The following is a 109887-nucleotide window of genomic DNA, read 5'->3' as shown; positions in this document are numbered from 1 at the left end:
CTCGCGGGCAGCCCCGAGATGCTCGTTGGCAGCCCCGAGATGCTCGCGGGCAGCCCCGGCACATTCGTGGCGGAGATGCTCGCAGGGAATGCGGAAATGCTTGCGGTAGGCTCATTCATGCGCTAAGCGTACGTTATGTACGAATGACGCGCAAGCGAAATCGTACAATTTGGACGATAATTTTCAGGCATTTTGTACGATGATGGATTCTCGGCACAGATTGCAGCAAGCGCGCGCCCAGGCCGGCTATGCCTCGCCCAGCGATGCCGCTCGGGCCTTGCGCGACATCAACAAGAACACGCTTATCAGCCATGAGAACGGCAACCGGCCGCTGTCGCGCAAGGCGGCGGAGAAATACGGCCGGCTGTTCGGCGTCGACCCCGGCTGGCTTTTGTTTGACGTCGACGGCGCCGAAGCCGCGCCTGTGCACCTCGCCGCCTCGCCCATCACCATCGACGTACCGATCGTATCGTGGATCAGCGCCGGCGAGCTCGGCAGCCAGGACAGCGTGGTCAACCTTTCGGACTATCCGACGATCCCCACCGCCGATCTCGAGGAAGGCGAGTGGATTGCGCTGCGCGTCGACGGACCGTCGATGAACAAGATCTCGCCGCCGGATTCAATCATCTTCGTCAACCTGCGCGACAAGCGGCTGGTGACCAATGGCTGCTATGTGATCGCCGACGAAACCGGCCGTGCCACCTACAAGCGCTACCGCCCGAACGACACCCCGCCCTTCCAGCCGGCGTCCTATCTCGACATCCCGCCGCCGGAGCTCGAAGGGGCGATCACCATCATCGGGCGGGTCAAGCGCTCAATGATCGATATGTGAGAGACAATCTCGCTGAGAAACCGTTGCTCAACGAAGAACAAGAAGAACTTCGCGTTGCCAGGCTTTGAGGGTTGCGTTCTTTGGCCGAGAGCGAGCACAGGATAGCGTTCGCAATTTCTGCTTGCATTTCGGAACAAAAACGGAACTATAGGTAATTGCAGCCGCTGCCGCGGCAACTCCGGGGGGAGGATCAAAACATGTCACGCCGCACCGGCGCGTTCGCCCGCGCATTCGTTGCATGGCTTTCATTTGGCCCGCTTTTGGCGCCGGCGGGAATAGTGCTGCTGCTTGGCGGGCTTCGCAGTCCGGCCCTCGCAGAGAGCAAGGATTACGCTACTTGCTTCAGCGACGGCGCCCTCTCCGCCGACCAGCAGATTAGCGTCTGCACGCCCATCGCCGAGGACAGCGCCGAGATTCCCGATCTTCGCGTTAACGCCTATTTCTGGCGTGGCCTGGCTTACACGCAGAAGAACGATATCGACCGCGTCATCGCCGACATGACCGAGGTGCTCGCGCTTGATCCGACATACGTGCCCGCCTTTACCAATCGCGCCATTGCCTGGGAGAGCAAGGCAGATTTCGAGCGAGCCGTAGCGGACTACACTCGCGCAATCGCGCTCACGCCGGACGATGCCAACCTCTATGCCGACCGCGCCAGGGCACTCAACAAGAAAGGCGAGCACGACCGTGCGATTGTCGAATGCGACAAGGCGATCGACATCGATCCCGCCAACGAGATGGCCTATGGCGTGCGCGGCGTCGCCTGGGAGGACAAGGGCGACGCCACGCGGGCCCAAGCCGACTATGACAAAGCAGAGAGTGTCCGCGCGGACCCCATCACCCCTTACCATGACCGCGCACTTTCATGGATCGCCAAGGGCGAGCGCAGGCGCGCGGAAGCCGATTGCAAGCACATCGCCGGCGTCGATGCAGACAAAGGGCGTGATTGCTCACGCCGGATCGCCGAGGCTTTTGGCGAGCCGCGCGACGGAGATGGCGAGCAAACCGCCACCGCCCAAAATGCGGTCGGCATAGAATGGCAGGAAAAGGGCGACCATACCCGCGCCATCGCCGCATTCGACGAGGCGATCCGGCTCAATCCAGCAAGTTCCGCATTCTACTTCAACCGCGCCAAGAGCTGGGGCTTAAAGAAGAATTATGCCCGCGCTATCGCCGATCTGGATGAAGCCGTACGCCGCGACCCGGCCAACGCCCCGGCTTACCGCGTGCGCGGCATGACTATGGCTCGAGTCGGCAATTCGAAAGAGGCGCTTGCCGATCTCGACAAAGCGATTTCCATCAGTTCCGACGATCCAAAATCGTATTTCGAGAGGGCGCTTGTCTGGGAGGCGAGCGATCCTGACAAGGCAATAGCGGACCTGGACAAGGCAATCGCGCTCGACCCGGCCAACGCGGACTACCGAAAGGAAAGGCTGAGCGTCCAGATCGGCAAGCGCAGGGCCGAGGGGCAACCCGTGCTGCAGTCACCGGGCGCTACGACCAGTCAGGCTCATGTCCCAATCCCAGCTGAGCCGCAGGCGGCCAAGCCTATCGCGCCTCCCACGTATGAGCCGCCGCAACTCTATGCCAAGCGCGACAATTCCGCCGCCATCGACTGGAATATGAAATCGGGGTTGCAGCAGATGCAGGTCGACCCCAAGGGCGCGATAGATACATTCAGCTTTGTCATCGGCCTCGATCCCTACAACGCCGATGCCTACTACCACCGATCCATCGCGGAGGCCTTGCTTGGCAATTTCGACCTCGCCGTCGGCGACTGCCGGCGAGCCGTCGAGCTCGACCCGAAGCGGGCAGGCACGTGCAGGGAACACCTGCCCGGCGAGCAAGGCAAGCCGACCGCCGCGAAGCCAGGCAGGGATCCGGCGACCGCCAGGATCCTGCTCGAGCGCGCCCAGATGCGGCTGTCGAAATATGGCGTGGACGGCGCATTGCTCGATTTCGACAAGGCCATCAGCCTCGATCCCGAAAACGCCGACGCCTATTTCGGTCGCAGCCGCGCCCGGATGCTCAAGGGCGATCAGGCCGGCGCGGCAGTCGATTGCCGGCGTGCCATCGAACTCGACCTGAAGCGGACTGGAAGCTGTGACGAGCAGGCTGCCGTTGGCGAAAACAGGCCGGCGCCGCCAGTGGGCATGCAACAGTTGCAGCCCTCTGTTGCGGCCGCCGTTGAAACCTTGGCCAAGCAAATCGGCCAAGGCAAAGCGAGCCCAACGCGAATACTGTCCGCTTCAAAGATGCTGGAGGCGGCCGAGGCGACCGACCCACGTGTCCTGAGCGCCGTGCAGAGCGGCGACACCTTTTCCGACGCGGGCAAATATGACCATGCCATCGCAGAATATGAGAAGGCGATCGCGCTCGACCCCAGTAGCCCATTCGCCTATTTCGGCCGCGGCAAGGCCTTGGCCGCCAAGCGCGCCTACGACCTGGCGATCGCCGACTACGATCGGGTGATCCAGCTCGTTCCGGATCTGGTCTCGGCCCATATCCGCCGGGGGATGGCCAAAACCATGTCGGGCGATGTCGAGGGCGCGCTTGCCGATTGCGGCCATGCCGCCACGCTCGACCCGAAGGCGCGCGACGCGTTCTTTTGCAAGGGCATGGCCTGGCACGCCAAGGGCGACGGCGGGCGGGCGATCGCGGCCTATTCATTAGCGATCGCGATCGATCCGAAAGACGCCGCCAGCTATTATGGGCGCGGCATGGCACGGGCCGACAGGAAGGACTATGACGGCGCCATCGCCGATTTCGACCGGGCAATCGGCCTCGACCCGCACAATCCGGATTACCTGGTCAGCCGCAAGGCGGCCGACGCGGCAAGAGGAAAAGGCGATGTCGCGGCCGAAGCCGGCGGGCCTGATCCGAAGAAGCTCAAGGCTTTCATCGATCTCGGCGATGCCCTCTACAAGAGGCACAAATATGATCGCGCCATTGCCGAATACAGCAAAGCCATCACGCTCGATCCGAAAATGGCGTCCGCATATCTGGGGCGCGGCATGTCGCTGGTAGCGAAGGGCAAGTATGACGCGGCCATCGATGATTACGGCAAGGTGATCGAACTCTATCCTGCCTACGTCGAAGCTTACCTCGGCCGCGCCGTCGCCTGGAGCAAGAAGAACGAACTGGATCGAGCGATCGCCGATTTCAGCCGCGCGGCCAAGATCGACCCCAGTTCTGCGCCGATCTATTTCGGGCGTGGCAGCGCCTGGCTCGCCAACGGCGATTACGACCAGGCGATTGCCGACTACGACCAGGCGCTCAAGCTGGATCCAAGGCTGGCCCTAGCCGAGGAGGGCCGCAAGCTCGCCGTGGCGGCCAAACGCAAGTCAGCCGGAAGCGATCCTGTCGGCTCTGACCAGAGCAAGTTGAAGACCATCGTCGACCACGGCTACGTCTGGTACAAGAAACGCAAGTATGCACGCGCCACCACCGCGTTCGAACAGGCCATCGCGCTCGATCCGAAAAACCCCGCCGGCTATCGCGGACGGGCGATGGTCCGCACCGACACCCATGACTATGATGGCGCCATTGCCGATTTCAGCAAGGTCATCGAACTCGCGCCGAAGAGCAGCGATGCCTATTTTGGGCGTGCCGCTTTGTGGGGGAAGAAAAACGAGCTTGACCGGGCGTTAGCCGACTATGACCGAGGCCTCGAGATCGATCAGAGTTGGAGCATGGCCTATTACGGACGGGCAACCAAAAGGCTGGAGAAGGCCGATTACGAGGGTGCGATGACAGACTTCGACAAGGCGATCGAACTGGATCCCAAAGTCGCGCGCTTCTACATCGATCGCGGCTTTGCCTATGCGGCAAAAAAGGACATCGACAGCGCAACGCGAGACTTCAACAAGGCGATCAGCCTGGACCGGAAGAAGAGCGCTGGCGCCCATTTCGGTCTAGGTGCAATCAAGGAAAGCCAAGGCGACCACGATGGCGCCATCGCCGAGTACAGCCGCTCTATCGAGATCGACCCGACATATGCCGACGCCTACGATTTGAGGGCACATTCCTGGAGAGCTAAGGGCGATTTGAAGCGCGCCGAGGCCGACCGCAAGAAGGCGCTGAGCCTCGGACTGAACTAGACAGGCATTTTAGAGGGGCGGATGTCGCGTTGGAAATGGTTGCAGGTGGAGGCGGTCGTCCCTTTGAGCTTCGTTGAGGCAAAAGTGCTACCAGCGATGTTCGGCGGCGGCGATACCAGCAGATGGGCGGTCGCCGATCTGCGGCACAGATATGCACCGCTCCTGCTTTCAGCTCCGGACAGCGCAGTCTCGCAAGCGCTTTCGGCGCAACTCGACATGCTCAATCCTGTCATGGCTCGCGAAACGCCGGCCACTGCAACAATTACCTGCGCTACGGGTAGGTCTCGAAGTATGGCCTTTCCTTCAACGCCTTGCCGTTGCGGTCGAGCAGTATTCCCGAGGCAAACAAATACCCGCCCATCGCTTCCATCTTCGCCATGTCCATGGTGCCGATGGCGCCGTTAGCACCCTTCAAAAAATGCCGGTCGTTCAGCGCCGGGTTGTGAGCGTGTCCTTGTTCGCCGCGATCAGCGGGTCGCCTGCATGCTTCGCGCGGTCGACGGCGAAGGCGTAGCCGGCCCGCGTCCCTCGAAAAAAGCAGCGGCGGCTTGTCGGTTGGCGCCAACGAACACGTTTCCGGAAACGATCAAGGTAGTGTGCTCGCCCGGCACGCCGTAATCGGCGTAACGGAAGCTGCGCTGCTCCAAGCTTCCAAGCCCGGCCTCAACGCCTTCCAGGTCGAGTCTTCGGGCGTGACGTCGACCGCACCGGGCAAACCGTTTCCCCAATCCGCAGAAGAGTGGCCCATCTCTCTTAGGAGATGCCGGTCGTTATAAGATTTTTACCAGTTTCTTATAACGCTCTTGAAATCTCGCCGAATAAGGCCCAGTTATAAGAAAACTGCAGGTTTCTTATAATGCTGCGCACGCCCGGGAGCGGCCATGAAGACCATCGATCTTGCCTATCGTACCCTCTATGCCGAGCTGGTGCAGCGCAGCCTGGATGCCTCCTTCGAGACCGATTTCTCGACGGCAGGCAATTTCGTGCGCGTGCCGGTGAAAGGCCGCGACTACTGGTATTTCGAAGAGACGCGGCCGCAAAAGTCCAGGCGCTATGTCGGCCCGGCGGAAGATCCCGAGATCGCCAAACGGGTCGCGGCCTTCAAGGAGATCAAGGACGATCTCAGGGCTCGCCGCAAGCTGGTCTCCACGCTGGTTCGCGACGCCGGTCTGGCGGCGCCCGATGCTTTCAGTGGCGACGTCGTCGAGGCGCTGGAAAAGGCCGGGCTCTTCCGCCTGCGCGCGGTGCTCGTCGGCACCGTCGCCTTCCAGACCTATGCAGGGCATCTCGGCGTCAAACTGCCAGGAGCCGCGCTGCAGACCGGCGATGCCGACTTTGCCCAGTTCCATTCCGTCTCGGCCGAAGTCGACGACAGCATGCCGCCGCTCATCGAGGTGCTGAAGGCGGTCGACCCGACATTCCGGGAAATCCCGCACCGAACCGATGCGGGGCGCACGACGCAGTTCGAGAATGCTTCGCGCTACCGCATAGAATTCCTCACTCCGAACCGAGGCAGCGACGAGCATGCTGACCATGCCAGCCCGATGCCGTCGCTGGGCGGCGCCTCGGCCCAGCCCTTGCGCTTCCTCGATTTCCTGATCCGAGACCCGGTGCGGGCAGTGCTGCTCCACCGCTCCGGCGTGCCGGTGCTGGTCCCCTCTCCCGAACGCTTTGCGGTCCACAAGCTGATCGTCGCGGCGCGACGCGAACGAAGCACTGCCGCCAAGCGGGAAAAGGACCTGCATCAAGCGGGCCTGCTGGTCGAGGCGCTCGAGACCACGCGTCGGCGAGACGACCTCGCCCATGCCTTCGCGGAAGCGTGGAACCGGGGCGAAGCATGGCGTGAGGCGCTGCGCAAAGGCTTGCAACTGCTTCAGTCGGACAGGCGCGAGATGGTGGACCTGGTCCTCGGCAGGGCGCTCGACGAAGCGCGCATCGAGCTCGACGGTTTCATGAGACGGTCCAGGTGAGGTATCGTTCAAATTGTACGAAACGTTCTTGACCACTTTTCGTACCTAATGTACGATATTGCCTTCGTTGAGGGGATGTTCTTGAACACCGCGAACCATGCCGCTTTCGCCGACCTTTCCCGCCCATTGCTCTCGCCTTTGCCGCTCGCCGAGCGCGAACGCCTGGCCGGCGCGTGGCGCATGGCCAGCCAGGACATCGCGGACGACATCCGCTTCATCCGGCAATATCTGAAGGTGATCGCGGAGAAGGACGACCGGCTTTCGACCGGCACGCTGGTGCACGGCCGCGCCTATGTCGAGGCCTGCGCAGCCTGGCTGCCCGAAACGATCGCGCGATATTTGAGGAACCTCAGGCTGATCAGCGAATGCGAGTGCGCGATGACTGCGGCGGCCGTGCGCTTTGCAAAATCGAGCGATGCCTGGGAGTGAGATGTCTTCCTTCTTCGCGGAAGAAGACCACCAATCGCGACGAGACAGAGGGGGCGCGAAGGAGCGCGGCGACGGAACGGTTTCCGCCCGCGGCGGGTGCAGAGAATTCCATTTTGCAACCTTCGGATGCACCTCGACAAATGTATCGTTTCACACAATTGCCAATTGGTGGACGCGGGCGAGCGGCCGGTAGTTAATTCCTTTCGGGCGAAGGAAGGCATAGTCGCGTACCAGGGAGGAACTCGTTTGATAGACCAGCAAATCGACATCGGCGCACCAGCCGACGATCAGCCTTACGAAGTCACCTCATTCGCCAGGAAGCATGGGCTGACGATCCCGATCGCGGACGCGGTGCTTTTTGCCAAGGGTCCGTCGCCGTCGCGGGCGGCCTGCGATACCGCCGCGCTGGCTTTCCTCTGCGCCGTTGCGCAATACGCCAGAAAGCAAGGGAGGCGATAGCCGTTTAGCCTCCACCTCCGCGCCCTAAATCTTCGGGCGCGGGCTTGCTACATTTCGATTGTGCGGATGGCAGCGGCGGAACGGCCGCTGGGGTCAGGTCTTGGCTTTCGGCTTGGCAGGAGCCTTGGCCTTGGCGGGGCCTTTGGCGGGCGTTTCGGCCTTGGCCGACTTCGGCTTGGCGGCGGCCGTCTTTTTGGGCGCGGCCTTGGACTTCGGCTTTACTTCGGCGTCGATCTCGGCGGCCGCCTGGTCCCAGTGCTCCATATGCGCGCCTTCCGGCCGGCCGGCCTGCTCCCAGATCTCGTGCGCCCGCCGGCGAATGCGTTCCTGCCTGTCGTCCGTCACTGTCGCCTCCTTTGAGTGGGGCCGCTCCCCGACGGAAACATTAGCTGAATTTTCCGGTGGCGTCTTGCGCATCGACGCGTAGGTGCCTGAACTTCGGCAGCGATTTCTTCAGTGCACGTCGGAGACGATCGCAACGCCCAGATACGCCGCCTTCTTTGTAATCAATGCGGCTAAATCGGCGTCAGAGCGTTCGGTTCCGGTGCGCCTGCGCAGCAGGCCAATCGCTTCCTTCATCGATAAGAGGCCAGTGCGGCGTTCGGCCAGAAGCTGGTCGACCGCCTTTGCACAGTCGACTGATTCGACATGGGGGTGATGCATGGCTGCGACTCCTTCCTAGGAGCCGGCATCCCCCCGCCGGCATGGCGGGAGGATCGGGGCTCGTAAGCGTAAGATCACTCGATGACGTGGATGACCCTGCGTGTACCAGGATCGATCAGGACAGTGCGATCGTTGACCACGGCATATCTGTACTGAACGTCCGGCACCTCCCGCAGCTCGACCGTGTCAGGCACCGTCGAGCCGACGCCCAGTTCCAGCCCCAGTATGTTGACCGAGGCGATCGGGTGCTTGTGGACATATTCCTTGACGACAGTCTGCTGCTCCGGCGTGACGATGATCTGGTCCGCAGCGGCAAAGCCTACGCCGGCGATCAGAGCAAGGCCGGCAACAGCAGGAATAAGGGTGCGTTTCATCATAAGTCTCCTGTTGTGTTGGCGAGCTCCGCCCGCCTCCGCCGTCGCGGAAACCTGGCAGGTCGAACATAGGAGCTCCCGGGGCAAACGCGTGCATTGGGGTCTTGTTCCGTCTGCGGCGCCTAATTGATTGTTGCCGGCGGAACCGCCGGGGCAGCTTCGCATTGTTTGAATTGAATAAATTCGACAGCAAAGGCCCGCCATGATTGCAGTTCACATCACAAGCGACATGCCGCTGCGCGCGCCGGTGGCGATCGCAGTCGGGGCCGGTTTCAAGCGCGAGATCGCTTCCCTGGCGGCGATGCAGAATTTCCTCAAAGAATGGCCGCCGGCAATGCGCGGCGACTGTTATGCCGCGGCCGTGCAGACCTGCGAGGCAGCGCGGACAGGCGAGAGGAAACTTGGGGAAGCGCGGCAGGCCTTCGTGGCATTCGCTCAGAAGGCCGGCATTCTGTGGACCGGCGTCGACCCGGTCACCGCGCTACGTGAAGCCAAGATCAGACGTCTCAAGGCCAGGAGCATAAGCCAGCAGCGCCGGCAATGGCCGCTGGCGTGACAGGCTGCTGAAGTCCGGGCCTATAGGATCGGGCTTATCGAACCAAGCATCATCGAAAAAGCCCTCGCGGCCGAAGGCTTTTGTCGCGCCAAGCGGCGTAGCGCCGCTCACTGCCGCCCAGTGCTGGACGGCAGCCAGGCGACATCGATGACGGCTGTCAGTTCAGCGAAGCTTCGCACGACTCGGTGAGGAAAGATGCGGCGATCAGATCGTCCGCATCGATGCGTAGGGAGCCATCGCCGCCCCCCATTATGGCCGCGACCTTCTGGAAGGTCTTTATTTCATGTGCGGTGATGTGGGCGTCTTCCATCCTGGCCCGCAACTCGGCGACGCGCATCCCGAGCGAGCGGGATGTTCCGATTTCTCGTTTCGACATGTTAACTAGTCCTCCTCGCCCCTGCCCATGCCTGTTCGCCGCCGCCCGATTCTGCTTTCTGCCACCGGTTTGTGTTGCCTATGAGACAGGTTTGTTTCTGCCACTGGTTTGTGTTGCCTATGAGACAGATTTGACCCAAAGCGCCCAACTTGGGTGTGGGTCAAAGGTTCCGTTAGGATATCGTAAATTAATAATTTTCCGTTAACCGCCCGCCGCCGTGACCGGCGGCGGGCCATCCGTTCGGCCGATTACGCTATCGGTTAATTGAGCACCTTGATGATCTTGCGCGTGCCGGGGTCGACGATCACCGTCCGGTTATCGACCACGACATAGCGATATTTGACGTTCGGCACCTCGTGCAGTTCGACCGTCTCGGGAAGCGTGCTGCCGATGTTCAGCTCGATGCCGGGAACCTTCACCGAAGCCAGCGGCTGCTTTTGCACATATTCCTTGATGACGGTTTCCTGCTCGGGCGCGATCACGACGGTGTCCTGCGCAGCGACGGCGCCAGCGCCGGCGAGAAGCAGGAGGGCCGCGGCGGCGGTGGTGATGTGCATTTTCATGGTCGTCTCCTTTGTGTGGTCAATCGCCTCCTCTGCTGCGCCTGCGATTTCCACAGCCGATCGGCACCGTCCTAACGCCGAGGGCCACGGCTTGTTCCTGCAAAATTCCGCACATCCGCCGGCGTAAGAACGCCGCCGCCGCTTGGCAAAACAATCTCGGAACAATGCCTTCCAAGTCGTGTTTAACCAACGAAGGGACCGACTTTCCGAGGAGAAATCAGATGAAGCATCTTCTGATCACGAGCATGATCGCGCTCGGCGTCGGTTGCGGCGCCGCGGTGGCGCAGACCGAGTCCGTGCAGCCGAGCGGCGGCGATAATTGTGCCGCCGGCCAGGCCGACTGCCCGAAGGGCGGCAAGGCTGGCGAGCAGGCCCAAGGCAAGATGAAGTCTCAGACCGAGCAGAATGCCCAGGGCACCACCAAGATGAAGACTGAGCAGAATGCCCAGGGCGAGGCTGGCGCCAGCACCGAGCAGAACGCCGAGGACAATACGCAGCTGAAGAAGAAGCAGCAGGCGCAGGGCAAGACCGACACCAAGACTGAGCAGAATGCTCAGGGCAGCCCCAAGGTGCAGACTGAGCAGAATGCTCAGGACAACACTACGCTGAAGAACAAACAGCAGGCCCAGGGCAAGACCGGCACCAGCACCGAGCAGAATGCTGACAGCAACACCAAGGTGCAGACCGAGCAGAATGCTCAGGGCAAGACCGGCACCACCACCGACCAGAACGCCCAGGGCACCACCAAGATGCAGACCGAGCAGAATGCTCAGGGCAAGACCGGTACGACCACTGAGCAGAACGCTCAGGGCAACGTCCAGACCGACCAGGACAAGACGGCCTCGATCACCAATGTGACGGTCGAGCAGCGGACGCAGATCACGCAGATCATCCGCGAGACCAACGTCCAGCCGGTTCGCGATGTCAGCTTCGACATCTCGATCGGCGTCGAGGTTCCGCGGCAAAAGATCCGGCTGCATCGCCTGCCGGCCCGCATCGTCAAGATCGTCCCGGCTTACGAAACCTATATGTATTTCGTGCTGGCCGACGGGCGCATCGTGATCGTGGATCCGGACACCTACAAGATCGTCGTGATCCTGGAGGCCTGATCCAGACAGCATTTCAGACAGGAGGCCTGCCGTGCCGCATGGCATGGCGGGCTTTTCTTATGTCGCTTCAGCCGCGGGCGCAAACGCCCCTTCCCGAGGCCGGGGCAGCCCCGTCCAAGCCTTATCGCCCGCCCTCGCCGCAACACAGCCGTCGGACTGAGGTCTGGTTTGGCAGGGCATTGGTCCCCCTCTCGAAACATACAGGCAGTTATGTTGTTGGAGTCATGACTGGCGAGCATAGGTCCCTTCATCGTCGGTTGCTGTTGCACCCGCCGCTACCTGCGATGCGGCGGGTGCTCCTTTTGGGGGTGCTGCATGCAACTCGGAGAGATCATTGCGAACCTGTTCGCCGCCGTTCTTCTGATCTGCGTTGTGGCGCTTGTGTTCTTCACCGGCGGCAGACCACTCTGGCCGGATCGCGAGGCCAAGATGGTGATCCTCTTGCCGCCGGATGCCATGAGAACGGGATCGGTCAGGGCGCTGGCGCACGTTCGCCTGCCCGACGCCTTCGATACAAGAATGGTGCAGCCAAGGCCCCAATCCCGGTAGCCGGTGGGCCAGCCCCTAGCCGGCCGCGACGTGATCCGGCCGAAATGGGGGTCAGAGCTAACCCTCCACTTCTTTCGCGGAAAGGCGGAGAGGCCGGCCTCCCGCCGATGAAGGGACGTGCTCGGCGGGCGGGCACTGCGGCGATCGTCAGAGGGCGTCAGCTCAGCAGCATTGCGGCAGCGGCGAAGACGATGCGCGTTCCAAAAGCAGGCGCAACAAGCCAGCGCGCCGCGTAGACGCTGCCGTCCATTAGCTACTCCTGATCATCGTTCCGCGAGGGAACGGAATCGGCCTCGGCTGGGTTCCTCAGGCGTAGGTCCTTCGGCGGGCCGGAATTAAGACCTATGGCAAGGGGTCTGCGTGAAGTCTTGCGATCCTGGCGGAAAAAGTGCAAGGGTCAAAATGGGTAGAGCAATGGGCGAGATCGTCGAAGACCCTAACTGGTCGCGGCGCTCGGTTGGGCAAATGTATTTTCCGCAGTTTCTTGTGGGAATGACGGCAACGCTTCTGGTGGTTCTCGGCTGGACCTTCATGTCCACCGGGTCCGTCTGGCAGTCGCTTGGCTGGACGTTCCTGGCGGGCGTGGTGCTGCAGGCAGGCTACTTCGTGGCCGTGCTGTGGCTCGTGCAAGCCGAAGGCCGGGCCACGGACGAGAGCAAGGCGAGCGACGCCGGCGCCCCCGCCAAGCTGCCCGGCCCGTTCGAGCGCGACGGCATCGTCCACGCGCTGATCTCGCGGCTGTTCCCGAGGCTGCTGCCGTAAGGCGGCTCAGCGTCCGGCCGAAGCCCCAACGCCGTCATCGTTGGGCGTAGCGACGCGAAGCGGAGCGAAGACCCGAGAACCCACGCTGTGACCTCGTCGAGGAACGCAGCGCGGCGGAATTCTCAACCGTCGTAACGCTCTGAGCTTACGGCCTGCAGTCTGCGCCGCGTCGCTTCGCTCCCTGCTCCGCCACAGGATGACGTGCCAATCTTGGCCGCGTGCGATCGAGCAATTGAGCGCGTCGCACTGGGCCGGTTCAGGCGACGCGCTGTTGGGTGCACCGTTACTGCGCCGGAGCAACCGTGGCCGAGCGCACCGTCTCTGCGGACGAGAAGACGATGAAGGCAAAGGTCAGCACCGCGGCGGCGACGATCAGCGAGCCGATCGCCACGACCGGCTCGATCTCCGGATGGCCTGCGGCCAGCATCCAGTAGAGCGCCGGCAGCATGATCACGAGGCCAACCGTGTAGAGACCGTAGTGGATCATGGCGATGCGGCGCTCGGCCTTGGCCGGATTGAGCGCGTAGTAACCGCCGAAGATCGCGCTGGTCACCCAGCCGAGAAGGTTGATGTGGGCGTGCGCCGGGAAGGCGCCGTGGTCGCCCGAAATCGCCATCTGCAGCCCGGCGCCTATGCCCAGGATGAGAAAGACGATGGCCGTCTTGAAGAAAAGCTCCGAAACCCGTGGCATTTTGTTGTCCTCCCAATGCCCTGTGAAATCCTTCACCCGCTAAGTCTACACACCGCAATGCATATTAGCCACACGACAGCGACGTTTTGGTGTGCATTGCGCACAGCGTCAGGCGAGGCAAAAAGACTCGCAAGGTCGGCGGCGGCGGGGCAGCGCTCCCGGGCCTGCAGTTGTTTTCCCCAATGCAGGGCGGCTCGCAAAAGAAATTGCCCGTTCCCCATTCCAACGCCGGCTTTTATATCGTAGCACGACATTCACAGCGAGATCTCGGGGGTGGCAACCGGGGGCCGGGAGCTGACCACGCAGCTCCCGGTCAAACTCGTTTTCGGCGCGCCGATTTTCGACTACCCGGTCTGCGTCACCGCCGTCGGTTCTGCCACCGTTTCAAACACGTGGCACACGCCGACCAAAACCGACGAAAGGCTTCCAGCGGTGCGGACGCCGAGGGATTTTTAGCTATTCCTTAACTAATGTTATTCGGTCGGTACACCCCCGCATGTTAACCTTCGGACGCGGGTAGAAGCCGTCTGACCACCTCGGCTTTTGCTACTTTTGGGCTCGCCTCAAGGGCGAGCCTTTTTTTGAACTCCGCCTGTGCCTCGGCGTGGCGTTTCTGCTCGCCGCAACCAGGATTCCCCCCGGCCTTCCCTGGGTCAGTAGCCATCGTTCCAATGCATTGCCGTCAAGCCAAACAAAATGCCGCCGGGTCGCCCCGGCGGCATGCATGCACTCCACTGCGGCAGGTTCGCCGCGTGTGCCTTATGGCGTGGACGTCGCCGCGGCCGCCTGGTCGATCTTGTCGGCCAGCACGTCCTTGGCCCAGTCCGTCACCTCCTGATCGACCGGCTTGTTGGCCATGTCCTGCAGGGCGGCGTCGAGCGTGGCGTCATCGGGCGCAGGGTTAGCGGTCACCGCAGCCTGGGCATCCGTGACCGCCTGGGTGTCAGCGGCGATCGCGGCGTTCTGGGCGTCGATCTGCGCCTGAACGTCGGCAACCTGCGCATCGAAAGCCGCCTTTTCCTCGGCCGTCATGTTGGTCGTGTCGGTTGCATTGAGGTCGGCGAGCTGTTGGGTGAGCGTGCCGAGCTGGGCCTGGTCGGCGGCCAGCTTGGCGTTTGCCGCGTCAAGCTTGGCCTGCGCGTTCTGGGCTACGGCGGCCTGGGTCACATAAGCCTGAATGCCCGCGAACTTCTTGCTCTTGGAATTCATGTAGGCATTGATGTTGCGCTGGAGCGAGTTCAGCCGGCCGAGCTTGGCATGGATGTTCTTCTCCTTCGGGGTGGCGGCCGTAGTGGTATCGTCCGTCGTGTCGTCATCGGTTGCATCGTCGACCTGCGACTTGGCGGCCTTTGCCGATGCCGACTTGCCGTGCGAGGCGCCGCTGTTGCTGCTTTGGCCCTTGCCGCCGCCGTTGCCGCCGCCGTTGCCATTACCGCCGCCATTGCCGTTACCGCCGCCATTGCCGTTGCCGCCGCCATGGCTGCCGCCATTGCCGTTGCCACCGCCATTGCCGCCGGCTCCGGCGAGTGCGGGAGCAGCCGCGAGCGCCAGAATGGCAAGCGAAGCCAAAAGTGTTTTCCGGATTGTCATCATGTTTCTCCGCAGGTGAATCGCCACCAATGCCCAACCGCTAGATCGCGTCATATGAGATTTCCCTAACGGCTTGGAGTAACTTTTAAACAAATTCGGTGGCGGCAAGAGAGTATCCCGAGAAGCAGCTCCGGAAATCCTGCTGAACACCTGTTAACTTGCTGAAATTATTGCGTAAATAAATGGGCTAAGGCCAGGTCCGCCCTCTGGAACAATGAAGGCCCACCTCCCGTCGGACCATGGGCCCAACGCTATGCGGCCAGCGTCCGTCGAGGAGTACAAGACGCCTGTTTATAAAGGCGATTTTCGGACGTGCGCGGCATCGTTTCGGGCAACCCGCGGGAGCGGTGATGCCACCAGCGCTTGGGGCGCGCTACCGAGGTGTTCTTATCCCGCTTTGCGGCCAATCCCAGATATATACTTATATATTCTTCCTCGGCATGCCCTGAAGCGTGTCGCAATCTTTCGGCCCACACAGCTTGTTAAGCTTAGCCCTGGCTTTGACCCGAAACGAAGTCCCACTTTGGGGAGACGTGCTTCAGCTGTTGATCAGCGGCACGGTGACAGTGGTCGAGTAATTGATCGGAAAATCGCTGAAATAGGGAAAGTTGATGACGAAGGCATAGCTGGCGCTGACATGCGCCATCTTGAAGCCGCCGCTCGGCGGGTCGGTGGTGATCGTAACTGTCACGTTCTGCAAGCCGAGCGCCTGTAGTTTCTGCGTCGCGATCGTCTGGATCTGAGCCTGGGTCAGCGTCCTGTCGAGCTGCAGGGAGCGCGCCGAGGCTTCGAGCGCATAGCGCACGCTGGACTCGTTGTTCATCGACCAGCCGAAGGCGAAGATGCCGAACAGAAGCATGATCAGGAAAGGCACGATCAGCGCGAACTCGATCGCGGCGCCGCCAGAGGCGTTGCTGACAAACAGCCAGGCTTTTCGTTTAGCGGACACGGACCACCTGCTGATGGCTGAGCGCGCTATTGCCCGGGAAGACGCCGAAGGTGAACGGCGGAACCCAGGTGCCCGACGCCTGGATCTGGACGAAGACCGAGGGCGACTTCGGGCCGGCGCAGATGGTGGTCGAGGTGACCACCGTCGTTCCGCACTTGTAAGTACGGCTCACCGCAACGGCCGCATCGCCCGGTTTGTTTTGCCAGCTCGCCAATGCGGCGGCCTGGACGGCGTTGTCGTCGGTGGCGCCGGCCAGCAGCAGGTTCGCAGCCGTCTTCACGCCCGCACGCATCGCCATCGAGCTGGTGACGTAGGACCAGCCATCGGCGATGCCGAACAGGACGGCGCACAGCACCGGCAGCACCAGCGCGAATTCCACCGCGGCGGCGCCGGAGCGGTTCTTGCGGAAGCTTATCGCGAATGGCCCCATGCCGCTACTCGACGATAGCGATTGATGGGGCCGCCGGAATGTCCTTCATGCCGAGGCTCGAGCAGTTCTGGTTGATCGTGGAATTGCCAGACCACTGAATGGTGTCAGCAACGACTTGGGTGCAGCCGTTCTTCCCCGAGAAATTTCCGAGATAGTTGACCTGCTGCCTGGGGAAATAGATCGCGCCGGTCAGCAGTGAGGTCGCGGTGCCATTGAAGGTGCTCTGGGCCGCGGTCCCGCTCCTGTCGCCGAAGAACAGCATTCCGGAATAGGTGCCCGAGGTCGGCGCGCTCAGCGTCACCGTGGCATTGCCATTCATGCTGACCGTGCTGCTGCCGGCCATGAAAATGGTCACGCCACTGCCCACGACAACCGCGTTGGCATTGATCTTCATATTGCCCTGCACAACGTAGACACCGGGAGAAAGCGTGACGTTGCCGCTGAGGTTCATACCATTGCAGTACGTACCGGGCTGGATTGTTTGCGTTGTCTTTCCGCCGTTGACATTCTGGCAGGAGCCGCTGGCCGAGGGCGTAGGTATGTCGCCGAACGGATCGGACGCAGGCAAGGCGTTGGTGATCGGAGACGCGCAGGTCGTGGTCACCGGGTTGTTCAGCACAACGCCGCCCGCCGAGATCAGGCAGTCGGCCTGGACCCCGGACGCGCCTTGTACCTTGAGGGCATCCGAGGCGGTCGAATTCGTCATGATAACGCAGCCGGTGACCTTGACACTGGTGCTGCCGGAAAAGAGCACCGCCTGGGAGGCCGAGGGGTTACGCGCTTGCATGCAGGCTTTGGAGCCGTCGGTGATCAGCGCCACTGCCCTTGCCTGTTCGGCTACCTGCCCCTCGACGAAGATCGAGGTGAACATCCGGTCGAGGTTCTGGTTGAGGATCACCTCCACCGCCTTCTTGGCCGTGTTCGGCCCCGAGCTGGGCGGCGTGTGGACGGTGATGGTGCCATTGCCGAGGCCGTTGTCCGTAGCCGTCTGGGTGGCGGCCGTGGTGATCGCCGCGGTGTTGGATCCCGCGATCTTCTCCAGCGCGCCTGCATAGGCGGCGGCGTCCGCCGTCGCCTGAAGCTTCAGGCTCGAATAGTACCAGTAGGACGTCTCGACGCCGAGCCCCGCCCCCCCGACGACGATCGGCAGGGTGAGCGCGAAAATCGTCGCAACATTGCCGCTCTCGCCGCGTCGCAGGCCGCGGGAGACGAACTGTCTGAAAATCCGACCGAATGTGTTCATGGCCGAGCGCGCCCAAGCTATCCCAGCCACCACGTTCAACACCCGGCGATAAACGAATGGCTAATTTTTTTCCTCGACTTGCGATTTTCAGACCCTTGTATGCATATTTACCGCCCTGCGCGGCCGCGACTCAGACTTAGGTCCCACTTCATATAAGACCTAAGGTGAAGCTGCGGATAAATCAGCGATTTTAGCTTTTGCTGCATTTTATCTTTTTCGGAAATCCGTCGTAGAGACGGCTGGAGTAGTTTCTCTGCCGTTTCCGGCGAGGGGTGCTGCCATGATCAGACGGTTCTGGGCTTCGACGCGCGGCAATTTCGCGCTGGCGACCGCTATCGCCATGGTGCCACTGATGCTTGTCGTGGCCGGCGCCGTCGATGTGGCCGGCACGAGCGACGACGCGGCGCAACTGCAGAACTCGCTGGACGCAGCCGGGCTGGCGGTGGGCACGAAATACCAACCGACCATGTCGGCCGGCGATGTGCGCCAGCTCGGCCTGACTTTCTTCTCAGCCAATCTGAGCGTCGCCGACGCCGGCGAATATTCGGGCAGCGTCGGGGCCTTCCAGGCAGCGGCCAGCGGCGATCCGAGCGGCTACACCATCGCCCTGTCGTCGAGCATCAGCCGGGCGGCTTTCATCAGCGGCGCGCCGGCCTGGCAGGCGACCCGCTCCGCCTCCGTCGAGGTCAAACCCGGGGCGCAAGCGTGCGTTCTGGCGCTCGATCCGCATGTCGGCTCCGCCGTCAACCTGCAGGGCTCGACCAATGTGGCGATGAACGGCTGCGTGATCGCCGCAAACTCGGACGCGGCCGACGCCATCGACCGCGGCGGCTCGGCCCTGCTCAGCGCCGCATGCGTCTCGACGGTCGGCTCGACCTCGGGGATAACGCCGCCCAACGCAACACTCTCGTGCGACGCACCGCTCGAAAACCAGTACGCATCGTTCGACCCGTTGGCCAATGTCACCCCGCCCGCTTACGGCATGTGCCAATCGATGCCGAACGGCAAGACGGTCACGCTTTCGCCCGGCACCTATTGCGACAAGACCTGGTCGGGAAAGATCACGCTTAATCCGGGCGTCTACATCCTGCGCAATGTCACCATAAAGCCCGGCGGCAACGGTAGCCTCACCGGCCAGGGCGTGACGATCTTCCTGATGGAAGGCTCGCAGCTCTACATCAATGCCAATGAGCAGGTGAACCTCTCGCCGCCCACCAGCGGCGCCTATGCAGGCATCACCATCTTCCAGGCCAAGGGCAACACCTCGGCGCTGACGATCAACGGCGGATCCGGCTCGGTGGTCAGCGGCTTCATCTATGCCCCCGACGCGGCGATCTCCTATGCCGGGAATTCGGACATGAACGCGCAGGGCAATTGCCTGCGGCTGGTCGGCAATACCGTAGGCATGACCGGAAACTCGGCGGTGAAATCGGACTGCGCGGCCGAGCTCGGCAATCGCGAGATGTATGCCGGCAGGATGATCACCCTGGTTAAATAGCGCGGCTCTTCCCTCGAGGGGAAATCAGTACTCGCCGACGATATCGGCGCCCGGCTGTTCGTCGAACAACACCGCGCAGCCACGCTGCAGCGCCACCTGGCTCAAGGCGTTTGCCGCCGCTTCGTCGGACGAGACGAAGTCCCCGGTCAAGACGCGAAGTTCCTCGACGGCTCTCGACATTGAAACAAGGCGCCCAGCCGCGCCATCGCTGGCGCAGGCGTCGACGACGCAGAGAAGGTCGATCAGTTCGAAGCTGTCCATGGCGGCCTCCGCCCACAGGATCCCTTCGCGGAAGACAACGGCGTGGCTGGCGGCGGGTTCCGCTCGAGTGGTGCATCATGATTTGGCGACAGCCTGGGCGGCCCGCGCCGAGATCGAGCGAAGCGGCAGGCACGGCTTAAAAGCACGTCGCGCACGCCTGTGGTCGGATCGACCGGCAAAAGCGCGGCGAACAGGTTCGCGAATCTCGGCAGACTGCGGGATTGTGGGAGTTGCCCGCCACATCGCAGGAAATGGCGGGCAACTCCACTTTCAAACCGCCGATGAAGGGACGTTACTCGACGGTTGTGCCACAATGAGTTGTGGGCCTACTTGTTTCCAGAAATCGCCCATTCGGACCTCTGCGCTCAAAGGTGCGGCCTCAGGTCCCGCCTGACAAGGGACCGTGGCCCGAAAGCAGGAACATTCCAGCTTTGGCGCCGTTGCCACGACATCCCAATCGGCAGAGGAGAGGAAACCATGGCCGACAGACCTACAGTTGTAAACACCAGTGGCGGGGGCGGCGCCGGCACAGCCGTGGCCATCGTTCTTGCCATCATCGCGATCGTGGCCCTGCTGTTCTTTACCGGCATCATCAATGTCGGTGGCCGCACCGGCGGTGGCGGATCGACGGATGTCAACGTGAAGCTCGATGTGCCGAAGGTCGAGGCGCCCAAGGTGGAGACGCCTGCGGCACCGTCGACGACGCCGGCACCCGCACCGGCCGCACCGGCTCCGGCCCCGGCGCCGGCCAACGGCGGCTGATCCGCCAGGCGCAACCGGCAGGCCGGCTGCGCGTTTATCGAATGGCTACTCCAGCTTCGGCCCGCGCATTCCTCTGGTAGGCGCGGGCCCTTTTTCTCTCGGGCCCTCTTTTCTCGGGCAGGTCCGCTCAGTCATCCAATTCCATCGGCCGATGGCCCGGCCTTTGATGCCAGACGACCTGGCGGAAGTCCGTCAGTTCGACGACTTGGTCGCAGGTCGGACAGATATAGTTGTCGCAGCACTGGCGAAGCGCCGGCGGAGTGCGGCGCACTGCCCCGACCGGCGGACGGGTTTCCGTTTTTCCTACCTGATGAAGCATCGATTCCTCCCAGTTTTTCTGATTTTTCGAGTATCGCCTTCCACCCGGCTTGGCCTCGCCTATGGCGGTTTCGATGGGCGCGGTGAGCGCGCGCCCGCGAGCGGAAATGAAAATGGACTATCGCGGACGGGGCCTGGCTTTGCCGCGGCGCTATTGGCGAAATTCACTTGCCGAGGGTTCACAGGATTCTCCCCAAGGGGCGAGAAACGGGGTGGCCCCTCAACCACCGTCGTGCCAGGCGCAAGGAACAGCAAAACACCGGCAGAGCGTGCTTGCAATAGGGCCTGCGCGGCAAAATCGATTTCGCGCCGCGCCCGGCAATTACATTAGCAATCATTCATTGAAAGGCGTATCAATCCAGCGGCGGTCGCCGACGATCGCGCGTCAGGCCCCGCTTGCAATCCTTGGAAATGGGAGGATGCCATGGCCGAAGCTGCAATGAAGGTCACCAAGCTCGAATCCAAGTCGCATAACAATCCCGACGAGGTTCGCTCGCCCGCCAAGACCCGCGTCGAAGTGGTGCGGCTGCCGGGCTACACGCTCGGGCGGCTCAACATGGAGCCGGGCTGGAGATGGTCCGAATGCGTGAAGCCGGTGGTCAAGACCGACAGCTGCCAAGTCTCGCATGTCGGCTATGTCGTGTCCGGGACGATCACCATACGCATGGACGATGGGACGCAGAAGACCTTCGAGGCCGGCACGTCCTATACCATCCCGCCCGGGCATGACGCCTGGGTGGAAGGCAATGAGCCATTCCAATGCATCGAGGTGCTCAGCGCCGAGCAATACGCCAAACCGGCCTAGCGGCGGCTGTCGGCGAAGGGACGGCCGATCCCCCATGTGGGACGATCAGAGGGGGCGCTGTCCCGCCATCGTCTCAGAACCTGGATCTCCGGCTCGGCCGCACTTCGTCATCCTGGTCTTCGCGCGTCGCTCGGCTCCTGACTTCGTCCTGGCATGACGCAGTTTTGGGCCGCGATCCTTCGCGCCCCTCCCTGGTCAGCGGTCAACCCATCAAAGGGGAGCACACCGGCGCAACCGGTCAAAGCCCTTGGTTGTGACGGGTTGCAGATGTTCTCATACCCAGCTGGCCGGCTTGACAGGAAACTCCTTTTGTTCTCTTTATGTTCATACGCATTACCGCTTACAACAGTTGCTGCTAATGCTGCGATGCCGCAAAGCGGATGGATGGAGCCGGGAGCGCGATGGCCGCCACGAACGCCGCTTCGGCCGCTACGATCCTGCATGCCGATCTCGACGCCTTCTACGCCTCGGTCGAGCAACTGCTCGACCCGTCGCTGCGCGGCAAGCCGATCGCAGTCGGCGGCGGCGTAGTGCTTGCCGCTTCTTATGAGGCGAAGATTTTTGGCGTGCGCGGCGGCATGCCCGGCCGCAGGGCGCGCGAGCTCTGTCCGCAGCTCATCTTCGTCGGCGGCCGCTTCGGCGAATACCAGCGTCTCGGCGACGCCGCGATCAAGGTGCTCGACGATTTCACGCCGCTGGTCGAGCGCATCTCGATCGACGAGGCTTTCGCCGATGTCGCCGGCTGCACGCATCTGTTCGGACCGCCGGACGAAATTGCGCGAACCATCCGCCGCCGCGTGAAGAGCGAGCTCGGCCTGCCGATCTCGATCGGGGTGGCACGGACGAAGCATCTCGCCAAGATCGCCTCGCAGGTGGCCAAGCCCGACGGGCTGGTGGTGGTCGAGCCTGGCACCGAGCTTTCCTTCCTGCACGATTTGCCGGTGTCGCTGATGTGGGGCGTCGGTCCGGCAACCAAAGCCAGGCTCGCCGAGATCGGCGTCGAGACGATCGGGCAATTGGCGCGCACGCATAGCGGCGCGCTGGAGCGGCTGATCGGCCATGCCGCCGGCCAGAAGCTCGCGGCCCTTGCCTGGAACCGCGACCCGCGCCGGCTGGAGACGCATCGCCGCGCCCATTCCGCCGGCGCGCAGTCGGCGCTGGGCCGCAAACCGGCGCTGCCGCGCGTCTTCGTGCCGACGCTCCTGCATCTCGCCGATCGCGTCGCCAGCCGCCTGCGCGCCAAGGACCGGCCCGGCCCCACGGTGACGGTGCGCGTGCGCTTTGCCGACATGCGCGCGGTCACGCGCTCGGTGACGCTGGAGCAGCCGATCCAGGCGACGACCATGCTCGCTGACGTCGCGGAAGAGCTGGTCAGAGGCGTGCTCGCCGCTCACCCGGGCGAACGGGAAATCTCGCTGCTGGCGATCTCGGTCTCGCATCTGGAAGAGCATGCCGAGCTGCAGCTCGAACTGCCGCTCGGCCTGGCGGACGAGAAGCTGAAGCCCGGCAGCCGCAAAGGCCTCGCCCGCTTCGGCGCCGACCGCGCCATAGACAAGATCCGCCAGCGCTTCGGCAAGCAGGCCGTCGGCTACGGCACCGTCGCGTTGCAAGCAGCGCGCTCGGTGCCGGATGAATTCAGGGAGCTGGCGGAGAAGGAGCTGTGAGGGAGGTGCTTCGGCATCTGCTCTGCGGCGCTGGAGATTGGCGAAAGCCGACGCGCCGTCCGATCTCCCCCTTGTGGGGAGATGTCGCCGAAGGCGGCAGAGGGCGTCGCCGCGCGTGAAGCGCCGGCGTCGTCGGCGACGAAGACAATGCTGGCGATCTATGTGAGACGACCCTCTCTGGCCTGCCGGCCGTCTCCCCCTCAAGGGTTGAGATCACGCGCTCGGTCGGCTGCCCTCAACCCGCCACCGCCCAGTCCAGCCGCATCGCCGCGCTCATCGTTTGCCCATCTTCAAGCACCGTCAGCCCTTCGCCGTGATGCGCATCGACCGGGTGCGACACCGGCTCGAAGCAGAAGAAGTCGGCGTCGGATGACGGGGAATAGAGGATATAGACGCCAAGCTCCGGCGAGGCGGTGAGCGTGACCCCGATCCCCTCCTCGAGTTGCGCGATCGAGGCGCGACGATTCCAGCCGTCGAAGGCGTTGTTGACCCAGTCCCACGGCAGCGGGATGGAGCGCGAGAAATCCCAGGCCGGGCGCTCGCTCACGGGCACCACGCCGACCGGCAAATGGCGCTCGTCCTCCAGCCAGACACGCCTGGCCTTGGCCTCGAGCAGGGTTGTGTCGCCGCGCGGGAACCACGGATGGAAACCGAGGCCGTAAGGCAGGCGCATGCCGGCGCGGTTCTCCACCGTCAGCCGCGCCTCCAGCGCGCCGTCCCGCAGCGCATAGGTCACGGTAGCAGCATAGCGGTAAGGACCGATCGCGCCCTCGTCGAGCACCAGCTCCGCCTCGGTGTCCGTGCGGCGGGCAAGCCGCCACGGTTTCTGGAAACCGTCGCCGTGGATCGGAAAGGCTTCGCCCGGAACGTTCGGCGCGACCGCGTGGAAGCGGCCGTCGAAAGTGAAGCCGCCGCCGGAGATGCGGTTCGACCACGGCACCAGGAGCTGGCAGCCGGACGTCCCGGTGCCATCGCCGGGCTTCAGCAGCGGAACCGGCGCGCTGCCGATCACCAGCGCGTCATAGCGCGCGATCGCCGCGCCCTTCTCCGGCGCCAGCACCAGCCTCGCCTGCCCGTCGTTCAGCTTGACCGCGCCGGCCATATCCTCACCAGCCGCCATCGATGGCGATGTTCTGGCCGCTGATCATGTCGGAGGCGGGTGAGGCGAGGAACAGCACGAGCTCGGCGACATTGTCAGGCTCGATGCGCGTCTTGAGGCTTTGGTTCTCGAGGATCCAGTCATTGTACTGCTTCAACCGGTCGCCGAAGACGCGCGCCTCCGCCTCCGAGACCACCGCGCCCGGCGACACGGCGTTGACGCGGATGCCATGCGGCCCGAGCTCGCGCGCCAGCGACTTGGTGAGCCCGAGCATGGCGCCCTTCGAGGCGACATAGGGTACGTAGCCGTCCCAGCGGCCGTTGAGCGTGATCGAGCAGAAGTTGACGATCTTGCCGTAGCCCTTCGCCTTCATGTCCGGCGCGCAGGCCCGCGCCAGCGCAAAGGCGGCCGAGGAATTGACGCGGATCTGATCCTCATATTCGGCCAGCGAGAACTGCTCGAACGGCCGGTTGATGATCAGCGCCGCGTTGTTGATCAGGATATCGATCCCACCTTCCTTCGCCGCCAGCGCGGCAACAGCCGCTTCCGCATCGGCCAGCCGGTTGAGATCGCAGCCGACGAAGGCCATATCGCCCCTGGCCTGTCCGGCAAGTCTCGCCACCGTCTGCTCGCCCTCACTAATGTCGGGGCGGTCGAGCACCAGCACGCGCGCGCCGGCCCGCGCCAGCGTTACCGCCTGGGCCCGGCCGAGCGAGCCGAGGCCACCCGTCAGCAACACTTTACGACCAGCGAGCGCCTTCATTGCCTAACCCCTCACAGGACAGAATGGACTTCGTCGATCGAAGTGTCGCCGATGCGCTTGTCCAGCACGATCTCGCCGCGCGCCATCGCGACGATACGGTCGCAGCACTCGAAGACGTGGTGCATGTTGTGACTGATGAAGACGCCCGTCACCCCCTGTTCCTTGAGGCCGCGCACGAAGCCGATCACCTTGTTGGTCTCCTTGACCGAGAGGTGATTGGTCGGCTCGTCGAGGATCATCACCTTCGACTTGAAGTGCATGGCGCGCGCGATCGCGACGCCCTGGCGCTGGCCTCCGGAGAGCTCGCCGACGAGCGCATCGGGGGAGCGCAGATGCAGGTCGACATTGGCGATGGCGCGCACGCTTTCCTCGGCCATCTTCTTCTGGTCGAGGATGCCGACGCCGAGGATCGAGAACCGGATCGGCTCACGGCCGATGAACAGGTTGCGGGCGATCGACATGGTGGGGACCATGGAATTGTACTGGTAGATGGTCTCAATGCCGAGATCCATCGCGTCGCGCGGGGTGGCGATGCGGACGTCCCTGCCCTCGACCTTGATCTCGCCCTGGTCGGCACGGTGGACGCCGGACAGGATGTTGATCAAGGTCGACTTGCCGGCGCCATTGTCGCCGACCAGGCCGAGCGCTTCGCCACGCTTGAAGTCGAGCGTGACGCCTTTGAGGGCATGCACGCCGGAATACCATTTGTGCAGATTGCGCACCGAGATGATGGCGTCGCTCACGGCTCAGCCCTCCATCTTGATGGCCTTGGCGCGCTTGCGCATCCAGGCATTGGCGACGACGGCGAAGATGGTCAGGAAGCCGATGGCGAATTTGAACCAGTTGGCGTCGACATGGCTGAGCACAAGGCCGTTGTCGATGACGCGGATGAGCGTCGTGCCGATGATGCCGCCCATGACGGTGCCGATGCCGCCGGCGAGCGAGGCGCCGCCGATGACGGCGGATGCCACCGCCTGCAGCTCCATGCCCTCGCCGATCGAAGGCAGCGGCGACCCCAGCCGCAGCACCTGCAGCATGCCGGCGAAGCCCGAGAGCACCGAGCACAGCATGAAGCAGACGATCTTGACCCTGGCCGTCGGGATGCCCATCGCCGCGGCGGCCGGCAGGAAGCCGCCGGTAGCCTTGATCCAGTTGCCGAAATTGGTGCGCGACAGCATCAGCGAGGTCAGCACCGCGACCGCGACGAACCACAGAAACGACATGCGGAACATGTTGCCCGGCCCGACGAAGGAAGTGAACAGCCAAGTCGGCAGGTCGGCGGGCAGCAGCGGCGGGAAGCCGCCGGACACGACGACGGTGAGCGAGCGCGCCATGAAGAGCATGCCGAGCGTGGTGATGAAGCTCGGGATGGCGAAGCGGATGGTGACGTAACCGTTGATGAAGCCGATGGCCGCCGAGACGAGCAGCCCGGCGAGCAGCGCCAGCGGGAACGGCCAGCCCTGCACCATCAGCACCGCCATCGTCATCGGCATCAGCGCGAAGACCGAACCGACCGACAGGTCGAACTCGCCGCTGATCATCAGGATGGTAACGCCGATGGCGACGAGGCCGGCCTCCGGCAGGATGCCGAGGATGCCGCGCAGATTGTCCTGGTTCAGGAACACGCCGTGGGAGCGGACCTGGAACAGGACGATGAGCAGCACCAGGAGGATCAGCCCGGCCAGTTCCGGCTTCTCGAGATAGGTCTTGAACAGGCGCTTCAATGAAAGGCTCCGGTGCGGTGATTGTGAAAGGTACTGTGGCGCCGCGTTCCTTCACACCCCCCTCTGTCCTGCCGGACGGTCCGGCAGGACAAAGGGGGGTGATGTCCCGCCAGCATTTCGGTGACGGGCGTCTCGGCCAATCTCAAAGGCATGCGACCTCAGCGCATGCCCTGCGCGGACAGCGCCATGATCGCATCGGCGTCCTTCTGGCGCACGATGCCCTGCCCCGTGTCGATGTCGGAAGGCGCAAGACCGAGCTTCTTGTTGAGATAGACTTCCATCACCGGCATGAAGCCCTGCATGTAGGGCTGCTGGTCGACCAGCGCCTGGACATAGCCCTTCTGCATCTGCTGCAGCACTTCCGGCACGAGATCGAAGCCGCCGAGCAGGACCTTGCCGGGCGCGACCCCGCGATCGGCCAGCACGCGCGCCACGCCGGCGCACCAGAAGCCGGTGTCGAAATAGGCGGTGGTGTCGGGATGCGCGTTGAGATAGGCGCCGACACGGTCGGAAGTGATGGCGAGATCGGTGCCGCTGTCGATGCGCTCCCACGAAAGGTCGCGGTCCTTATGAGCGGCCTTGTACTCCTCGAGAAACTGCATGACGCCCGCGCCGCGGGTTTCCGACCAGTTCTGGCCCGGCGCCGAGATGCCGACCAGCACCTTGATCGGACCATCCTTCGGGAAGCTCTCGGAAATCGCCTTGGCGAGCGAGTATCCGGCTGGCTTGAAGCCCTGGCCGATGAAGGCCTGGCGCGCATTGCCCTTGGCGCCTTCGGTGTCGTCGACATTGACGGCGATCACCACCACGCCGGCGTCGCGGGCCTCCTTGATGACATCGTCGAAGGCATGGTCGTCGACGATGGAGGTGAGCAGCGCGTCGGGCTTGGCGGCAAGGGCCGCGCGCATGTTCGCGACCTGCTGCTCGATCGATCCCTCGGTCTGGGTGAAGACCATGTTGCAGTTGGCCTCGACCTTGGCGCAGCCATCATCGAAACCTTTCTTCACCGCCTGCCAGAATGTGTTGGAGGCCGACGAATGATGGGTAAAGACGATGTTGAGCCCGTCGGCTTTGGCGGCCGATTGCCCGCCGATAAGGGCGGCGCCGAGCAGAAGCATTGCTGTCAGTTTTCTCATGTTTGTTCCTCCCTATGGATCTTAGATGTGCGCCTTGGGCTAAATGTCCGTCTGGTTGCTGACGCGGCGGTGGACGGTGTAGGCCTTGCCAAGATCGGGACTGAGCGCCAGCCCGAGCCCAGGCCCCGGCGGCACGGTGATCATGCCGTCTTTCACCTCGGGCAGCGCCGTCACCAAGTCGCGGTACCAGGTGCGGTAGAAGGCGCGCACGCTTTCCTGGACGAGCGCGTTGGGCGCGTTGAGCGACAAATGGGTGGACGCTGCGAGCACGACCGGACCGGTGCAGTCGTGCGGCGCCACCGGCAGCCGCCAAGCCTCGGCCATCGAAGCGATCTTGCGCGCCTCCGACAGACCGCCGCACCAGGAGATGTCGAGCATGACGATCCCGGCCGCTCCGGTCTCCAGAAGATCGCGGAAAGCCCAGCGGCTGCCCAGCGTCTCGGAGGCCGAGATCGGGGCCGGACTGGCGGCGGCGTAACGCCTCAAATCGCCGAGGCTGTCCATGCGGATCGGGTCTTCGTGCCAATAGGTGGCGTAGGGCCTGAGCGCCTCGGCGATTCTCATCGCCGGCAGGAGCTGCCACATCGAATGGAACTCGACCATGATGTCGATCTTGTCGCCGACGGCTTTGCGAATCTTTTCAAAAGGCTCGAGCGCCGCCTTCAAGTCGGCCGCCGAGATGTCGTTGCCGCGCGTCTTCTCCGCCGCGTGGTCGAACGGCCAGATCTTCATTGCGGTGATGCCGTCGGAGAGCAATTCCTCGGCCAGCTCGCCGGCGCGGGTGAGGAAAGCGTTGAGATCGTCGTAATCGCGCCCGGCGCCGATGCCGTAATTGGCCGTCGTCTGGCCCTTGGCGTCCTTGATGTACTCGGTGCCGGCGCAGGTGTTGTAAGTGCGGATCGAGCGACGGCTGAAACCGCCGAGCAGCTGCGCGACCGGCTGGCCAGTGGCCTTGCCGAAAATGTCCCACAGCGCGATGTCGAAGGCGGAGTTGCCGCGCACCTCGGCGCCGCTGGAGCGGAAGCCGAGATAGCCGACGAGATCGGCGGCCAAAAGATCGATCTCCAGCGGATCGCGGCCGATCACCCTGGGCGCCACATATTCGTGCAGATATTCCTCGACGGTGCGCGATAGATAAAACGTCTCGCCGAGTCCGGTGATGCCCTCGTCGGTATGAACCTCGACCCAGAGCAGGTTGGGCCGTTCCTCGATGCGGACGGTCTCGATGGCGCGGATCTTCATCAGGCTATCCCCGCGTCGATGAGCGCCTTGACGCTCTTGTCGAAATGCTCGGCCATATGCTCGGCCGCAAGCCGCGGATCGCCCTTGAGGATGGCGTCGGCGATGTCCTCATGGCCCTTGATCATCTTGAGCTGGTCCTCGTCGGAGGAACGGGTTCGCCAGCCGATGACCCAGGTGCGCCGCGTCACGCCGCTGAAGGCGGTGACGATCAGCGAAAAGACCGGATTGTGCGAGGCCGCCGCGATCGCCTCGTGGAAGGCGATGTCATGCTCCATGACGGTCTCGGGGCTCTTGCAACTCTCGCGCATCAGCCGAGCCGACTGGGCGATCGCCGCGGCTTCCGCGTTGGTGCGGCGCAGTGCTGCCAGCGCCACGGTGCGCATCTCGATGGTGCGCCTGACGTCATAGACCTGCTGCACGCTGATCTGCTGGGTGGTGATGCCGTGCTCGATCACCATCGACATGGCGCCGGTGTCGAGCTTGGCGACGGTGGCGCGGCGCCCGGCGCTCATGTCGATCAGCCGCATCGCCGACAGCGAGCGGAAGGCCTCTCGCACGACCGTTCGGGAAACGTTGAGCTGGCGCGTCATGGCGGCCTCGCTGGGCAGCGGATCGCCGGGCGCCAGGCCTTCCGAGCGGATGTGCTGGGTTATCGCCTGAATCGCCGTGCTGACCAGGCCAGGACTCGGTTCATCCCGTGGGTCCGTCTGCTCTTGCATCCGTTTCCTCAACACCTGTATGACAGGTTGATGTTGAATTGCTCATATTTCGGCTTAAAGATATATGTCAAGCTGATTTTCTGACACCCTGCCCCGAGGCGCCCCATGCACGAGAAGCAAGCCGGCCTGATCTTCGATGCGCGCGACGTGGTCGGCGAAAGCCTGGTGTGGGACGAGCGCCGCGAAAGGCTGGTTTGGGTCGACATCATCGGCCGCAGGATCCATCGGCTGGATCCGCTGAGCGGCGCGCATGAAAGCTGGCAGACGCCCGATCTCGTGACCTCGGTCGGCCTGCGCAACGACGGCGGCGCGATCGTCGGGTTGCGCAAGGAGATCGCGCTATGGGACTTCGATGGGCCGTTCCGGACGCTCGCGACGATCGAGGACGACAGACCGGGAACGCGGCTCAACGAGGGCGTGGTGGCGCCGGACGGTTCGTTCTGGGTTGGAACGATGGCCAACAACATCGGCCCGGACGACGCGCCGGTGCCCATCGCCAGCGATGAAGGTCGGCTCTACCGGGTCGGCCGGGAGGGCAAAGCGACGCCGCTCAGCGAAGACCGGTTCGGCATCACCAACACGATGGTGTGGCTGCCCGACGGACGCTTCGTCACCGCCGACACGACGAAGAACGCGCTCTACAGCTATGACTGGGACAAGAAGGCGGGACGGCTCGGCCGGGCGCTCCCCTTCTTCACCGGCTTCGAGCGCGGCCTGCCGGACGGCTCCTGCCTTGACGCAGAGGGCTATATCTGGAACTGCCGGGTGGTTGGCGGAAGCTGCCTCGCCCGCATCGCGCCCGACGGCAAGCTGGACCGGATCGCCGAATTGCCCTGCAGCTGGCCGACGAGCTGCGCCTTCGGCGGCCCCGGCCTCGACACGCTGTTCGTCACCTCGGCGCGCTTCACCATGAGCGCCGAGCATCTCGACGCCAACCCCTTCGAAGGCGGCCTGTTCGCGCTCAGGCCCGGCGTGCGCGGCGTGCAAGGCAACCGGTTCGGATAATCTCCCCATCGAGAGATCGGCAGCAGCGATCAAAAAACTTCACCATCGATGTCGGACTGGCCAATCACCGTTCGTCATAGGAGCATAGACCGGCAATCAACAGGAGAAACGAAATGCCCAGCACTGTCCGCCTGCACCGCGTGCTTTCCACCAAACCTGAAAAAGTCTATCGCGCTTTCATCGAGGCGGACGCGCTGGCGAAATGGCTGCCGCCGAACGGCTTCACCTGCACGGTGCATCACTTGGATGCAAAGGCCGGCGGCAACTTCAAAATGTCGTTCCGCAACTTCACCACGGGCGAAAGCCATGCTTTCGGCGGCGACTATGTCGAGCTCGTTCCGGGTGAGCTCGTGCGCTACACCGACAAGTTCGACGATCCTAACCTGCCCGGCGAGATGCAGGTGACGGTGACGTTGAAGAAAGTCTCGGTCGGCACGGAGATGGAGATCACCCAGGCCGGCATTCCGGACGCCATCCCCGCCGAGGCCTGCTATCTCGGCTGGCAGGAGTCGCTCAAGAACCTGGCAAGGCTCGTCGAGCCCGAGATCAGTCAGTAAAGATCGATCGCAGGGTCTATGCACCCGGCCGCGACGGAGCGGCCGGCACGCGACCCGATTTCCAATCCGCGACGTTACGCGTTTCCCCCGCTTGCCAGAATGGCTGCGCTGGGCTGGATTGAGCAAAGCCGAGCTCGAATGCCGAACGGACAGGCAGAAGGGGGGCGCGATGGAGCCGATTCCAGCCGGATCGTCACCGGCTGACGACAAGGTCGAGCATTACGAGCTCGGCCTCTGCCTGTCGGGCGGCGGCTATCGCGCCATGCTGTTCCATGCCGGCGTGCTCTGCCGGCTGAACGAGGCCGGCCTGCTTCAGAAAATCGACATGGTCAGTTCGGTCTCGGGCGGCTCGATCGCCGCCGGGCTGCTTGCGGTTCTCTGGCCGCGCCTCAGCTTTGCCGACGGCGTTGCCACGAATTTCCGCGAGCTTTACGTCGAAAAAATCCTCGCTTTCTCGCAGGTCTTCCTTGACGCGCCGTCGATCCTCAAGGGCGTGTTCAACCCGTTTTCGAGCGCGGCGCGCGAAGTCGCCACCTGCTACGAGCGCCATCTGTTCGACGGCAAGGTGCCGACGCTGAAGAGCCTGACCCGGCGTCCGTGGTTCGTGTTCTGCTCGAGCAATCTCAGCACCGGCTCGCTGTTTCGCATGTCCAACCGCTACATTGCCGATTACCGGATCGGCATGGCCAAGCATGCGGACCTGCCGGTCGCGACCGCGGTCGCGGCGTCGTCCGCCTTCCCGCCGTTTCTGTCGCCGCTCAGGCTCGACCTCACTCAGTTCGCGTGGGAGAACGACAAGCTCGACGCGAGCGTCGGCCCGCCGGTCCCGGCCGGCCGCGCCGTGCTCACCGATGGCGGCGTCTATGACAATCACGGCATCGAGCCGGCGCTGAAGCGCTGCCGCTGGCTGTTGGTCAGCGACGCCGGCGCGCCCTGGCGAGCGTCCGGCTCCGGCTACTGGAACTGGTTCTCGCAGTTGAAGCGCGTGCTCGACACCACCGACAACCAGGTGCGCTCGCTCCGGCGGCGCGACCTCATCGCCCGCTTCCAGGCGGCGAAGGATGCCGACGACCAGGGCCTGCCCAATGACGCGACCCGGCCCGACTATGCCGCCACCCGCGGCGTCTACTGGTCGATCGCCAGCAAGCCTGACGCCGCCGAGCCGAGCTTCGTGCAAAGCGCGGCAATCGCGCCTGCCGATATCGGCACGTCGCTTCATTTCCTGGGAAGCGAGGAGACGATCGATCTCGTCAATTGGGGCTATTGCGCCAGCGACCAGGCGCTGCGGAGCTGGTACCGGCCGGCGGTGCCGGCTGGAAAGGGCGTGCCACTGAAGGCGGGCGACGTGAAGCCCGGACGCTGTGCGATGGTGTCGAAGGCGCTGATGAGCGGTTTCAAGGTGTGAGCATGGCGTTCGGACTCCGCGTCCGCTTTCGCCAATCGGCATCGTGGCGCAATCCAAACCGGTTCGTGCCCTGCACCGCCGCGTGCTAACAGAGGCGCTTTCAACAAGGATGGACAGCGACATGGCAGGAGAAAAAGTAGCTCTGGTGACGGCGGGGGGCAGCGGCATGGGCGCGGCGGCGGCGAAGCGGCTGGCCGCCGACGGCTTCAAGGTCGGCGTGCTCTCCTCCTCCGGTAAGGGCGAGGCGCTGGGCAACGAACTCGGCGGTTTCGGCGTCACCGGCTCCAACCAGTCGAACGAGGATCTGAAGCGGCTGACCGACGGCGCGCTGGAACGCTGGGGCCGCATCGACGTGCTGGTCAACAGCGCCGGCCACGGGCCGCGCGCGCAGATCATCGAGATCAGCGACGAAGACTGGCACAAGGGCATCGACACCTATTTCCTCAACGTCGTGCGACCGACCCGGCTGGTGACGCCGGTGATGCAGAAGCAGAAGGCGGGCGTCATCATCAACATCTCGACCGCCTGGGCGTTCGAGCCGAGCGTCGCCTTCCCGACCTCGGCGGTGGCGCGCGCCGGGCTCGCCGCCTTCACCAAGATCTTTGCCGACACCTATGCGGCCGATAACATCCGCATCAACAACGTGCTGCCGGGCTGGATCGACAGCCTGCCCGGCGTAGAGGAACGCCGCCAGAGCGTGCCGATGAAGCGCTACGGCACATCCGAGGAAGTGGCGGCAACGATCTCCTTCCTCGCTTCCGACGGCGCGGCCTATATCACCGGCGAGAACATCCGCGTCGATGGTGGATTGATGCGGGGGTACTGAGGCTCGTTTCGGCAGGCACAGCTGTCGCTCGCCGGTACGCGGCTGCGGCTGACCGCTGGACAATGGCCGCCGCCTCCCGCACCGTTAAGACTGCAAGGGAGACACGAATGAGCGCTTCACTCAGGCTGGGCATTGTCGGCGGCGCCGGCTGGCTGGGCGGCGCCATCGCGGGTGCCGCGCTTTCGGCCGGCGTCGCGCGGGCGGAGAACCTTGCCCTCTCCTATCGCAGCACCAAGCCGGATCGCTTTCCAGGCGTCTTCTGGACCGGCGACAACCAGGCGCTCGCCAACCGCTCGGACGTCATCATGCTTTCCGTGCGGCCGCAGGACTGGCCGTCGCTCGAGCTGGATGCCAAGGGCAAGCTGGTGATTTCGGTTATGGCCGGCATCCGATTGGCCGAGATCGGCGAGAAGCACGGCACCGGCCGCGTGGTGCGCACGCTGCCCAACGCGGCTGCCGAGGTCGGCAAATCGTACACGCCGTGGATCGCGAGCGGCGACGCCACCGAATTGGACCGCGCGACCGTGCGCGCGATCTTCGGAGCCTGCGGCGTTGAGGATGAGGTCGGCAGCGAGCGCGACATCGACTATCTCACCGGGCTGACGGGCTCGGGGCCCGCCTTCCCTGCCCTGCTCGCCGAAGCGATGATGCGCGACGCCGTGGCCTTCGGCCTCAAGCCGGAGGTCGCGCGCCGCGCGGTCAACACCGTTCTCACCGGAACCGGCCGGCTGCTGGAGCTCAACGACGCTTCTCCGGCCGATACGGTCGAGGCCTTTCTCGGCTATCGCGGCACGACAGCGGCCGCGATCGAGACGATGCGCGAAGCAGGCTTCGACCAGGCCGTTGCCAAGGGACTGGCGGCCGCGTTCCTGAAGTCGATCGCGATGGGCAAGGCGTGAGCCGACGACGCTGCCCTTTGAGCGCGGAAGGCATCAGGCGAGCATCCGCCGGATCGGGCCCCGCCGCTCAGGTGAGTCGTGCCGCCTACGCGAACTCCTCGCGCCGCGATGCTTAATTTTTGATAAAAGAAATTAGTAATATTGTGTAAAACTGAGTGAGCCCTCGCGTGCAAATTGTATTAGGGCGTTCTCACTCTCTTTTCTTGCGAATAATTGATCGCTGAACGGCAAATTTTCTCTGTACTATTACACAATTCCTTGGAACGATACCCGGAATTACCAGTTGACCCGCTAGCGATCGGTTGAGTTCGCATCGCCGATTCAAGCAAGCCGTGTATTGCGAGGAGGGTTGTCCGATGAGCAGCTTCGTCAATGCCGTAGGCGTTCCTCTCCCCTATAGCGGCTCGTCCAACCATTGGTACTCGGCGGCGGGGTCCGGACCGGACTTGTGGGGCACCTCCGGAAACGACACCTTCTATGGAGCTTCCGGCGTCAATGTCACCATGCACGGGAGCTACGGCGATGACATCTATTATCTCTATGCCGCGGGCAACAAGGTGGCCGAGGGCTATGGGGCAGGCATCGACACCATCAGCACATGGATGAGCTACACGCTTCCCGACAATGTCGAGAACCTGATCGTCACCAACGCCAAGAACTACGCTTTTGGAAACGACCTGGACAACATCATCACCGCCAAGGCCGGCCACCAGACGCTGGACGGCGGCAAGGGCAATGATGTGCTGATCGATGGCGGCGGCGGTTACGACACTTTCATCATCGCGAAAGGCAACGGAAGCGACCTGATCGCCAATTTTGCCGCGACTGACAGCGTCCGTCTCGATGGCTATGGGTTCACTTCCTTCGACGCCATCCACTCGAACATGATCCAGGCGGGACCGAACGTCATCTTGAACCTCGGATCCGGCGAGATCCTCATGTTCAAGGACACGACCATCGACAAGCTGCAGCCCAGCCAATTCCAGCTGCCGATCGACAAGTCCGACATGACGCTGTCTTTCAGCGACGACTTCAACGCGCTGAACCTCCACAACAGCCAAGGCGGCACGTGGGATACCAACTTCTGGTGGGGCGCGCCGAACGGCAGCACGCTCGCCACCAACAACGAGCTGCAATGGTATATCGACGCCAATTACGCGCCGACGAGCTCGGTCCACCCGTTCAGCGTGAACAACGGCGTGCTCACCATCACCGCGGCGCAAGCGCCGGCGGACATCAAGCCGCTGATCAACAATTACGAATACACGTCCGGCATCCTGACCACGCATGACAGCTTCTCGCAGACATACGGCTATTTCGAAATGCGCGCCGACCTGCCGGAAAACGCCGGCGCCTGGCCGGCCTTCTGGCTGCTGCCGGAAGACGGCTCGTGGCCGCCTGAGCTGGACGTCATCGAAAGATACGGCCAGACCCCGAACTCGCTTCTGATGACCGCGCATACGATGGAGACGGGGACGCACACCATGGTCGGGTCTACGGTGAATGTGATGGATATTGCCGGTTTCCACACCTATGGCCTGCTGTGGACGCCGGACAAGCTTGTCTGGACCTATGACGGCGTGCAGGTCGCGGAAGCGGCGACGCCCTCGGACATGGACAAGCCCATGTACATGCTGGTCAATCTTGCGATCGGCGGCCAGGCCGGCGCGCCGCCGGATCATCTTGCCACACCGGCCGAGATGAAGATCGACTACATCCGCGCCTATACGCTGGACGCTGTGGAGGCTAACCCCCTGATCGCCACCAGCAGCACCACCACCGCAACGCACAGCACTGCCACGCACAGCTTCGGCAGCAGCACGCTGCATCACGGTTCCGAGTTTGGGGGCCACGCTTAAGATTTTCAGGCGATCGGTTCGATGTCCCGGGATGATTTAGCGGCGGCCGATATGACTGCACCGTCGAGCCTGCGGGCGGTGTTCCTGCGCGCCGTCGGCGATGTCGGGCTCTTCTCGCTGCTGATCAACATCCTGCTTCTGGTGATCCCGCTTTATCTGCTGCAGGTCTATGACCGCGTGCTGCCCTCCTCCAGCGTCGAGACGCTGGTCTATCTGTCGGCGATTGCGGTTCTTGCGCTCGCTTTCCTCGGACTGCTGGACGCGATCCGCGCCGTCTACACGCAGCGCGTCGCGGCCGCCGTCGACAGGAAGCTCGGGGCAAGGACATTCGCCCTCTCGCTGGCGCCCAAATATGCCGGCGGCCTGTCGCCGCTGCGTGATCTCGCCTCGGTCTGCGCCTTCGTCCGGTCGCGCGGCGTGGCGGTGCTGTTCGACCTGCCCTTTGCGCCCGTCTTCCTCGCTTTGCTCTATCTGATCCATCCGGTGCTGTTCTGGGTGACAGTCGCCGGCGCGGTGCTTCTGCTCGTCCTTGTCGTCGCGAACCAGCTCGCCATTGGCCGGAACGATGCCATGTCCGCGGAACGCTCGGCGTTGGCGAGCCATGCGGAACAGGTCTTTGCCCGCAATGCCGAAACGCTGCGCGCCATGGGCATGGTCGAGAACGCCGCTCGGGTCTGGGGGCGGCATGTCGGGGCAGCGCTCACGCTTTACGACCGTTCGTCGAGCGCCAATGCGATCTTCAGCGGCGCCTCGCGGGCGCTGCGCATGATGCTGCAGCTGGCGATCCTCGGCGCCGGCGCGTGGCTGGTGCTCGAGGGGCAGATGACGGCGGGTATGATCTTCGCCTCCTCGCTGGTGTCGTCGCGCGCGCTGCAGCCGCTCGACCAGCTGATCGGCGCCTGGCGGCAGATCGTCGAGGCAAAGCTGGCCTGGAAGCGGCTGGAGACGGCGCTTGCTGCGCATCCGGCTGGGAAGCGGAAACTGGCGCTCCCCGATCCATTAGGCGCGATTTCGGTGCAGGACGTTTTCTTCATGGCGCCGAACGCGCAGCCCGGCACCGAACCTATCCTCAAGCGGCTGAATTTCCAGATCGGCGCGGGCGAAGCGGTGGCGATCGTCGGGCCGAGCGGCGCCGGCAAATCGACGCTGGCGCGGCTGCTTGTCGGTGCCGCGCAGCCGACCGGGGGCGCAGTGAGGATCGACGGCGCCGACCTCAGGACGTGGGACGAAAAACAGCTCGGGAGACAGATCGGCTACCTGGCGCAGGAGGTGGAGCTCTTTCCCGGCACGATCGGCGACAATGTCGCCCGCTTCGACGCGCAGGCAGAGGACGCCGCGATCGTCGAGGCCGCCAGGCGCGCCCAGGCGCATGAGTTGATCCTGGCGCAGCGCGACGGCTACCAGACGATGATCGGCCCTTCCGACAGGACGCTCTCGGGCGGCGAGCGGCAGCGGATCGGGCTGGCGCGCGCCTTCTACGGCAACCCGCGCATTCTCGTGCTCGACGAGCCCAGTTCCCATCTCGACGGCAGCGGCGAGGCGGCGCTCGAAGTGGTTCTGGTCGCCGCGCGGGCGGCCGGCGTCACGATCCTCGTGATCACACATCGGCCGTCCATCGCAACGGCCTGCGACCGCGTGATGGTTCTGCGCGGTGGTGTGATCGAGGCCTTCGGCCCGAGCGCCGAGGTGCTGCGGCGGTCCACTGTCGATAGAGGCGCCGGCAACGCCCCGGCCGCCCAGCAGGGCACGGTGGTGACCGGATCATTCGCGCCGATGATCCGCACGCACGGCATCCGCTTCGGATCCTAGACGATGGCGATCGAGAGCCTTGCCTGGGATGGACAGCCGCGCACCGACTTCCGGCGCGTGGCCTTCATAGGATATGCGGCAATCGCGCTCTTTGCGGGCGACTTCGGCTATTGGGCGGTAAGCGCGCCGCTGTCCGGCGCGGTAATCACGCAGGGCACGATCTCGGCGACGGGCGGCAACATCCTCATCCAGCAGCCCGAGGGCGGCATCATCCAGCAGCTGCTGGTCCGCGAGGGCGACCGCGTGCAGCAGGGCCAGGACCTCATCCTGCTCGACCGGACGGCAGCGCAAGCCGAGCTCAACCGTCTGACCAGGCAGTCGATCGCGCTCAAGGCGAGCATGGCGCGGCTGGAGGCGGAGCGCGACGGGCTGGACAGGCTCGCGCCGATCACCGAGGCAGCGCCGGCGCCGTTCCAGCAGGATTTCCAAAACCTCATCCGCGAGCAGCAGAAGGAGTTCGACGCCAGGCTCGCCCGGTTCCGGTCGGAGCAATCGATCATGGCGCAGCGGGTCGCCATGCATCGCGAGTCGGTCGTGGGCTTGAACGCCCAGAAGCTCGCCATCCAGCAGCAGGCCGATGTCGTGAAGAAGGAGCTCGGCATCAAGACAGGCCTGCTCGACAAGGGCCTCACCAACCGTACCGAATATTCGCAGTTGCTGCGCTCGGAAGCCGATCTGGTCGGCCAGGCCGGCGCGCTGGAGGCCAATCTTGCCGGGGCCAACAGCCAGATCGTCGAGGCGCAGGTGCAGGTCGAGCGGCTGACCACGCAGCGCGTGGAGGAAGCGCTGACCAAGCTCGACGAGGTGCGCACCAACCTCGCCGACATCGAGGAGCAGATCAGGGCAGCCGAAGCGGTGCTTCAGCGCACGACGATCAAGGCGCCGGCGGCGGGCATCGTGGTGTCCTCCACCTATAATGCGAAAGGCAGCGTGATCGCGCCCGGCGAAAAGATCATGGAGATCCTGCCCACCGCATCGGGCCTCAACGTCGATGCCAAGCTGCGGCCGAAAGACGTCGATCAGGTGCGCGTCGGCCAGCCGGCGAAGCTCAGGCTGTCAGCGCTCAACACGCGGCTGACGCCGGAGGTATCGGCGACCGTGACGCAGATCTCGGCCGACCGGCTGATCGACCAGGCTACCCACGAACCCTATTTCCGCGCCAAGCTGAAGATCGCCGACGCGCTCCCGCCCGGCGTCAAGCCGGAGCAACTCTATCCGGGAACGCCGGTCGAAGCCTTCATCAACACCGGCGACCGGACCTTCTTCGAGTATCTGGCGCGGCCGATGGTGGATTCGTTCGCCCGCGCGTTTGCGGAGAGGTGAGCGGGCGCTCCGCCCGACGCGCCCGTCCGTCGGGGAGTTGCGTGCCTACGCGGGAACATAAGTCAACCTGATCGCTTCCTCCCCGATCAAATCACTGGCCACGAGCCGGAGCCGCGGCCGGGGGCCGGCGAAGAATGGCTTTCCGTGACCAAGCACGACGGGATGGATGTAGAGACGATACTCATCGATAAGCCCGAGGTCGGTCAGGCTTCGCGCCAGGTCCGGTCCGGAAACGGCGATCTCCCCAGCGAGCCGAGCCTTCAGGTCACGTATCATCTCCGCCAGGCCGCCTTCGACAAGCGTGGCGTTGGGGCCAACGGACTGCAGCGTGCTCGACACGACCCACTTCGGCTGGCTCCGCCACGCCGTCGCGAATTCGCGGAGCTCAGGGGTCCACTCGGAACGGTCCTCGTCCCAGTAGCGCATGACCTCGTACATGCGACGGCCGTACACGCTGCCCGTCAGGCCGCGCACTTGCTCTATCCAGTGACGAAACAGCGCGGGATCGGGCGCAAATGCCTCGTGGTCGACATAGCCGTCCAGTGACTGATTCATTCCGAAGACGAGCTTCGCCATGCTAATTCCATTCCTGCCTTCTTTTCAGGATACCAGTGCATCGCGCCGCTGCGTGATCTGTGACGGCCTCGTCACGCTCCTGGCCAGCACGACGGTTTCAAACGGCGATCTGAAGCGCCCCGTAGCGTTTGACTTCGGCTTCGATCTCCCTGACCAAAGTCTCCAGCGCGGGATTTCGGGAGTTGCGCGCGCGCCTGATCACATAGGCCAGGTCCGGCGGCTTGGGGAAGTGCTTGTCGACGATCTCCATGCCGGGTTGCAGGTGCCGCTGGCTCAGGAGCGCGACGCCGAGCCCGGAGGTCACGCCGGCGACGATGCCGGCTGCGCTGGAGCATTCGAACACGGTCTCGAACACCGTTCCCTCATCCTGCCCAAGATCGAGACCCCAACGCCGATAGAAGCAGTTCTCGTCGAAGGACAGGAACGGGATCGGCTTTTCCTTCGACAGGACCAGATCCGGCGACTTCACCCAGTGCAGCGTCTCGCGGTAGAGGACGATGTCGGCGGGACGAACCTCGTGCTGGAACAGCTGGACGATCGCGGCGTCAAGGGCCCCCTGGCTGAGCTGCTCCCGCAAGACGAGGCTCATGCGCACTTGCGTACGGACGCTCACCTCGGGATGGAGCCTGCGGAACCGGCCAAGAATGCGCGAGAGATCCGTGCAGGTCGTATCCTCGGTCATTCCCAGCGCGATCTTGCCTTGCAGCGTGCTTTTCGAGAGGCTCAGTACCGCCTCGTCATGAATTCCCAGGATGCGCCGCGCATAAGCCAGGAGATCGTGCCCGGCCGTGGTGAACAGCGGCGCGTTTGGCTTCCGGCTGAGGATTTCGCAGTCGAGGCTCGCTTCCAGCCGCCTCATCTTGTGGCTGACGGCCGATTGCGACAACCCCAGAATCTCGGCCGCACGAGTGACACCGCCGTGTTTCTCGATCGCGACCAGCGCCCGCAGGGCATCGACATCCAGGCGGCGGCTCATAATTCCAGCCATGACAATCCTCGCTCGCAATGAAGCAACGCGGCCAAAGGTCTGACACAGAGCAGGCTTTTGGGCAAATCCTTATGTCATTGTTTGTGGCTGTTTCATGAGCCTATCGAAATTTGTCATGTGCAAGGCAGCGAGTGTGCAGCCATAAGTCTGCGCCAGACAGCGCTGGTGATCCGCTTCAGGAGCATCTCGCACCGCTCGAATAAAGACAGCCCATGACGCTTCTGCAGAACAAGCCTCATCCTCTGGTATGGCCGACCGTGGCGGCAGCCCTGGTCCTAAGCTGGAGCTCCGGCTTCGTCGGCATCCGCTACGCCAGCGAGAACGCCGACGTCATGCTGGTCCTGTTCTGGCGGACTTTTTTGTCCGGACTTATCCTTCTGCCATTTGCTCTGCTGATCGGGCAGCGCATCAGCGGGCGCGCATTGGCGCAGCAGATGGCGTTCGGCGTGGCGACGATGTTCCTCTATCTAGGCGGATTCGCCCTTGCCATCGGCCAGCGCGTTCCGACCGGCCTTGTCGCGCTGATCTCCGATCTTGTCCCTCTCGCCATCGCGGCGCTGTCGCAGCCCATTCTCGGCCTCCGGCTGAGCGCAAGACAATGGATCGGAACAGCCCTGGGCGCGAGCGGCGTCCTTATCGTCTCCCTGGACAGCCTCAGTCTCGGCAAAGCACCGGTCTGGGCCTATGTCCTCACGGTCGCTTCCATGCTGGTGTTCGCCCTGGCGACCGTGGTGCAGAAGCGGATCAGGACGATCGATATGCCCATCCATCAGAGCTTGTGCATTCAATGCCTGACGGCGGCGATCCTCTTTGCCGCCTGCGCCGAATGGAACGGCGGCCTGACACCGCCGCTCGATGGGCGTTTCCAGTTCGGCATGGCGTGGCTGGTGCTGTTCTCGACCTTCTTCTGCTACGGCGTCTACTATATGAGCCTGCGTCACTACACCGCCGCACAGGTCAGCAGCGTGGTCTATCTCAGCCCGCCGGTGACGATGCTCTGGGCGTGGCTGATCTTCGGCGAACCGCTATCGAGAGCGATGTTCCTCGGCCTGGCGGTGACCCTGTTCGGTGTCTGGCTGACCTCATCGAGGAGCGCTGCATCGAAGGACAAAGCGCGTCTGAGCTCATGCGAGCAGCCTGCCGGATAATCACGCGACACCAACAAGGAGTGCAATTCCATGAAGCTGACCGATTTCAAGGCCCTGACCTTCGACTGCTACGGCACGCTCATCGACTGGGAATCCGGCATGATCGAGGGCCTGAAGCCGCTGACAGAGCGCGCCGGCCGCCGTTTGAGCCGCGACGACATCCTCGAGGCGCATGCCCGGCACGAATCCAGCCAGCAGAAATGGACTCCGGCAAGACGCTACCGCGACCTTCTGCCGATCGTCTACAAGCGGCTTGCCGAGGAATGGGGCGTCGTCGCCACCGCAGAGGAATGCACGGCCTATGGCGAAAGCGTGAAGGATTGGCCGGCCTTTGCCGACTCGGCGGAAGCCTTGCGGTATCTCAAGCAGCACTACAAGCTGATCATCCTTTCCAACGTCGACAACAAGAGCTTTTCGTTCAGCAACAAGAAGCTCGGCGTCGACTTCGACGCGATATACACGGCAGAGGACATCGGCTCCTACAAACCTTCCGCCCGCAACTTCGACTATATGCTCGAAAAGCTGGCGACGATCGGGGTGGAGAAAAGCCAAGTCCTGCACACTGCCGAAAGCATGTTCCATGATCACGCTCCCGCCAATCGCGTCGGCCTGGCATCGTGCTGGATCTATCGCCGTCATGCCGACCAGGGCTTCGGCGCCACGATGCACCCCGGCGACATGCCAAATGTGGATTTCCGCTTCGACAGCATGGCCGACCTCGTCAAGGCGCACAGGCAAGAATTGGGCGCCTGAGTCCGCAGCGCGCGGAGGAGGCGCTGAGCGAGCCGATGAGACCCCGAGATAGCTACACGACGCTATGCCGCCTGCTTTCGTGGCGTCCTCTCGCAACCGGATTCAATCCGCCAGCCTTGGAACCAAAAGACCTGCGAGACTGTTCAGCTATCGTTTCATACAACGCTGACGTGCCCTGCCGGTTGGGCAATCGGCGCTTTCGAGGAGTCTCACCATGTCCAGAATTCGTTCAGCCGCGATTGCGGTCATCGCCGCTGTCGGCGTGAGCTTTGCCAGCGCTGCTCACGCCGACAGCGGCACGATCCGCTTCTCCATCTATAAGGCGGCCTTCTTCATCGGTGGCGCCGGCGGCGAAGGGACGCTGACCTTCCGTGGTCGCAACTATCCCATCTCGATCGGGGGCATCTCGGGCGGCCTCGCCTTCGGGGCTTCCAAGACCTATTTCAAAGGCACAGTGCGCCACATTCGCCGCGCCCGCGACGTGGCGGGAGTGTACGGCGCAGCGGGCGGCGGCGGCGCGCTCGGCAGAGGCGCTCAGGTGATCGTCATGACCAACGACAAGGGCGCCGAGCTCCAGCTCACAGGCCGGCAGGTAGGCCTGCAGATCAATGCCGATCTCAGCGGCATGACCATTGGGCTGAAATAAGGGGCGGTCAAAGCGGTCATTCCCTCCGCCAATTGGCGCTACCTGATCCAGCCGCACCGAGTGTCCGGTAGAATGGGAAGGGCCCGATGTCGGGCCCTTTCCCTTGCTTGCCTGGACTGTTTGCGTGGAGGCACGGCACGACGCGATCGCCAACAGTCGGAGGCTCTCTGGCTCAATCGCCGCCTGTAGACATCGCGCGCCCAATCACCCAATCTGAGCTGCGGGAACAGAAGCGCTTCAAAGAAAGCGCGGACCTTCGGGTGCGCATGAAAAATCGATGGACCTTGTATGATCCACGGCTGGCCTGGATGCTTATCGCGCCGGTGCTGCTGCTCTTGATCTTCTTCCTGGTGCTGCCGATCGCCGTGATGTCGGTCTACACCTTCTTCACCTTCGTCACCGCCGGCGTGGAAACCAGCGCGCTGACAACCGCGAACTGGCACGAATTCCTCACCGACAGCTACTATCACGGCTTCCTGTTGAAGACGCTGCGGGTCGGCGCCATCACCGCGCTGCTCTGCGGCGTGCTCGGCTATTTTCCGGCCTATTTCATCTGGGCGACGAGCTTCAGGCACAAGTGGCTGCTGCTTCTCCTGCTCATCGTGCCGTTCTGGATCAGCTTCACCATCCGCACCTTTTCCTGGATCAACATTCTCGGCGAACAGGGCGTCATCAACGTGGCGCTCATAAAGTTGGGCATTGTCAGCGAGCCGCTGCCGATGCTCTACACCGAGGGCGCGGTGATCATGGGGCTGCTGCATTTCCTGCTGCCCTACATGATCCTCAACGTCTATGTCAGCCTGGAAAGCATCGACCGCACGCTGATTGCGGCAGCCCGCTCGATGGGCTGCACCAGTGCGCAGGCGTTTCGCGAGGTGACGCTGCCGCTTTCGTTGCCCGGCCTCGCGGCCGGCCTGCTGCTCTGCTTCGTGCTTGCCGCCGGCAGCTATGTGACGCCGCAGCTTCTGGGCTCGGGCCGCGACGCGCTGTTCGGCAATCTGATCTACGACACCATCATGAGCGAGCTGAACTGGCCGATGGGCGCCACGCTTTCGATCGTGCTGTTCGTCGTGCTCGGTTTCTTCGCCGCCATCTACACCCGCTACATGGGCATGTCGCAGATCGTCAAAGGCCTTGGAGGATGAGGGGATTGGGCGGATGAAGCCTGCACGCCGGAAAGAGGAAGGCAGATGGGCCTGGCGGCTGACTGGCTTCGTCACGCTCTGCGTCTACATCTTCATGTTCGCGCCGATTGCGGCGACCGTCATCCTGTCGTTCAACGCCTCGATGTTCGGCGGCTTCCCGATGACCGGCTTTTCGCTGCAATGGTACGGCAAGCTGATGGCCAATGAGGCGGTGCTGGCCGCGTTCCGAACGTCGCTGTGGATCGCCCTGGTCACTGCGGCCGCCACCACGGCGATCGGCGTCGTCACCTCGTTCGCGCTGGTGCGTTTCGAGTTCCCCGGCAAGCAGACGCTGAGCACGCTGGTGATCCTGCCGGCGCTGGTGCCCGAAACCATTCTGGGCGTCGGCCTCCTGGTGCTGATCAAGGCGGTCGACCAGCCGCGAACGTTGCTCCTCCTGGTGCTCGGCCATATTCTGCTCGCCGTGCCCTATGTGGTGCTGATCACCCAGGCGCGCATGGTGGGCATCCGGCGCGTCTATGAGGAGGCCGCGCTTTCGCTCGGCGCCTCGCGCTTCTCGTCCTTCCGCGAGATCACGCTGCCGCTGCTCATCCCGGCGGTCGTTGCCGGCGCGCTGCTCGCCTTCACCATCTCGTTCGACAACACCTCGGCCAGCCTGTTCTGGCGGCCGGCCGGCGTCGAGACCATGCCTACCCAAATCCTTTCGATGCTGAAGATTTCGATCAGCCCGGAGATCAATGCACTGGGCACGGTCATGATCCTGGTGACCGTCGGCATCCCGCTGATCGGCGGCATTCTCATGCAAAGCCTGACAAAATTGAGAAGACGAGGCGAACCAAAGGAGGAAGCAAAATGAAACTATCCACCACCAAACGGCTGGAACGGCTGCATGACCGCTACGTGAACGGCGATTTGAGCCGCCGCACCTTTCTGAGCCTGACCGCCGCCGCCGCGGCCTCGGCGGGCCTCTCCATGCCGTGGATGAGCCGCGCGCTCGCCGCGGTCGAGCAGGTGCGCTTCGACGGCTGGGGCGGAACCGTGCAGGAGGCGATCGACAAATACGCCTTCCAGCCCTACACAGCCAAGACCAAGATCAAGGTGGTCCAGGGCACGTTCGGCGACGAGAACGAGATCATCACCAAGATCAAGACGGCGAAGCCAGGCGACTTCCAGATCGTGCATTCGTCCGGCGTCAACTACTACATCAAATACGTCAATGCCGGCATGAACTCGGAGATCAACGAGGCCAACATTCCCAACATGGCGAATGTGCTGCAGCCGATGATCGAGCCGTTCCGCAAGCTGACGCCAAAGCTCTCGGCGGTGCCCTACGACTACGGCACCACCGGCATCGCCTACAACACCAAGGTGATCTCGCCCGAGGAGGCGAAGGAAAAGGGTGCCGGCCTGCTGCTCGACAAGAAATACGCCGGCAAGGTCGGCGGCTATGCCGACATGACCACCCGCGTCTGGTACGCGGCTTTGGCCACCGGACAGGATCCCAACAACATCAAGGACATGGATACGATCTGGGCCAAGGTGCGCGAGACGCGCGACCTCGCCAAGAAATTCTGGAGCTCCGGCGCGGAACTGATGGACCTGTTGTCCAAGGGCGAGATCGTGGTGACCGACGCCTGGTCGGGCCGCGTCGCCGCCCTGCAGGATCAGGGCCATCCGATCGGCTATCTCGATCCGGCGGGCTCCTATGCCTGGATGGAGGACATGCTGATCCTGAAAGGCTCGCCGATGACCGAATGCGAAGAGCTGATCAACTTCATGCTCGATCCGGCGACCTCGATCGCGGTGGCCGAGGGCCAGAGCTACCCGCCGTCGCTCGACCCGACCAAGGTGAAGCTAACCGAGAAGATCGAGAAGCTGCCGGCTTTCGACAAGACCGGCTCGATGAAGGCGCTGACCTTCGCCGATCCGGTCTACTGGGCGACCAACGAGGACGCCTGGACCAAGCAGTGGGACAGGATCGCGAAAGGTGCCTGACAGAAGCGAAGCGTCACTCAGCCCCCGGCCGGTCTCGGCCGGGGCACCCGGCACAGCTCCCAACATGAGTGCGGAGCAGCCAGCGGTCGAGTTCCGCGACATCGACATCGCCTATGGCAAGTTCGTCGCGGTGCGCGACTTCTCGCTGTCGATCCGCAAGGGCAGTTTCGTCACCCTGCTTGGGCCGTCGGGCTGCGGCAAGACGACGATCCTGCGCTCCATCGCCGGGCTGGTCGACATTTCGGGCGGCCAGATCATGATCGATGGGCGGCGGGTCGACGACGTGCCGATCTACAAGCGCAACATCGGCCTGGTGTTCCAGAGCTACGCGCTGTTCCCGCACAAGAGCGTGTTCGACAATGTCGCCTTCGGCCTGAAGTATCGCAACGTGCCGAAGCCCGAGATCGCGCGCAGGGTCGGCCGGGCGCTCGACATGGTGCGGCTGCCGGGCAGCGAGAAGAAGCTGCCCTCACAATTGTCGGGCGGGCAGCAGCAGCGCATCGCGCTGGCGCGGGCCATCGTCTTCGAACCGCAGGTGCTGCTGCTCGACGAGCCGCTATCGGCGCTCGACGCCAACATGCGCGAGGAGATGCGCGTCGAGATCAAGAAGATCCAGAAGGCAACCGGCATCACCGCCATCTTCGTCACCCACGACCAGGAAGAAGCGCTCTCCATGTCGGACCGCATCGTGGTGATGAACGCCGGCTCGGTCGAGCAGATCGGCACGCCGGAGGAAGTCTATGAGCGGCCCGCCACCGCCTTCGTCGCCGACTTCCTCGGCAAGGCCAACATGCTTGCCGGCACCGTCAGCAGATCTGACGGGCAGATAGCGGTGACGCTTGCCGCTGGCCAGACGGTCAACGTGATGTCGCCGCGGCCGCTGGCGCCGGGCAGCAAGATCACCGTGGTGGTGCGGCCGCAGAAACTGTCGGTCGGTCCTGCAGCAGGCGGCAACCGGCTCTCCGGCCGGGTCGTCTCGACCTCCTATCTCGGCGGCAGCGCCATTTACGAGATCGACTTCGGCGGCAAGACGAGCATCCGCGCCAACGCGCCGATCAACGGCCGCATCGTCCGGGAGGGCGAGATCATCGAGGTCGGGTTCGATCCGAGCGGCTGTGTTTTGCTGGACGAGAACGGGCAGCGGATTTCGTAGCCTACCAAGCCCCTGTTCGCATCGGCCTTAAGGAATTCACTGCTTCGCCGCTTGAGCAGCCAAGCGGCCTGGATGCCTGAGGTTGGTCGGCGTGATGCCGGTGTGCTGGCGGAATACCCGGCTGAAGTGCCCGGCATTTTCGAAGCCGCACCTGTAGGCGATGTCGCCTATCTGCAGGTCGCTGCCTTCCAGCAGCGACTTGGCGTAGTGAACCCGGAGCGCCAGGTACGCGGCCATCGGGCTTGTGCCCAGCTCGGTCGCGAAAAGACGCTCGAGCTGGCGCCGGGAGCAATTCAACCGGCTTGCGATCTCGGTGACCGATATCTTTTCCTGCAGGCTGCTTTCCATCAGCAGCAAGGCCCGTTTCACCGCACGGCTCGACGCTTCGGGAAACAGGTCGCCGACGGGCTGCACGTCCCGGATGTTGCGGATGCGATCGAGCACAAGGATCTTGGCGGCCTTTTCCGCCGCCTTCTGACCGATGAATTGCGACACGAAATAACCGGCGAGGTCTGCCGCGCCGGTGCCGCCGGCACATGTCGCGCGGCCGCGGTCGACCGAATAGAGGCTGTCGGCATGCGCATTCACATCGGGGAATTCGGCGCGAAAATCCTTGATGTGGAACCAGCTGACGGCGGCGCTGTAGCCGTCCAGCAAGCCGTAGCGGGCCAGCACGAAGCTTCCCGTGCACAGCGCGGTTATCGGCACGCCCTTGTCGGCGGCCCGCAGAAGGAACGCCTCCTTTTCAGCGCTGAGATTGCGGTTGGTGTCGAGCAGGCCTCCGACCACGACGACGTTGTCGAAGTCCTCCGGATTGCCGATCGCCTTGGTCGGCAGCAATTCGACGCCACAGCTCGCCCGGATCGGCAGGCCGCGCTCGCCGACGATCTGCCAGTCGAACTCCACCCTGCGGCTGCGATCGCCCTCATCGCCGGCGAGCCGCAGCGTGTCGATGAAAAGCGACAGCGGCGACAAAGTGAAATCGCGCACCAGGAGAAACGCAAACTTCTTGGCCATGCTTTGCGGACCTGTCCCTTGCGTTATCCGAAGCTCATTCAGACAAGATCGCCGTCCGGGCTGTCATTGTGCCACCGATCCATCCGGTCTTATATTGTGTACCAAGAAAATACAATCCGTTGACTCACTTGCAAGTGCATGCGACTCTTCCAACCGTGCCAGGTATGTCGATTGGCAGAGATGATTCCGAAGGTGCGCCATGAAGGGAAGCAAGGGCAGTCTCTATGACGATCTGAAACGTCGCATCCTGACAATGGAACTCGATCCTGACGAGGATCTGGACGAGGTGGCGCTGAGCGAGCGCTATGGCCTGTCGCGGACCCCTGTCAGGGAAATCTTCCGCCGGCTGGAGGGCGAAGGTTACATCGAGATCCGCGCGAACCGGGGCGCCAGGGTCGTTCCGATGAACCATTCGACCCTTCGGCAATTCTTCCTGGTCGCCCCCATGGTCTACGCCGCCATCGGCCGGTTGGCCGTGCAGAATTTCAAGCCTTCGCAGATGGTAGACCTTAAGGACACGCAGGAGCGTTTCCGCGCCGCCAGCAAGTCAGGCGACGCGCTTTCCATGGTGGTCGAGAACAACAGGTTTCACGAGATCATCGGTGAGATGTCTGCGAACGCCTATCTTCAGCCCAGCCTCGGCAGGTTGCTGATCGACCACGCCCGCATCGGCCATACCTTCTTCCGCCCACGCAACGACGACATGCGCAAGCGGCTGCAGACGGCGGTCGAACATCATGACGGCTTCATCTCGGCCATCGGCGCGCATGAGGAGGACGCCGTCGTCGACCTGGTGTTCGAGCACTGGGAACTGTCGCGCGAGAACATGGAAATGTTCATCGCGCCGCAGGGAATGAAGGCGGACGCGCTGGTCGGCGATAACTGACGGCCGCTTAGGAAAGCGATTGCGGCCGGGATAGGAAGAACGCCTGCTGCCGGGCCCGGTGCCGGCAGCGAAATCTCCCGCTTAAGACGCAGATTCCGCGGCCGCCACCTCGGGGCACCGATCCGTCAGGCCTGTTCCAGCCAGACCTTTTGCACCGCCGATCGCCGAGGAAGGCAAGAAGGGCGGAACGCTTCGCCTCGGCATGGTCGTGAAGCAAAAAAAGGCCCGCGGGTCGAGATGGCCAATATCAGCCGCACCTGACTGGAGCCGCTGGTCAGGTACCCGCGAATTCACTTCACTTTCGAATCGGTTCTGCTGGAGAGCTGGGAGATCTGCGGCGACGCCACCGAATACCTGCTCCATGTCCGCAAATGCGCGACGGGCTCGCTCCCCAGAATTGTACTCGTGCCATATTTTTTATGTGTACGTAAATTATACAATCTGTTGACTCTCGGATGCTGACGTGCAATCTTGCGCGTTATCAAACGCGATCAACCGGTTTCGAGCGCTGCGAATCCCCGCTTGGGAATTCGCGGATGGCCTCCGTTTTGCCGAATGACGCATTGGTCGAAACGGCCACTCCATCGATGGAGAAATTTCTTGAAGTTTGAGGGCATCTACACGCCGGCGGTGACGCCGATCGGTCCGGACGGTCAGATCGATAACGCGGCCTTCGCCGACGTTCTCGAGTCACTCATCGAAGCCAAGGTGCACGGCATCATCGTTGGTGGATCGACCGGTGAATATTATGCCCAAAGCGCCCAGGAGCGCTTCGAGCTCGGTGCCTATGCCAAGCAGGTGATCGGCACCCGCCTTCCGCTGGTCATCGGCACAGGCGCTACCAGGACCGAAGACTCGGTCGAATACGCCAAGGCGGCGAAGGAGATCGGCGCCGACGCGATCCTCGTCTCGTCGCCGCCATATGCCTTGCCGACGGAGCGCGAGAACGCGGTTCATGCGCTCACCGTCGACCGCGCGGCCAACCTTCCGATCATGCTCTACAACTATCCGGCCCGCATGGGCGTGATGATGGGCGAGGAGTATTTCTCCCGCGTCGGCAAATCCCGCAACATCGTCGCCATCAAGGAAAGCTCCGGCGAAATGGGCAATTTGCACCGGCTTGCCCGCAAGTTCCCGCACATCTCGCTTTCCTGCGGCTGGGACGACCAGGCGCTGGAATTCTTCGCCTGGGGCGCCAGGAGCTGGGTCTGCGCCGGCTCGAACTTCCTGCCGCGCGAGCACGTCGCGCTCTACGAGGCCTGCGTGCTCGAAAAGAACTTCGACAAGGGCCGCGCCATCATGAGCGCGATGCTGCCGCTGATGGACTTTCTCGAATGCGGCAAGTTCGTCCAGTCGATCAAGCATGGATGCGAGCTGATCGGCCTGAAGGCAGGCGGCGTGCGCGCGCCGCTGCGGCCTCTCAATTCGGAAGAAAAGCGATCCCTCCAGACTGTCGTCGCCACGCTGAAGCGGACGGTCGCCCAGATCACGTCGGGAGCAAACCAATGCATGAGCCTCTGACCGCCGCCGAATACAAGGCGCTCGCCGCCGAGATTCAATTCCCGACCAATGCCTTCATCGACGGAGGCTTCCGCCCGGCAAATTCCGGCAAGACCTTCAGAACGACCAATCCGGCGACCGGCGAGGTGCTTGCCGACATCGCGGCTTGCGACGCCAGCGATGTCGACTTCGCCGTGGCCAAGGCCAGGGAAGCCTTCGACGACGGCCGCTGGCAGCATCTCGCGCCTGGCGAGCGCAAGGCCGTCCTGCTCAAATTCGCCAAGCTTTTGGAGCGCAACCGCCACGAACTCGCGGTCATGGAGAGCCTCGACAGCGGCAAGCCGATCCGCGAATGCCAGACCGTCGATGTGCCGGACACGATCCATACCATCCGCTGGCATGCCGAGCTGATCGACAAGCTCTACGACAACACCGCGCCCGTTGGCTCGAAGGCGCTGACCATGGTCGTGCGCGAGCCGGTCGGCGTCGTCGGCTGCGTCCTGCCGTGGAATTTTCCGCTGCTGATGCTGGCCTGGAAGATCGGCCCGGCGCTTGCGGCCGGGTGCTCGGTCATCGTCAAGCCTGCCCAGGAGACGACGCTGACCACGCTGCGTGTCGCGGAGCTCGCCCATGAGGCCGGCATTCCGGCCGGCGTCTTCAATGTCGTGCCGGGCGGTGGCAAGGAGGTCGGCGAACCGATCGGCATGCATATGGGCGTCGACATGGTGGCCTTCACCGGATCGACGCCGACCGGCCGCCGTTTCCTGCGCTACGCGGCCGACTCCAACCTCAAGCGCGTCGTGCTGGAATGCGGCGGCAAGAACCCGGCCGTGGTTCTCGACGACGCCGAAGACCTCGATCTCGTCGCCGAACAGGTGGTCAACGGCGCGTTCTGGAACATGGGCGAGAACTGCTCGGCCACCTCGCGGCTCATCGTCGACGCCAAGATCAAGGACGAGCTGCTTGAGCGGATCGGCGCCTACATGCGCGAATGGAAGACCGGCGATCCGCTCGACCCTGAAAACCGCATCGGCGCGCTGGTCAGCAAGACCCATTTCGAGAAGGTGAAATCCTTCCTCGGCGACGTTAAGACCGAAAAGCTCTCGGTCGCCCATGGCGGCGCCACGCATAAGGGCGCCTATATCGAGCCGACCGTCGTCGACGGCGTCACGCCTGCGAGCCGCCTCTTCCAGGAGGAAATTTTCGGGCCCATCCTGTCGGTGACGACGTTCAACTCGCTGGGCGAGGCGATCGCGCTCGCCAACGACACGAATTACGGCCTGACCGCGTCCGTCTACACGGGGAGCCTGCGCAAGGCGATCAAGCTCTCCCGCGAGATCCGCGCCGGCGTCGTCACCGTCAACTGCTTCGGCGAAGGCGACGCGACGACACCGTTCGGCGGCTACAAGGAATCCGGCTTCGGCGGGCGCGACAAGTCGGTCTTCGCGCATGACAATTACTGCGAACTGAAGACGGTCTGGATCGACGTCTCCGACCGCTCGGTCGACGAGACCGTCCGGTGAGCGATCTCGTCGTCAAGCGGCTTCCGGCTGATTCCGGAATCTCTGGCTGGGAGGCGATCAGCAGACGCTGCTTCCCCGTCCGCACCCTCGACGGCGACATCAAGGCCGACTGGCTGATCATCGGCGGCGGCTTCGCCGGCCTCTCCGCCGCCCGGCGGCTCGCAAAGCTTCGGCCGGGCGACAGGATCGTCCTGCTGGAAGCCGGAGAGGTCGCCAAAGGTCCCGCCGGCCGGAATTCCGGCTATATGATCGACACCCCGCACAATTTGTCGTCGGGCGAATATTCCGTCGCCGGTGAGGCCGAAACAAAGGCGGAGATCGCCGAGAACCGCTTCGCGATCGCCTTCGCCGCCGAGGCGGCCGCGGAATACGCAATGTCCGCGCGCACCTTCGATCCCTCGGGCAAGATCAATGCCGCGGCGACCGAACGCGGCATGACACTCAATGCCAATTACGGCCGCTCGCTCAAGACGATTGGCGAAGGGCATCGCTTCCTCGACGCGAGCGACATGCGGGAAATCACCGGGTCGTCCTACTATCTCGGCGGCCTCTACACGCCCGGCGCCGTGATGATCCAGCCTGCCGACTATATCCGGGGGCTCGCGGCGGGGCTCGCACCGAAGGTCGACATCTTCGAGCACTCGCCGGTGCTCAAGCTCACCCGGGCCGGAAGAGCCTGGAAGGCGGTGTCGCGCACCGGAAGCGTCACCGCGCCGAAAGTCATCCTCGGCGTCAACGGCCATATCGACGATTTCGGTTACTTCCGCGGCCGCCTGATGCACATCTTCACCTATGCATCGATGACCGCCCCATTCACCGCGAAGTCGACGGGCAAGGACCGGTGGGCATTGCTGCCGGCCGATCCGATGGGCGCCACGGTCCGGAAGATAACCAACGACGGGCTCTCGCGGATCGTGATCCGGACCCGGTTCACCTATGACTGGCCCGTGCGGGTCAGCGAGAAGCGCTTGGCCGGCATCGCCGCCGAGCAGTGGACGTCACTCGATGCCAGGTTTCCGGACCTCAAGGATGTGCCGTTCGAACATGTCTGGGCCGGACGGCTTTGCCTCAGCCGCAACCACGTGCCCGCCTTCGGCGAGATCGAAGACGGCCTTTATTCGGCGTGCTGCGAGAACGGCCTTGGGACCGTGAAAAGCACGCTCGCGGGCATCATGGCCGCGGATCTCGCGACCGGCACCCGGTCGAACATGCTCGACAAATATGCGGATCAACCCCAACCCGCGCGGCTTCCTCCCGAACCGTTCGCGTGGATGGGCATCAACACGGTGATCCGTTTGCAGGAATTGCGTGCTGGCCGCGAGGGATGAGTTCTCGCCGCGCAATGTGAAGACCGAGCAGACCGCGAAGTCTTCGAACGGGAATGGAAACGGAAACTAAGGAGTGAGGAAACATGAAGACGTTGTGGAAAGCGCTCTGCGCTGCCGCGATGGTCGGGATGACCATGCTGTCCGCTCAGGCGGAAGAAAAGACAATCACCGTTGGCACGATGTCGTGGGAGGATCTCACCCCCATCACAGGCATCACCAAGAAGGTGCTTGAGGACGCCGGCTACACCGTCAAGGTGGTCGATTTTTCCGAATGGGGCATCGCCTACGCCGCATTGACCAAGGGCGACATTCAACTGCTCGCCTCGCAGACGGACTATGTCGCGCAGGACTACTGGGACAAGAACAAGAAGCGCCTCGAGAAGATCTCTCCGGTTTCGCACGGCCTCTACCAGGCGATCGCCGTGCCGAACTACGTGACCATCGATTCGACCGAGCAGCTCAACGACAACGCCGACAAGTTCGGCGGCAAGATCGTCGGCATCGAGCCGGGTTCGGGCCTGATGCGCGACGCCGCCAATGCGGTCAAGGAATACGGCCTGAAGCTCCAGCTGGTCGAAGGCAGCACCGCCGCGATGACCGCCGCGCTGAAGTCGGCCGTCGACCGCAAGGAATGGATCGCCGTCACCATCTGGGAGCCGTCCTGGATGATGCAGAAGTATCCCGTGAAATTCCTCAAGGATCCGAAGGGCATCTTCCCGCCGCCGCAGAGCTACTACTGGATTGCCAAGAAGGGCTTCTCGGCCGACCATCCGCATGCCCGCGAGGTCATCGCCTCGGTCTATGTGCCGCTCGCTGATATTACCGCCATCAACGGCGCGGTCAGCGACGGCAAGAAGATGGATGAAGCCGTCAAGGCCTGGACCGACGCTCACGCCGATCTCCTGAAGCGCTGGGAAAACATCAAGGGCGAGTAATCACACCAACGGCGGGCCGCCGAACCGGCTGCCCGCCTCCAAACACGATAGCCATTTGGTGGCCCATGGGGAAGGCAATGAACATGACCGTGAATGCCTCCAACGAAGTGTTGGTCGACTGCAAATCCGTGTGGAAGGTGTTCGGGAGCCGCGCCTCGGCCGCGGTCAAGGCGATCTCCGAGCGCGGGCTCTCCAAAAAGCAGGTGCTGCAGGAGTTCAACTGCGTGGTCGGTGTTGCCGACGCTAGCCTCCAGGTCCGCCGCGGCGAGATCTTCTGCATCATGGGCCTCTCGGGAAGCGGCAAGTCGACGCTGATCCGTCTGCTTAATCGCCTGATCGAGCCGAGCCTCGGCAAGATCACGGTCAAGGGAAAGGAGATCGCCAAGCTCAATGCCTCCGAGCTGCGCGACATGCGCGCCCGCAATATCGGCATGGTGTTCCAAAGCGTGGCGCTCCTGCCGCACCGCACGGTTCTGGAAAACGCCGGCTTCGGCCTCGAGGTGCGCGGCGTCGCCAAGGAAGAACGCAACAAGATCGCCCGTGCTGCCCTCGGAAAGGTCGGGCTCGCCGATTGGACATCGCGCTATCCCTCGGAGCTTTCCGGCGGCATGCAGCAGCGCGTGGGCCTCGCCCGAGCCTTGGCGGCAGACCCGGAAATCATCCTCATGGACGAGCCTTTCAGCGCGCTCGACCCGCTCATCCGCCGTCAGTTGCAGGACGAGTTCCGGCAACTGACGAAGTCGCTCGGCAAGTCGGCGGTCTTCATCACGCATGATCTCGAGGAAGCCATCCGCATCGGCGACCGTATTGCTATCATGAAGGACGGCGTCATCGTCCAGGTCGGGACGGCTGAAGACATCGTGACAAAACCCGCAGACGATTACGTCTCCGATTTCGTGGCGGGCATTTCCAGGATTCACCTGGTCAAGGCGCACTCCGTGATGACGCCAGTGAGCGAATACAAGAGTGCGCAACCGCATAGCGACGTGAACGCCCTGCCCCAAACGTCGCCCGAGGCCGACATCGGCGCGCTCATCGACCTCACGACCCAGTCCGATCGCGATGCGGTCGCGGTGGTCGAGGGCGAAACGGTCGTCGGCGTCGTCACCATCCGCGGCCTGCTGCGCGGTGTCGCCGGCAAGCCTGCGGGGGAACTCGTGGCGGCATAGCTCGGGAGGAGCACTATGGACATCTCGACCATCACCGACACGTTCGACAGTTGGACCGACACGGCTCTCGGCTGGATCAGCGACAATGGCGACTGGCTGTTCGAAACGCTGAGGGCCGGGCTTGAAGGAACCTATGACGGCGTCCTCTGGCTGCTGCAGCTCGCACCGTTCTACCTGATCGCGATGGTCGCGGCGCTGCTCGCGTGGCGACTGATCAATGCCCTCGCCGGCGTTCTCGCCGGGCTTGCCCTGGTCTTCTGCGCGGTCATGGGGCTCTGGGCCGAGACCATGAGCACGCTCGCCCTGGTGATTACCGCCACCATATTGGCGCTGCTCTTCGGCATTCCGATCGGCATCGTGGCGGGTTTCGGCAGGGCGTTCGACCGTTTCCTCGAGCCGATACTCGACCTGATCCAGACGCTGCCACCCTACATCTATCTTCTTCCGGCGATCGCGCTGCTGGGTTACGGACCGGCGACCGCGCTCGTGGCCACTTTCATCGTCGCGATGCCTCCTGCCATCCGGCTCACTGCGCTGGGCATCCGAATGACGCCGCGCGAATTCGTGGAGCTGGGACACGCGACCGGCCTGACCCCTTGGCAGATGTTCGTCAAGATCAGGCTCCCCTTCGCCATCCCGAGCGTCATGGCGGGGATCAACCAGAGCCTGATGATGGCCTTCGGCATGGTCGTCATCGCCGGCATCGTCGGTTCGGGCGGTCTCGGCGAGACGATCTATTCGGCCGTGCGCACGCTCGACATTGCAACCTCTATCAACGCCGCCATCGCCATCGTCATACTGACCATGGTGCTCGACAGGCTCACGCAAAGCGCGGCCAGCCGCGCCAAGGGAGGCGCAAGATGAATTTCGATCTGCTCCGCTTTTCGCCGGGGGGTTATCTTGCCCCCGCGGTGGATTGGCTGAACACCAACTTCCATCCGTTTTTCGACGCCGTGGCCAAACTGATCGAGGCGGTGCTCAGCGGCATCGAAGTCGCCCTGCTCTACCCGCCCGCCTATGTGACGATCGTCTTGGCCGTTGCTCTGGCCTTCTTTCTCGTCGGCACCAGGGTTGCCGTCGTGACGGCCGTTGCGCTTCTCTTCTGCCTGCTGGCCGGCTTCTGGGCCGCGTCGATGCAGACGCTGGCGCTGGTGACGGTGGCGGTGATCATCTCGGTGTCGATCGCGTTCCCGCTCGGCATCCTGGCATCGCGCTCCAAGAATTTCGAGGCCGCGATCCGGCCGGTGCTGGACATCATGCAGACGGTACCGCCTTGGGTCTATCTCATCCCAGCCGTCATGATCTTCAGCCTCGGCCGCGTACCGGCGATCATCGCGACGATCGTCTACGGCATACCGCCGATGCTGCGCCTCACGACGCTCGCCTTCAACCAGGTGCCGAAGGATCTTCTGGAGCTTGGCCAGGCCACCGGGGCTTCGCCGCGATCGATCCTGTTCAAGATAGAAATCCCCTCCGCCAAGCCGACCCTGCTGGTCGGCCTCAACCAGTGCATTCTGCTCTCACTGGCTATGGTCGTGCTGGCCGGCCTCGTCGGAGCGGGCGGCCTCGGCGCGGAGGTGACGCGGGGATTGACCCGCATGGAGATGGGGCTCGGCCTGCGGGCCGGCCTGTCGATCGTGGCGATCGCCATCTTCCTCGACCGGCTGTCGAGGGGCGCGCTGGAGCGCAGCCGGGCACCTGGTGCGGCCAAGCCTGCCTGAACGGAGAGATCATGCGCCGCAGCTTCTTCTGCATCGACGCCCACACCTGCGGCAACCCGGTTCGGCTGGTCGCCGGCGGCGGACCTTTGCTGCCGCACGCCCCGATCGCCGAGCGACGCGAGCTCTTCGTGCGCGAGCATGACTGGATCCGGCGGGCGCTGATGTTCGAACCGCGCGGCCACGACATCATGTCGGGCGCCATCATCTATCCCGCCCACCGCGAGGACTGCGATTTCGCCGTCATCTTCATCGAGGTCAGCGGCTGCCTGCCGATGTGCGGCGCGGGCACGATCGGCCTGGTTACGGCGGCGCTGGAAGAAGGGCTCGTTACGCCGCGCATCCCGGGCAGGCTGTCGATCGAGACGCCGGCGGGAAGAGTGGACATCCAGTACGAGAAGCCGGGCGAATTCGTGGACTCCGTGCGGATGTTCAATGTCGCCAGTTATCTGCATGCGGCCGATGTCGGCGTCCATGTTCCAGGGCTCGGCCGGCTCGTGGTCGACATCGCCTATGGTGGCAATTTCTACGCGGTGGTCGAGCCGCAGGAAAACTGGCGGGGTCTGGAGGGCATGTCGGCCAGCGACATCGTCGACCTCAGCCGGCGTCTGCGCGACGCGTTGGCGATTGTCTGCAATCCGGCCCACCCCGAGGACGAGAGAATAAGCGGCGTCCACCACGCCATCTGGTGCGACAAACCCTTGGGCAGCGATGCCGACGGCCGCGGTGCGGTCTTCTACGGCGACAAGGCGATCGACCGTTCGCCGGGCGGCACGGGAACGTCGGCGCGCATGGCGCAACTTCGCGGCAAGGGCCGCCTGAAAGTCGGCGACAGCTTCCGCCAGGAAAGCCTGATCGGCACTGTCTTCGAGGGCCGTGTCGAGGCGGAGGTTGACGTTGGCCCTTTCAAAGGCATTCGGCCAAGCGTCGGCGGATGGGCGCAAATTATTGGCCACAATACGATCTTTGTGGACGACCGCGATCCGTTGGCCCACGGATTCCAGATCAGGTAGGCGCTTGCTTCGCTGCCTTGTCGTGGCCTCGGTCGTCCGAATGGCCGAGCATGCGAAGCGCACGGCCGATATTTACCTAAGCTGGCCAGTCTGGCCATCGTCCTTAGGGATGCGTTTCAATTGTATTAGCATTAGCGCATATTTCTATCAGCCGGTGCCCTCTTAGCGAAGTCCCCGTACTAGGTCCCCGCCGGTTAGGCCCGGTGGCCCTTGCCTTTCGCCACCAAACCCACAAGGGCTCCGGGCCGCTCCCGTGTCAGGGTGTCGACAGACCGTGTCATTCGAACCCCGAAGGACATCGGGCATGGGCGATCGACCGCGCCGATGCGGTAAACTCTCCTTGCACTTGCCATCACCGGGCTACGCGACGCGAGCCGCATGCGGCTTCAACATCGTGGCAAGCACGATGCCGGCGACGATGAAGGCGGCGCCGATGAGATCGTAGTCATGCAGGCTCTCGCCGAGCAGCAGATAGGCGAGGATGGCGACGAACATCGTCTGCAGATAGAGCAGCATGCTCGCCCGGCTGGCGCCGAGCGTCGCCACGCTGCGATTGTAGAGATAGTACATCAGGGCGCCGCCCGGGCCCGCCAGATAGGCGAGCGCGAGCCAGCCATGGGCGTTCAAGGCGGAGCGTTCGTCGTTGACCAGTTCCCACAGATGGAAAGGCAGGGCGACGAGCGCGCCGGCGCCGAGCAGGAGCACCACCAGCGGCAACAGCTCGATGCCGAATTTGGACCGGCGCACCAGCACGGTGTAGAGCGCCCAGCAGAACGCGCTGCCGACGATCCACAATTCGTCCAGGTTGAACTGTAGCTGAAGCAGCGCCGCCAGGTCGCCATGCGCGACGATCACCAGCATGCCGGCGAGCGCAACCACCGCGCCGAGCGCCTGCCAAAGCCCGAGCGGCTCGCCGAGCACGAAACGCGCGAGCACCATCGTCATGACCGGAGACAGCGCCATGATGATGCCGGCCGTGGTCGCGTCGGTGTCGGCGAGGCCGCGGTAGATCATGCCCTGGCAGAGCGTCAGGCCGATCGCTCCGACGGCGGCGATCTCGAGCGGCCGGGATTTGAGAAGCGCGATCATCGCGCCGTGATGGCGATGCACGATCGGCAGCAGGATGGCGCAGGCGAGCGCAAGCCGCCAGAAGCAGAGTCCCCAGGGCGGCATTTCCGGCGCCACCCATTTTGCCGCGATATAGACGCCGGCCGACAGCAGCCAGCACAGCACCGCGGCCGGATAGCCGGAGAGCGAAGGTATCGAGGCGGCGGCGGACTGTTCCGCCGGATGAGCTATCGGCACCGCCTGCATGTCATGCCCCCGTTCAAACAACGTCAGCGCCCAAGGATGGCGGCAATATATCTCAATCCCGGGCCGTCACATATATGCGCTTCCATGGACAGCGGCGGCCAAGATGCTTCGCTCTGGCTGGATGTGCTTCGGCGCCGCTACCGCATGCGCCCGCCACCGGAGCCATGCATGAACGACTGCAGCTCGTCCAGGTCGAGGCTGCCGTCGCCATCCTCGTCGGCGGCGTTGAAGATCCTGCCGACGATATCCTGAACTTCGCCCTGCGACAGTGCGCCGTCGCCGTCGGCATCCACTATCGCGAACATGACCTGCATACGGGCGCGGTGCATCATGCGCGGTCCCATCCGATCAGGTCTGCCAGCCATTCTGTCGCCGTCGCGCCGCGCTTGTCTGTCTTCGCGGTGCCAATGTCCGGCATGCCGGGGTCCCTGTTCAGCCGAACGATCTTCCTGCAGCTTCTCCTGGAGCGCGTCGTCGATCATCTGGCGGATCATCTCGCGCGTCGGACCTGCGGGTTGGGCGTTGGCTTCCGGTGTCGCGGTCGGTCCGGGCTTCTGCGGAATGGGCGTGGGCTCCGGCGCAGCACTTGTCTGGGCAAGGACCGGGAAGCTCATGAATAGCAAGGCAGCAGCGGCGGCTGTGGTTCTGTACGGAAGTTTCATCGGGTTCTCCCTTGAGCTGTGACTGTCTCTCAAACTGAGATGCACAACCAACCTGCTCTCGATCCGATGGTTCCGCGCGAAGCGCCGACGGCCCAAGATATGTTTCGAGCCTGCAGAATGCCGGCGCGCTCCTAGGCGCGTGACACGGACTTCGACATCCCGCCACTCCATCGCTCAATCACCTAAGAGCAATGTTTCGCGCTGCCGACGGCAGCAGGCTCTCGGTGCCGGGCGCGGAAACCGGGGCGCCGTGAAGAACCCAGTCGGCCGCGATCTGCCCGATCACCGGGGCCAGCTGGATGCCATAGCCGCCGGCGCCGGCAGCGGTCACCAATGTCGGCTCGGAAGCATCGATCGGGCCGACGAAGGGGCGATGGTCGGCGGTCACGGGGTAAAGGCCGGCCCAACCCCGGCCAAGCCGCGCGCCCGGCAGATCGGGCAGCCGCTCAAGGAGAAGCTCCGCCAGTCTGACCTTAGATCGTTCCTCGCAATGGTCGTTATAATTGTCGGGATCCTCCGGCGCGAGCGAGTCGACTTTGTGAATCTCGGCGATCAGTTCGGTGCTTTTCTCATGGCGGAAATTGAGGCCGCTGCCTTCGCCGTTTACCAGATCCATGACCATCGGCATCGTGTAGCCGAGCGGCTCGTCGAGATGGATGACGACCGCCTCGTGACGCTCGGGCCAAATGTGCAGGCGCTGGCCGAAGAGTTCGGCGACCTGAGGCGCCCAGGCTCCTGCCGCATTGACCACGACATCGCAATCGATCGGATCGCCGCTGGTCTCCAGCGTGTAGCCGCCCGGCCGCCGCCTTACCCCGAGCAGCTTGCGATACTGGCGGATTTCGCCGCCCTGGGTGCGGACCGAATGCGCCAGGAAAGTGCACATCTCGTGAGGGTCGAGGAAGCCATTGTCGGGCCCGAACAGCCCACCCTCCAGCCCCTCCGGATTGATGTGCGGCACGAGTTCCGCGAGTTCGTTCGCACGATAGAGTCGCGAGCGCAGGCCGGCCGCTTCCTGAATTTCCACCGACTTTGCAAACAGCTCCATCTGCTTCTGCGTGCGCGCCAGCCGCAGGTAGCCGATATGGTTGAAGCCAAGCCCCTGGCTCTCCTATTGGCGGAAGCGGCGCAGCGCATGAACGCGAAGCATGATCTCGAGCGGATCGGTGAATTGCGACCCGACCACGCCGACCGACCTGCCGCTCGATCCGGAGGCGATCGACTGGCCTTCGAGCACGGTTACGCGCGCGCCCTGTTCGACAAGGTGGAGGGCCGAGCACAAACCCAGCGTGCCGGCGCCGATCACCACCACATGAGGAGAAGCTGTCATCCGTGATCCTCCTGTCGGCCTGTCTCAGGACTGGCGAGCGATCTCGCCCAGGGTCTCGTCGATCGCCTGCAGAATGGCGCGGGCGTCCGCCTCGGTCATCGGTGTCGACAGCGCGAACAGGCCATAGCTGGCCGACAAGACGCCGCGGCCAAGCAAGCCCTTGTGGAAGGCATCGAGCTTCCTGCGTTCGGCCTGACCGGGATAGACGGAGCGGTAATCCGTGACGGGATGCGACGTGAAATGGACCTTGAAGAGCGAGCCCAGGCCGACGCATTGGCCGGCAAGACCATGCTTGCCCAATGAGGCGGCGATGCCGTCGCGCAACAAAGCGCCGAGGCGATCGAGGTGGGCAAAGCTTTCCCTGGTCAGCGCCCGCATCGCGGCAAGCCCGGCGCGCATCGTCACCGGATTGGCGGTGAAGGTGCCGCCATGCGGCAAAGCGGGCTTGCCCTGGGTCGGATCGAACACCGCCATGATGTCGGCCCGGCCGCCGACGGCACCCACGGGAAAGCCTCCGCCGATGATCTTGCCCAGCGCCGTGAGGTCGGGCTCGATGCCCCACAGCCCCTGCGCGCCCGAATAGCCGAGGCGGAAGGAAATCACCTCGTCGAAGATGACCAGGGCACCCGCCGCATGGGCGATCTCGACCATGGCGTGCAGGTAATCCTGCCGCGCCGGAATGAGGCCGGCGCGGTTCGGCATGGGATCGATCAGCACGCCGGCAATGGTATCGCGCTCAGCGGCGAAGACCGCGCGCAGCGCTTCGCTGTCGTTGAACGGCACGGCGATCACATCGTCCAGCACCCCGCGCGGCGTGCCCCTCGCATAGGGCGTGGAATTCGGCATGTCTCCCCAATTGGCGGGAGTACTGTCAAGGCTGACTTCGGCGAAGTCGTAGGAGCCGTGATAGGCGCCCTCGATCTTGACGATTTTGGGCCGCCCGGTGAAGGCGCGCGCGGCCTTGATGGCCATCATCACCCCCTCGGTCCCGGAGTTGGCGAAGCGGATCCGGTCGACCGAGGGCAAGCGCTCGACCAGCAGCTCGGCAAGCTCGATCTCGCTGACCGTCGGCGCACCGAAGGCCGTGCCGAACGGCAGCTGGTCGATCACCGCGGCGGCCACATCCGGTTGCGTGTAGCCATGGATCATCGAGGTGAAATTGTTGATGCAGTCGTAATAGACGTTGCCGTCCACATCCCAGACCCTGCACCCCTCGCCTCGCGAGGCATAGATCGGAAACGGATCGACAAAGACCGTGGTGCGCGTGTTCCCGCCCGGCATCACCTTCCTGGCACGTTCGAACAGGGTCTTCGACAGGGGCATTGCGTCTGGATAGTGCGGCATGGTTCGATCGTATGGCTTTGTTGGCGCAGTGCGCAATCGGCCAGGCGAGGCCTGCGACGTGACCACCAAGACCCAATTGAAGCCAAAGCTAGGCCAACCCCGCCATGCGAAGTCCGCTGATGTAGAGAGCGCGCTTTTCGGGCCTGACGATAGGGTGGTGCTCGTCGACCCAGGCCACCGAGAGGTTCGGCTGTAGCCGCAGGGCCTCCTTCAACGCCGCGGCGGCGGTGGCGACATCGCCGGCAAGGGCAGCCGTCGCCGCATAAGTCCGCCAAGCGGTGCCGAAAGCCGGCCGAAGCTGAACGGCCCGGCGCTCCAGATCGGCCGCCACATCGAACCGTCCCGCGGTGAAGTGGCAGATACCCATGGTGGAAAAGATCGCTGCCTGAATGAAATCCCGCGGGCTGAGCCGCGCGGCAATCGCCAGGTGATGCAAGCCATCCTCCGCCATGTCGCCATAGCCATAGGTGGAACCCAGAATGCAGTGCGCGAGCGAGAGCCCAGGATTGCGTTCGATCGCCTCCAGCAATTCGTCTACCGCCGAGCGAAAATTTCGCGACACCATGTGAACATAGCCGGCCGAAAGATGCGCCCAGGGATCGTCCTGATCGCGCACGACCGCCGCTTGTGCCCTCGTCAAAGCGGAGGCCAACAGCTCACGGGGTTTCGGCGTCAGGCCAAGCGCTGCCCGCGCGCCGGTCGTCCAGGCAAGAAGGCTGTTGGCGCGGGCATAATCGGGATCGATCTCAAGCGCCTTGACGAGCAGACCCTCGGCCATGTCGAGGTCTTTCTCGGATCCCCACGTCCAGACATGGGGCATGGCCTTCATCACAAAGCCCCAGGCGTCGAGCCTCTCGGCGGGACGGCTATGCAGGCGCAGACGCTCGGCTTCGTAAAGCTGGGGCTCGATCGAAGCCATGACCTTGTGGGTGATCTGGTCTTGCAACGCCAGGAAATCGCCGCTCTCGACATCGAAGCGTTCCGCCCACACCTGCGTACCCGCGCTGGCATCGCTCAGCGTCGCCGTGATCCTCAGGGCCTGCCCGGACTGGCGCACGCTGCCCTGCAGGACGTAGCGGATTTTCAACTCGCGGCGCAGGCGATCGAGCTCGATGTGCTGCGGGTCATAGGCAAAGGAAGAACTCCGGTCACGCACATGCAGACCTCGCAACCGCGACAGGCCGGTGATGATGTCCTCCGACAGGCCGTCGGCAAAGTAGGACTTTTCGGGATCGTCGCCGATCAGGCGAAAACGGGTCACCGCGATGGACGGCCCTTCGTCCGATTCGGCTGCACCGTTTCGCGTATCGCTTGCGTCAAGCCGCACCTCGCCGGTCAGCCGGTAGCCCACGCGCGCGACCGACAGGATCGAATGCGAGGCGTCGGGCCCCTCGCCCAGGACCTTGCGCAAGGCGGCGATCTGCACCGACAGGTTGCCCTCCTCGACCGCCAGTCCGTTCCAGGCTGCATCGAGCAGTTCGTCCTTACCGACCACGACTCCGGCCGAGCGCAGCAGGCGCTCCAGAAGCAGCATGGCCCGGTAGCCTACCGAAATCGGCACTCCGCGTCGGTAAAGCATTCCCGCTCCCGCATCGAGCAAGAAAGGACCAAAACTGTAGCGCCGCTCCTCCATCAGCTCACGCTAATGCAATGAGGCGTTTTTTGGAAGTTTTCGGAAGTTTTAGCACCTCGGCTCGCTACATTTAGCGGCCCGCATTTCACCTTGATTGCTCCTGACCGAGAGGAGCGATCCCATGACTGCCGCCACCAAGATCGAAGTTGCCGTGCCCCCCTCTGCCCTGTTCCAAGAAATGTGGGGCATCTATCGCAAGGTTCTGGACAACAACTACCTGTTTCACCGTGAAGCTTATGCGGTGCTTCGCCAGTTGCTGCAAAACCAACGCCCTGGCTTCTCTTTCCTGGACCTTGCATGCGGAGACGCCTCGTTCAGTGCGGCTGCCTTGGAGGGCTTGCCCGTCGGTCGCTACGTCGGCATCGACCTGTCGCGGACAGCGCTCGATGAGGCAACCGCCAATGTCGCCGGTCTGTCATGCGCCGCCGAACTGCGGCGCGGGGAATTCGTAGAGTGGCTGACCGCCTCGGAGGAGCCTGTCGACTTCGCCTGGATCGGCCTGTCCTTGCACCATTTACGCTTCGACAAAAAACTCGAGGTCATGCACCAGCTGCGGCGCCTTGTCGGCCGATCCGGGACACTTCTGGTCTACGAGAACACATGCAAAATGTGGGAGAGCCGGGCCGGCTGGATGAGACGATGGGAACGGCAGCGCAAAGATTTTTCAGCGCTCAGCAGCCTCGAATGGCTGCTGCTCGCCACCCACGTGCATAGCATGGATTACCCTGAGACGGCGTCTTCCTGGCGGAATCTTGGCCGGCGGGCCGGCTTCCGCGAGGTGCGTGAGCACTACAGGAGTCCTTCGAACCTTTTCCGGTTGTTCAGCTTCAAGGCTTAGCGGCTCGCGGCCGACAACTTCGCGTCGACGAGCCGGGCTCGGCGAACTCACACGCGAACCAAAGCTCTACCTGAATGGTCGAAATGCAGGGCGCGAGTGGGCGGGACATCGAGCTGCCAGGCGCGGCATCAAAGCGGTCAGGTCGGGAACATGCCAATCCTGCCTGGCCGCCGGTGGCTACACAAATTCGCGGGCAAAGCTGCCCGCGCTCAGAAGCGCGCGCCGTCCGGCGCTCAATTGCGCATTCCAGACCGGCCAGGCATGAATCATATGCGGCCAGATTTCGAGGCGTGCCTCGACGTCCGCCATGCCGGCGGCCTCGGCGAGCCGCGTCGCGTCCGACAGCAGCGATTCGGCGGAACCGACCTGGATCAGCATTGGAGGAAATCCGGTCAGATCGGCAAACAAGGGCGAGATCAGCGGATCGCGCCGATCCACACCATGGGGAACATAGGCGCCCGCCAGTTCCTCCAGATAGGCCCGGTGGATGATGGGGTCGATCGCGTCCTTGGCTGACAATGTCGTGCCGGACATCGAAAGATCCGTCCAGGGCGAGACCAGCCAAAGGCAGCCCGGCAACCGCTCGCCCGCCGCGCGCAACCGGCCGACCAGTGACAGGCTGAGATTGCCGCCGGCACTGTCTCCGCCGACAACGATGCGATCCGGCGCGATCCCTTGCTCGGCGAGGAAGCGCCACGCCGCGAGCGCGTCTTCGTGCTGCGCGGGAAAGGGATGTTCCGGCGCGCGCCGATAGCCGACCGCAAGCGTGCGCATTCTCATTGCCCGGCCGGCCTCTGTCACCATTCGACGATGGCTTGTGATCGAGCCGGAGCAGTAACCGCCACCATGGAAGAAGAGCAGCACCTTGTCCGTGTCGGACCCGGGCGCCAAGGACCACTCGGACGCGAGGTCGTTGAAAGTCACCGCCTCGCATCGGATATCGGCCGCGACCGGCGAGGACGAGCCGACCTCGTCGAGCCGCGCCCGGCGTTCGTCCCAGCCCACCGGCCGCGGCTTCGACGCCAGCAAGGCGCGAATTGCGTTGATTTCCTTTAGATCGAGGTTTTCGCCCGCACCGCTCATTTCTACGCCCCGACCAAGCGCGCCGCGACTAGTAGCGCTTTGAGCTTTGGCAACGGAAATCGTTGGGATAGTCGCTGGATGTGTCAAGCTTCGTCAGCGAATTCACCCATGGACTATTTGAATTGATCGGCATGGCACCGCGCGAGCAGAACCCTATTGTGTTTGTGTGAGTTGCAAACCACGCGGAGACGAACGTGACCCTGACCAACCGAGACCTGGTCGAGCTGACGGAATGGCGGCGCAAGCTGCATCGGCAGCCGGAAATCTCCAACGAAGAGGAGAATACGGCGAAGGAGGTCGTCGACTTCCTCGCCGATACCGGGCCGGACAAGGTGCTGACCGGGCTCGGCGGCCATGGCGTGGCGGCGGTCTATGACAGCGGGCAAGCCGGGCCGACGGTGCTGTTTCGCTCCGAGCTCGACGCGCTGCCGATCCACGAGCTTTCGGGCGTCGCGCATGCCTCGCAGGTGCCGGGCAAGTCGCATATGTGCGGCCATGACGGGCATACCGCGATCCTGGCTGCGCTCGGCCGCCAGTTCGGGCGCCAGAGGCCGGCGCGCGGCCGCGTGGTGCTGATGTTCCAGCCGGCGGAAGAGACCGGCAATGGCGCGGCCGGCGTCGTTGCCGATCCGCGCTTTTCCGAGATCCAGCCTGACTTCGCCTTCTCGCTGCACAATCTGCCGGGCGTGCCGTTCGGCGAAGTGAGGCTCAAACCCGGCGTGGTGAATTGCGCCTCGCGCGGCATGCGGATCGTGCTCGAAGGCAAGACCGCGCATTCCTCCATGCCCGAAACCGGCAGCTCGCCGATGCTGGCGGTCAGTGAGTTGATGCCGCAGCTGCCGACGCTCGGGCGCGGCACCTTCGCCGTCGACGATTTCGCCATGGTCACCGTCACCCATTGCTCGATGGGCGAAGCGGTGTTCGGCATCGCGCCCGGCTATGCCGAGGTGTGGGCGACGCTGCGCACCCGCCGCGACGAGCGCATGGCGGAGTTGGTTGCAGCGGCGGAGGCGCTGGCGGCAAGAATCGCCGCCCAACACGGCCTTTCCGTCCGCCACAACTACCACGAGATTTTCGTGGCCAGCGTCAACGCGCCGGACGCGGTGGAGCATCTCGAGCGCGCGCTGGACGAGGAAGGCGTGTCGCGCAGCGAGGAAGCCTTGCCGATGCGCGCCTCGGAGGATTTCGGCATCTTCGGCCACAGCGCCAAGTCGGCGATGTTCTTCCTCGGAGCCGGCGAGCGCTACCCGGCGCTGCACAATCCCGACTACGATTTCCCGGACGACCTGATCCCGATCGGTTCGAAGATCTTCATGCGCGCGGCGCGCAATCTGCTGGGGTGAGCGGCCTGGAAAGGAGGCGCATTCTCCGGCCGGAATTGCGTCGGAACAGAGAGACAGGGCAGTTCACCTTTTCCATGAAACGCTGGACTGAGACGGTGCGCAGGGCCGGCCGGACAGCTTTCGCCGGCGGTTTACGTGTGCCGCGTAGCGCCCTGTATTGTTATGCCGGCTTGCCGCTTGTATGAGCGGGGAATGACCTCGATCTCCCGTCTTACCGCGCTCGTGCTGCTGGCGGCCATCACGTTTGCCACCCTCTCACCCGTCCAAATGCGCCCGCATCTCGGTGAGGCGAACATGGAACGCGCACTGGCCTATGCCCTGTTCGGCCTTGCCTTGGCCTTCGGATTCCGCGCCCGCCTGATGCACGCAATGCTGTTTGTCTGCGCCGCGGCCGGCCTATTGGAATTGCTGCAGGCGGTCGATCCCGGCCGGCATGCCCGGCTCCAGGATGCGCTCGTGAAAGCGGCGGCCGGGCTCATTGGGATTGCCTTGGCGCGGATTGTGTTTGCCGTCGCGAGCAGGGCCGTCGATCGTTCGGCAGGTCCGAGGATTTGAATCCCGGCACGGCAGCGCAGGCAATAGCCGCGCGGAACCCGCTTGGGGTTCTTCGCTGGCGCGGCGCTATCGCGCGGAAAAGGTCCGCGAGGTCGGCGACCGGATCATCAAAAACCAGCTGGCGCGGCACCGGCGCGAGATCGCGCCCGACCTCGATCTGGGCGATGCGGCAGCGCTCATCGAGACACTCCTGGAGAACGTGGTCCACCGCGCCATCGAACGGCACCCCGTCAGCGTCGCCGGCGAACGCGCGATGGACCAGTGCCGCAGGATGATCATGGCTTACCTGACGAGCGTTAATCGCCATGCCGCCTAGCGCTCACGCCGACCAGCACCACAATTTCTTCGCGCGCGAAGCCGTAACTGTGGCGCGCGCCTTGATCGGCGCGCGGCTCGGCCTCGCCGGCGTCGGCGGCATCATTGTCGAGACCGAGGCCTATCGTCCCGACGATCCGGCCTCGCACAGCTATCGCGGCCGCACGCCGCGCAACGCGCCGATGTATGGCGCCCCCGGCACGGCCTATGTCTATCGCTCCTACGGCTTGCATTGGTGCCTGAACGCGGTGTGCCTGCCGGGCAGCGCGGTGCTGATCCGCGCGATCCAGCCGCAATCCGGCATCGCCGCCATGCGCGACAGGCGGGGAACCGACCATGACAGGCTGCTCTGCTCCGGCCCGGGCAAACTCTGCCAGGCGATGGGTGTCGACGGCTCGCATAACGGCCTGTCGCTCATCGCGCTGCCCTTCGAGTTTGCCGCCTCGGAAACCAACGCGGCCGCCATCCTGAGCGGACGCAGGATCGGCATCACGAAGGGCGTGGAGGCGCAGTGGCGGTTCGGCCTCGGCGGTTCGCCTTATGTCAGCCGGAAGTTTTGACAGATCGATAGCGATCGATCACGCCGCCATCCATTCCTGCGCGGCACGCGCCGCGGCCAGTTCCATTGCTTCGGCAGCGAGAATGCCGCGCGACCTCGCGAACGCTTCGAAGGCGACGCGTGCGGCTTCGGCATCCTGTTCACCCGCGACCGCCGCCCGGCACAGCGCCAGGGTCGTTGCGTAGGTCGGGCTGCGGCTGCCCGTCCATTCGTCGAGAAACTGATAGGCCTCGAAGACGGTGTTTATCTCGCGCGGAAAGCCGAGCCCGACGAAGATTGCGACGGGCTGAGAGAAACGCTTGGCGGGCATTGGTGTGGGCTCCATGAGGTAAGCTGCTTCGACAACGCGCGTCCCGCAGGCCGGTTGCAGCTCGAAAGCGATTTTGGTTCCCGTCGACGGATGCTTGCCCGAAGCCTCCGTGTGTGTTTTCTCGCCCGCACATTAGGAAAGGCTTGCGGATGCGAATCGCAATGATCCTCGCGCTCAGCGCGGCGCTGGCTGGATGCGTGACCTCTCCGGTCGACTACGGAGCGAAGCTGTCGCAGCAGGACCCGAAATGGGCCTCGCCGGACTGCCAGCAGGCCCGCATTGCGGCCTCGGACTACGACGCGCGCGAAAAGGAGCACCCCGGCTGGGGTTTTGGCGTGCTGCTCGGCCCGTACAGCATGGGGATGGTGGCAGCCGTGAAGGAGCATGAGCAGCAACAGCGACGGCTTCTTGCCCGCCAGGTGCACCTGCAATGCTCCAGCCAGCCGTTGCCCAAGGAGCTGGATTTCGATCCGGCAACCTACGCGCCGACGAAGACGCAATATCCGTAGGCGAAAGCGCGCCGCTACGCCTGCAAATCGGCGGCCGCTGTTTCTTGTTGAAGGCGCAGGTGGGGATGGCCTCGCTTGATGGCGAGATGCTTGCATTCAGCGTTCGCCCCACGCCTTCAGCAATGGTCCGTCGCGGCCATAGACCGGGTCCTTGCGCGGCCGGCTCACCTTCGGGATCATGCGTAGCGCTTCCGCGTGCTGCTCGGGCTTGGTGCATTCGTCATAGGTGCCGGAGGGCGGATAGGCGCCGACGACGAGGAAATCGGCGGAAGCCGAGAGCCGCTGGTGACCGGTGCCGGCCGGCAGGACCGCGACGTCGCCGGCCTTGACCGTGAGCGCGCGGCCCTTGTCGCCGCCGAAGCGCACCTTGGCCGTGCCGCGCGCAATGCCCAGCACCTCATGGATGCGCGAGTGGTAGTGGACATAGTCGTAGATGCCGTTGCGCCAGCTGTCGCTCCAGCCATTCGCCTTGAATAGCTCCTCGAAGACGGCTGCCGGATCGAGATCGTCCGGCAACGTCACGGCGCCGCGGTAAACGATCAGCGGCCACGACGGATGGTTCGGAACAAGGCCGTCGTCCTTGAAGCGGAAGGCATTGGCTTTCCTCTGCCTAACCAGATCCGCGAGCCTGGACGTGGCCGGTCTTGCGATCCCGGTCAGCTTCTCGGCTGCTTTCTTGATGCTCTCGACAATGCTCAAAGCCGGGTACTCCATAAGTGCCGCTTGCAACGCCTTGCGATCTCGGCCGACCGAACTCAACCCGTGGGGACAGCCTTGGTTCCAGAGGTTGGCGACGCCCGCTCGCGGCACGAGCGACCCCCATTGCTTCCCGGCATCGCAGCGGTCAAGCTGCGGGAGGTTGCCGGCATCCCATGCCTCACGCCCCCAATGGCCGCGCGCCCTTCCCGAGGAGTTCAAAATGCGTGCATTTTGCCTTTCGACCATCGGCGTTTTCGCTTCGGTGCTGCTTGCGGCATCCGCCTTCCCGGTCCTCGCTTCAGGCAGCGCGGCGAAGGGCCAAAATCTCCATCGACTGTGCCGCCAGGTGAAGAACGACGATACGATCCGCGCCTACTCGCACGAGCTCTACGGCGGCACGGTCAAGGCGTTCAGGAAGCTCTTTCCGGACGCCAAGGGCGCGCCGGCGGAATCGGAACTGCAGGCGCAGGCCAACTACCGCTGCATGAACGGCAAGGTGCTGGCCTGCTTCGTCGGGGCAAACCTGCCCTGCGCGAAAATGAACGCCGCGCGCGACAATCCCGGCGCGGACGAATTCTGCAGGACCAACCCGAATGCCGACGTCGTGCCAGCCTTCGCGACCGGTCACGACGCGCTCTATTCCTACAAATGTCTGGACGGCAAGGCGGTGGTGACCGGCGAGACCTGGGTGCTCGACAAGCGCGGCTTTGCCGCCCGGTTGTGGGCCGAAGTGCCCCGGCACTGAGGCTGACCGAAGAGCCGATCTGACGACCTGCAGAGACGGCTTAGCGGCGGCGCGCTTTCCGTTACATCCTTGCCCGGGCTGACCTGCGGCGAAGCAAGAGCGCGATGGCCAAAGCCGGAAGTGTCGTCGCGGCGGCGGCGAGGAAGACGAACCGCAGCCCGGCGGACGCGGCGATCAGGCCGAGCGCCGGGCTGCCGAAGCCGAGCGCCACGTCGAGAAAGACGGTGTAGAGCCCCATGGCAAGGCCGCGGCTGCTTGCGGGGAGATGGGCGACCGCCTCGGCGCCGAGGCCCGGATAGACCAGCGAGTAGCCGAGCCCGGTCAGGCCCGCTCCGATGGCCGCGACGAGCGGCCCCGGTGCCAGCCAGATCGATAGAAGGCCCGCCGCCTCGACCACCACGAAGATGGCGGCGACGCGGGCGCCGCCGAGCCTGTCCGGCAGGTGGCCGAAGCACAGCCTTGCCGCGATCAGCGATGCCGCATAGGCGGTGAAGGGAAGCCACACCGGATGCCAGCCGCGCTCGGCAAAGAGCAGCGCTGCGAAGGACAGGATCGCGCCATAGCCGAGGCTGCTGAGGGCCGCTCCGACGCCCGGAAGCCAGACCGCTTGCGCGACGCTCGTCCAGGACTGCCGCGCGGCGCTGCCGGCGGCCTTGACGCCGCGCATCGGTAGAGTGGCGAGCAGTGTTGCAAGGGGCAGGACCATTGTGGCAAGAGCGATCGCGGCGAAGCCCCCGGCTTCATAGAGCGCGGACCCGATCGGCGCGCCGAGCGCCAGCGCCGCGAACATTGCCATGCCGATCCAGGCGATGACCTTGCCGGAGTTCTGTCCGCCGGCAAGCGCCAGGCCCCAGGCGACGCCGCCGGTGATGATGAAGCTCTCGGCCGCGCCCAGCACCGCCCTGCCGGCGAAGAGCACCGTCGCGGACGCGGTCGGCTGAGCGAGCAAGGCCAGCGAGCCGAGATAGATAAGCCCGGCCAGCGCGGCGGCGACAAGGCCGACCACGACGGCGCGCTTGCCGCCACGCAGATCAGCATAGTTTCCGGCACCAATGCGCGACAGCAGCGAGGCGACGAACTGGCTGCCCGTCACCAGCCCGACGGCGAACGGGCCGAAGCCGAGCCTGTCATGCAGATGCAGCGGCAGGACGGGCAGCGCCAGGCCGATGAGCAGGAAGCCGGCAAAGATCGCCGCCATGATCGGCACCAATCTCGCCATCGTCCGGCTTTCATCGGCTGCAGTGCCCGTCGCGACCATCGCCGGCGCCTAGACCTCGAGCATGACCTTGATCGCGCGCCGCTCGTCCATGGCGCGGTAGCCTTCGGCGACCTTGGTCAGCGGCAGCTTGAGGTCGAAAACCTTGCCGGGCTTGATCCTGCCCTTGAGCACGCGCTCCATCAGGTCGGGCAGGAAGCGGCGCACCGGCGCCGGGCCGCCCAGCATGCGCTTCTGGCCGAAGAACAGTTTCTGGCCGTCGAAGCTCACGCCATGCGGCACGCCGACATAGCCGATGGTGCCGCCGGGGCGCGAGCAGGCCAGCGCCTGGTCGAAGGATTCGGCCGTACCGACGCATTCCAGCACCGAGTCCGCGCCGACGCCCGCGGTCAGTTCCTTGATGCGGGCGATGCCTTCCTCGCCGCGCTCGGCCACGATGTCGGTCGCGCCGAATTCGCGCGCGAGTTTCTGGCGGCTCTCGTGCCGGCTCATGGCGATGATGCGCTGCGCGCCCATCTCGCTCGCCGCGAGCACGCCCATCAGGCCGACGGCGCCGTCGCCGACGACGACAACGGTCGATCCTTCGCGCACCTCGGCCGCATCCGCCGCATACCAGCCGGTGCCGAGCACATCCGAGACGGCCAACAGGTCAGGCACCAGGTCGGCCGGCGGAACCTCGGAAGTCGCCACCAGGGTGCCGTCGGCCAGCGGCACGCGGGCATAAGGCGCCTGCGCGCCCGACATGAACTCGCGTTGCACGCAGGAAGACTGGAAGCCGAAGCGGCAATGCGGGCAGGTGTTGTCGGAGAGGCAGAAGGAGCCGACGACGAACTGGCCGGGGCGCACGTTGCGCACCTCCGCGCCGACCTCGACGACGATGCCGCAATATTCGTGGCCCATATGCATCGGGCGATCGATCGGCTGCAGCCCGCGATACGGCCACAGGTCCGAGCCGCAGATGCAGCTCGCCGAGAGCTTGATGATGGCGTCCGTCGGGCGAAGGATCTTCGGGTCCTCGATTTCCTCGCAGCGGATATCGCCGGGCTTATGAAGAACAGTTGCGAGCATTTTGCTTTCCTTTTCGTTCGATCGGTGATCAGGCGCCGTAGTCGGCGTCGCTGACATGTTCCAGCCAGTCCACGACCTTGCCGTCCTTGACCTCCTGGAGGGCAATGTGGGTCATGGCCGTCTCGGGCGACGCGCCGTGCCAATGCTTCTCGCCGGGCGCGAACCAGACGACGTCGCCGGGGCGGATCTCCTCGAGCGGCCCGCCCTCGCGCTGCACGCGGCCACGGCCGGAGACAACGATCAGCGTCTGCCCCAGCGGATGCGTATGCCAGGCGGTGCGGGCGCCGGGCTCGAAGGTGACCTGCGCGCCCTGCACCCGCGCGGCATCGAAGGGATTGAAGAGCGGATCGATCCGGACCGTGCCGGTGAACCAGTCGGACGGCCCCTTGCCGGACGGCCTCGTGCCAGCGCGAAGAATGTCCATGGTGATCTCCTTTGCGTTCTCACATGCGTTCGATGCGCAGCGGGAACTCGCCGCGTATGTGCAGGGCCTCTTCGCCCCCGTCGAAGCGGCCGAGCCTGATCAGCCCGGGATGGCGGTAGTCGGCGTAGAACATCGCCAGATTGCCCCAGGACACGAAGTAGCAGAGGTCATAGGGCTGCTCGTTGCCGAACGGGCCGCTGCCCTCTTCGGTCAGCTTGCGCGGCAGATAGGCGATCTTCTCGTTACGCGCGTAGTCGTCGATCGTGAGATCGAGCGGCAGCATGGAAAAGAAATCGCGTGCCGAAGGATTGTCGTAGAGCGTGGCCGTCATGGTTCGGCCATCGAATGTCATTCTGATCTTCATGTCGGCGGGTTCCTGGCTGGCCGGGCCCCTGCCCTGCTGGCTGCGGGCGCGCCGCGGCAGGAGCGTTGATGCGAGCGCGGCGCCGAGCAATGCGCGGCGACTGAGCTTGGGATGGCCGGTCGTCATGGCACGGCCCTCCCGCCCATGCGCGATGCGGCGAACGCGGCGAGCGCCGCTCCGCAAAGCAGCGCCGCGCCGAAGGCAAAGGCTCCCCACCAGCCGACCGTGTCGAAAAGCGTGCCGCCGATCGCAGCGCCGCCGGTAATGGCAAGCTGGATGACGGCCACCTGCAACCCGCCGCCGGCCTCCGCGTCTTCAGGCAGCGTGCGGCTGAGCCAGGTGCCCCAGCCGACGGGCGCGGCCGTGCCGAAGAAACCCCAGACGAAAAGCAGCAGGGCCTGGGAAGGGGTATTGCGCCGAGGGCGATGAGCGCGAGCGCAAGCACGGCCATGACCAGCGGAATGACGATCAGGATGCTGAACAGACGCGCGCGCAGCAGCCGGCCGATGCACCAGGTGCCGCCGACGCCCGCGAGCCCCATGACCAGCAGGATCGCCGAAAGCGTCGCGACGTCGACCTGGGTGACCCTTTCGAGGAAGGGACGCAGATAGGTGAAGAGCGCGAACTGGCCCATGAACAGCATCATGACCGATGCCATGCCGATGGCGACCGGAGGACGGCCGAGAAGAGACAGGCTGTTGCCCGACCGCTTTCGCCGGCGCGGCGGGAGCGGCGGCAGGCTGAGCCACTGCCAGACGAGCGCCAGGAACCCGAGCGGCACGACCAGGAAGAACGCGCCGCGCCAACCGGCATAGGCCCCAAGCAGGCTGCCCAGCGGCGCGGCAATGGTGGCCGCGACGGCGTTGCCGGCGTTCAGCATGGCGAGGCCCTTTGGGACCTGCTCCTCGGGGACGAGGCGCATGACGATCGCGGTCGACATCGACCAGAAGCCGCCGATCGCCATGCCGAGCAGCGCGCGGCCGGCCATCAGGAACGCGTAGTTCGGGGCGAAGGTGACGGCAAGCCCGGACGCGATGAGAAGCACGGTGAAGCCGGTGACGACCAGCCTGCGATCGATGCGGCGCGTCAGACCGGCGACCAGCAGGCTGGTCACGACAGCGAAAATGCCCGAAATCGAGATCGCCTGGCCCGCCCGACCCTCGGTGATACCGAGATCGGTCGCGATCGGCGACAGCAGGCTGACCGGCATGAACTCCGAGGCGATGAGCACCGAAACGCAAAGCGCCATCGAGAGCACCGCGCCCCGCATGGCGCGGTCTTCGACAAGCCTTGTGTCGTAAGTGGTTTCCATTCGGGGGCATCCTTGCAAGCGGGGCGCCGGAATCGGCCACGGCCGCCGCGACCTGCCCGGAAGATATTGCAGTGCAACCAAATCGATTAGAGCCGATAATCCGTATGGACTTATCTACCTGTGATATAAATCGATCAGGAGGTTCTCCATGCAGCGCGGCGACATGAAAGATTTGCTGTGGTTCCTGGCTGTCGCCCGGGAGCGCAGCTTCACCAGGGCAGCAGCGGAACTCGGCACGTCACAGTCGACGCTCAGCCACACCATCAAGCAGTTGGAAGCCCGCCTCGGCGTTCGCCTGCTTACGCGCACGACGCGAAGCGTGGCGCCGACGGAAGCCGGCGAGCGGCTCTACCAGTCGCTCGCCCCACGCTTCGAGGAGATCGAGGCCGATCTCGCGGGTCTGGTCGCCTTCCGGGACAAGCCCGCTGGCACGGTACGCATCACGCTGTCCGACCATGCGCTGGAGACGACGGTCTGGCCGAAGCTCGAGCCGATGCTCTGCGACTATCCCGACTTGCGCGTCGAGCTCTACAGCGACAACGGCATGCGCAACATCGTGGAGGAGCGCTTCGACGCCGGCGTGCGGCTTGGCGAGAGCGTCGACAGGGACATGATCGCGGTGCGGATCGGCCCCGACTGGCGGCTGGTGGCCATCGCCTCGCCGGAGTATTTCTCCCGCCGCCCAGTCCCGAGGACACCGCAGGATCTGGTCGGGCATGACTGCATCGGCCTGCGGCAGGCGACGTTTGGCGGGCTCTATGCCTGGGAGTTCGAGAAGAAGGGCCGCGAGCTTCGGGTCCGGGTCGATGGCCAGCTGACCTTCAACTCGACCTTGCCGATGATCGATGCGGCGCTAAGCGGCTACGGCATCGCTTATGTCCCGGAAAACCTCGTCAGCCGCCACATCGCGGACGGGCGGCTGACGCTCGTGCTCGATGATTGGAGCCTGCCCTTTCCGGGCTATCACCTCTATTATCCGAGCCGGCGGCAGCTTTCTCCGGCGATGGCAGTCGTCGTCGAGGCGCTTCGGCATCGGAGTTGAGCCTGGGGCCGGGGCGGCAGTGGACGCTCATTGCAGGCTGAACTCGGCAATGCCCGACAAAAGATGCTTGACTCGCCCTGCCCCTTCCGGACAATTGCGTTGTCAGACATCTTACATACGAGAGGGAGGTTTCGTGAGGAGATTGATCGCTTGTTTCGCGGTGGCTGCCGGCGCGCTCGCATTCGTGTCGGCAGCGCGAGCGGGAGAAACCCTGGATCGCGTCACATCCAAGAAGGCCATGGTGGTCGCGACCAACAGCGGCTGGCCGCCGCAGAGCTTTCTCGACGAAAGCAACCAGTTGGTGGGTTTTGATATCGACGTCTCGAAAGAGATCGCCAAGCGTCTGGGCGTGGAGGTCAGCTTCGAGACGCCCGACTGGGCCACAATGACCGGCGGCCACTGGCAAGGCCGCTACGACCTCGGCGTCGGCTCGGTGACGCCGACCAAGGCCCGGGCCAACGTGATCGATTTCGCCGGCATCTATTATTACAGCCCTTATGTTTATGTGGTCCACAAGGACAGCAAGGCGAAGTCCGTGAACGACCTGAACGGCAAGGTGATCGGTGTCGAAACCGCCACGACTTCGGAAGATTTCATCCGCCGTCAGCTGGAGATCGACGCTCCCGGCCTTCCGCCAGTCGAATATAAGCTGCAACCGGGCGAGATCCGGACCTTTGCCGATTCCATGCTGCCATTCGACGATTTGAGACTTGGGGACGGCGTGCGGCTCGACGCAGTCATCGCGCCCGAGCAGACCGCCCAGAACGCCATCAAGAACGGGTATCCGCTGCGCATCCTCGAGGGCGACTACGCCTTCCGCGAGCCGCTGGTGGTGATCGCGGACAAGGGTGACGCCGAGTGGACCACCAAGATCGGCGGCATCATCGACCAGATGAAAAAAGACGGCACACTCGCCACGCTGACCACCAAATGGTACGGCAAGAACTACAGCGCCGAATGACGTTCGTCGCGGGCGGCTTTGAAGGCCGCCCGCTCTCATGCGATTCATCATGACCTATCCCGATACTTATTATCGCCGCACGCTTGCCGACGAGAAGGTCAGACCACCTTTGGCCGGTCTGGCCGAATGCGACACGGTCATTGTCGGCGGCGGACTGGCCGGTCTGACGACGGCGCTGCAGCTGGCCCGCGCCGGGCGCGAAGTCGTCCTGCTCGAAGCCGAGCGCGTCGGCTTCGGCGCCTCGGGCCGCAACGGCGGCTTCGTCAGCCCCGGCTTCGCCACCGGCAGCGACAATATCGCCGCGATGGCCGGCACCGCGGCGGCACAGAAGCTGCACCGATTGTCGATCGAAGGCGTCGAATTCGTGCGGCAGACGATCAAGGATCTCGACATCAAGGCGGCAAAGCCTCGCCCCGGAATTATCGGCGTGCTTCGCCATGACGGCGGCGCCGAACTGAAGGGCCACGCCGAACGGCTGGCGCGGGATTTCGACTATCCGCTCGAATATCTCGAGCGTGACCAGGTGCGCGCGGTGCTGCAGTCCGAGCGCTACTATCAGGGCCTGCGCGACCCCAACGCCTTCCACATGCATCCGCTCAACTATCTGCGCTCCGTCGCCGACGAGATCGAGAGGCTGGGCGGCAGGATCCACGAGGCGACGAGCGCCGTCGAGGCGAGACTCGTCGGCCCGCAAAAGACCATGCGCACAGCAAACGGCGAAGTACGCGCGCGGCAGGCGGTGTTCGCCACCGGCGGCTACACAGGACGGCTGCTCGGCCAGTTGAGGCGGGCCATGTTGCCGATTGCGACCTATGTGATGCTGACCGAGGAGGCCCCGGAACTCATCGCCAGCGCCATCGCGACGACCGACGGCATAGGCGATAGCCGCCGCGCCGGCGACTACTACCGCGTCGTGGAAGACGGGCGGCGGCTGCTCTGGGGTGGACGCATCACCACGCGGGCCGCTTCGCCGGCAGCGCTGGCCAGGGAATTGCGCCGGGAGATGGTCGGAACCTATCCTCAGCTCGCTGCGCTCAAGACCGAACTCGCCTGGTCGGGGCTGATGGCCTACGCCCGGCACCTGATGCCCCAGATCGGACAGCTGCAGCCAGGCGTCTGGTATCTCACGGCGTTTGGCGGCCATGGCATCAACACCACCGCCATGGCCGGCAAGGTGGTGGCCGAGGCGATACTCGGCCAGTCGGACCGTTACCGGCTGTTCGAACGGTTCGGACTGACCTGGGCGGGCGGGCCGGTCGGGCTTGCCGCGGCGCAACTCACCTATTGGAAGCTACAGGCGCAGGATTGGTGGCGCGAACGCCCCCGCTGACCACAGGGAGATCGACAGGTGATCGGCAGACTGCTGCTCAATTATCCGGACGCCGCGCGTCGCATCGGCATGTGCCTGGCGCTCGCCGCGTTCGCCGCAGGCCTCTACGGGCTTGGCATCAAAGCCGACTGGATCGGCAAGCTGGTTCCGAGCTCCCTCGAATGGCTTGCCGCCAATCCCGCGGCAGCGCGAGGCGTTTCGGCGGTGCTGATCGCGCTGATCGCGGCGGCCAACTGGAAAGCCCTGCAGCAACTCGGGCGCAAACAGCAGATCGTGGCGGTGTGGATCGAGCTGTTCGTGCTGCTGATGCTGTTCTTCTATTCCTTCGACCTGTCGTTCTCTTTCATTGGCAGGAAGATCGGCTTCCTCGTCTCGCAGGGCGTGGTGACGACGCTCTACATCTCCGCCATTTCGATCGCCATCGCCACGGTCATCGCCTTCATCGGCGCCATAGCCAAGCTCTCCAAGAACGGCGTCATCTATGGCCTGGCAACGTTCTACACCTCGCTGTTCCGCGGGCTGCCGTTGCTGATGCAGATCTACATCATCTATCTCGGCCTGCCGCAGGTCGGCTACGTGATCGGGGCCGTGCCCGCCGGCATCATGGCGCTGTCGCTTTGCTACGGCGCCTACATGACCGAAATTTTCCGCGCCGGCATCGAAAGCATTCCGCGCGGCCAGACCGAGGGCGCCACCGCGCTTGGCCTCAGCCCCAACCAGACGATGTTCCTGGTGATCCTGCCGCAAGCGATGCGCGTCATCGTTCCCCCGACCGGCAACCAGTTCATCGCGATGCTGAAGGATTCCTCGCTGATTTCGGTGGTCGGCGTATGGGAGATCATGTATCTGGCGCGCACGCAGGGCCAGACCGAGTTCCGGCACATCGAGATGCTGATCACCGCCTCGATGATCTACTGGCTGCTGTCGATCGGGCTCGAATTCCTGCAGTCCCGCATCGAGGAACGGTTCGGGCGCTCGCTGAAGCGCTGAACTTCAGTGCGGCATTCCCTCCTGGGGGAAGCCGCCGAGATGGCAGCAGGTCAGCGCGGCGCGATCGCGGCCGCTTTCGAGACATTGCAACAGCGGCTTTTTGGCCAGCCAGGCGTGGAGAAAGCCGGCAATGAAACTGTCGCCGGCGCCGGTCGTGTCGACGACCTCGACCGGACGGATGCCGGTCTCGGCGCGCTCGCGGGCCGTCACCGCCATCGATCCCTCGGCACCGCGCATGACGACGGCGCAGCCTGCGCCGCGCGACAGAAGGTCCACCGCCATCGCCGCCGCGGCACCATAGGGTTCGCCGGTCGAGCAGAAGGCTATGCTCAGGCCCTCGACGCCGAGATTGGCCGGATCGGCGTTGACCGAAATGTCCTGCGAGACGCTGACGCCTGCCCGCGACAGGCGCCTGCGCAAGGCGCCGCCGTCATCCAGCCAGCCGATATGGACGTGATCCATCGCCTCCATGATGGCAAGTTCGGCCTCGTGCGGCGCGTATCCGGCGCAGGCGCCGAAATCCTCGGCGGCGATCAGCCGCTCACCTGACGGCAACACTTTGATGTCGGTCCAGGCGGTGTTGCGGTCGCCGACTCGCAGGTGGTCGACCACGACCCGATTGGCTTCGAGCTCGGCGCGGGTGCGCTCGCCTTCGGCGTCGCGGCCGACGGCGCCGAAATAGAAGCTCCTATTGCCAAGCCGGGCGAGCTGGACGGCGACGTTGAGCGCGTTGCCGCCGACCAGCGAGCGCCCAATCGGCAAGCCGAGGCGGTCAGTGCAATTGTCGCCGACGGCGGCAAATCGAAATTGAGCCGTCATATCCCCTCTGCTACGCCATGAAGCGCTGCCGCTAAAGGCACGCGCTCAATAGGCTACGCGTTTGTAGTAGCGGCGCGTCGTCAGCGGGTGGTTGCGGATTACCTCGAGATGAGCACTGACGCGTTCGAGGGCGGTGGCCAGCACGACCGGCGAAACCAGCGCGCGCACGTCCGCAGAAATGCCGGGCAGTTCGAAGGCGGCCGTGTCGAGCACCGTCGTCTTGTCCGTGTAGTTAGCTGCGAAATTCTCGACCCGCTCGGCCAGCGGCCGGGCGCTGTCGTCGCCCTTGAAGAGAACAACGCTCACGTCTTTTTCCACCAGCTCCAGCGTGCCGTGGAAAAAATCGGAGGCATGCACCGGACGGGTCCGGATCCATTGCATCTCTTCCAGGATGCACATGCCGTAATACCAAGCCTGCGGCCAGACGTTCCCGGCGCCGGTTATGATGTGATAGTCGGAGGCGGCCAGTTTTTGGGCGAAGTCGGCGGCTTGCTTTTCATAGCTCCGCTTCACCTCCAGCAGCAATCGCGGCAACTGCGCCAGCTCGGCGAAAATCCGTTCGGATTCGGCCAGCTCGCCGCGATGCTTCAGCACCGAAAGCGCGATGAACAGCGACTGGAGGTAGAAGGACTCGCAGGAGGTGTCGTCCTCAGCGAAGTTGACGAAGACGTGGTCCCCGCCCCTGCCGAGCGGCGTCTCCTCATGCCCAACCAGCGCGATCACCGTCGCTCCGATCTCCTTGATCCTAGCCAGCAGCGCCACGCTTTCCTTGGTGGTGCCCGAGAGCGAAGGCAGCACGACGATCGATTTCTCGGTCAGGTGCACGGATTGGGCAAGCTGCAGCTCGGCAGTGATATCGACGAAGGCGGGAAAGCCGGACCGGCGCTGCAGCAATTGTGCGGCCGGATGCATCAGAATCGCCGCGCCCCCGGTGCCGAGGAAGAAGATGTTTTGAGCCCCGGCGGCGAGACATTGCGCAACGGCGGTTTCGATGCGCTCCCGCAAAGCCACCGCCCCCGATTGAATGCGTACAAACCGGGCTTCGTCGAAATTGAGCATCGTTCCCTCGATCGCATCTGTTGTAAGACAACTGACATCTTGCTGAGCGCATTTCAAGAGAAATCTTGCGGACCGGCTCCGGTCCAATTGCGTATGCAGCAAGTGAGGCGCCACGACATGCCCCCGCTTGACCTAGCCGCGATTGTCCGACAACAAAAGGAGAGTTGGCACTATGGGGATCAGGGACTTGGACGAGCCGCTTCGGGATGCGCGCACACTGGCGGTCCAGCTCCGCGACCGCCTTGCCGACCTGATCAGAAGCGAGGGGCTCAAGCCCGGCGACCGGCTGCCGACCGAGTCGCAGTTAACGCAGCGCTTCCGCATCTCGCGCCCTGCCCTGCGCGAAGCGCTGAAACTTCTCGAACAGGACGGCGCCATTTCCGTCACCCACGGCCTCGGCCGCTTTGTCACGGCGAACTCTGCCGTGCAGGTCGACCGGCCGATAACGATGTTCGAAAGCGTGACCGACATGTCGCGCCATTACGGCTACGACACCATCAACAAGGTTCTGTCGATCGCCGAGGAAACGCCCGATCCGGTGATCCAGCAGCAATTGCGGCTGGCCGACGGAGAGCGCGTCATAAGACTGGAACGGCTGCGGCTGCACAACGACGTGCCCCTCATCTACTCGCTGGATTACGTGCCGCGCAGCCTTTTGCCCGGCCGCCTTTTCGACATCGAATGGAGTGGTTCGCTGCTCGCGCTGTTGGAGAAACACCGCCATCAGCCGCGTATGTCGGCCGCCTCGGTTTCAGCCGTGACGCTGCCGGACGAAATCGTGCAGCGCAACGACCTGCGCGATTTCGGGCCGGCGCTGCTCATTACTGAAACCTGTTTCGATGCGACCGGGACACCGGTCGTCTATGCCGCTGTCTATCATCGCGGCAGCCATTTCGCCTTCAGCTTCGCACGGCGGTGACGCCCAACGCCGGCGATTCGGGCCGGCGACGGCGGTGTTCGCCGGGACGCTGCCGATTGGGAATTGAGTTCGAGAATAGCCTTCGAATAGGTCCTCTGGTCCACGCGTCTTTTGTTAGGTCCTGGCCAACGCTCTGAGACTCTTGTCCGGCAGCTTGCCAGGCCGCGATCCGTGGCGGGGTAGTCCGGCAGCGTTGCGCTCATCTGCATGTCGCCCACGGTCGAGACCGTCACCTCCCCGCCGGATCTCGAGAGCGCGTAGAGCTGTTCGCGGTGGCCCGGCAACGAGAAGCTCACGGAATCCCGGTGGGCGGGGCGCATTTGGCCTGCAGCAAACCTGAGCCCCCGACGAGCCGCCTATCCCGAATCCTAAATAGATTGCGCTCAGTCTCTAAATGGCATATAGATTTCGTACGCAATCTAAATATGGAGGGCGATCATGCGCGTGAGCCGCATTCAGGCTGAGAAGAACCGGCAGACCGTGATCGACGTGGCCAGCCGCCTTTTTCGGGAACATGGGTTCGACGGCATCGGCCTCAAGGATCTGATGAAGGGTGCCGGGCTGACCCAAGGCGCCTTCTACAAGCAGTTCGCGTCGAAGGAGGACTTGGTCGCACAGGCTTCCAGACGGGCGGTGGAGAGTACGGCTGCCCGATGGGCGACGGCGACCGCAGCCAATCCCCGCGATCCGCTTGGGGCGGTGATGGCATTTTACCTCAGCATGGGCCATCGCGAGCAAAGGATGGACGGCTGCCCGGTCGCGGCGCTCGGCTCGGATGCTGCCAGACAGGGGGCCGACGTGAAAGGGTCATTCGAAGCCGGCATCAAGCAGTATCTCGAAATCATCGGCCGGTTGATCGCCGCGACCGATGGCGAAGAGCCCAACAGCAAGGCCATGGCCATTCTTTCGACGATGGTCGGCGCGCTGACGTTGTCGCGCGTCGTCAACGATCCCGACCTCGCTCAGGCCTTTCTGGATGCGGCGGCCGAACAGGTTCGCGACGCAGTCACGGCTTGAACCGCGCGGGACTGACGACTGGGATTGATAGGAGAATAGATGCGACGGATCGTTGTAACGGGCATGGGCGCGGTCACGCCGCTTGCGGCGGATGTCGAGACGTCCTGGTCGCGTCTCCTGGCCGGCCGCTCTGGTATCCGCAGGCTCGCGGACGACGTGGTGGAAGATTTGCCGGCGAAGATCGGCGGCGTGGTTCCCTCCCTGGAAGAAGATCCCGAAGCCGGCCTCGATCCGAACGCTTTCCTGACTCCGAAGGATCAGCGTAAGGTCGACCGCTTCATCCTGTTCGCGCTGGCCGCAGCAGAAGAGGCGCTTGCCCAGGCGAGATGGAAACCGGCCTTGGAAAAGGATCGGCTTCGCACGGCGACGATCATCGCTTCAGGTGTCGGAGGTTTTCCCGCCATCACCGAGGCTGTCCGGACCGTCGACCAGCGCGGCGTTCGGCGCCTTTCGCCGTTCACGGTGCCATCTTTCCTGGTGAACCTCGCGGCTGGCCACGTCTCGATCCGCTACGGCTTCAAAGGCCACATCGGCGCACCGGTAACCGCATGCGCCGCCGGCATCCAGGCGATCGGCGATGCGGCTCGCATCATCCGCGCCAATGAGGCCGATGTCGCTTTGTGCGGCGGCACCGAGGCATGCATGAACACCGTCAGCTTGGGCGGCTTCGCAGCGGCACGCTCGCTTTCGACCTCCTTCAATCACCGTCCCGATCAGGCCTCTCGTCCGTTCGACCTGTCGCGGGACGGGTTCGTCATGGGCGAAGGCGCCGGCATCCTGGTCATCGAGGAATTGAGCCATGCGCTGGCTCGCGGCGCGAAACCGCTCGCCGAGGTCGTCGGCTACGGCACCACGGCGGATGCCCATCATGTCACTTCCGGCCCCGAGGACGGCGATTGCGCGCGACGTGCGATGGAGGTCGCGATTGCCCAGGCCGGCATCTCGCCACGCGACATCCGCCACCTCAATGCGCATGCGACCTCCACGCCGGTGGGCGACCTGGGAGAAATCGAAGCGATCAAAAGGGTCTTCGGCGCGGATTTCTCGATCGCCGTCAGCGGGACCAAGTCGGCGACCGGACACCTGCTCGGCGCTGCCGGCGGGCTCGGCGCGATCTTCACGATATTGGCGCTCAGGGACCAGGTGGCGCCGCCAACCCTCAATCTGGGCGCGCCCGATCCGGCCGGCGACGGCATAGACTTCGTCGCGAACCAAGCCCGGCCAATGGAAATGGACTACGCGATCTCCAATGGGTTTGGCTTCGGAGGTGTGAACGCCAGCGCGCTGTTCCGGCGCTGGGACGGACAGGCATGAACGGTCGAGCCGCTCCCTGGCTGAGGCTTTTGTTTCGGCCTTCCGATTTCCCCACTCCAGCCGCAAGAAAGTGATCTCATGGAAAAGACCAATCCTGGCGTCGCCCTCGTCACAGGCGCATCCTCGGGCATCGGGCGCGCAACAGCCGCAGCCCTCCGGAACGCGGGCTTTCGCGTGTTCGGAACCAGCCGTCGCGCGGTCTCCGAACAGTCCGATGGCGTTGCCATGCTGACCGGCGACGTGACCGACGACGCGTCCATATCGAAGCTGGTCGAAGAGGTGCTGGCCGAAACAGGGCGCATAGACTTGCTGGTCAACAATGCCGGCATCGGCCTGCTTGGCGGCGCGGAGGAGTCCTCGACTGCGCAGGCTCAGGCGCTTTTCGATGTGAATGTCTTTGGTGTCATCCGGATGACCAACGCGGTGCTGCCGACAATGCGACACCAACGCAGCGGCAGAATCGTGAATTTGAGTTCCGTGCTGGGCCTGATTCCGGCTCCCTATTCCGCTCTCTATGCGTCGACCAAGCATGCGATCGAAGGCTATTCAGAATCGCTGGACCATGAACTGCGCTCGTTCGGAATTCGCGTGGTGCTGGTCGAGCCCGCCTACACCCGCACGTCGTTTGAAGAAAATCTCGCCAGGCCCGATCAGTTGCTGGACATCTATGGCATCGCGCGCGCCGGCATGGATGTGGTTCTGCGGAAAGCCATCGAGACAGGCGATGCGCCCGAGGTCGTGGCCAAGACGGTCTTGCAAGCGGCGACCGCCTCCGTTCCGCGGAGGCGCTATGCTGCCGGAAAAATGGCTCGCCAGATCAGCTTGCTGCGCCGTTTCGTTCCCGAATCCGCCTTCGACAAGAGCCTGCGAAAGCAAAACGGCCTGCCGGCCTGATATCCAAGTCGCCGACAGTGGTCATTCGAGGCTCTCTGACACAGGAGTTGGGCAGCCGCAGCCGCCCACCCCCTTAGGCGGCGCTGCCGGTTCGGCGCGACGGGAGTTGCCCGGGATCACAGGCGGCATTTGCGGCGGCAGAGGTGTCGAAACGCCTCGGCTCGAAGGCCAGCGCATCGTGCATGGGAAGCGCTGCCGAGAAGAGGAAGCCCTGCCCGATCATGCAATGGAGCGAGCGCAGGATCAGGCGATCGGCGTCCGTTTCGACCCCCTCCGCCATGACCTCTATGCCAAGCGTTCGTCCGAGATCGATGACGGCCTTGACCAGCGCCTGATCTTCCACGGATTTGGCCAGATCGCGAACGAAGTCCTTGTCGATCTTGATCTTGCGGATCCGACTGTCCTTCAGCGAAACCAGGGTCGAAAAGCCGGTGCCGAAATCGTCCAGCACGATCGATATGCCCGCGTCCGCCAGGCGTTCCAGCTTTTCGTCGACCCGGGCGCGATCCACGGGCGCCTCTTCGGTAATCTCTATCTCGAGCATGGCCGCGGGGACATTCCTCGTCTTCAGGATGTCCAGCATCATATCGTCGACATTGCCTGCCTCGAGTTCACGCGGCGACAGATTCATCGCAACGCGCACATCCTGGCGCCCTTTCCTCGCCAGTTCCTCGATCATGGAGCAGCAATTGAGAAAGACCTTCTCCGTCAGCAAGGAAAGCAGACCGGTTTCGCGTGCCGCTGTCACGATCTCCGGCGGGGGAATGGCGCCGTGAACCGGGTGCTGCCACCGCAGCAGCGCTTCGAAGCCGGCGACCGCTTGCGTGTCCAGCCGCACGATGGGCTGGAACCATGAGCAAAGCGTGCCTCTCTCGATAGCTGCGCGCAGGTCGCGCTCGATGCAGTGCTTGCGTTCGAGCCCGTGATCGAGCTCGGCATCGAAGAGGCAGTATTCGTTCCTGCCGCTGCGCTTGGCCGCGTAAAGCGCGAAGTCGGCGCGCAGCAGCATCTCCGTCAGTCGCGGTGTCTCCGATACGTAGATACCGATCGAGGCGCCGACACGCACCGATTTCAATGCCGGATCCGGATTGGCGATGGCCGCGATGATCAAGGACGCAAGCTCGTCTATCGAGTGCTGCGAGCTTGCGGCGGGAAAGAGCAGCACGAACTCGTCGCCGCCGATGCGCGCGATCGTTGCCCCCGGCGGCGCGTGGCTCTCTATCCTGCGCGCGACCCGGACCAGCAGGTCGTCGCCGATATTGTGACCATAGGTGTCGTTGACGGATTTGAAGCCGTCGAGATCGATCAGCATGGTCACGAACGGACCGTCGGAAAAACCCATCTCGCCGATTGCGTGCTCGAGCCCGTGCCTGTTGAGCAAGTTCGTCAGCGGATCGCACCTGGAGTTTCGTTCCATCCGGGCTGCGAACGCCCTCGCCTCGTATTTGAGGCGGCTCGTCTCCTTGAAGCGGGTCTGCCCGAGCAGCGAGCTTCTGATCATGCCTCCAAGAAAAAGCAGGACCGTGAGGCCGAGGACGTAGTTCTCGATATTGCCTTTCGCCAACACGCATCCTGCGGCGATCAGAAGCGGCAATGTCAAGAAGTTGATCGAAGCCGGCGCGTATGACGCACCATAGGTGACCGAACCGGCCGACAGGCCGGCGAGCACGATCAGATAGAGCGGCGCCTGGGGAGTGGTGTATCCATCCGACAGCACGGCCAGAAAAGACCAGGCGATGCCCGATGCCAGGGCTAACAGCCCGTAAACGGAAAGTCGCGCATCGACCGGCCTCGACCGGCCATCGGGCCCATTAAAGGCAATTTCCGGCTGGGTGAGGGCCAGTCCTATGCGGGCGCCGTTGATGATGGTGACCGCCACAAACCACAGCGCCGCCGCCGGGCCACCACCCGAGAGCATCTGCACGGCCAGGATCAGGGCCGAGAGAACGGTGCCGATGGGCATCGAGATGAAAAGGCCCTTCTTCAGGTCAGCGAACTGATCCCGCAGAATTCCCGCTTCCACGGCTTCGCTTTGCCCCTGAAGGGCTGAACCTGGGCCGGGCTGGTCGGAATTTCTCATGCCTAGTGGCTAAACGAGCGGAATGAAAATCGCGTTAAGGATTTCAGCGACTTACACCGCATCAGTCATGGATAGGCGAGCGCGACGGTCCGGCCCGCCTCCCCATCGGGGTCGAGGCTGTCCACAACTCCAGCCGAACGGACTGTTCCCCACGCTGCCTCTGCGCTTCGATCTACCCCGGTGTGGCGGGAGTTTGCGAAAATCTTTGGGTCCGTTTGGAAACCGATCTGACGAAACTCCATCAAATCATTCGTCGGCCGCTACGGTCACCAAAGGATGGGTGCCGATGTCGTGACAGGCCTCGAACTTTGCCCATCGACTGGCGCAAAGCAGGCCAGGCGATCGTTGATTTGCCCAAACCAGCGTCGGGAGTCAGTCTGGCTCGGTCGGACTCCAATCGAATAGCGCAGGGAGAAAGAAGATGGCTCAAGACCACTCTAAATCGAGCGGACCGGATCTGGCCCAAGGTATCGCGCTATCCGACCTTGCCGATGGCGCAAAGCTGGTCGGTCACTATGGCGATGAACAGGTGCTGTTGGTGCGCCGCGGGACAGAGGTCTTCGCAATCGGGGCGGCGTGCACGCATTATGGCGGGCCGCTGGTCGACGGTCTTGTCGTGGAGGATACCGTTCGATGTCCGTGGCACCACGCCTGCTTCGATTTGCGCACCGGCGAAGCCGTGCGTGCGCCTGCGTTCAGTCCACTCGCCTGCTGGTCGGTGGAACAGCGCGGCGATCGCATATTCGTGGGCGAGAAGCGCAAGCGAGTGGCTCAAAAGCCCGGCAGCGGAGGCGCTGGCCAGTTTGCCGGCAGAATCGTGATCGTCGGAGGCGGCGCGGCTGGTTTTGCAGCCGCCGAAAGACTGCGGCGTGAAGGCCATCAGGGCAGCATCGTCATGCTCAGCGACGACGAGGCGCCGCCCGTCGATCGCCCCAACCTTTCCAAGGATTACCTCGCCGGCAAGGCGCCGTCGGATTGGGTTCCGCTGCGCGGGGAAAGCTTCTATGCCAAGAACGGCATTGATCTGCGCCTCAAAGCCAGCGTCGCCGACGTCGATGTCCGGTCCGGCGAGGTCGTGCACGCAGACGGGAACCGAACTGCCTACGACCGTTTGCTGCTTGCTACGGGAGCCGAACCGGTCCGCCTCACGATCCCGGGCGCCCATCAGCCACGGGTCCATACGCTGCGCTCGCTCTCCGACTGCAGCACGATTATCGAGGAAGCCGAGACGGCCCGCAGCGCCATCGTGCTGGGCGCCAGTTTCATCGGCCTCGAGGTTGCCGCGTCCCTGCGTGCGCGGAACATCGAAGTTCATGTCGTCGCGCCCGACGAACGGCCGATGGAGCGGGTCCTCGGGCCGCAGATGGGCGACTTCATCCGCAGCCTCCACGAGCAAAATGGCGTCGTCTTTCATCTCAAGGACACCGCGACCGCCATCGACGGCACGAACGTGCAACTGAGCAGCGGCCTTACGCTGACCGCGGATCTCATCGTCGCTGGCATCGGCGTGCGGCCGCGGCTCGGGCTTGCCGAAAAGGCTGGGCTCAGGCTCGACCGCGGCATCATGGTGGACGCCTTTCTGGAGACGAGCGCGCCGGGCATTTTCGCGGCAGGCGACATTGCGCGATGGCCCGATGCCCACTCCGGCGAAAACATCAGGGTCGAGCACTGGGTGGTCGCAGAAAGGCAGGGACAGACGGCAGCTCTGAACATGCTCGGACAGCGCGAGAAATACACTGCCGTGCCGTTCTTCTGGAGCCAGCATTATGACGTCCCGATCAACTACGTTGGACATGCGGAGCGATGGGACGAGATCGCGGTGGAAGGCGACATCGCCGCCAAAGATTGCCTCCTGCGTTTCAAGCGCAAGGGACGCACACTGGCGGTCGCCTCGATTCTTCGCGACATCGAAAGCCTGAAGGCCGAATTGGAGATGGAACGCCAGAGCGCTACCTGATGAAGCATGCAGAGGCCGCTTAGAGCAGCGCACGCACGGAGGCGGCCGGCGTCGGTCTGCAATGCGCTCAAATCCGACATCCGCCCGGAACGGCCGACGGCTGCAAATGTGATGCAGTTGAGGACCAAAGGCCGTTTTGCCGTTTCAGACGGCCTGGCGAAGGCTGATTTGCCGCCATGCGATCGGCGGTACCAATCGCCTACGAAAAGCAACAACGCGATGAAACCTTTCAGGGCTTCTTTCCGTTCGGTCGGAGGAGGATCCAACAATGACCGAACCCGGCGAAAGCAGTTCCCATAACCGGATCGACGACAAGCAGCTCGTCATTTTGCTGAAACAGAAAACAGGCATTTCGGACGCGCAAGCCAGGAGGCTGATAAAAGCGGTTGGACGCGATCGTCCTGCGCTGTTGCGGGAAGCCAGAATCATCAGGGCGAGGCACTCGGGCGTCTAGTTCACGCCGCCGCTTGAGCCGGTCGATGGACCTTTCCGAAAAACGGCCATCCCCTCAGCGTGCGACCAGCCGAGAAACCTTGAGCCGCGGCGCGAAGAAGCAGCGCAAATAGGGCTGATTGGTTATCACGTAGTTGTTTTCGCAGATATGATATTGGCCATCCGGTGATTCCTGAACCCGGTCTCGCGGGATGTTGAAACCGTCGGGCAAATAGGTATAGCCGCCGTCGGCTCTGGACCGCACCGAAGACTGAGGGATGGCGCGGCAATCTTGACTGCCGCAGCACTTGAATCTCGTTACCGGGTCAATCTTGTCTTCGTACCAATCATGCGCATTGGCGCCTGTTGCGGCGGCAATGCACATGGCTGTGAAGATGACCCTTCGCATGGCATTCCTCGTGTGCGGAGGCGCTGCTCATTCGGGCGTCATGTATATTAGCGTTGCGCCGAAAATGCCATTGCATCGCGAAGGCCCGGCACGGCAGCCGTCTGCCTCGCCCGCTCACACCAGCCATCGTTTTGGATGGTCTCGCCGGTCATGAACGCGTTCTGCATAAGATACAGACAGGCGGGCGCGCGATGTCGGAGGGCGTGGCGAAGCGCTTTTAGTCGTTGGTTGCTGCGTCTCGTTGCCCCAGAATCGCTTGTGCCTCCTGGCGGCATGCACAAGAATCGGCGGCTTGCGCAGACCTGCCGATTGCGAGATGGTGGGCGATGATCGCCGGTAGGTATCTGGATCACAAATTGGAATGCCCGTATTGCGGTGTGATCCGGTTGCAGATCCCCATCGATGCTCAACCCATTACCCAAATCCATTGTGCCGAATGCGGCAAATATCTGGGTACGTGGGACGAACTCCAGACCGACTTCGAGCGCCAGGGCGGCACCGAGGGGGTGTTCCGTCTGGACAAAGGGCGTATCCAGAAGCTCGCTTCCAGCCAATAACGGACCGCCGGTGGCAGCCAAGCCCGGAATTGGCGGGAACTAATTTCTGACTTGAAACGTTGCGCCGCCATAGGGGACTTCCCATGGCGCTCACATCTGACAGTCAGTCACAGGAAGCTGTTGTTCAACGGCTTGTCCGGGAGATCGGCATTACCGAAGCGCAGGCTTTGGAACTTGTTTCTTTCCTAGGCTTGAATTGGGGTTCGCTCGTTCGCGAGGCGAAGGCACTGTCGTTCAGGAAGTAGCCTGTTGACGAGCCAGATCCGGTTTTCTTGCACGCGTGCCAAGGCACGCGCTGGAAAGTGCGCAAAGATACATTAGCGATCGCTTGACGAATCCGCCGACCGCACCAGTCTTGCGTCTATGGCAAGAGGCATCAAGGTCGGAGACGAGGTCGCCATCACCGCAACGGTTCGCCGGCGGGTGACGGAGGACCGCGTCAGCGTGTCGATTCCCTCCTATGAGCAGCCGCATTCGATCATCGACCGCACGTCGACCGTGAAGAGAGGCCAGCCGATCGAGCTCGTCGGAGATGTAACGCGCGTCAATGGGGACCGGGTGACCGTGAAGCTCGGCGTACCGGTTACAGTGGACATCGATAAGGTCAGGCTGGTGACCACCAGCAAGCCTCCCGCGCGAAAGCCACCGGTGGTTCAGCGGCCGGCGTAAGGAAGACTGTGCGTGCCGGCAGTTCCGGACGGAAACCCGAGTCACGCTTTCTAGAATTGCTCCGGCAAAAACCCGCCCGGGGAGGAGCGCGGGCGGGTTTTCGCAAGAGCGGGCCACATGACTCGCTCACGGATGGCGGCCCTCATTTCGGAGCAAAGGTTCGCCCCGCCGCTGCGTACCGAACAGCAAGACCCGCGGAAGGTTCCCATCGAGCCGAACGCTCCCGCACGCGCCCTCATCTTGACGGCCAAAAACCGCAAACCCATATCGCAGCCAGGCCAGGATCGTTGAAGGTTCCGGCCCGTCTCAGAACTCAAATTGTTCGTTCGACTTGGAGGATCTTATGAACGATCGGATGTTTGACAGCCCTGTTTTCGTGAAGAGCGGGAACAGCCTCATCCAGGAAATCGCGTGCCTCGATGACGCCCTGGAATTTCTCTACGAATGGCCCAAGAACAGACGCGGCACCATCTACGAGACCGCCCTGCGTGCCTGTCAGCGAGCATTCGACAGCGACTATCCGCTAACGGCGGCCAGAGACGCGTTCTGCGGCTTCGCAAAGTCGGTCAAAATCCACGAGGACGTGAGTGTCACTTTGCCTTGGATGACCGGCAAGGGCCCAGGCAGCGGCGTGACTGCGTAGCCGCAAAAAGGAGGCAGTCACGATGCTTGCAAAACCGTTCGAAAAGCCGATCCGCGTCTGGGTCGGACTGGGATTTCCGCGTCAGCTGAACACTGTCGTAGATGCCTATCAGTTCGTCGCCGACTGGTGTGGCAACAGCCCTGAGCAGAAGGCGGCGATGCGTGCCTGCAAGGCCGCCTTGGCCGGCGAAATCGACGCAGAAACGGCGAGAGGCGTCTTCGTTGCCTTTGCCCGCCGGAAGGACATCCTCATCGAGGAGGGAGCAGTTCCGCTCCCAACTGGAAAGGCAGCCCAGCCGAAGCACGCTTGATGGGACCGAGGCGGCGGCCAACGCCGCCTCGTTTCACCTGTAGGACGCGAACTAGCGCTTGGCGCTGTCGCTGTCGGCATCGGCCCGGGCGAGGAATGTCTCGGTGACCTGCGGAAGATTGTCCTTCAGCCACTCGGCCATCGCTTCTTCTTCGCGCAGGTTCTGCTCACAGACCCGAGCAATCTCGGCTTCACCCACGGCTTCAGCGGCAGCCATGAGGATCGTATAGGAAGCGATCTCCATATGCTCGAAGGTGTAGCTGGCCAGAGAGCCTTTCATCACCTCGTCGCCGGCGAACACGCCGCTGATCGACTGCGCCATTGCGGTCAGTTTTCCGCCTGCGTCCTTCAGTGTTGACGAACCTTCTTCCAGGCCATCGAGGCAAGACTTCAATCGTCTCGCCTGCTCCTTGGTCTCGGCGAGGTGAGCGCGGATGCGTTCGCTGAGGTCCGGATAGCTCTCGAGCCGGCCCAGCTGGCCGGACAGCATCGTCTCGGCTTGCTCTTCCATTGCGTGAGCATCCCTCAGCCACTGGATCAGCCATTCGCGGGATTCGGACATAGTTTGTTCCTCCTAGTTGGGTGCGCCCGAACCACAAGGACTGCGGATTGTTCCGTGGCGAGAGTGACGGGAGTGGGCATGACGAGCAGCAGGCCCGCGGCTCCTCGAAAAGCGTCGCTGACAGGACGGAAGCCGCGTCCGCATACCAACCTCCCAGAGGCTGGAACATTCCCAAAGGGAGGCGGTTTTATTCCTATCCAGGAGGAACAACCATGGCAGACGACACGACCAAGCGTGATTTCCGCGACCGCGGCCGCGTGTCAGGCGATGAGGAATATGAGATCGCCCACTTCGCGAGGAAATTTCAGCTGACAATCCCCGAGGCTCGCGACCTCATCAAAAAGCACGGAAACGATCGTGCGACGCTGGAGCGCGAAGCAAGGGCGGTGGCGAGCCGCTGACGGGCGTTCGCACTTGTGCGGAGATACTGCGAAGGAGACTTGACATGGCTAATAACCTATCCCGCGAGGAGGAGCAGCGTGGCACCAGCAGGGTCTTCATGTGGGGTAGCGTCGCCGCGGCCGTAATCTTTGTGGCCCTTCTGGCGCTATTTTGGTTCGGCTCGTGATTGCCGTCGGCCACAATGGCAAAGACTTTGCGGCGTGCCTCAGCCCTGCTCGACCGGTCAGGGCTGCGTCCTTAACTTGAGATTTCGAAATGAGGCAACCGACGGCATGGGCGGGGGGCGATGGGGAGCCGTCGGTTACCAGGAACAGGGGCCATCGAATCAAAATATGCATAGGCCCTTATATGATCATGCCAGCAATTTGCGTTCTTGGAAACTGGTTCCGTCCGAAAATTCAATCGCCTATGACTAAGAACGCAGATTCGGGATGATCTTGGACGGGCCTCGCCCGCTACGCCGCATTTCGCTGAGCCGCCCTGAACGGATGGTCCATGGTAAACGCATCCGGCCGGATACGCCGCTCTACCTGCACCCAAGTAACGGGATGCGCGATGGGGAAGCCGGGGCGGGCCCGCGGCGAAAAAGCGCCGGCGGCCGTGTTGCCTCGCCCGTTGCGAAGATAGTCGATAAAGATGCGGCCCTTGCGGGCCGCCGGCGCGGCCGACAGCAAGTAGCGGTCGGGTTCTGCGTCGGCGAGGACCTGGGCAATCGACCTGGCGAGCTGCCGCGCGCGGTCGTGGGTCATTTTCGCCGCCAGCGGCGCCAACAAGTGAATGCCCTTGCCGCCCGTGACCTTCGGCCAGCTTTCCAGACCTGACGCTGCCATGATGTCCCGCAGCGCCAGCGCGGTCTCAGTCACTTGCGCCCATTCCACGCCCTCACCAGGGTCGAGATCCAGCACGATCCGGTCGGCATGCTCGATGTCATCCACCGTGGCATTCCACGGGTGGAGCTCGACCGCATCCATTTCGACCAGCCCGAGCAAGCCGTCGAGGTCGTCGACCCAGACCCGAGTGCCCTCCCCACCTTCTCGCTTCTCGACGCGCAGCTGGTGCACCGCTGCCGGGATCTCGGGCAGCGGTCCCTTGTGGTAGAAAGTTGCCCCGAAGGCATGACGGACGAGCTTCAGTGGGCGACGGCCGAGGTGCACCAGCGCCTGATCGGCGACCAGACTCCAATAGCGAACGAGCTCATCCTTGGAAGGCGAAACCGCATCGGGCAGCAGCTGCAAGATATTCTCACGCGGCACGCCGTGATCTCGGTCCGCTCTTCGTTTCGACGGCGCCGGCGGCTTTGGCGGGACGGCCACCAGGTCCTCGCGGAGCCCCTTGAACACGGCTTCGCGCAAGATCCCGCGATCGGTAACGCCGCTGAACTGCACCTCGGCCAGGACTTCGGGTCTCACCCAGGTCGCCTTTGGCTTCACAATGGGCTCCGACAAAGGCGATTTGCCGATGATCAGCGGATCGAGCCGTTCGCGAACGCGTCGCGCCACTTCAAGCGTATAACCGCTCTGAGCCTTGCCTGCATAAAGCAGCCGATCGCCCTCGCGCTTGCCGATATAGAGCGATGCGATCCGGCGCGGCTCAGCACCAAGCTTCTCGACGAACGCGACGATCGGAAAGGTGTCGCTCTTGATGCATTTGACCTTGACCCAGCTCGTCTGCACGCCGGAACGGTAGGGCGCGTCCGCGCGCTTCGACACGATCCCCTCCAGGCCCATCCGGCAGGCATGATCGAACATCTCCCTGCCGCTCACCTCCAGATGCTCGGCATAGGTCAGCGTCGGCGCGCTGTCCTTCAGCAGCGTTTCGAGCGCTGCCTTGCGCTCGACCAGCGGCTGCTGTCGCAGATCGCGACCGTCGAGGTGCAGCAGGTCGAAGGCATAGAAGATCAATCTCGAAGAGTTTGCGTTGCCCAACTCGCGCTCCAGCGCCTGGTAGTCAGGCAAGCCGGTGTCGCCGAGAACGACAGCCTCGCCATCAATGATCGCAGATTTCACCGGCAAGCCCGCCGCCGCCTGGACAATCCTCCTGTAGCGATGTGACCAGTCATAGCCGCGGCGCGTGAAGGCTCGCGCTGTTCCGCCCTCCACGATGAGCTGGGTTCGGTAACCGTCATATTTGATCTCGTGCAGCCATTCGCCGTCTTCGGGAGCTTTCTCGACCAAGGTGGGCGATTGGAACTCGATGAAGGAAAGCCGGTCTTTGCCGCTGGTCATGCACGCGCGACTCCACGAACCGCGACTCAAGCCGGAGCAGTCCCATCAGTTCCTTCCATTTTAGTAAAATCGTATGTTTGTCCAACTTGGCAAAGCGCGGCCTCGCAAAGGCAACGCGTTGCCCTCCGACCCGCAGAGTGCTCCGATTATCTGATCAGATGTTTTATCAGTTGAGTGCGGAACAATCCTTAGCCGGCGACGTTTGGCTGCGGGGTGGATCTTCTTCAGGTGGGCCGTCAATGAACAAGTCAATCGTAATGGATTCGGTCGAAATCGACACGCTGGAAGACAGGTATTACGTGCGCGTTATCGAGGATGGCGTTGTCACCATCAAGGGTTTCGGTTCCGAAGCGGACGCGAAAGCTTTTGCCAAGCACGAACACACGCGACTGGGACTTGACGCTGTCAAGCAGCCGGGCACCGGCCAAAAGCTGCGATACGGGTTTCCGGAAAGTTGATGCCGCCTCGAAGATCGAGGAGTCTCTGACTTCCCCTTCGGGAACGCCGGCAACGCGCGGCCGCGGTCCTGCCCTGCAAATAAGTCAGCCATGCGCGTCGTTCATTTGCCTGGTCGAGGTTGAACCAGCTTGAAGTCGAAGCTCTCCGGCAAACGTCCACGAGTGCTCACAGGCCTCACGGAGGACGCGACCTCCGGTTTGCGTGGACAGTTAGCTCGCTGCCAGCAGCGCTCGGCAGCGGGACTAGCTTAGCGGCGCTGTTTATGGCGATAGCCATTCATTTCGGGCCTGACGGCCGAAAGCGAGGGCCCCTTCGCCGTGAACACGACGCCCGCCGCCTCAAAAGCGCGACGGATGCGGATTCGTTTCTCGACCCGCAGAATTCTGATCCCGTTCTCGAAGTCGCGAATGGTCCCTTCGCCTAGGCTGGCCTTGGCGCCGAGGCGCACCTGCGACCAATGCAGGAGTTCTCGTGCGGCTCGCGACTCCTCTGGCGTCAAATCCATCAAGGGGTCTCCCCTAGGCTTTTCAGCTGTCAATTTCCAGCTTCGTGTGTCCCGACTGCTCGTGCCAGATCACCTGCCGGAGGTCGCCCCAGTCCACTGCCTGCCCGCAGGCGGGACATATCCGGAACTGGTCCTCTTCGTTGGCGGCTGCTCTGACCCGCAACCGGGCAAAGATCGGCGGCCCCAAATCAGAAAGCTTTGTCACCCAGCTTCCTTGCCTCACGTTGCAAAATCTTACGGTCGTTGCCGTGCTCGCTGATCAGTTCCCGAACCTGTTCAGGTGTGATGCGATGCTGCTTGGCAAAGTAGCGAACCTCATAATCGTCGTCCGCCGACACACGGTCGCGGTCCCGGAAATCGCGCTTCGTTTTGACGTCTGCCATGGTTGCTCCTCCTGGCAAAACGAACACCGGGAAGGCAGGAATGTTCCAAACCGCTAATATGTGCGTGAAGCGCTACGGCCGGGATGGGGTCGGCCACGGCATTGCCTGGGGCTGAGGCGTCAAGTGAAGTAACCGGCGGCATGGGCGGGGGGCGTTGGGGAGCCGCCGGTCACCAGGCAAGGGCCCATCGAATCAGAGAATGCATAGACCCTTATATGATCATGCCAGCATTTTTCGCTCTTGGGAACTGGTTTCGGCATAAAATTCAAGATCGTACGCCCAAAGGTGCACGTTCTAATGATTTTCACGCCGGCGCTGCGACAGGAACCAGATCGGCACGCCCGCGTCATAAAGACAGGTTTCTGTCGTAACCCGGGAGTGAAGTCGATGGTCCGGCTCTTCGTTGTCGCTGCCGTGGCGCTCGCGCTCGCATGCAGCGGAGCTCAGGCGGCGAGGCTTGACCTCGACGCGGTCAATCAGGCGCAATTCAGCGAGGGCGAGCCGAAGGACGTCAGTCCGATGCTTCTCAAGGCGCAGATCCTTCTCGATCGCGCCCGCTTCTCGCCGGGCCTGATCGACGGTCGCCTCTCCGACAATTTTGCCAAAGCCGTGGCGGCGTTCCAGGCGGCGAACGGACTGGCTTCCGACGGCAAGCTCACACGCGAGACCTGGGACAAGCTGACGGCGAGCTCCGCCGAGCCGGTTCTGGTGGCATATGAGGTCACGGTCAAGGACGTGCGCGGCCCCTTTACCAGGCGCATTCCCACCCGCCTGGAGCGGATGGCTCGTCTGAAGCGCCTCGGCTATCGCAACGCGCGGGAGAGGCTGGCCGAGCGTTTCCACATCAGCGAACAATTGCTGAAGACGCTCAACCCGCGCGTCGGGTTCCGGAAGGCAGATGTGAGCCTCGTAGTGCCCGATCTCGGACGGGGCGACGCCCCGGCGGAGATCGAGACCATCGAGGTCGACAAGGCATCCCGCCAGGTCCGCGCGCTCGATCCATCAGGCAAGCCGGTTGCGGTCTATCCGGCCTCGATCGGCAGCGAGGAAAAGCCGGCGCCGAGCGGCGCCGCGGAGGTCAAACGCGTGGTGCGCAATCCGACCTATCACTACAATCCGAAATTCGCCTTCAAGGGGGTCAAGAGCAAGCGGCCCTTCACCATCGCCAAGGGACCGAACAATCCGGTGGGATCGGTCTGGATCGACCTCTCGATCGAAAGCTATGGCATCCACGGCACGCCGGATCCCGGCAAAATCGGGACGACCTACTCGCATGGCTGCATCCGGCTGACCAACTGGGATGCCGAAGACCTCGCCGCTATGGTCAAGCCGGGCACGAAAGTCGAGTTCAAGGACGAGACGGCGCAGGACGGGCAGGCGCAGTAAAAACGCCGGGAGGAGCGAGCCGCCAAGGCGGGATCGCTGCATAAGCCTAATTTATCGTTACCCCTAGTTTTTCAGAACGTTACACGGCCTTCCGTCGCCTGTAGCTTCGGCGGCGCGCTTTTGAAAACGATCTGGAATTGGTGGTTCGATGCAAGCACATGCGAGAGTGGTGATCGTCGGCGGAGGATGCGTCGGCGCCGGCATCCTTTACGGCCTGGCCAAGCGCGGCTGGACCGACGTTGCGCTGCTCGAGCGGACCCAGCTTACGGCCGGCTCCACCTGGCATGCGGCGGGCCTGATCCCGTCCTATACCCGCAACATCAATGTCGGCCGCATGATCAAGAAGACCATCGAGATCTATGAAGGGCTGGAGGCCGAAACCGGCCAGCCGGTCGGCTGGCACAAATGCGGCCAGCTGCGCATCGCCAACAGCCGCGACCGGCTCGACGAATTCAAGAGCTATATGAGCGTCGCCGACGTCCAGGGCATGCGCGCTGAGTTGCTGACGCCGGGCGAAGCGAGGCGGCTGGCGCCACTGCTCGACAACGACCACATGCTGGGCGCGCTTTATCATCCCGATGACGGCCACATCGCGCCGGCCGACGTGACCATCGCCATGGCCAAAGGCGCGCGGGATCTGGGTGCCAAGGTGTACTTGAACACCGAGGTCACCGGCTTCAGGCGCACGCCCGGCGGCGAATGGCTCGTCCAGACTAACAAGGGCGACATCACCTGCGAGCACGTGATCTCCGCCACCGGCAATTATGCGCGCCAGACCGGGGCACTGCTCGGCCTCGATATCCCGGCGATCCCGATCCTGCACCAGTACTGGATCACCGAAGCGGTGCCGGAAATCGTCGAGCGGAAAAGGCAGGGCCGCCCCGAAATGCCGATCCTGCGCGACGAAGGGTTCGAGGGGTATCTGCGCGAAGAAGGCGACGGGCTGATGTTCGGGCCTTACGAGCGCACGGCGAACCTGAAACTGTTCGCCGAGGACGGCGTCCCTTCCTGGTTCGGCGCCGACCTCGTCGAAGAAGATTTCGAGGCGGTGTCGTGGAACTGGGAGCAGGCTCTGCAGCTGGTGCCGGCGCTGGGGCGCGTCGGCATCAAGGCCAATGTGCGCGGACCGTTCCAGATGACCGCGGACGAGCTTCCCTTGATGGGGCCGGCCTGGGGTCTGCCGAATGTGTGGCTGGCCGAAGGCGTGCCGGGCGGCATCCTGTGGGGCGGCACGATCGGCTATTACCTGTCGGAACGGATCCTCGAAGGCGGCAACAGCCTCGACACCTCGGATCTCGATCCGCGCCGCTTCGGCGACTACGCCAACAAGGCCTGGACGCGCGAAAAGGTCCGCGAGGCCTGGGGCACACATGCGGAGCAGAAATATCCGGGACAGGACATGCCCGCCGCCCGGCCGCAGAAGACCGCGCCTTCCTATGACAGGCTGACCGAGCTCGGCGCGGTCTGGGGCGTTCTCAATGGCTGGGAGATGCCCAACTGGTTCGCACGCGACGGCGTCGAAGCCAAGGACCAGTATAGCTGGCGATGGACGCCGAAGGGGAACCTCGTCGCCGAGGAAGTCCAGGCGGTGCGCACTGCCGTCGGCCTGGTCGAGATGACGCCCATGACCAAGTTCGAGGTCTCCGGACCGAACGCGGCCGCCTGGCTGGACAGGATCATTGCCAATCGCTTGCCGGCGGTCGGAAAGGTGACGCTGGCGCATCACCTTACTGCGGGCGGCGGCGTGCAGGCGGAGTACATGGTGGCGCGGCTCGGAGAAGACCTGTTCTACCTGATCTCGACGCCGCGCGCCGAGCGCTGGAATTTCGACGATCTCTCAAGGCTGCTGCCCGCCGACGGCAGCATATCACTGAAGAACGTCACCAACGATAGCGGCTGCTTCACCGTCGTCGGGCCCAAGGCACGCGAAGTGCTGCAGCCGCTGACCGAGATCGATCTTTCGAACGAAAAGTTCCCGTGGTTCAGCGTGGCGACCGGCAGCGTCGCACTGGCCAGCGACGTGCGGCTGCTGCGCGTCAACTATGAGGGCGAGCTTGGCTGGGAACTCTATCACCCGCTGTCCTATCAGCGGCAGCTGCTGGATGCCATCCTCAAGGAGGGCGAGAAGCACGGCATGCGGCTTGTCGGGCTGCATGCGCTGGAGTCGCTCAGGCTCGAAAAATCCTATCGCGCCATGTATCGCGACATGAACCCTGAGCTCAACGCGCTGGAGAGCGGGCTCGAGCGCTTCATCCGCCTCGACAAGGGCGATTTCGCTGGCCGCGAGGCGGTGTTGAAATACAAAGCGAGGAACGACCAGCGCCGGTCGGTGACGCTCAAGATCGAAACCGACGGCGCGAGCACGCTTGCCTCCGAGGGCCTTTATATCGACGGCGAGCTTGTCGGGCGCATTACGTCGGGCGGCTACGGCTATGCGCTCGGCCATGACGTGGCGCTGGCCCTTCTGCCGGAACGTCTGAGCAAACCCGGCACCAAGCTCGAGGTCGCCATTTTGGGGGAATGGAAGATCGCCGAGGTGATCGCGGACTCGCCTTACGATCCGACCTCGGCCAGGGCGCGTATGTGATGCGCGTCGATCGGATCAACGTCTATTCGGCGCAGTTGCCCGTCAAAGGCGGCATCTACCGCATGGCCAGCGACGACGTGGAGTCGCTGGACTCCACCCTTGTCGAGATAGTGACCGATGACGGCTTGACCGGCTGGGGCGAGACTTGCCCGATCGGACCGGTCTATCAGCCGCACCATGCGCTGGGCGCCCGCGCGGCGATCGCCGAAATCGCCCCGGGTCTGATCGGTGCGGAGATCGCTTCGATCAGACTGCTTGCGAAACAGATGGATGAGCGCCTGAACGGACATGGCTATGCCAAGGCCGCGTTCGACATGGCCTTTCTCGACCTGCTCGGCCAAAAGCTCGGCGTGCCGGTCTCGACGCTGCTGGGCGGCGCGCTGACCGATCGCGTGCCGGCCTATTATTCGCTGATCGTAGGTCCGCCGGACGAAACGGCGAGGATCGCCGCCGACAAGGTGAAGGCCGGCTATCCGCGCCTCCAAGTGAAGATCGGCGGGCGCAACCTCGAAGAAGACGTGGCCGTCGTGCACAAGGTCTGGGAAGCTGTCGGCTACAAGGCGCGCATCGCGGTCGACGGCAACCGGGGCCTGACAATCGCGTCGGCAATCCATCTCGACCGGCTTTGCCACGCCATCCCCTTCGTCTTCGAACAGCCCTGCAACACCATGGATGAAGTCGCTACGCTGAAGGGCCGGGTGACGCATCCGGTCTATCTCGACGAGAGCACCGAGGACCAGAACGCGGTGCTGCGAGCGATCTCCATGGGCATCGCCGACGGCTTCGGCTTCAAGGTGACGCGCCTCGGCGGCCTCACGAAGATGACAACCGTGCGCGACCTTTGCGCCATTCGCTCGCTGCCGCACAGCTGCGACGACGCCTGGGGCGGCGACATCATCGCGGCGGCCTGTGTCCATCTTGCTGCCACGGTCGAGCCGCGCCGGATGGAGGGAGCCTGGATCGCCCAGGAATATATCGACGGGCATTTCGACCGGAAGAACCCGGTCGTGATCGAAAAGGGCTTCATAGCCGTGCCGCAGCGGCCGGGCCTGGGCGTCAAACCGGAACCCGGGACATTCGGCAAGCCGCTGGCGACTTACGGAGCCTGACCACCGGCCAGGCTTTGGCTGGCGCCAGCCGATCACTTCTTGGGCCTCGGGGATCGTTCCGCCTCATCCCGCGTTGAGTGGCACGCAAAGGGAGGAACGGCAATGGATGATGATCGGACCGAGAAGATCAGGCAGCGTGCCTATGAGCTCTGGCAGCGCGAGGGCAGCTTGCATGGCGACCATGAGCGGCACTGGCGCCAGGCCGAGATGGAGATCGATCGCGAGGCGGCGCTGCCGCTCACGGCAGACGATGCGCTGCCTGGAACGCGCGAGATCGACAGCGCGGATGTGCTGACGGTCGAGGCGCTTGCAATACGCACCGGCATATCGGCCCAAGAAGCGCAGGAGTTGCTCGACAGGCTGGGCAGCGACCGCGCCGCGATCGAGCAGGCGGCGCGGAGCATCCGGGCACGGAAAGGGCTGTAGGTCAGGAACCACGACGCGTGCGACGGTTGCCGGCATTCGACGTCGGCGGAACCCTCGTTGCCATCGACAGTTCCTCCTGTCTAACCACAGGAGACCTGTCATGGATCATACCAACCACGTGAGGCTGACAAACGCCGAATTGACTCCCAGCGTTCTCGAAGGCGCCACCATCTACGGCCCCGACGACGAAAAGATCGGTTCGGTCGACCACATGCATGGCAGCCAGGTCGTCATCGATGTCGGCGGCTTCCTCGGCATCGGTGCAAAGCCGGTCGCCGTCAGCGCCAACCAATTGGATTTCATGCGCGACGAGGACGGCGACGTCCACGCCGTGACCAGATGGACGAAGGACCAGCTGAAGTCGATGCCCGAGCATCACGACTGAGCACGGGAGGGTCCGACGAGAGCCGGGCCTCCATTCAGCAGGTCGCGCTCGGCGGCCTGCACGTGGCCGCAGTGCTCACGAGACGACCGCGGTGGAGAGGCCGGCGACGCCGCTCCGCCCCGTTGCCGGGGCTAACGAAGGCCGTCAGCCCTTCATTGAATTGCTGTAGACCTGCACGCCGACGCGCTCGTTGCGGCGCCAGCGCACCACGGCCCGATAGACGGCGTCGTCATCGGGAACAATGAGCGTGAAACGGTCGGGCAATTCCACCTGCGGCCCGACGCGCAGTTCGGCGCCATGCTCGTGCTGGTTACGCACGGAGCACTTGATGCTGGCGTCGCCGGTGACGATCGTGGCCTCCTTCAGCACGAATTCTCGTGAATGAAGACGGCGCTCTAAGTGGGGAAAGGTGGCCATGATGCACTGGTCCCGAAACTTGCCCGGCGGGCTCAAACTCAATCGCCCGACGCACCACCCTAGCGCGGACGTGTTTCCGTTCCGTTAGCGTTTTCTAATCACTGCCCACCCGCCCATCCGTTTCGGCACAGGCGGCGCCGGACCGAACGAGCTTGTCGCATGCCGCTAATGCCGCTTGAAATACTGCACCTCGCGCTCGTGCTTTTCGGCAGCCTCGCGCGACTTGAAGGTGCCGAGATTCCGGCGTTTGCCGGTCCTCGGATCCACCTTGCGCGAATAGAGCCGGTAGTCGCCGGACTTCAGCTTGCGGATCATGGGACACCTCCTCTGCTCGTAAGTCTAATCCACTCGACCTGTCCAGGGTTCCAGCAGCGAACGTGATCCATTTCACGGAAGCGCCGCGCCGAATGTCGGAATCGACGCGGTAGCGACACGATTGGGTCGGATTATTTGTACTCAAACGACTTCCGCGGCGTTAGTCTTTGCGTCCGCGAGCATGCCGGACTGGAGGAGGGTGAGATGGCGACGGCCAAGCTTCACGGCGTTGAACTCGTCAAGGGCCAGAGGTGGACGGTGCGCGTCACCGCCTACGGCACAACGATGACCTTCCCTTTCGAAGCCGAGCAATATGCGCGCTCCTATGCCGATGGTCAGGCCTTCCGCCTTGGCGTCGAGGTGGTCGAGTTGAAGGACTGCGCCTGAGCGGCTGCCGGCGTAGCGATCGCCGCCATGGGTTCGCCGCGCGACAAATCTATCGCCAAGCTCCGATAGCGGCGGACCTTATGCAGAAACTGGCAAGAAGTCGGTGTCGTGCCGCATCACTTTGTCGACCCGTTCGCAAACCACGAGCCTCGATCTACTTCATGAAGCATCTGGCGTTCTAGGTTTGCGGCAACCAGGCAACCTTCTCGCCATCCTCCTTGATGAATTCGCGCACGGGGTTGTCGAGCAGCGGCAGCACCGCCTCCGACGGCCGGCAGAGCCTCGTGCCCTTGGGCGTCTCCACGATCGGCCGGTTGATGAGTATCGGATGGGCGAGCATGAAACCGATCAGCTCGTCGTCGCTCCATTTCGGATCGGCGAGGCCAAGCTCCGCGTAGGGCGTGCCTTTCTCCCGCAACAGGTCGCGCGGGGTGATGCCCATCGCCGCGATCAATTCGAGTAGCCGTTCGCGGCTCGGCGGCGCCTTCAGATATTCGATCACCATCGGCTCCTCACCGCTGGCGCGGATCATGGAAAGCGTGTTGCGCGAGGTGCCGCAAGCGGGGTTGTGGTAGATGGTGACCGTCATGGCTCGGCTTTCAGTGGCTCGGATTGCTCGATGGATTCGGGCCGCAGCAGCCATCCCATCAGCGCCAGCGCGATAAAGGCGCCGAGCAGTTCGGCGACGATGAAACCCGGGAGATCGGCCGGCCTGATGCCGGAAAAGCTGTCGGTGAGCGCACGCGCCACGGCGACGGCCGGATTGGCGAAGGACGTAGAGGCGGTGAACCAGTAGGCGGCGGTGATGAAGAGGCCTACCAGCCATGGCACAGCCCGTCGCTCGAAGCGCAGGCCGGCGAGAATTACAGCGACCAGGCCGAATGTCGCGACAATCTCCGAAAACCATTGCGCCGGTCCGGCGCGCAGCTTGGTCGCGATCTCCAAGGGCGGCAGGGCGAACATGAGGTGCGCGGCGATCGTGCCGGCGATGCCGCCGGCGAACTGCGCGGCGAGATAGGCAGGCAGATCGCGCGGCGGGAGCGACCGGTTCAAACAGAAGACGAGCGAGACGGCCGGATTGAAATGCGCCCCGGAGATCGGTCCGAGGATGGTGATCAACACCACCAGCATGGCGCCGGTCGCGAGCGTGTTGGCGAGCAGCGCCAGCGCGGTGTCATGCGTCAGCGTCTCCGCCATGATGCCGGAACCGACCACCGTTGCCACCAGCAGGCCGGCGCCCAGGGCTTCAGCAACGGCACGTCGCGGCAGATCGTAAGAGATCATTGCCGGGGCCCCTCGCCCGGCCGGCAGCACGGGGCGGCGAGCGCCGGCGCGCAGATTTCCGGCCGGCCCGAGCAGCAATCCTCCATCAGGAAGCGGATCAGAGCGGAAAGCGCATCGTATTCCGCGTTGTAGACGATCGAGCGTGCGTCGCGGCGCGTGCCGACTAGGCCGGCGCGCTCCAGTTCCTTGAGATGGAAGCTGACATTGGACGGAGAGACCTCGACCTGTTCGGCAAGCGAACCGGCGGCGATGCCGTCCGGCCCGGCAACCACCAGCAACCGAAGCAGTTTCAGCCGCGTTTCCTGCGACAGCGCACCAAAGGCCATCAGGGCTTGTCGCTCATCCACGTTTCAACAATCCTTGAAATATTGAAACGAGGCATAGCCGACATGCTCACTCCTGACAAGAAATATCATCCCCGCTCCTAGATTGGATCCTCGGACCTGACCATCGGCGATCTGCTCCACACGCTGGCTGATTGCCAAGACAAGCCGCTGGTGTTTCGTTACGACGGCCGGCCGGTGAAATTTCCACCCCCATCTAGGATAGTGGGTCGGTTTGAAACCGCGGGTTAGCCCAAACTCCCCGTCCATCACGCTCTATTGAGCGAATGTGAATGATCCCCAGCTTCCTCTGAACCCGTGATTGTGATGAATATCCGACCGCCAGAGCACACCCAACAATGTCGCTCTCAGCAAGGAAAAGGGCTCGCGCCTAAACGCCGCGAGCCCTTCTCTTTTTACGTCACGCGCTTTTTTGTAAGGGCGGCGCACTGTTGGCTTCTCGGCTTCGACAAGCGCAACGATGATCGCGCTTCTCCCAACGCTTGTCGGTGACGCCCGCTTCCGCCTGTTTCCGGACGGGGCCTAGGCGAAAGCGCCTATTCTGATTGGGTGGACTTTCAAATGACCCACTACCCAAATTAGGGTAGTGTCTCAGTTTGAAATTTGACCGGCTATCAACCGGCACCTCTCGCCTGTCGCGCCGGCCAGCGAACTCCTATATGCTTAGCGGAAAGCAACGGAGGTTTCATGCGCGGGCTTTATCGAGACGGACAGTGGGCGCAGATTTCGGACGGGAAGAACTCGATTCCGATACCAAGGGCGCGATACGAAGAACAGGCTTATTAGCCTCCCTTCGATAAACTGCCCACGAAAGAGCAGTACGAGGCAAAGAATGCCGGTAGGACCTAAAGGCCAGAAGCGCCCAGCCGACGTGATCGGCAACGCCGTCCGCGTCATGCGCATTGCCACTGGCGAGGAAGCCGAGGACACGCCGGACGACGGCAAGAGTGCCGCCGCCAAAGAGCTAGGCTCGAAGGGCGGAAAGAAGCGCGCCGCCAATATGTCACCGGAACGGCGCGCCGAGATCGCGAAGAAGGCGGCGGAAAGCCGCTGGAAGAAGTAGTGCACACACTCCGATAATCGGTGCTTGCACAAGTCTCGTGCACAGGGTACGACGCCCATGTCTGTGCACGAGGAAAAGCCATGCCTGCTTCTGACAAGAAAGTAGCCCGCGCCAAGCAAGGCGCTGCCGCACGCTGGTCTGACGAAACTGTCCGCTTCGCGATTGACGAGGGCGAAGTTCAATTCGGTGATCTCACCTTCCGCTGCGCTGTGCTTGATGATGAATCCAGGGTCATCAACGGCACCGAGTTTATGCGGGTCATGGGCATCTATCGCAGCGGTGCACTTTCCACGCGCCGATCCGAAGATGACGAGATCTATTTCCCGCTTCATCTGGCCTTCAAGAACTTGCGTCCATTCATTCTGGAGGACGTTGATCTCGTTGAGGCGCTGCGAGAGCCAATCCGCTACCGCAGTGTTAAAGGCAGCATCGCGGAAGGCATCCCCGCTCAAGTTCTGCGCCGAATTTGCAGCGTTTGGGTCCGTGCACGAGCTGCCGGCGTTTTGGGTACCTCGCAGCGGAATGTAGCTGATAAAGCAGAAACACTGCTCAATGCGCTTGCCGATGTGGCGATTATCGCCCTTATCGATGAAGCAACCGGCTATCAAAAACGCCGTGCACATAACGAGCTGCAAAAAATTCTCAGCGCATATATTGCTGCTGAACTTCTACCTTGGCAAACTCGCTTTCCAATATCCTACTATGAGCAAATATATCGGGTAATGGGATGGCCATATGACGCGTCAACTACAAAGAGGACAGCGTACATTGGTAAGCTCACGAACAAGCTGATCTACGAGAAGCTTCCCCCGGGCGTTCTGCCCCAGCTTCGCCGGAAGAATCCAACGGATGCGACCACGAAACGGCGCAAGCACAAGCACTTCCAGTTTTTGACCGAAGACGTCGGCAACGTGCACTTGGATAAGCAGATATCCGCGATCACAACGCTGCTGCGGGCTACGCCAAGCGGCAACTGGCGGTTCTTCGAGACGCTGTTCAACAATGCCTATCCGCCGCCGCAGGGTGATCTCTTCGCCGGCCTTGATGTCGAGCGTCTTCTAGATGAAAAATGATGCTTGACACTAAGCATAAAAGTTCACATATTAGGGGCATGAACAAGCTGCCCCTTCAAACCCGCGTCCAAATCCTCACCATGCTCTGCGAGGGTAGCTCGATGCGGTCGATCTCCCGCGTTGCCGACGTGTCGATCAACACCGTTTCCAAGCTGTTGGTCGATGCCGGCAAATTCTGTGCCGACCTTCACGACCGCGAGGTCCGCAACGTGACTTCCAAGCGCGTCCAGTGCGATGAAATCTGGTCGTTCGTTGGTGCCAAGGCCAAGAACGTTTCGAGCATGAAGCAGCCGGTTGAAGGCGCTGGCGACGTGTGGACTTGGACCGCTCTGCACAGCGACAGCAAGCTTATCATTTCCTGGCTGGTCGGCGGTCGCGACGGCGAATATGCGCTCGCCTTCATGGACGACGTGAAGGGCCGACTTGCCAACCGCGTCCAGCTTACGACCGATGGTCACCGCGCCTATCTTAATGCGGTCGAGGAAGCCTTTGGCGCGGACATCGATTACGCCATGCTTGTGAAGCAGTACGGCGAGCCGGAGAGCAACAAGTCGCCGGAACGCCGCTACAGCCCGGCCGTCTGCACTGGCGCGACAAAGACGCGGATCGAAGGCAATCCGGACCCAGTGCATGTCAGCACGTCGCATATCGAGCGCGCCAACCTCACCATGCGGATGGCAAACCGTCGTTTCACGCGCCTTACCAATGCGTTCTCAAAAAAGTTCGACAACCACGTCCA

General features: G+C 63.5%; 119 protein-coding genes and 3 pseudogenes (1 of these 122 only partly in view). 72 read left to right on the top strand and 50 right to left on the bottom strand.

Annotated elements, in window-relative coordinates:
* A protein-coding gene (locus P9228_RS27385) for a hypothetical protein (RefSeq protein WP_278056585.1) crosses the window boundary here: on the bottom strand, window positions 1–119 show its 5' end (the start). Its footprint begins 265 nt before the window's first position; the window shows 119 of its 384 coding nt (coding positions 1–119); it begins with the start codon at window positions 117–119; its stop codon lies beyond the left edge, outside the window.
* A gap of 80 nt (window positions 120–199) precedes the next feature.
* On the opposite strand from P9228_RS27385, the gene P9228_RS27380 reads away from it, so the two are divergent.
* Together P9228_RS27380 and P9228_RS27375 are read left to right on the top strand one after the other, a co-directional pair.
* Window positions 200–832 carry a S24 family peptidase gene (locus tag P9228_RS27380; RefSeq protein WP_095828668.1) on the top strand — a complete coding sequence of 211 codons (633 nt, stop codon included), beginning with the start codon at window positions 200–202 and terminating at the stop codon, window positions 830–832.
* A 197-nt stretch (window positions 833–1029) separates the two neighbouring features.
* On the top strand, window positions 1030–4932 hold the full coding sequence (locus tag P9228_RS27375) for a tetratricopeptide repeat protein (protein WP_278056584.1): 3903 nt from the start codon (window positions 1030–1032) through the stop codon (window positions 4930–4932).
* 271 nt (window positions 4933–5203) lie between these two features.
* Here the strand turns inward: P9228_RS27375 and P9228_RS27370 are convergent, their stop codons facing one another.
* The gene (locus P9228_RS27370) at window positions 5204–5497 is read right to left on the bottom strand and encodes a hypothetical protein (RefSeq protein ID WP_156751031.1); all 294 of its coding nucleotides are present in this window, start codon (window positions 5495–5497) and stop codon (window positions 5204–5206) included.
* Window positions 5498–5813: 316 nt separating this feature from the next.
* On the opposite strand from P9228_RS27370, the gene P9228_RS27365 reads away from it, so the two are divergent.
* From P9228_RS27365 to P9228_RS27355, 3 genes are all read left to right on the top strand, one after another.
* Window positions 5814–6902, top strand: a complete 1089-nt coding sequence (locus P9228_RS27365; RefSeq protein ID WP_278056582.1) for a GSU2403 family nucleotidyltransferase fold protein — start codon at window positions 5814–5816, stop codon at window positions 6900–6902.
* Between the two features lie 81 nt (window positions 6903–6983).
* The gene (locus tag P9228_RS27360) at window positions 6984–7331 is read left to right on the top strand and encodes a hypothetical protein (protein WP_278056581.1); all 348 of its coding nucleotides are present in this window, start codon (window positions 6984–6986) and stop codon (window positions 7329–7331) included.
* Between the two features lie 246 nt (window positions 7332–7577).
* Window positions 7578–7790, top strand: coding sequence for a hypothetical protein (locus P9228_RS27355; RefSeq protein WP_067001092.1), 213 nt, complete (start codon window positions 7578–7580; stop codon window positions 7788–7790).
* A 93-nt stretch (window positions 7791–7883) separates the two neighbouring features.
* On the opposite strand, the gene P9228_RS27350 is transcribed toward P9228_RS27355, so the two are convergent.
* The 3 genes from P9228_RS27350 to P9228_RS27340 form a co-directional block, all read right to left on the bottom strand.
* Window positions 7884–8135 carry a DUF2934 domain-containing protein gene (locus P9228_RS27350; protein WP_095824572.1) on the bottom strand — a complete coding sequence of 84 codons (252 nt, stop codon included), beginning with the start codon at window positions 8133–8135 and terminating at the stop codon, window positions 7884–7886.
* Between the two features lie 108 nt (window positions 8136–8243).
* Window positions 8244–8453 carry a hypothetical protein gene (locus P9228_RS27345; RefSeq protein WP_067001047.1) on the bottom strand — a complete coding sequence of 70 codons (210 nt, stop codon included), beginning with the start codon at window positions 8451–8453 and terminating at the stop codon, window positions 8244–8246.
* Between the two features lie 74 nt (window positions 8454–8527).
* The gene (locus tag P9228_RS27340; RefSeq protein WP_067001089.1) at window positions 8528–8827 is read right to left on the bottom strand and encodes a DUF1236 domain-containing protein; all 300 of its coding nucleotides are present in this window, start codon (window positions 8825–8827) and stop codon (window positions 8528–8530) included.
* A 202-nt stretch (window positions 8828–9029) separates the two neighbouring features.
* Between P9228_RS27340 and P9228_RS27335 the strand changes: the two genes are divergently transcribed.
* The gene (locus P9228_RS27335) at window positions 9030–9383 is read left to right on the top strand and encodes a DUF982 domain-containing protein (RefSeq protein WP_278056579.1); all 354 of its coding nucleotides are present in this window, start codon (window positions 9030–9032) and stop codon (window positions 9381–9383) included.
* Window positions 9384–9540: 157 nt separating this feature from the next.
* Here P9228_RS27335 and P9228_RS27330 read toward each other — a convergent pair whose 3' ends face one another.
* Window positions 9541–9759 carry a hypothetical protein gene (locus P9228_RS27330; RefSeq protein WP_067001044.1) on the bottom strand — a complete coding sequence of 73 codons (219 nt, stop codon included), beginning with the start codon at window positions 9757–9759 and terminating at the stop codon, window positions 9541–9543.
* A gap of 260 nt (window positions 9760–10019) precedes the next feature.
* The gene (locus P9228_RS27325; RefSeq protein WP_067001081.1) at window positions 10020–10322 is read right to left on the bottom strand and encodes a DUF1236 domain-containing protein; all 303 of its coding nucleotides are present in this window, start codon (window positions 10320–10322) and stop codon (window positions 10020–10022) included.
* 221 nt (window positions 10323–10543) lie between these two features.
* On the opposite strand from P9228_RS27325, the gene P9228_RS27320 reads away from it, so the two are divergent.
* From P9228_RS27320 to P9228_RS27310, 3 genes are all read left to right on the top strand, one after another.
* The gene (locus tag P9228_RS27320) at window positions 10544–11431 is read left to right on the top strand and encodes a DUF1236 domain-containing protein (protein ID WP_278056576.1); all 888 of its coding nucleotides are present in this window, start codon (window positions 10544–10546) and stop codon (window positions 11429–11431) included.
* A 315-nt stretch (window positions 11432–11746) separates the two neighbouring features.
* Window positions 11747–11980 carry a polymerase gene (locus P9228_RS27315; RefSeq protein WP_095824575.1) on the top strand — a complete coding sequence of 78 codons (234 nt, stop codon included), beginning with the start codon at window positions 11747–11749 and terminating at the stop codon, window positions 11978–11980.
* 414 nt (window positions 11981–12394) lie between these two features.
* The gene (locus P9228_RS27310) at window positions 12395–12742 is read left to right on the top strand and encodes a hypothetical protein (RefSeq protein ID WP_245299725.1); all 348 of its coding nucleotides are present in this window, start codon (window positions 12395–12397) and stop codon (window positions 12740–12742) included.
* Between the two features lie 283 nt (window positions 12743–13025).
* Here P9228_RS27310 and P9228_RS27305 read toward each other — a convergent pair whose 3' ends face one another.
* The 5 genes from P9228_RS27305 to P9228_RS27285 all read right to left on the bottom strand — a co-directional run bounded on the left by P9228_RS27305 (window position 13026) and on the right by P9228_RS27285 (window position 17645).
* Window positions 13026–13433: a hypothetical protein gene (locus tag P9228_RS27305; RefSeq protein WP_067321684.1), complete on the bottom strand. Its 408-nt coding sequence runs from the start codon at window positions 13431–13433 to the stop codon at window positions 13026–13028.
* A gap of 759 nt (window positions 13434–14192) precedes the next feature.
* Window positions 14193–15173: a hypothetical protein gene (locus tag P9228_RS27300; protein ID WP_347404324.1), complete on the bottom strand. Its 981-nt coding sequence runs from the start codon at window positions 15171–15173 to the stop codon at window positions 14193–14195.
* 388 nt (window positions 15174–15561) lie between these two features.
* Window positions 15562–15972 (bottom strand): TadE/TadG family type IV pilus assembly protein, encoded by a 411-nt coding sequence (locus P9228_RS27295; protein WP_278056575.1) that lies wholly within the window; start codon window positions 15970–15972, stop codon window positions 15562–15564.
* Window positions 15962–16402: a TadE/TadG family type IV pilus assembly protein gene (locus P9228_RS27290; RefSeq protein ID WP_278056574.1), complete on the bottom strand. Its 441-nt coding sequence runs from the start codon at window positions 16400–16402 to the stop codon at window positions 15962–15964. The genes P9228_RS27295 and P9228_RS27290 overlap by 11 nt, the downstream gene beginning before the upstream one ends.
* A gap of 4 nt (window positions 16403–16406) precedes the next feature.
* Complete coding sequence (locus P9228_RS27285) at window positions 16407–17645, bottom strand: pilus assembly protein TadG-related protein (RefSeq protein WP_278056573.1); 1239 nt, start codon at window positions 17643–17645, stop codon at window positions 16407–16409.
* Window positions 17646–17925: 280 nt separating this feature from the next.
* Between P9228_RS27285 and P9228_RS27280 the strand changes: the two genes are divergently transcribed.
* Window positions 17926–19143, top strand: a complete 1218-nt coding sequence (locus P9228_RS27280; RefSeq protein WP_278056572.1) for a TadE/TadG family type IV pilus assembly protein — start codon at window positions 17926–17928, stop codon at window positions 19141–19143.
* Window positions 19144–19167: 24 nt separating this feature from the next.
* Here P9228_RS27280 and P9228_RS27275 read toward each other — a convergent pair whose 3' ends face one another.
* Window positions 19168–19404: a hypothetical protein gene (locus tag P9228_RS27275; RefSeq protein WP_067001071.1), complete on the bottom strand. Its 237-nt coding sequence runs from the start codon at window positions 19402–19404 to the stop codon at window positions 19168–19170.
* 477 nt (window positions 19405–19881) lie between these two features.
* On the opposite strand from P9228_RS27275, the gene P9228_RS27270 reads away from it, so the two are divergent.
* The 3 genes from P9228_RS27270 to dinB all read left to right on the top strand — a co-directional run bounded on the left by P9228_RS27270 (window position 19882) and on the right by dinB (window position 22953).
* Window positions 19882–20166, top strand: coding sequence for a hypothetical protein (locus P9228_RS27270; RefSeq protein WP_278056571.1), 285 nt, complete (start codon window positions 19882–19884; stop codon window positions 20164–20166).
* Between the two features lie 742 nt (window positions 20167–20908).
* Window positions 20909–21289: a cupin domain-containing protein gene (locus P9228_RS27265; RefSeq protein ID WP_095801448.1), complete on the top strand. Its 381-nt coding sequence runs from the start codon at window positions 20909–20911 to the stop codon at window positions 21287–21289.
* Between the two features lie 401 nt (window positions 21290–21690).
* Window positions 21691–22953, top strand: coding sequence for a DNA polymerase IV (gene dinB / locus P9228_RS27260; protein ID WP_278056569.1), 1263 nt, complete (start codon window positions 21691–21693; stop codon window positions 22951–22953).
* Window positions 22954–23188: 235 nt separating this feature from the next.
* Here the strand turns inward: dinB and P9228_RS27255 are convergent, their stop codons facing one another.
* From P9228_RS27255 to P9228_RS27225, 7 genes are all read right to left on the bottom strand, one after another.
* Window positions 23189–24073 (bottom strand): aldose 1-epimerase, encoded by an 885-nt coding sequence (locus P9228_RS27255; protein WP_278056568.1) that lies wholly within the window; start codon window positions 24071–24073, stop codon window positions 23189–23191.
* Window positions 24060–24815 (bottom strand): SDR family oxidoreductase, encoded by a 756-nt coding sequence (locus P9228_RS27250; RefSeq protein ID WP_278056566.1) that lies wholly within the window; start codon window positions 24813–24815, stop codon window positions 24060–24062. The genes P9228_RS27255 and P9228_RS27250 overlap by 14 nt, the downstream gene beginning before the upstream one ends.
* A gap of 11 nt (window positions 24816–24826) precedes the next feature.
* Window positions 24827–25558 carry an ATP-binding cassette domain-containing protein gene (locus tag P9228_RS27245; RefSeq protein ID WP_278056563.1) on the bottom strand — a complete coding sequence of 244 codons (732 nt, stop codon included), beginning with the start codon at window positions 25556–25558 and terminating at the stop codon, window positions 24827–24829.
* A 3-nt stretch (window positions 25559–25561) separates the two neighbouring features.
* Entirely contained in the window at window positions 25562–26539 is a 978-nt protein-coding gene (locus P9228_RS27240; protein ID WP_066993166.1) for an ABC transporter permease, read from the bottom strand.
* Window positions 26540–26697: 158 nt separating this feature from the next.
* Window positions 26698–27675 carry a sugar ABC transporter substrate-binding protein gene (locus P9228_RS27235; protein ID WP_095801450.1) on the bottom strand — a complete coding sequence of 326 codons (978 nt, stop codon included), beginning with the start codon at window positions 27673–27675 and terminating at the stop codon, window positions 26698–26700.
* A gap of 39 nt (window positions 27676–27714) precedes the next feature.
* Complete coding sequence (locus tag P9228_RS27230; protein ID WP_278056561.1) at window positions 27715–28917, bottom strand: mandelate racemase/muconate lactonizing enzyme family protein; 1203 nt, start codon at window positions 28915–28917, stop codon at window positions 27715–27717.
* On the bottom strand, window positions 28917–29636 hold the full coding sequence (locus tag P9228_RS27225) for a FadR/GntR family transcriptional regulator (protein WP_278056560.1): 720 nt from the start codon (window positions 29634–29636) through the stop codon (window positions 28917–28919). The genes P9228_RS27230 and P9228_RS27225 overlap by 1 nt, the downstream gene beginning before the upstream one ends.
* A 105-nt stretch (window positions 29637–29741) precedes the next feature.
* Here P9228_RS27225 and P9228_RS27220 point away from each other — a divergent pair, with 105 nt between their 5' ends.
* From P9228_RS27220 to P9228_RS27185, 8 genes are all read left to right on the top strand, one after another.
* Window positions 29742–30641: an SMP-30/gluconolactonase/LRE family protein gene (locus tag P9228_RS27220; RefSeq protein ID WP_278056558.1), complete on the top strand. Its 900-nt coding sequence runs from the start codon at window positions 29742–29744 to the stop codon at window positions 30639–30641.
* A 113-nt stretch (window positions 30642–30754) separates the two neighbouring features.
* On the top strand, window positions 30755–31198 hold the full coding sequence (locus P9228_RS27215) for an SRPBCC family protein (protein ID WP_067321724.1): 444 nt from the start codon (window positions 30755–30757) through the stop codon (window positions 31196–31198).
* Between the two features lie 169 nt (window positions 31199–31367).
* On the top strand, window positions 31368–32603 hold the full coding sequence (locus tag P9228_RS27210) for a patatin-like phospholipase family protein (protein ID WP_278056555.1): 1236 nt from the start codon (window positions 31368–31370) through the stop codon (window positions 32601–32603).
* Between the two features lie 121 nt (window positions 32604–32724).
* Window positions 32725–33429, top strand: coding sequence for an SDR family oxidoreductase (locus tag P9228_RS27205; RefSeq protein ID WP_067322013.1), 705 nt, complete (start codon window positions 32725–32727; stop codon window positions 33427–33429).
* 107 nt (window positions 33430–33536) lie between these two features.
* The gene (locus P9228_RS27200) at window positions 33537–34328 is read left to right on the top strand and encodes a pyrroline-5-carboxylate reductase dimerization domain-containing protein (RefSeq protein WP_278056553.1); all 792 of its coding nucleotides are present in this window, start codon (window positions 33537–33539) and stop codon (window positions 34326–34328) included.
* A gap of 356 nt (window positions 34329–34684) precedes the next feature.
* Complete coding sequence (locus tag P9228_RS27195) at window positions 34685–36187, top strand: family 16 glycosylhydrolase (RefSeq protein WP_278056552.1); 1503 nt, start codon at window positions 34685–34687, stop codon at window positions 36185–36187.
* Window positions 36188–36238: 51 nt separating this feature from the next.
* Entirely contained in the window at window positions 36239–37996 is a 1758-nt protein-coding gene (locus tag P9228_RS27190; RefSeq protein WP_127324809.1) for a type I secretion system permease/ATPase, read from the top strand.
* A gap of 3 nt (window positions 37997–37999) precedes the next feature.
* Window positions 38000–39319 carry an HlyD family type I secretion periplasmic adaptor subunit gene (locus P9228_RS27185; RefSeq protein ID WP_278056549.1) on the top strand — a complete coding sequence of 440 codons (1320 nt, stop codon included), beginning with the start codon at window positions 38000–38002 and terminating at the stop codon, window positions 39317–39319.
* 45 nt (window positions 39320–39364) lie between these two features.
* Here P9228_RS27185 and P9228_RS27180 read toward each other — a convergent pair whose 3' ends face one another.
* Both P9228_RS27180 and P9228_RS27175 read right to left on the bottom strand, forming a co-directional pair.
* Window positions 39365–39895 (bottom strand): dihydrofolate reductase family protein, encoded by a 531-nt coding sequence (locus tag P9228_RS27180; protein ID WP_095801573.1) that lies wholly within the window; start codon window positions 39893–39895, stop codon window positions 39365–39367.
* 97 nt (window positions 39896–39992) lie between these two features.
* Window positions 39993–40883: a LysR family transcriptional regulator gene (locus tag P9228_RS27175; RefSeq protein WP_278056546.1), complete on the bottom strand. Its 891-nt coding sequence runs from the start codon at window positions 40881–40883 to the stop codon at window positions 39993–39995.
* A 212-nt stretch (window positions 40884–41095) separates the two neighbouring features.
* On the opposite strand from P9228_RS27175, the gene P9228_RS27170 reads away from it, so the two are divergent.
* From P9228_RS27170 to P9228_RS27140, 7 genes are all read left to right on the top strand, one after another.
* A complete protein-coding gene (locus P9228_RS27170; protein WP_127216958.1) occupies window positions 41096–42031 on the top strand; it encodes a DMT family transporter in 936 nt (311 codons plus the stop codon).
* Window positions 42032–42061: 30 nt separating this feature from the next.
* The gene (locus P9228_RS27165; RefSeq protein ID WP_278056543.1) at window positions 42062–42784 is read left to right on the top strand and encodes a haloacid dehalogenase type II; all 723 of its coding nucleotides are present in this window, start codon (window positions 42062–42064) and stop codon (window positions 42782–42784) included.
* A 214-nt stretch (window positions 42785–42998) separates the two neighbouring features.
* A complete protein-coding gene (locus tag P9228_RS27160) occupies window positions 42999–43430 on the top strand; it encodes a hypothetical protein (RefSeq protein WP_066993122.1) in 432 nt (143 codons plus the stop codon).
* 266 nt (window positions 43431–43696) lie between these two features.
* Window positions 43697–44575 carry an ABC transporter permease gene (locus tag P9228_RS27155; RefSeq protein WP_095801460.1) on the top strand — a complete coding sequence of 293 codons (879 nt, stop codon included), beginning with the start codon at window positions 43697–43699 and terminating at the stop codon, window positions 44573–44575.
* 13 nt (window positions 44576–44588) lie between these two features.
* On the top strand, window positions 44589–45431 hold the full coding sequence (locus P9228_RS27150) for an ABC transporter permease (RefSeq protein WP_082953755.1): 843 nt from the start codon (window positions 44589–44591) through the stop codon (window positions 45429–45431).
* Window positions 45428–46570: an extracellular solute-binding protein gene (locus P9228_RS27145; RefSeq protein ID WP_066993114.1), complete on the top strand. Its 1143-nt coding sequence runs from the start codon at window positions 45428–45430 to the stop codon at window positions 46568–46570. The genes P9228_RS27150 and P9228_RS27145 overlap by 4 nt, the downstream gene beginning before the upstream one ends.
* A complete protein-coding gene (locus P9228_RS27140) occupies window positions 46563–47723 on the top strand; it encodes an ABC transporter ATP-binding protein (protein ID WP_095801462.1) in 1161 nt (386 codons plus the stop codon). Before P9228_RS27145 ends, P9228_RS27140 begins: the two co-directional genes overlap by 8 nt.
* A gap of 36 nt (window positions 47724–47759) precedes the next feature.
* Here P9228_RS27140 and P9228_RS27135 read toward each other — a convergent pair whose 3' ends face one another.
* Entirely contained in the window at window positions 47760–48740 is a 981-nt protein-coding gene (locus P9228_RS27135; RefSeq protein ID WP_066993111.1) for a GlxA family transcriptional regulator, read from the bottom strand.
* A gap of 199 nt (window positions 48741–48939) precedes the next feature.
* On the opposite strand from P9228_RS27135, the gene P9228_RS27130 reads away from it, so the two are divergent.
* From P9228_RS27130 to P9228_RS27085, 10 genes and pseudogenes are all read left to right on the top strand, one after another.
* The gene (locus P9228_RS27130; protein WP_066993109.1) at window positions 48940–49626 is read left to right on the top strand and encodes a GntR family transcriptional regulator; all 687 of its coding nucleotides are present in this window, start codon (window positions 48940–48942) and stop codon (window positions 49624–49626) included.
* Window positions 49627–49786: 160 nt separating this feature from the next.
* A pseudogene (locus tag P9228_RS27125) lies at window positions 49787–49998 on the top strand (diguanylate cyclase); the annotation flags it as partial.
* Between the two features lie 228 nt (window positions 49999–50226).
* On the top strand, window positions 50227–51147 hold the full coding sequence (locus tag P9228_RS27120) for a dihydrodipicolinate synthase family protein (protein WP_278056542.1): 921 nt from the start codon (window positions 50227–50229) through the stop codon (window positions 51145–51147).
* A complete protein-coding gene (locus P9228_RS27115; RefSeq protein WP_278056541.1) occupies window positions 51132–52649 on the top strand; it encodes an aldehyde dehydrogenase in 1518 nt (505 codons plus the stop codon). The genes P9228_RS27120 and P9228_RS27115 overlap by 16 nt, the downstream gene beginning before the upstream one ends.
* Complete coding sequence (locus P9228_RS27110) at window positions 52646–53977, top strand: FAD-binding oxidoreductase (RefSeq protein WP_278056540.1); 1332 nt, start codon at window positions 52646–52648, stop codon at window positions 53975–53977. The genes P9228_RS27115 and P9228_RS27110 overlap by 4 nt, the downstream gene beginning before the upstream one ends.
* An 83-nt stretch (window positions 53978–54060) precedes the next feature.
* Window positions 54061–54912 carry a glycine betaine ABC transporter substrate-binding protein gene (locus tag P9228_RS27105; RefSeq protein WP_127217286.1) on the top strand — a complete coding sequence of 284 codons (852 nt, stop codon included), beginning with the start codon at window positions 54061–54063 and terminating at the stop codon, window positions 54910–54912.
* A 77-nt stretch (window positions 54913–54989) separates the two neighbouring features.
* Window positions 54990–56081 (top strand): glycine betaine/L-proline ABC transporter ATP-binding protein, encoded by a 1092-nt coding sequence (locus P9228_RS27100; protein WP_278056539.1) that lies wholly within the window; start codon window positions 54990–54992, stop codon window positions 56079–56081.
* Window positions 56082–56096: 15 nt separating this feature from the next.
* Window positions 56097–56945 carry an ABC transporter permease subunit gene (locus P9228_RS27095; RefSeq protein WP_127240199.1) on the top strand — a complete coding sequence of 283 codons (849 nt, stop codon included), beginning with the start codon at window positions 56097–56099 and terminating at the stop codon, window positions 56943–56945.
* Entirely contained in the window at window positions 56942–57802 is an 861-nt protein-coding gene (locus P9228_RS27090; RefSeq protein ID WP_278056538.1) for an ABC transporter permease subunit, read from the top strand. The genes P9228_RS27095 and P9228_RS27090 overlap by 4 nt, the downstream gene beginning before the upstream one ends.
* An 11-nt stretch (window positions 57803–57813) precedes the next feature.
* Window positions 57814–58812: a 4-hydroxyproline epimerase gene (locus tag P9228_RS27085; protein ID WP_278056537.1), complete on the top strand. Its 999-nt coding sequence runs from the start codon at window positions 57814–57816 to the stop codon at window positions 58810–58812.
* 360 nt (window positions 58813–59172) lie between these two features.
* Here P9228_RS27085 and P9228_RS27080 read toward each other — a convergent pair whose 3' ends face one another.
* The 5 genes and pseudogenes from P9228_RS27080 to P9228_RS27060 all read right to left on the bottom strand — a co-directional run bounded on the left by P9228_RS27080 (window position 59173) and on the right by P9228_RS27060 (window position 65041).
* Window positions 59173–60126 carry an EamA family transporter gene (locus P9228_RS27080; protein ID WP_278056536.1) on the bottom strand — a complete coding sequence of 318 codons (954 nt, stop codon included), beginning with the start codon at window positions 60124–60126 and terminating at the stop codon, window positions 59173–59175.
* A 137-nt stretch (window positions 60127–60263) separates the two neighbouring features.
* On the bottom strand, window positions 60264–60788 hold the full coding sequence (locus P9228_RS27075; protein ID WP_278056535.1) for an EF-hand domain-containing protein: 525 nt from the start codon (window positions 60786–60788) through the stop codon (window positions 60264–60266).
* Between the two features lie 178 nt (window positions 60789–60966).
* A pseudogene (locus P9228_RS27070) lies at window positions 60967–62118 on the bottom strand (FAD-binding oxidoreductase).
* Between the two features lie 24 nt (window positions 62119–62142).
* Complete coding sequence (locus P9228_RS27065; protein ID WP_127246715.1) at window positions 62143–63462, bottom strand: aspartate aminotransferase family protein; 1320 nt, start codon at window positions 63460–63462, stop codon at window positions 62143–62145.
* A gap of 88 nt (window positions 63463–63550) precedes the next feature.
* Complete coding sequence (locus P9228_RS27060; protein WP_278056534.1) at window positions 63551–65041, bottom strand: winged helix-turn-helix domain-containing protein; 1491 nt, start codon at window positions 65039–65041, stop codon at window positions 63551–63553.
* 175 nt (window positions 65042–65216) lie between these two features.
* Between P9228_RS27060 and P9228_RS27055 the strand changes: the two genes are divergently transcribed.
* The gene (locus P9228_RS27055) at window positions 65217–65933 is read left to right on the top strand and encodes a class I SAM-dependent methyltransferase (protein ID WP_278056533.1); all 717 of its coding nucleotides are present in this window, start codon (window positions 65217–65219) and stop codon (window positions 65931–65933) included.
* Between the two features lie 177 nt (window positions 65934–66110).
* On the opposite strand, the gene P9228_RS27050 is transcribed toward P9228_RS27055, so the two are convergent.
* Window positions 66111–67016 (bottom strand): alpha/beta hydrolase fold domain-containing protein, encoded by a 906-nt coding sequence (locus P9228_RS27050; protein WP_278056532.1) that lies wholly within the window; start codon window positions 67014–67016, stop codon window positions 66111–66113.
* A 194-nt stretch (window positions 67017–67210) separates the two neighbouring features.
* Here P9228_RS27050 and P9228_RS27045 point away from each other — a divergent pair, with 194 nt between their 5' ends.
* The 4 genes from P9228_RS27045 to P9228_RS27030 all read left to right on the top strand — a co-directional run bounded on the left by P9228_RS27045 (window position 67211) and on the right by P9228_RS27030 (window position 69789).
* The gene (locus P9228_RS27045) at window positions 67211–68359 is read left to right on the top strand and encodes an amidohydrolase (RefSeq protein ID WP_278056531.1); all 1149 of its coding nucleotides are present in this window, start codon (window positions 67211–67213) and stop codon (window positions 68357–68359) included.
* Window positions 68360–68551: 192 nt separating this feature from the next.
* Window positions 68552–68914, top strand: a complete 363-nt coding sequence (locus P9228_RS27040; RefSeq protein WP_067321824.1) for a VanZ family protein — start codon at window positions 68552–68554, stop codon at window positions 68912–68914.
* Complete coding sequence (locus P9228_RS27035) at window positions 68865–69230, top strand: hypothetical protein (protein ID WP_278056529.1); 366 nt, start codon at window positions 68865–68867, stop codon at window positions 69228–69230. The genes P9228_RS27040 and P9228_RS27035 overlap by 50 nt, the downstream gene beginning before the upstream one ends.
* A complete protein-coding gene (locus tag P9228_RS27030) occupies window positions 69220–69789 on the top strand; it encodes a DNA-3-methyladenine glycosylase (protein WP_095801477.1) in 570 nt (189 codons plus the stop codon). The genes P9228_RS27035 and P9228_RS27030 overlap by 11 nt, the downstream gene beginning before the upstream one ends.
* A gap of 18 nt (window positions 69790–69807) precedes the next feature.
* Here the strand turns inward: P9228_RS27030 and P9228_RS27025 are convergent, their stop codons facing one another.
* Entirely contained in the window at window positions 69808–70098 is a 291-nt protein-coding gene (locus P9228_RS27025) for a DUF982 domain-containing protein (RefSeq protein ID WP_095783366.1), read from the bottom strand.
* A 149-nt stretch (window positions 70099–70247) separates the two neighbouring features.
* On the opposite strand from P9228_RS27025, the gene P9228_RS27020 reads away from it, so the two are divergent.
* Window positions 70248–70607 carry a hypothetical protein gene (locus tag P9228_RS27020; RefSeq protein WP_095824602.1) on the top strand — a complete coding sequence of 120 codons (360 nt, stop codon included), beginning with the start codon at window positions 70248–70250 and terminating at the stop codon, window positions 70605–70607.
* Between the two features lie 96 nt (window positions 70608–70703).
* On the opposite strand, the gene P9228_RS27015 is transcribed toward P9228_RS27020, so the two are convergent.
* Complete coding sequence (locus P9228_RS27015) at window positions 70704–71306, bottom strand: cupin (RefSeq protein ID WP_278056525.1); 603 nt, start codon at window positions 71304–71306, stop codon at window positions 70704–70706.
* A gap of 220 nt (window positions 71307–71526) precedes the next feature.
* On the opposite strand from P9228_RS27015, the gene P9228_RS27010 reads away from it, so the two are divergent.
* Window positions 71527–72051 (top strand): hypothetical protein, encoded by a 525-nt coding sequence (locus P9228_RS27010; RefSeq protein ID WP_156751033.1) that lies wholly within the window; start codon window positions 71527–71529, stop codon window positions 72049–72051.
* Between the two features lie 61 nt (window positions 72052–72112).
* Here the strand turns inward: P9228_RS27010 and P9228_RS27005 are convergent, their stop codons facing one another.
* From P9228_RS27005 to P9228_RS26985, 5 genes and pseudogenes are all read right to left on the bottom strand, one after another.
* The gene (locus P9228_RS27005) at window positions 72113–73309 is read right to left on the bottom strand and encodes an arabinose transporter (RefSeq protein ID WP_278056523.1); all 1197 of its coding nucleotides are present in this window, start codon (window positions 73307–73309) and stop codon (window positions 72113–72115) included.
* Between the two features lie 9 nt (window positions 73310–73318).
* Complete coding sequence (locus P9228_RS27000; protein ID WP_095824605.1) at window positions 73319–74335, bottom strand: zinc-dependent alcohol dehydrogenase family protein; 1017 nt, start codon at window positions 74333–74335, stop codon at window positions 73319–73321.
* Between the two features lie 28 nt (window positions 74336–74363).
* On the bottom strand, window positions 74364–74759 hold the full coding sequence (locus tag P9228_RS26995) for a cupin domain-containing protein (protein WP_127215226.1): 396 nt from the start codon (window positions 74757–74759) through the stop codon (window positions 74364–74366).
* A gap of 19 nt (window positions 74760–74778) precedes the next feature.
* Window positions 74779–75249: a cyclophilin-like fold protein gene (locus P9228_RS26990; RefSeq protein WP_127241650.1), complete on the bottom strand. Its 471-nt coding sequence runs from the start codon at window positions 75247–75249 to the stop codon at window positions 74779–74781.
* Window positions 75246–76435 (bottom strand): annotated as a pseudogene (locus P9228_RS26985) (MFS transporter). The gene P9228_RS26990 and the pseudogene P9228_RS26985 overlap by 4 nt, the downstream one beginning before the upstream one ends.
* A gap of 148 nt (window positions 76436–76583) precedes the next feature.
* Here P9228_RS26985 and P9228_RS26980 point away from each other — a divergent pair.
* The 4 genes from P9228_RS26980 (at window position 76584) to P9228_RS26965 (ending at window position 80758) form a co-directional block, all read left to right on the top strand.
* Window positions 76584–77477 (top strand): LysR family transcriptional regulator, encoded by an 894-nt coding sequence (locus P9228_RS26980; RefSeq protein WP_278056520.1) that lies wholly within the window; start codon window positions 76584–76586, stop codon window positions 77475–77477.
* Between the two features lie 133 nt (window positions 77478–77610).
* Window positions 77611–78438: a transporter substrate-binding domain-containing protein gene (locus tag P9228_RS26975; protein WP_278056518.1), complete on the top strand. Its 828-nt coding sequence runs from the start codon at window positions 77611–77613 to the stop codon at window positions 78436–78438.
* 49 nt (window positions 78439–78487) lie between these two features.
* Complete coding sequence (locus tag P9228_RS26970) at window positions 78488–79768, top strand: FAD-binding oxidoreductase (RefSeq protein ID WP_278056516.1); 1281 nt, start codon at window positions 78488–78490, stop codon at window positions 79766–79768.
* 18 nt (window positions 79769–79786) lie between these two features.
* Window positions 79787–80758 (top strand): amino acid ABC transporter permease, encoded by a 972-nt coding sequence (locus P9228_RS26965; RefSeq protein ID WP_095801486.1) that lies wholly within the window; start codon window positions 79787–79789, stop codon window positions 80756–80758.
* 3 nt (window positions 80759–80761) lie between these two features.
* Here P9228_RS26965 and P9228_RS26960 read toward each other — a convergent pair whose 3' ends face one another.
* Window positions 80762–81577 (bottom strand): PfkB family carbohydrate kinase, encoded by an 816-nt coding sequence (locus P9228_RS26960; RefSeq protein ID WP_127215231.1) that lies wholly within the window; start codon window positions 81575–81577, stop codon window positions 80762–80764.
* Between the two features lie 45 nt (window positions 81578–81622).
* The gene (locus P9228_RS26955; RefSeq protein WP_127215232.1) at window positions 81623–82636 is read right to left on the bottom strand and encodes an SIS domain-containing protein; all 1014 of its coding nucleotides are present in this window, start codon (window positions 82634–82636) and stop codon (window positions 81623–81625) included.
* A 187-nt stretch (window positions 82637–82823) separates the two neighbouring features.
* Between P9228_RS26955 and P9228_RS26950 the strand changes: the two genes are divergently transcribed.
* The 4 genes from P9228_RS26950 to P9228_RS26935 all read left to right on the top strand — a co-directional run bounded on the left by P9228_RS26950 (window position 82824) and on the right by P9228_RS26935 (window position 86780).
* Window positions 82824–83555: a GntR family transcriptional regulator gene (locus P9228_RS26950; RefSeq protein WP_095801575.1), complete on the top strand. Its 732-nt coding sequence runs from the start codon at window positions 82824–82826 to the stop codon at window positions 83553–83555.
* A gap of 438 nt (window positions 83556–83993) precedes the next feature.
* Window positions 83994–84572, top strand: a complete 579-nt coding sequence (locus tag P9228_RS26945) for a TetR/AcrR family transcriptional regulator (protein ID WP_278056512.1) — start codon at window positions 83994–83996, stop codon at window positions 84570–84572.
* A gap of 39 nt (window positions 84573–84611) precedes the next feature.
* Window positions 84612–85886: a beta-ketoacyl-ACP synthase II gene (gene fabF / locus P9228_RS26940; protein WP_278056510.1), complete on the top strand. Its 1275-nt coding sequence runs from the start codon at window positions 84612–84614 to the stop codon at window positions 85884–85886.
* 78 nt (window positions 85887–85964) lie between these two features.
* Window positions 85965–86780 carry an oxidoreductase gene (locus P9228_RS26935; protein ID WP_278056508.1) on the top strand — a complete coding sequence of 272 codons (816 nt, stop codon included), beginning with the start codon at window positions 85965–85967 and terminating at the stop codon, window positions 86778–86780.
* Window positions 86781–86853: 73 nt separating this feature from the next.
* On the opposite strand, the gene P9228_RS26930 is transcribed toward P9228_RS26935, so the two are convergent.
* Window positions 86854–88803, bottom strand: coding sequence for a GGDEF domain-containing phosphodiesterase (locus P9228_RS26930; protein ID WP_278056505.1), 1950 nt, complete (start codon window positions 88801–88803; stop codon window positions 86854–86856).
* A gap of 478 nt (window positions 88804–89281) precedes the next feature.
* On the opposite strand from P9228_RS26930, the gene P9228_RS26925 reads away from it, so the two are divergent.
* Window positions 89282–90817, top strand: a complete 1536-nt coding sequence (locus P9228_RS26925; protein ID WP_278056504.1) for an FAD-dependent oxidoreductase — start codon at window positions 89282–89284, stop codon at window positions 90815–90817.
* A gap of 268 nt (window positions 90818–91085) precedes the next feature.
* Window positions 91086–91271: a hypothetical protein gene (locus P9228_RS26920; RefSeq protein ID WP_066992988.1), complete on the top strand. Its 186-nt coding sequence runs from the start codon at window positions 91086–91088 to the stop codon at window positions 91269–91271.
* 54 nt (window positions 91272–91325) lie between these two features.
* On the opposite strand, the gene P9228_RS26915 is transcribed toward P9228_RS26920, so the two are convergent.
* A complete protein-coding gene (locus P9228_RS26915) occupies window positions 91326–91658 on the bottom strand; it encodes a hypothetical protein (protein WP_127215351.1) in 333 nt (110 codons plus the stop codon).
* Between the two features lie 326 nt (window positions 91659–91984).
* Here P9228_RS26915 and P9228_RS26910 point away from each other — a divergent pair, with 326 nt between their 5' ends.
* The 5 genes from P9228_RS26910 (at window position 91985) to P9228_RS26890 (ending at window position 93837) form a co-directional block, all read left to right on the top strand.
* Window positions 91985–92215, top strand: coding sequence for a hypothetical protein (locus P9228_RS26910; protein WP_067321889.1), 231 nt, complete (start codon window positions 91985–91987; stop codon window positions 92213–92215).
* Between the two features lie 83 nt (window positions 92216–92298).
* Window positions 92299–92460 (top strand): hypothetical protein, encoded by a 162-nt coding sequence (locus P9228_RS26905; protein WP_095801495.1) that lies wholly within the window; start codon window positions 92299–92301, stop codon window positions 92458–92460.
* 118 nt (window positions 92461–92578) lie between these two features.
* The gene (locus P9228_RS26900) at window positions 92579–92884 is read left to right on the top strand and encodes a hypothetical protein (RefSeq protein WP_066992982.1); all 306 of its coding nucleotides are present in this window, start codon (window positions 92579–92581) and stop codon (window positions 92882–92884) included.
* Between the two features lie 343 nt (window positions 92885–93227).
* Window positions 93228–93527: a DUF982 domain-containing protein gene (locus P9228_RS26895; protein WP_067321894.1), complete on the top strand. Its 300-nt coding sequence runs from the start codon at window positions 93228–93230 to the stop codon at window positions 93525–93527.
* Between the two features lie 22 nt (window positions 93528–93549).
* The gene (locus P9228_RS26890) at window positions 93550–93837 is read left to right on the top strand and encodes a DUF982 domain-containing protein (RefSeq protein ID WP_067321896.1); all 288 of its coding nucleotides are present in this window, start codon (window positions 93550–93552) and stop codon (window positions 93835–93837) included.
* Between the two features lie 51 nt (window positions 93838–93888).
* On the opposite strand, the gene P9228_RS26885 is transcribed toward P9228_RS26890, so the two are convergent.
* Window positions 93889–94398, bottom strand: a complete 510-nt coding sequence (locus P9228_RS26885; RefSeq protein WP_066992977.1) for a DUF892 family protein — start codon at window positions 94396–94398, stop codon at window positions 93889–93891.
* A gap of 212 nt (window positions 94399–94610) precedes the next feature.
* On the opposite strand from P9228_RS26885, the gene P9228_RS26880 reads away from it, so the two are divergent.
* Together P9228_RS26880 and P9228_RS26875 are read left to right on the top strand one after the other, a co-directional pair.
* The gene (locus tag P9228_RS26880) at window positions 94611–94799 is read left to right on the top strand and encodes a DUF3606 domain-containing protein (protein ID WP_067321902.1); all 189 of its coding nucleotides are present in this window, start codon (window positions 94611–94613) and stop codon (window positions 94797–94799) included.
* A gap of 44 nt (window positions 94800–94843) precedes the next feature.
* Window positions 94844–94966, top strand: a complete 123-nt coding sequence (locus P9228_RS26875) for a hypothetical protein (RefSeq protein WP_278056501.1) — start codon at window positions 94844–94846, stop codon at window positions 94964–94966.
* A 289-nt stretch (window positions 94967–95255) separates the two neighbouring features.
* On the opposite strand, the gene ligD is transcribed toward P9228_RS26875, so the two are convergent.
* Window positions 95256–97025 (bottom strand): DNA ligase D, encoded by a 1770-nt coding sequence (ligD, locus tag P9228_RS26870; protein ID WP_278056499.1) that lies wholly within the window; start codon window positions 97023–97025, stop codon window positions 95256–95258.
* A 239-nt stretch (window positions 97026–97264) separates the two neighbouring features.
* Here ligD and P9228_RS26865 point away from each other — a divergent pair, with 239 nt between their 5' ends.
* On the top strand, window positions 97265–97483 hold the full coding sequence (locus tag P9228_RS26865) for a hypothetical protein (RefSeq protein ID WP_095824617.1): 219 nt from the start codon (window positions 97265–97267) through the stop codon (window positions 97481–97483).
* Between the two features lie 248 nt (window positions 97484–97731).
* On the opposite strand, the gene P9228_RS26860 is transcribed toward P9228_RS26865, so the two are convergent.
* Genes P9228_RS26860 through P9228_RS26850 form a run of 3 tightly spaced genes read right to left on the bottom strand, consistent with a single transcriptional unit; the run spans window position 97732 to window position 98372 of the window.
* Entirely contained in the window at window positions 97732–97989 is a 258-nt protein-coding gene (locus P9228_RS26860; protein WP_278056637.1) for a helix-turn-helix domain-containing protein, read from the bottom strand.
* A 22-nt stretch (window positions 97990–98011) separates the two neighbouring features.
* Complete coding sequence (locus P9228_RS26855; RefSeq protein WP_278056496.1) at window positions 98012–98194, bottom strand: hypothetical protein; 183 nt, start codon at window positions 98192–98194, stop codon at window positions 98012–98014.
* Window positions 98178–98372 (bottom strand): DUF3606 domain-containing protein, encoded by a 195-nt coding sequence (locus P9228_RS26850; protein ID WP_066992956.1) that lies wholly within the window; start codon window positions 98370–98372, stop codon window positions 98178–98180. Before P9228_RS26850 ends, P9228_RS26855 begins: the two co-directional genes overlap by 17 nt.
* Window positions 98373–98759: 387 nt before the next feature.
* Between P9228_RS26850 and P9228_RS26845 the strand changes: the two genes are divergently transcribed.
* From P9228_RS26845 to P9228_RS26825, 5 genes are all read left to right on the top strand, one after another.
* Window positions 98760–99758 carry a L,D-transpeptidase gene (locus P9228_RS26845; protein WP_095801500.1) on the top strand — a complete coding sequence of 333 codons (999 nt, stop codon included), beginning with the start codon at window positions 98760–98762 and terminating at the stop codon, window positions 99756–99758.
* Window positions 99759–99906: 148 nt separating this feature from the next.
* On the top strand, window positions 99907–102345 hold the full coding sequence (locus P9228_RS26840; RefSeq protein WP_278056492.1) for an FAD-dependent oxidoreductase: 2439 nt from the start codon (window positions 99907–99909) through the stop codon (window positions 102343–102345).
* Window positions 102345–103454, top strand: a complete 1110-nt coding sequence (locus P9228_RS26835) for a mandelate racemase/muconate lactonizing enzyme family protein (RefSeq protein ID WP_278056491.1) — start codon at window positions 102345–102347, stop codon at window positions 103452–103454. Before P9228_RS26840 ends, P9228_RS26835 begins: the two co-directional genes overlap by 1 nt.
* Before the next feature lie 102 nt (window positions 103455–103556).
* Window positions 103557–103880 carry a DUF2934 domain-containing protein gene (locus P9228_RS26830; RefSeq protein WP_067321922.1) on the top strand — a complete coding sequence of 108 codons (324 nt, stop codon included), beginning with the start codon at window positions 103557–103559 and terminating at the stop codon, window positions 103878–103880.
* A 100-nt stretch (window positions 103881–103980) separates the two neighbouring features.
* Window positions 103981–104265, top strand: coding sequence for a photosystem reaction center subunit H (locus tag P9228_RS26825; protein WP_095801503.1), 285 nt, complete (start codon window positions 103981–103983; stop codon window positions 104263–104265).
* 144 nt (window positions 104266–104409) lie between these two features.
* Here P9228_RS26825 and P9228_RS26820 read toward each other — a convergent pair whose 3' ends face one another.
* Window positions 104410–104682, bottom strand: coding sequence for a PilZ domain-containing protein (locus P9228_RS26820; protein ID WP_095783349.1), 273 nt, complete (start codon window positions 104680–104682; stop codon window positions 104410–104412).
* A 165-nt stretch (window positions 104683–104847) separates the two neighbouring features.
* Window positions 104848–104997, bottom strand: a complete 150-nt coding sequence (locus tag P9228_RS26815) for a hypothetical protein (protein ID WP_095778956.1) — start codon at window positions 104995–104997, stop codon at window positions 104848–104850.
* 204 nt (window positions 104998–105201) lie between these two features.
* On the opposite strand from P9228_RS26815, the gene P9228_RS26810 reads away from it, so the two are divergent.
* The gene (locus tag P9228_RS26810; RefSeq protein ID WP_066992937.1) at window positions 105202–105384 is read left to right on the top strand and encodes a hypothetical protein; all 183 of its coding nucleotides are present in this window, start codon (window positions 105202–105204) and stop codon (window positions 105382–105384) included.
* Window positions 105385–105562: 178 nt separating this feature from the next.
* Here the strand turns inward: P9228_RS26810 and arsC are convergent, their stop codons facing one another.
* Genes arsC through P9228_RS26795 form a run of 3 tightly spaced genes read right to left on the bottom strand, consistent with a single transcriptional unit; the run spans window position 105563 to window position 107015 of the window.
* Entirely contained in the window at window positions 105563–105973 is a 411-nt protein-coding gene (gene arsC, locus P9228_RS26805; protein WP_067321933.1) for an arsenate reductase (glutaredoxin), read from the bottom strand.
* Window positions 105970–106668, bottom strand: coding sequence for an MIP/aquaporin family protein (locus tag P9228_RS26800; protein WP_095824623.1), 699 nt, complete (start codon window positions 106666–106668; stop codon window positions 105970–105972). Before P9228_RS26800 ends, arsC begins: the two co-directional genes overlap by 4 nt.
* Window positions 106665–107015, bottom strand: a complete 351-nt coding sequence (locus P9228_RS26795; RefSeq protein WP_278056477.1) for a metalloregulator ArsR/SmtB family transcription factor — start codon at window positions 107013–107015, stop codon at window positions 106665–106667. Before P9228_RS26795 ends, P9228_RS26800 begins: the two co-directional genes overlap by 4 nt.
* Before the next feature lie 829 nt (window positions 107016–107844).
* Between P9228_RS26795 and P9228_RS26790 the strand changes: the two genes are divergently transcribed.
* The 3 genes from P9228_RS26790 to P9228_RS26780 all read left to right on the top strand — a co-directional run.
* Window positions 107845–108075 (top strand): RNA-binding protein, encoded by a 231-nt coding sequence (locus P9228_RS26790; RefSeq protein ID WP_278056475.1) that lies wholly within the window; start codon window positions 107845–107847, stop codon window positions 108073–108075.
* Window positions 108076–108155: 80 nt separating this feature from the next.
* Window positions 108156–109148 carry a P63C domain-containing protein gene (locus P9228_RS26785; protein ID WP_278056474.1) on the top strand — a complete coding sequence of 331 codons (993 nt, stop codon included), beginning with the start codon at window positions 108156–108158 and terminating at the stop codon, window positions 109146–109148.
* Window positions 109149–109186: 38 nt separating this feature from the next.
* On the top strand, window positions 109187–109887 hold a 701-nt coding region (locus P9228_RS26780), incomplete at its 3' end, for an IS1 family transposase (protein WP_278056472.1).

The organism is Mesorhizobium sp. WSM4898 (assembly GCF_029625845.1).
In the GTDB taxonomy this organism is placed as follows: Bacteria; Pseudomonadota; Alphaproteobacteria; order Rhizobiales; family Rhizobiaceae; genus Mesorhizobium.
Note: the sequence above shows the minus strand (reverse complement) of the source record. Positions and strands in the feature narration are given on the sequence as shown.

Excerpts from the sequence above, each read along its gene's own strand:
- P9228_RS26850 (WP_066992956.1), bottom strand. The coding sequence starts at position 98,372 with ATGGCAGACGTCAAAACGAAGCGCGATTTCCGGGACCGCGACCGTGTG.
- P9228_RS27315 (WP_095824575.1), top strand. The coding sequence starts at position 11,747 with ATGCAACTCGGAGAGATCATTGCGAACCTGTTCGCCGCCGTTCTTCTG.
- P9228_RS27305 (WP_067321684.1), bottom strand. The coding sequence starts at position 13,433 with ATGCCACGGGTTTCGGAGCTTTTCTTCAAGACGGCCATCGTCTTTCTC.
- P9228_RS27165 (WP_278056543.1), top strand. The coding sequence starts at position 42,062 with ATGAAGCTGACCGATTTCAAGGCCCTGACCTTCGACTGCTACGGCACG.
- P9228_RS27195 (WP_278056552.1), top strand. The coding sequence starts at position 34,685 with ATGAGCAGCTTCGTCAATGCCGTAGGCGTTCCTCTCCCCTATAGCGGC.
- P9228_RS26800 (WP_095824623.1), bottom strand. The coding sequence starts at position 106,668 with ATGATCTCTTACGATCTGCCGCGACGTGCCGTTGCTGAAGCCCTGGGC.
- P9228_RS27185 (WP_278056549.1), top strand. The coding sequence starts at position 38,000 with ATGGCGATCGAGAGCCTTGCCTGGGATGGACAGCCGCGCACCGACTTC.
- P9228_RS27265 (WP_095801448.1), top strand. The coding sequence starts at position 20,909 with ATGGCCGAAGCTGCAATGAAGGTCACCAAGCTCGAATCCAAGTCGCAT.
- P9228_RS26825 (WP_095801503.1), top strand. The coding sequence starts at position 103,981 with ATGGATCATACCAACCACGTGAGGCTGACAAACGCCGAATTGACTCCC.
- P9228_RS26925 (WP_278056504.1), top strand. The coding sequence starts at position 89,282 with ATGGCTCAAGACCACTCTAAATCGAGCGGACCGGATCTGGCCCAAGGT.
- P9228_RS26845 (WP_095801500.1), top strand. The coding sequence starts at position 98,760 with ATGGTCCGGCTCTTCGTTGTCGCTGCCGTGGCGCTCGCGCTCGCATGC.
- P9228_RS26990 (WP_127241650.1), bottom strand. The coding sequence starts at position 75,249 with ATGACGACCGGCCATCCCAAGCTCAGTCGCCGCGCATTGCTCGGCGCC.
- P9228_RS26920 (WP_066992988.1), top strand. The coding sequence starts at position 91,086 with ATGACCGAACCCGGCGAAAGCAGTTCCCATAACCGGATCGACGACAAG.
- P9228_RS27320 (WP_278056576.1), top strand. The coding sequence starts at position 10,544 with ATGAAGCATCTTCTGATCACGAGCATGATCGCGCTCGGCGTCGGTTGC.
- P9228_RS27380 (WP_095828668.1), top strand. The coding sequence starts at position 200 with ATGATGGATTCTCGGCACAGATTGCAGCAAGCGCGCGCCCAGGCCGGC.
- P9228_RS26935 (WP_278056508.1), top strand. The coding sequence starts at position 85,965 with ATGGAAAAGACCAATCCTGGCGTCGCCCTCGTCACAGGCGCATCCTCG.
- P9228_RS27345 (WP_067001047.1), bottom strand. The coding sequence starts at position 8,453 with ATGCATCACCCCCATGTCGAATCAGTCGACTGTGCAAAGGCGGTCGAC.
- P9228_RS27220 (WP_278056558.1), top strand. The coding sequence starts at position 29,742 with ATGCACGAGAAGCAAGCCGGCCTGATCTTCGATGCGCGCGACGTGGTC.
- P9228_RS27335 (WP_278056579.1), top strand. The coding sequence starts at position 9,030 with ATGATTGCAGTTCACATCACAAGCGACATGCCGCTGCGCGCGCCGGTG.
- P9228_RS27020 (WP_095824602.1), top strand. The coding sequence starts at position 70,248 with ATGCGAATCGCAATGATCCTCGCGCTCAGCGCGGCGCTGGCTGGATGC.
- fabF (WP_278056510.1), top strand. The coding sequence starts at position 84,612 with ATGCGACGGATCGTTGTAACGGGCATGGGCGCGGTCACGCCGCTTGCG.
- P9228_RS26995 (WP_127215226.1), bottom strand. The coding sequence starts at position 74,759 with ATGGACATTCTTCGCGCTGGCACGAGGCCGTCCGGCAAGGGGCCGTCC.
- P9228_RS27375 (WP_278056584.1), top strand. The coding sequence starts at position 1,030 with ATGTCACGCCGCACCGGCGCGTTCGCCCGCGCATTCGTTGCATGGCTT.
- dinB (WP_278056569.1), top strand. The coding sequence starts at position 21,691 with ATGGCCGCCACGAACGCCGCTTCGGCCGCTACGATCCTGCATGCCGAT.
- P9228_RS27050 (WP_278056532.1), bottom strand. The coding sequence starts at position 67,016 with ATGAGCGGTGCGGGCGAAAACCTCGATCTAAAGGAAATCAACGCAATT.
- P9228_RS27190 (WP_127324809.1), top strand. The coding sequence starts at position 36,239 with ATGACTGCACCGTCGAGCCTGCGGGCGGTGTTCCTGCGCGCCGTCGGC.
- P9228_RS27205 (WP_067322013.1), top strand. The coding sequence starts at position 32,725 with ATGGCAGGAGAAAAAGTAGCTCTGGTGACGGCGGGGGGCAGCGGCATG.
- P9228_RS27010 (WP_156751033.1), top strand. The coding sequence starts at position 71,527 with ATGCGTGCATTTTGCCTTTCGACCATCGGCGTTTTCGCTTCGGTGCTG.
- P9228_RS26960 (WP_127215231.1), bottom strand. The coding sequence starts at position 81,577 with ATGACGGCTCAATTTCGATTTGCCGCCGTCGGCGACAATTGCACTGAC.
- P9228_RS26945 (WP_278056512.1), top strand. The coding sequence starts at position 83,994 with ATGCGCGTGAGCCGCATTCAGGCTGAGAAGAACCGGCAGACCGTGATC.
- P9228_RS27210 (WP_278056555.1), top strand. The coding sequence starts at position 31,368 with ATGGAGCCGATTCCAGCCGGATCGTCACCGGCTGACGACAAGGTCGAG.
- P9228_RS26895 (WP_067321894.1), top strand. The coding sequence starts at position 93,228 with ATGAACGATCGGATGTTTGACAGCCCTGTTTTCGTGAAGAGCGGGAAC.
- P9228_RS27085 (WP_278056537.1), top strand. The coding sequence starts at position 57,814 with ATGCGCCGCAGCTTCTTCTGCATCGACGCCCACACCTGCGGCAACCCG.
- P9228_RS27285 (WP_278056573.1), bottom strand. The coding sequence starts at position 17,645 with ATGAACACATTCGGTCGGATTTTCAGACAGTTCGTCTCCCGCGGCCTG.
- P9228_RS26875 (WP_278056501.1), top strand. The coding sequence starts at position 94,844 with ATGGCTAATAACCTATCCCGCGAGGAGGAGCAGCGTGGCACCAGCAGG.
- P9228_RS27275 (WP_067001071.1), bottom strand. The coding sequence starts at position 19,404 with ATGGACAGCTTCGAACTGATCGACCTTCTCTGCGTCGTCGACGCCTGC.
- P9228_RS26865 (WP_095824617.1), top strand. The coding sequence starts at position 97,265 with ATGAACAAGTCAATCGTAATGGATTCGGTCGAAATCGACACGCTGGAA.
- P9228_RS27325 (WP_067001081.1), bottom strand. The coding sequence starts at position 10,322 with ATGAAAATGCACATCACCACCGCCGCCGCGGCCCTCCTGCTTCTCGCC.
- P9228_RS27235 (WP_095801450.1), bottom strand. The coding sequence starts at position 27,675 with ATGAGAAAACTGACAGCAATGCTTCTGCTCGGCGCCGCCCTTATCGGC.
- P9228_RS27130 (WP_066993109.1), top strand. The coding sequence starts at position 48,940 with ATGAAGGGAAGCAAGGGCAGTCTCTATGACGATCTGAAACGTCGCATC.
- P9228_RS26890 (WP_067321896.1), top strand. The coding sequence starts at position 93,550 with ATGCTTGCAAAACCGTTCGAAAAGCCGATCCGCGTCTGGGTCGGACTG.
- P9228_RS27065 (WP_127246715.1), bottom strand. The coding sequence starts at position 63,462 with ATGCCGCACTATCCAGACGCAATGCCCCTGTCGAAGACCCTGTTCGAA.
- P9228_RS27225 (WP_278056560.1), bottom strand. The coding sequence starts at position 29,636 with ATGCAAGAGCAGACGGACCCACGGGATGAACCGAGTCCTGGCCTGGTC.
- P9228_RS27135 (WP_066993111.1), bottom strand. The coding sequence starts at position 48,740 with ATGGCCAAGAAGTTTGCGTTTCTCCTGGTGCGCGATTTCACTTTGTCG.
- P9228_RS27310 (WP_245299725.1), top strand. The coding sequence starts at position 12,395 with ATGGGCGAGATCGTCGAAGACCCTAACTGGTCGCGGCGCTCGGTTGGG.
- P9228_RS27005 (WP_278056523.1), bottom strand. The coding sequence starts at position 73,309 with ATGGTCGCGACGGGCACTGCAGCCGATGAAAGCCGGACGATGGCGAGA.
- P9228_RS27340 (WP_067001089.1), bottom strand. The coding sequence starts at position 8,827 with ATGAAACGCACCCTTATTCCTGCTGTTGCCGGCCTTGCTCTGATCGCC.
- P9228_RS27160 (WP_066993122.1), top strand. The coding sequence starts at position 42,999 with ATGTCCAGAATTCGTTCAGCCGCGATTGCGGTCATCGCCGCTGTCGGC.
- P9228_RS27095 (WP_127240199.1), top strand. The coding sequence starts at position 56,097 with ATGGACATCTCGACCATCACCGACACGTTCGACAGTTGGACCGACACG.
- P9228_RS27100 (WP_278056539.1), top strand. The coding sequence starts at position 54,990 with ATGAACATGACCGTGAATGCCTCCAACGAAGTGTTGGTCGACTGCAAA.
- P9228_RS26905 (WP_095801495.1), top strand. The coding sequence starts at position 92,299 with ATGGCGCTCACATCTGACAGTCAGTCACAGGAAGCTGTTGTTCAACGG.
- P9228_RS26785 (WP_278056474.1), top strand. The coding sequence starts at position 108,156 with ATGCCTGCTTCTGACAAGAAAGTAGCCCGCGCCAAGCAAGGCGCTGCC.
- P9228_RS27180 (WP_095801573.1), bottom strand. The coding sequence starts at position 39,895 with ATGGCGAAGCTCGTCTTCGGAATGAATCAGTCACTGGACGGCTATGTC.
- P9228_RS27060 (WP_278056534.1), bottom strand. The coding sequence starts at position 65,041 with ATGCTTTACCGACGCGGAGTGCCGATTTCGGTAGGCTACCGGGCCATG.
- P9228_RS26835 (WP_278056491.1), top strand. The coding sequence starts at position 102,345 with ATGCGCGTCGATCGGATCAACGTCTATTCGGCGCAGTTGCCCGTCAAA.
- P9228_RS27055 (WP_278056533.1), top strand. The coding sequence starts at position 65,217 with ATGACTGCCGCCACCAAGATCGAAGTTGCCGTGCCCCCCTCTGCCCTG.
- P9228_RS26860 (WP_278056637.1), bottom strand. The coding sequence starts at position 97,989 with ATGGATTTGACGCCAGAGGAGTCGCGAGCCGCACGAGAACTCCTGCAT.
- P9228_RS26815 (WP_095778956.1), bottom strand. The coding sequence starts at position 104,997 with ATGATCCGCAAGCTGAAGTCCGGCGACTACCGGCTCTATTCGCGCAAG.
- P9228_RS26840 (WP_278056492.1), top strand. The coding sequence starts at position 99,907 with ATGCAAGCACATGCGAGAGTGGTGATCGTCGGCGGAGGATGCGTCGGC.
- P9228_RS27080 (WP_278056536.1), bottom strand. The coding sequence starts at position 60,126 with ATGCAGGCGGTGCCGATAGCTCATCCGGCGGAACAGTCCGCCGCCGCC.
- P9228_RS26820 (WP_095783349.1), bottom strand. The coding sequence starts at position 104,682 with ATGGCCACCTTTCCCCACTTAGAGCGCCGTCTTCATTCACGAGAATTC.
- P9228_RS27215 (WP_067321724.1), top strand. The coding sequence starts at position 30,755 with ATGCCCAGCACTGTCCGCCTGCACCGCGTGCTTTCCACCAAACCTGAA.
- P9228_RS27200 (WP_278056553.1), top strand. The coding sequence starts at position 33,537 with ATGAGCGCTTCACTCAGGCTGGGCATTGTCGGCGGCGCCGGCTGGCTG.
- P9228_RS27330 (WP_067001044.1), bottom strand. The coding sequence starts at position 9,759 with ATGTCGAAACGAGAAATCGGAACATCCCGCTCGCTCGGGATGCGCGTC.
- P9228_RS26915 (WP_127215351.1), bottom strand. The coding sequence starts at position 91,658 with ATGCGAAGGGTCATCTTCACAGCCATGTGCATTGCCGCCGCAACAGGC.
- P9228_RS27280 (WP_278056572.1), top strand. The coding sequence starts at position 17,926 with ATGATCAGACGGTTCTGGGCTTCGACGCGCGGCAATTTCGCGCTGGCG.
- ligD (WP_278056499.1), bottom strand. The coding sequence starts at position 97,025 with ATGACCAGCGGCAAAGACCGGCTTTCCTTCATCGAGTTCCAATCGCCC.
- P9228_RS26910 (WP_067321889.1), top strand. The coding sequence starts at position 91,985 with ATGATCGCCGGTAGGTATCTGGATCACAAATTGGAATGCCCGTATTGC.
- P9228_RS27025 (WP_095783366.1), bottom strand. The coding sequence starts at position 70,098 with ATGCCCGCCAAGCGTTTCTCTCAGCCCGTCGCAATCTTCGTCGGGCTC.
- P9228_RS26900 (WP_066992982.1), top strand. The coding sequence starts at position 92,579 with ATGGCAAGAGGCATCAAGGTCGGAGACGAGGTCGCCATCACCGCAACG.
- P9228_RS27230 (WP_278056561.1), bottom strand. The coding sequence starts at position 28,917 with ATGAAGATCCGCGCCATCGAGACCGTCCGCATCGAGGAACGGCCCAAC.
- P9228_RS27170 (WP_127216958.1), top strand. The coding sequence starts at position 41,096 with ATGACGCTTCTGCAGAACAAGCCTCATCCTCTGGTATGGCCGACCGTG.
- P9228_RS26790 (WP_278056475.1), top strand. The coding sequence starts at position 107,845 with ATGCCGGTAGGACCTAAAGGCCAGAAGCGCCCAGCCGACGTGATCGGC.
- P9228_RS27030 (WP_095801477.1), top strand. The coding sequence starts at position 69,220 with ATGCCGCCTAGCGCTCACGCCGACCAGCACCACAATTTCTTCGCGCGC.
- P9228_RS26970 (WP_278056516.1), top strand. The coding sequence starts at position 78,488 with ATGACCTATCCCGATACTTATTATCGCCGCACGCTTGCCGACGAGAAG.
- P9228_RS27250 (WP_278056566.1), bottom strand. The coding sequence starts at position 24,815 with ATGAAGGCGCTCGCTGGTCGTAAAGTGTTGCTGACGGGTGGCCTCGGC.
- P9228_RS27040 (WP_067321824.1), top strand. The coding sequence starts at position 68,552 with ATGACCTCGATCTCCCGTCTTACCGCGCTCGTGCTGCTGGCGGCCATC.
- P9228_RS27145 (WP_066993114.1), top strand. The coding sequence starts at position 45,428 with ATGAAACTATCCACCACCAAACGGCTGGAACGGCTGCATGACCGCTAC.
- P9228_RS27365 (WP_278056582.1), top strand. The coding sequence starts at position 5,814 with ATGAAGACCATCGATCTTGCCTATCGTACCCTCTATGCCGAGCTGGTG.
- P9228_RS26980 (WP_278056520.1), top strand. The coding sequence starts at position 76,584 with ATGCAGCGCGGCGACATGAAAGATTTGCTGTGGTTCCTGGCTGTCGCC.
- P9228_RS27255 (WP_278056568.1), bottom strand. The coding sequence starts at position 24,073 with ATGGCGGCTGGTGAGGATATGGCCGGCGCGGTCAAGCTGAACGACGGG.
- P9228_RS27270 (WP_278056571.1), top strand. The coding sequence starts at position 19,882 with ATGGCCGACAGACCTACAGTTGTAAACACCAGTGGCGGGGGCGGCGCC.
- P9228_RS26955 (WP_127215232.1), bottom strand. The coding sequence starts at position 82,636 with ATGCTCAATTTCGACGAAGCCCGGTTTGTACGCATTCAATCGGGGGCG.
- arsC (WP_067321933.1), bottom strand. The coding sequence starts at position 105,973 with ATGACGGTCACCATCTACCACAACCCCGCTTGCGGCACCTCGCGCAAC.
- P9228_RS26885 (WP_066992977.1), bottom strand. The coding sequence starts at position 94,398 with ATGTCCGAATCCCGCGAATGGCTGATCCAGTGGCTGAGGGATGCTCAC.
- P9228_RS27090 (WP_278056538.1), top strand. The coding sequence starts at position 56,942 with ATGAATTTCGATCTGCTCCGCTTTTCGCCGGGGGGTTATCTTGCCCCC.
- P9228_RS27175 (WP_278056546.1), bottom strand. The coding sequence starts at position 40,883 with ATGGCTGGAATTATGAGCCGCCGCCTGGATGTCGATGCCCTGCGGGCG.
- P9228_RS26830 (WP_067321922.1), top strand. The coding sequence starts at position 103,557 with ATGGATGATGATCGGACCGAGAAGATCAGGCAGCGTGCCTATGAGCTC.
- P9228_RS27155 (WP_095801460.1), top strand. The coding sequence starts at position 43,697 with ATGAAAAATCGATGGACCTTGTATGATCCACGGCTGGCCTGGATGCTT.
- P9228_RS27290 (WP_278056574.1), bottom strand. The coding sequence starts at position 16,402 with ATGGGGCCATTCGCGATAAGCTTCCGCAAGAACCGCTCCGGCGCCGCC.
- P9228_RS27075 (WP_278056535.1), bottom strand. The coding sequence starts at position 60,788 with ATGAAACTTCCGTACAGAACCACAGCCGCCGCTGCTGCCTTGCTATTC.
- P9228_RS27105 (WP_127217286.1), top strand. The coding sequence starts at position 54,061 with ATGAAGACGTTGTGGAAAGCGCTCTGCGCTGCCGCGATGGTCGGGATG.
- P9228_RS27000 (WP_095824605.1), bottom strand. The coding sequence starts at position 74,335 with ATGCTCGCAACTGTTCTTCATAAGCCCGGCGATATCCGCTGCGAGGAA.
- P9228_RS27115 (WP_278056541.1), top strand. The coding sequence starts at position 51,132 with ATGCATGAGCCTCTGACCGCCGCCGAATACAAGGCGCTCGCCGCCGAG.
- P9228_RS26810 (WP_066992937.1), top strand. The coding sequence starts at position 105,202 with ATGGCGACGGCCAAGCTTCACGGCGTTGAACTCGTCAAGGGCCAGAGG.
- P9228_RS27150 (WP_082953755.1), top strand. The coding sequence starts at position 44,589 with ATGAAGCCTGCACGCCGGAAAGAGGAAGGCAGATGGGCCTGGCGGCTG.
- P9228_RS26880 (WP_067321902.1), top strand. The coding sequence starts at position 94,611 with ATGGCAGACGACACGACCAAGCGTGATTTCCGCGACCGCGGCCGCGTG.